Consider the following 110,691-nt stretch of genomic DNA (forward strand, 5'->3'; position numbering starts at 1 on the left):
GAGGACAGCCGTGGACGCTGGTATTTCAACGTCGTGGTCGAGGTCGACCGCCAGTTATCGCCAGGCCAGGACGCGGTGGGTATCGACCTCGGACTGAAAACCACGGCCACCTGCAGCGACGGTCATCGCCTTGAAAGCGGCAGGTTCTACCGGGATCTGGAGAGCGCCCTGGGCACGGCCCAGCGCGCCGGCAAGAAGGCCCGGGTGCGGGCGATTCACGCCAAGGTTGCGAACCGCCGCAAGGATTGCCTGCATAAGTTCAGCAATGCGCTGGTAGCGCGTTGTGGCGTCATTGTGGTGGGCGATGTGAACTCACTGAAGCTCGCGAAAACCAGGATGGCCAAGTCGGTGCTGGACGCCGGATGGGGGCAATTGAAAACCATGCTGGAATACAAATGCGATCACGCAGGCACGGTTTTCAAGGTTGTTAGCGAGAGAAACACCACCCAAACCTGTTCGAGCTGCAAGCAATTGCCGGACTCGAGGCCCAGAGGTATCGCAGGGCTTGGAATAAGGGAATGGACTTGTTGTGGGTGCGGTGTCACCCACGACCGCGACGTCAACGCCGCCAAGAACATTCTCGCGCTCGGGCATGAGCGTCCAGTTGTGGGAATCCCGGCCCTTTAGGGCGGGGAGGATGTCAAGGTTAGTTTCGTTCAGCGCCGCTCAACTCCAGCAAGTTCTGGACGTTCGGGTCTTGCAAATGGGCGGCATGAGGACGGAGTGTTTCGGAAAAAACAGTGATCGCTTGATCAATACTGCTCTTCAGCGTCGCAATTGCGGTCGTGACATCGGCAGTGGCCTGGGGGCCAAAAGTCAGCTCGATTGATGAGGCCGGGAGGATCGCCACCGTTGTTGCTCGCAGTGCCTCTTGCTCAGCCTTTTGCTGGGCAAGCTTGCGAGCGGCTGCTTCCATCTCCTGCTGAGCACGTTGTCTGGCTTGCTCAATCTGACGTCTGGCCAGCTCTCGGGCGGCTTCTATTGCCATAGAGTCGAGATCAGTGGCGCGAATGCCTGGCATGCTGCGTAGACGGTTGCTCAACTCCAGATCTTCTTTTGTGTATCGAACCGTACTTAAAAAATGTACCGACTGAGCATGATTTACATGCTCCTGCTGTAAACCTGCTCTTTTGTTTGCAATAAGCTGCTCAGCACTTGCGCGGTATCGGGCTACCCTCTGAAGCGGTGTAAGGCTTGCGATGTTCCCCACGTGCCCTGAAAGCTCTGCCCTGAGAAAATCGGGAAGGGCGTGGAGGTTGGCTTGTTCGTCCATGATGCATCCTTGTTTACATTGTTATGGGTAAAGGCGGCGGAAGAATTACATTCAGTCGCCTAGGTTTCTTTAAAAGTTAATTGTTATCAGCTGACTTGAAGCCCGGCTTTCCGTTCTTCTCACGCCATTCCTTGACGGTTTTGAGCATGCCCTCTGGGCTGTCTTCCTGATCCGCTTCTGGATAGAAAATTACGTCGGATCTGGCAGGGTGCTCGGTTACTTCCTCAAAATGCTTGAGCATTTTTGCTCTGCGGCGCTCGAACTCTTCATTCGTAATGTTTTCTGGAATGGAGCAAAAGTCTTTAAGAAAATCAAGAAATTCGTTTTCTGTATAGTCTTCAAATTTAGTTTTCATTTGCTTTCCTTTGATGGTGCTCTATGTGTCGTCTTGGCGTCATGATAAGCATGTTGTCTATGTCATATACCGCGCCGCCATGAGCAATTTCATGCGGGTGATGTACTTCAAATTTTTTATTGTCTCCTGCTTGGTCTTCCGCTCTGGCGTAAGGAGCGCGTCCCTGGCTCATTTCCAGCTTGTTTTGTCCTGTGAATTGTTTTTGTAGATCGGGATCGTTGGCTATTGCCGCCCATAACGCCTCTCTGAATTTGCGGAAGCTTGAAAAACTTCTTCATCTCAGTTGGTCAGCGATATGCTCCGGAATGGGTACTCCGCGTCCGCGTGTAGTTTCGCCCAACCAGACTCCTGTCACAGGCTTGCCATAGCCTGTTGCCGTTCCTGGAATATCCCAAGGATCCTTGAAAAGGATATATGTGTCAGGCAGCCCGGAGCCTGGCGGAAAGACGAGGATGTAATCATCAGGATCGTTATTGGCGAAGCCTGGCAGGTCTTCGAGCCAGCCTTCCTGTGGCGATACATCAGTGCCCGGGTCGGCTGGCAGTAATGGTTTCTGGCCTGGAAAGCTTGTGGAGCTGTCTGCAGGTTGTTCTATTGGAGTCCACACCAGTGCCGGTGTGGTGTCGCCGTCACGAATGAACTCGTAGGTCTTGTTCTGGGCATTGTAGGTGAAATGTCGTACACGAACTTTAGTGCCGACAGCTACGCCATCGTTGGTTATTTTCAGGTTGTTGAGGTGGTATATATCTATGTTGTTGGTCGTTTTTCTTTTTTGTTTGGCTTAATTGTGTGGGTGGTAAATGATTGTTTTATCTGTATCTGGGTTATTGATTGCTCTTGCTTAAGTTGCCCTTTTCTGCACTTTAACGACGGTTCTACGACACGTGCCTCGACAATCAAAAGTTGCCCCTTACCTTCCAAAGGACGAATTGACCCTGCCGCCAGGACTCCTATTCAGCCGCTGAACAGGTTCAGGCCGTTGCTATGTTGGCGGCGGGCATGACGCCTCCGCCGACACCACCAGGCTCTGGGGGCTATTCCTTTTCTCTCAGCGGCCGATATGCTCTGCACAAGCGCTGTTCAGGTCACTGGCCTGTCGGTGAGAGGCTGTCAGCCGGAGGCCGTCGCCGCTTTCCTCCACAGGAGAGTTGCCGGACAATCCCGGTGCACACGAATTGAAGGAGTGGATTGTGAAAGCGTGGATCTTGATGTTGCTGGCTCTGTCGCTGCCCGCCTTAGCGCAGGCTGAAGAGAAGAAGGAAGAAGATGCCGCGCCCAAGCCGGCTTATGTGAGCCTGGCGCCGCCCTTTGTGGGCAATTACGCGCTCGATGGCGGTCCGAAGCTGCGCGTTTACAAGGCCGATATTGCCGTGCGGGTCACTGGTGCCGATGCGCAGACCGCGGTCAAGCGCAATGACGCCTTGATCCGCAACCAGTTGGTGGCGCTGTTCTCGCAGCAGACGGTCGAGAGCATGAGTTCGGCCGAGGCCAAGGAGGCGTTGCGCCAGGAAGCTCTCAAGCAGGTCCAGCAGGTGCTGACCACCGAAGAGGGCAAGCCGATCGTGGAAGACCTGCTGTTCAACAACCTGATCGCCCAGTAATCAGCGCAAGGCCAGGATCGCCGCCCACTGCTCGGCGGTCACTGGCATCACCGACAGGCGGCTGCCTTTCTGTACCAGAGGCAGCTGTTCCAGCGCGCTTTGCTGTTTGAGAAAGTCCAGCCCCAACACGTTGGGGAAGATCGCTTCGAAGCTCACTTCGATAGCGCTCCACGGATTCTTGTCTGCATTGGCCTTGGCATCGAAGTAGTGGCTGTCCGGGTCCAGCGCCGTCGGGTCCGGGTAGGCCGTGCGGGTGATGGTGCCGATCCCGGCAATGCCCGGTTGCGGGCAACTGGAATGGTAGAAAAAGAATGAGTCGCCCTCGGCCATGGCGCGCAGGAAGTTGCGTGCCTGGTAGTTGCGTACCCCGTCCCAGCGCGCCGTGCCCAGGCGCTGCAGGTCGCTGATCGAGAACTCGTCGGGCTCGGACTTCATCAGCCAATAGGCCACGTTGCATACTCCTGTTACAAAGAAAAACAAGGTGATCACAAAACCGACAGCCGGTTGACGTCAGGATTTGCGTACTCGTTCACGTTATCGCAAAATGCCGCACCTTTTTTCGTCACCGCTGTTGCACGGCCGTTCTGTACCCGTTGCTGACAATGTATTGATTCGCTGCAGGAGGGCAATCAATGAAACGCAAGCCGGATCTTCTCTGGATTCTCGTCATCGTCTTCGGCTTGGGTATTGTCACCACCGGCTACGCGCAAAGTCTCTGGGCCAGCAAGCCTGATGCGCCTGTAGAAATTACCCAGCAGAAGCAGAAGGTGCCGGGTCGCAACAACTGACCCGTCCGGTCACGCCAGATACCAGCGCTTGTCCGACACCGTCCCCAGCAGCGGGATGTCCCAACTGGCCAGTGCCAGCCGCTCGACTCTCTGACATTCATGGGCCAGGCCCAGCAGCGTCGGCTTGCGCCAGGTCTGGCGGTGGCTGCGGTAGGCCAGGCTGCGGTCATAGAAGCCGCCGCCCATGCCCAGCCGTCCACCGTGTTCATCGAACCCCACCAGCGGCATCAGGATCAGGTCAAGCGCCCAGATCCGGCGTTGTTTCGCGCGATTGATGCGCGGCTCGGGAATGCGGAAACGGTTGGGCTTGAACGCCTCGCCGCGGCGCACACGCTGGAAGACCATTTTGGTTCGCGGCCAGGCATCGAGTACCGGCAGGTAAGTGGCCTTGCCACGGCGCTGGGCTGCCTGCAGCAGGTAGCGAGGGTCGATTTCTCCGTCATTGGCCAGATACAGCGAGATGTGTCGGGCGCGGCGAAACAGCGGATGCTGGGCCAGTTGCCGATATAGATTGCGGGCCGCTTCGCGTTGCTGGCTGCGGCTCAGGGCGCGGCGCGCTTTGCGCAACTGGCGGCGTAACTGCGGGCGGGTCAGCGCTGTGGCGCTGGTCATGAACGGGACGTCATGCAGGCAGATCCCCAGGCACGAGGAAGGCAAACCATCGCTTTGGTAGCCATGGCAGAAAATGGGACTCCCCAACGAGCCGCTGTCGGTGTAGCCCTTGAACCCGAAAGTTCAAGGTGGAGATTACAGGGGGTTTTAAGGCTTTCCGTCGAGCGGACATGCACACCAACCCCACGTGCAACCCCCGTGGTTGTGCGTATCGGCTCAGGGACATGACCGACTGGCAAACACTTCAGGGAGCGGCGCAAGTATACAGAAACGTTACGAAATATTCAGCTCCGTGACGAATCGGCTGTGGCCGGTGCGTCGTTGGCGAGGGCCAGGTCAACGCGCTCGAGCAGGTCACGGACCTGTTCACGGGTCGAGCCATTGACCTGCAGGTCGGGCAAATTCTGCTTGTGCAGCAGGTCATGGGTGATATTGAGGGCCGCCATCACTGCGATGCGGTCAGCGCCGATCACCTTGCCGCTGCTGCGGATTTCGCGCATTTTGCCGTCCAGGTAGCGGGCGGCGCCGATCAGGTTGGTGCGCTCTTCCTGAGGGCAGATGATCGAATATTCCTTATCGAGGATTTGGACAGTGACGCTGTTGCCGTTGCTCATGAGTCTTGCTCCAGGGCCTTGAGGCGCGAAATCAGTGACTCGACCTTCTGCCGGGCGATTTCGTTCTTTTCGATGAGGTGGGCGCGTTCCTCGCGCCAGGTCTTCTCCTGAGCTAATAGGAACGCATTTTGGCCTTTTAGTTGCTCGACACGTTCGAGCAACAGCTCCAGCCGGTTCATCAGTGCTTGCAGGTCGGCGTCTGTCATGGGTCCCTACTGATTACTTTCTGATGAGCGGCGCGGCTCAGGGGCGGGAGCGCCGGGTCGACAAACCTGTCACTTGGATACTTTGGGGCTTTCAGCTTGTGCTCAAACGCTAACAGCCCCTACGATACAAGGCCTTCATTCTAGACATTGCGCCGTTTGGCGACCAGCTACCCATGCCCACGACAAATTCTCCGTACAAAGCTTTCGCCACCTTGTTGAGCAGCGCCGGTCATCCGGTTTCTCCTGCCGAGCTGCATGGCCTGTTATTGGGCCGCAGTTGCGCCGGCGCCGGTTTTGATAGCGAAGGCTGGTTTGCCGATGCTTCGATACTGCTGGAGACCGAGCCGCAAGACAACGTGCGCCAGGCGCTGATTGGCCTGCAGGAAATGGTCAAGGGCGAACTGAGCGGCGAAGACATGACCGTTGTGCTGTTGCTGCCGGGCGACGATGAACCGCTGGCCGAACGTGCCGGCGCTCTGGGTCAGTGGTGCCAGGGTTTCCTGTCGGGCTTTGGCCTGGCAGCTGGCGAGCGGGTTCTGAGCATCGAGGCCACTGAGGTGCTGCAGGACCTGGCGGCCATCGCTCAGGTCCAGGACGCGCTGGAAGAGTCCGAAGACGGCGAAAGCGACTACATGGAAGTCATGGAATACCTGCGTGTGGCGCCGCTGCTGCTGTTCTCCGAGTGCGTCAAAACAGACGCTGCCCAGCCGCAGCCCAAGCCGTCCCTGCACTGATTCCCACTCTGCGCTGCCGCCGCCGCCAATGCTGCGGCCGGCACGCCTCACCGGGAGATGCCCCTTGCCGATGATCCACATCCCGAAATCCGAATATGCCCGGCGCCGCAAGGCTCTGATGGAGCAGATGGAGCCCAACAGCATCGCCATCCTGCCCGCCGCAGCCGTGGTGATCCGCAATCGCGATGTTGAGCATGTGTATCGCCAGGACAGCGACTTTCAGTACCTGAGCGGCTTTCCTGAGCCCGAAGCGGTGGTGGTGCTGATACCAGGCCGTGAGTACGGTGAGTACGTGCTGTTCTGCCGCGAGCGCAACCCCGAACGAGAGCTGTGGGACGGGCTGCGTGCCGGGCAGGAAGGGGCGATTCGTGATTACGGCGCGGATGACGCTTTTCCGATCAATGACATCGACGACATCCTGCCGGGGCTGATCGAAGGCCGCGACCGGGTGTATTCGGCGATGGGCAGCAATGCCGAGTTCGACCGTCACCTGATGGAGTGGATCAACAGCATCCGTTCCAAGGCGCATCTCGGCGCCCAGCCGCCCAACGAATTCGTTGCCCTGGATCACCTGCTGCATGACATGCGCCTGTATAAATCGGCAGCCGAGGTCAAAGTCATGCGCTACGCGGCGCAGGTCTCGGCCCGTGCCCATGTCCGAGCGATGCAGGCTGCGCAGGCCGGATTGTACGAGTTCAGTCTGGAAGCGGAGCTTGAGTACGAGTTTCGCAAGGGCGGTGCGCGGATGCCAGCTTATGGTTCGATTGTCGCGTCTGGACGCAACGCCTGCATCCTGCACTACCAGGAAAACAGCGCGCCGCTGAAAAACGGCGATCTGGTGCTGATCGATGCCGGTTGCGAGATCGACTGCTATGCCAGTGACATCACCCGGACCTTTCCGGTCAGCGGTGTGTTCAGCGCAGAGCAGAAAGCGATTTATGAATTGGTGCTCAAGGCCCAGCAGGCGGCTTTCGATGCCATTGGTCCGGGCAAACACTGGAACCAGGCCCATGAGGCTACGGTGCAGGTCATCACCGCCGGGCTGGTGGAGCTGGGCTTGCTGCAGGGCGATGTCGGGCAACTGATCGAGGATGGCGCCTACAAGGCGTTCTACATGCACCGCGCCGGTCACTGGCTGGGCATGGATGTGCATGATGTCGGCGACTACAAGGTCGGCGGCGAATGGCGGGTACTCGAAGTGGGCATGGCACTGACCGTTGAACCGGGAATCTATATCGCAGCGGACAACAAGAACGTGGCGAAGAAATGGCGAGGGATCGGCGTGCGAATCGAAGACGATGTGGTGGTGACCCGGCAGGGCTGTGAAATCCTTACCGGTGATGTGCCCAGAACCGTGGCCGAGATCGAGGCGCTGATGGCTGCTGCCAGAGCGGTGGCGGCATGAGCCGTTTCAATCTGGCCATCGTCGGCGGCGGGCTGGTCGGTGCGAGCCTGGCCCTGGCCCTGCAGGCAGGCGCCCGCGAGCGCGGCTGGAAGATCGTCCTGATCGAGCCGTTCGCGCCGGGTGACACCTTTCAGCCAAGCTATGATGCACGCTCGTCAGCCTTATCGTTTGGCGCCCGGCGCATCTATGAGCGGCTGGGCGTGTGGCAAGAGATTGCCCGACGTGCCGAGCCGATCCTGCAGATCCAGGTCTCCGACCGTGGGCGTTTCGGCGCTACGCGGTTGTCGGCCCTCGAAGAGGGTGTTCCGGCACTCGGTTACGTGGCCGAAAACGCCTGGCTGGGCCAGTGCCTGTGGCAGGCGCTGGACCGTGAGGTGGTTAGCTGGCGCGTACCTGCTGAAGTGCAGAAGATGCAGGCGATCGACCAGGGCTTTCGGTTGGCCCTGAGTGACGAATCCGAACTCGAATGCGACCTGGCCGTGCTGGCCGATGGCGGGCGTTCCAGCCTGCGCGAGCAACTGGGCATCAGCGTCCGTCAGCGGCCGTACGGGCAGACGGCGCTGATCGCCAACATCACCCCCGGCGAAGCACATTGCGGGCAGGCGTTCGAGCGGTTCACCGAGCAAGGCCCCATGGCCTTGCTGCCGCTGCCGGAAAACCGCTGTGCGCTGGTCTGGACCCGCACCGGTGACGATGCCCGGCGCCTGGCCGCACTCGACGATCGCAGCTTTCTGGCCGAGTTGCAGCAAGCCTTCGGCTATCGCCTGGGCAAGCTGTGTCAGGTCGGCGCGCGGCATGTGTACCCGCTGACACTGGTCGAAGCCGACGAGCAGGTGCGTTCGCATCTGGTGGTGCTGGGCAACGCCGCGCACAGCCTGCATCCGATTGCCGGGCAAGGTTTCAACCTGTCATTGCGCGATGCCGACGCCCTGGCCCAGACCCTGCTGCAAAGCGCTCAGGCGCCCGGTGATCTGGCGACGCTGCAACGCTACCGCGAGCACCAGCAACTGGATCAGCAACTGACCGTCGGTTTCTCCGACAAGGTCACCCGGCTGTTTGGCAGCACCCGTGCGGTGGTCACTACCGGGCGCAATCTGGGCCTGTTGGGTCTGGATCTGCTGCCGCCGGCCAAGCGCTGGTTTGCCCGCCAGGCCATGGGCTTGGGAACCCGCTCCGATGCGTAACCTTTACCCCAAGATTCAAGCGAGAGTGATCTGAACCATGGAAACCCGCGCGGATGTGCTGATCGTCGGAGCCGGCATGGTCGGCAGTGCCCTGGCCCTGGCGCTGCAAGGCAGCGGCCTGGACGTGCTGGTGGTCGATGGTGGCTCGCTGAGTGTCAAACCCTTCGACCCGCAAGCCTCGTTCGAACCCCGGGTCAGCGCGCTTTCAGCGGCCAGCCAGCGCATCCTGCAACGCCTGGGCGCCTGGGACGGTATCGTTGCCCGGCGCCTGAGCCCCTATGGGCAGATGCATGTCTGGGATGGCAGCGGCACCGGGCAGATTCACTTCAGTGCCTCCAGCGTGCACGCTGACGTACTGGGGCATATCGTCGAAAACCGGGTGGTGCAGGATGCCTTGCTGGAGCGGCTGCACGACAGCGACATCGGCCTGTTGGGCGAAGCCCGTCTGGAACAGCTGCGTCACTCTGGCGATGACTGGCTGCTGACCCTGGCTGATGGCCGCCAGTTGCGCGCGCCGCTGGTCGTGGGCGCTGACGGTGCACATTCGGCCATCCGCCGCCTGAGTGGTACGCCGACCCGTGAGTGGGATTACCTGCACCACGCCATTGTCACCAGCGTGCGCACCGCCGAGTCTCACCACCGCACGGCCTGGCAGCGCTTTACCGATGACGGCCCGCTGGCATTCCTGCCGTTGCAGCGTGAGGGCGAACACTGGTGTTCGATTGTCTGGTCGGTGACCCCGCTGGAGGCCGAGCGCCTGATGGCGCTGGACAGCGCGACCTTCTGTGCCGAGCTGGAGCGGGCCTTTGAAGGTCGTCTGGGCAGTGTGCTGGGCACCGACCCGCGGCTGTGTGTGCCGCTGCGTCAGCGTCATGCCAAGCGTTATGTATCCCGTGGCCTGGCGTTGATCGGCGATGCCGCGCATACCATTCACCCGTTGGCCGGGCAGGGTGTGAACCTGGGGTTGCTGGATGCAGCGGTGCTGGCCGAGGTGCTGTTGCATGCCGTCGAGCGTGGCGAGAACCTCGCTGATGAGCGTGTGCTGGCCCGCTACGAGCGGCGCCGCATGCCCCACAATCTGAGCCTGATGGCAGCGATGGAAGGCTTCCAGCGGTTGTTCCAGGCCGACCCTTTGCCGCTGCGCTGGCTGCGCAATACCGGCTTGAAGGTGGTCAACGATTTGCCTGAGGTCAAGGCGTTGTTCGTCCGTGAGGCTTTAGGGCTGTCAGGCGAAATGCCGGAACTGGCGAAAATCTGAGTCAGCCAATTACCCACCCCTGTAACATTCTGTTACTCCTCAGGAGGGTGTTCGATTGAGGTGCTTAATGGGATTCACTACCATTTCGCCCTCGTATTCGAAACCAGAGGCTTTTTTCATGCAGGCAAGCAAGCGTTTTATGGCTGCCCTGACACTGACCCTGCTCGGCGGTGCCGCCCAGGCGGCCGACGAGGTGGTGGTGTATTCATCGCGGATCGATGAGTTGATCAAGCCTGTTTTCGACGCCTACACCGCCAAGACCGGCGTCAATGTCAAGTTCATCACCGACAAGGAAGCGCCGTTGATGCAGCGCATCAAGGCCGAAGGCGAGAACGGCGTGGCCGACCTGTTGCTGACCGTGGACGCCGGCAACCTCTGGCAAGCCGAGCAGATGGGCATTCTGCAACCCTTCAGCACACCGGTGATCGACGCCAATATTCCTGCGCAGTATCGCTCCTCGGCCCATGCCTGGACCGGCTTGAGCCTGCGCGCGCGGACCATTGCCTACTCCACCGACCGGGTCAAGCCCGAAGAGCTGAGCACCTACGAAGCACTGGCTGACAAGAACTGGGAAGGCCGCCTGTGCCTGCGCACCGGCAAGAAGGTCTATAACCAGTCGCTGACCGCCACGCTGATCGAGACCCACGGTGCCGAAGCGGCCGAGAAAGTGCTCAAGGGCTGGGTCAACAACCTGTCCACTGACGTGTTCTCTGACGATATCGCGGTGCTGGAAGCGATCAATGCCGGGCAATGCGATGCCGGTATCGTCAACACCTACTACTACGGTCGTCTGCACGCGCAGAACCCGCAACTGGCGGTCAAGCTGTTCTGGCCCAACCAGGCCGACCGTGGCGTGCACGTCAACCTGTCGGGCATCGGCCTGACCAAACACGCGCCGCATCCAGAGGCCGCCAAAGCGTTGGTCGAATGGATGACCGGCCCTGAAGCCCAGGCGATCTTCGCCGGGGTCAACCAGGAGTTCCCGGCCAACCCGAACGTGCCGCCAAGCGCAGAAGTCGCCAGTTGGGGGTCGTTCAAGGCCGACACCATCCCGGTGGAAGTGGCTGGCAAGCGCCAGGCCGAAGCCATTCGCATGATGGATCGTGTGGGCTGGAATTGATTTAATACCTGCCCTGTTCACGGCTAAAGCCGCTCCTGCAACCCAGGAGCGGCTATAGCCGCGAATGAGCCTCCTTCCCGCTTCGAGACTCCCCCTTGGCCCATCCTGCCCAACGCCGCTGGTATCCCCTGGTTTTTGTCATCGCCGCGCTGGTGCTGTTACCCCTCAGCGTATTGCTACTGTCTTGGGAGAGCATCGACCGGGAGATCTGGTCGCACTTGCTTGAGACCCAGATGAGCCGCCTGCTGGGCAACACCCTGACCCTGGTGTTGGGGGTCGGCGTCGGCGTGACTTTGCTGGGTGTCAGCCTGGCCTGGCTGACCAGCCTCTGTGAGTTTCCGGGGCGGCGCTGGCTCGACTGGGCCTTGATGCTGCCCTTTGCGATTCCGGCTTACGTGCTGGCCTTCGTGTTTGTCGGCCTGCTGGATTTTGCCGGGCCTTTGCAGACCTTGCTGCGCGAATGGTTCGGCAGTGGTGTGCGCCTGCCCAGGGTGCGTTCCACCGGCGGTGTGATCCTGGTGCTGGTGCTGGTGTTCTACCCCTACGTTTACTTGCTGGCGCGCACGGCGTTTCTGGCTCAGGGCAAAGGCCTGATGGAGGCGGCGCGGGTGTTGGGCCTGTCGCCGTTACAGGCGTTCTGGCGCGTGGGTTTGCCGATGGCGCGGCCGGCGATTGGTGCCGGTATTGCCTTGGCGCTGATGGAAACCCTGGCTGACTTTGGTGCGGTGTCGGTATTCAACTTCGACACCTTCACCACCGCCATCTACAAGACCTGGTACGGCTTCTTCAGCCTTTCCAGTGCCGCTCAACTGGCCAGCCTGTTATTGCTGGCGGTGATGGTCGTGCTGTACGGCGAACGGCGCCTGCGCGGCGCCAATCGCGCCGCCAACGAGCGTCCACGGGGCAAAGCCTTGTATCACCTGCGTGGTGGCAAGGCGTTGGCCGCGACCAGCTGGTGCCTGCTGGTGTTCATCTGCGCGTTCGCCGTACCGATGCTGCAACTGGTGGTGTGGGTCTGGCAGCGTGGCCGCTTCGATCTGGATGAGCGCTACACCGGCCTGGTGCTGCATACCCTGTACCTGGGCAGCATGGCGGCGTTGATTACCGTCAGTGCTGCGTTGATCCTGGCCTTTGCCCGGCGTCAGGCACCGACCCCGGCGATCAATGCCGGGGTGGGGTTGGCCAACCTCGGTTATGCCTTGCCAGGTTCGGTACTGGCGGTGTCGATCATGCTGGCCTTCAGCTATCTGGACAAAGCCCTGGTCATTCCGCTGTCCGGCTGGTTGGGCGGAGCCGGTAAGCCACTGTTGCTGGGCAGCCTGTCGGCCCTGTTACTGGCTTATCTGGTGCGCTTCATTGCCGTGGCTTACGGACCGCTGGAAAACAGCCTGGCGCGGATCCGTCCGTCGTTGCCTGAAGCGGCGCGCAGCCTGGGCGCCAGTGGGCCACGGCTGTTTTTCAAGGTGTATCTGCCATTGCTGGTGCCGGGGGCCTTGAGTGCGGCGCTGCTGGTGTTCGTCGATGTGCTCAAGGAAATGCCGGCCACTTTGCTGATGCGCCCATTCGGCTGGGACACCCTGGCGGTGCGCATCTTCGAAATGACCAGCGAAGGCGAATGGGCTCGTGCTGCATTGCCCGCACTGACGCTGGTGCTGGTCGGTCTGTTGCCGGTGATTGGCCTGATTCGGCGCTCGGCACGGCAGATCGGCTAGGCTTGAGCTGGTGGCCAGATGAAATGACACTCGATGTTTCCGGTACTGCACATCGGGTGCGGGCCACCGCTCATACGGCTACAATGCGCCGCAATCGATGCAGGCCGGGTTGGCGTCACGGGTTTTCATTTGCGGTAAACCCCGAGTCATTGGGGGACCCGTCGGCCCAAGCCTGGCCTGTATCTTCGCCACGCCCGGAAGGAGACACCCATGGGACAGCGTACCCCCCTGTTTGACCTGCACCTCGCACTTGGCGCGAAGATGGTCGATTTTGGTGGTTGGGACATGCCATTGCATTACGGATCACAGGTCGAGGAGCACCATCAGGTGCGCCGCGAATGCGGCGTTTTCGACGTTTCGCACATGCGCGTGATCGATGTCATCGGCAGTCAGGCCAAGGCCTGGCTGCGTTATCTGCTGGCCAACGATGTTGGTCGTTTACAAGAGCCGGGGCGCGCGCTGTACAGTGCGATGCTCGATGACAACGGCGGAATCATCGACGACATGGTCGTCTACCTCACTCCGCGCGGTTACCGTCTGGTGGTCAACGCTGCCACCGGCGCCAAAGACCTGGCCTGGATGCGTTCGCGGCTAACCGGTTTCGATGTCGAGCTGGTAGAGCGCCCGGAGCTGTCGATGCTCGCCATTCAGGGGCCGCAGGCCCGCAAGCGCATCGCTGAACTGGTGTCCAGCGCACGCGCCGAACTGATCCGCAGCCTCAAGCCGTTCGAAGGCCATGATGAGCACGACTGGTTCATCGCCCGCACCGGTTACACCGGTGAGGATGGCCTGGAGATCATCTTGCCCGCCGAGCAGGCGCCGGCCTTTTTCAACGATCTGGTCGGCGCGGGCATTTCTCCCATCGGCCTGGGCGCGCGCGACACCCTGCGGCTGGAAGCCGGCATGAACCTGTATGGCCAGGATATCGACGAGAGTGTGTCGCCTTTGGTGGCGAACATGGCGTGGAGCGTTGCCTGGCAGCCCGCTGATCGTGATTTCATTGGCCGCAGCGCCTTGGAGGCCGAGCGCGCCCGTGGCGTCAACTCCAGGCTGGTGGGGCTGGTGCTGGAAGAGCGCGGCGTGCTGCGTGCCCATCAGGTCGTGCGCGTAGCCGAAATCGGCGATGGCGAGATCACCAGTGGCAGTTTTTCTCCTACGCTAAGCAAGTCCATCGCTCTGGCGCGGGTGCCCATCGGCACGGCCGACCGGGCCGAAGTGGAAATCCGTGGCAAGTGGTATCCGGTGCGCGTAGTGCAGCCAAACTTCGTGCGTCATGGCAAAGTGTTGATCTAATTTTATGCGGACTACCGCCGACCTGATGATTTTGAGGATAAGCAAATGAGCAATTTTCCCGCCGATCTGCGTTACGCCGAAAGCCATGAGTGGGCCCGTCTGGAAGCTGACGGCACGGTAACCGTGGGCATCTCCGATCACGCGCAGCAGGCTCTGGGCGACGTGGTATTTGTCGAACTGGCGGAAGTGGGCAAAGTATTCGCCGCCGGTGATGCCGCAGGCGTGGTGGAGTCGGTCAAGGCCGCATCGGACATCTACGCGCCGGTGGCTGGCGAAGTGATTGCAGTCAACGAAGAACTGGCCGACAGCCCCGAGTCGCTCAACGAAGAGCCTTACCAGGCATGGATCTTCAAACTCAAGCCATCGAACGCTGAGGCCGACCTGGCCAAGTTGCTTGATGCTGCTGCCTACAAGGCACTGACGGGCGAATAAGCCTGCTCGCTGGAACAAAGATGCCGCTCTTGTGAGCGGCATTTTTTATTGCGGCCTGGTCGTGGTTATTCCTGGGCCACGGCATTACGCGCAAGGATGGCGTTGGCCAGTTCCATGTCGTTGGCCTGCAGGCCTGGATTATCCTGGCGAACCTGGGCAATGGCCGCCTCCAGGTAGGGGCCACGGATACCGCCTTCGCTGGCGACGAAGCTGCCGGCATCGTCCTGGGCAGCGGCAACCAGCTTATGGTCTTTGAACGTCAGATAAGTGGAGCCGGTGGTGGCCCCGGAAGAAATGACATCCCGCCAGAAACCGGCATCGGCCATGGCCGAACCGACGGGCAGGGAGAGCAGAGCACAAGTGGCGACAGCAAGCTTCAGACGCATGGTGAGGTACTCCAGTGAAAATGGAATTTCGAGTAACTTGGAGATCCGAAACACTCGTCAAGTTCCATAAGCCTGCTTTCGCCCCTGCGCCAGGCCAGCGGTGTTTGCAGTCAAACGGCTACCTAGGCCAGCTCAACGCGCAGCACCGCGCCGTCCTGGCTCACCACTTTGACCCGGCTGCCGGCCGGAGCATCCGGGCCTACCACGATCCATACGCTGTCACCGACCTTGATCTTGCCACGCCCGTCGACAATCGCCTGTTGCACGATAAAGGCATGACCGATCAACTCCTGACCTCGCATGTTCAGCCCTGGCTGATCTGACGGGCGGACTGCACTGCGCTGCCGGTACCACCAGTACACCGCTGTCAGCACCGCAAATACAGCGAACAACAGCAACTGCAAGCTCCAGCCCAGCTCTGGCATGATGAACGTCAGAATGCCGACCGCCGCCGCGGCGATGCCGATCCACAGCAGATAGCCACCTGCACCGAACATTTCCAGGATTAGCAGCGCCGTGCCCAGCGCCAGCCAGTCCCAGTACGACAGCTCATACAGCCAGTTCATGACGTGTGCCTCAGGCCTTGCGATCGAACGTGGCTTTGACGATCTCGCCAATACCGCCCACGGCACCGATCACCTGAGTCGCCTCCAGCGGCATCAGCACGACTTTGCTGTTGTCGGCTGACGCCAGTTGGCCAAGCGCTTCGACGTACTTTTGGGCGACGAAGTAGTTGATGGCCTGCACGTTGCCGGTGGCAATCGCTTCGGACACCACTCGGGTAGCCTGGGCTTCTGCTTCGGCCTGACGCTCACGGGCTTCAGCTTCAAGAAAGGCCGCCTGACGGCTGCCTTCGGCTTCGAGAATCTGCGCCTGCTTCTTGCCCTCGGCGGTCAGGATCGCCGAGGCCCGCAGGCCTTCAGCCTCAAGAATCTGCGCGCGCTTGATCCGTTCGGCTTTCATCTGCCCGGACATCGCGGCCATCAGGTCTTGCGGCGGGCTGATGTCCTTGATCTCGATCCGGGTGATCTTGGTGCCCCATGGCGCAGTGGCTTCATCGACGATGCTCAGCAGGCGTTCGTTGATGTTGTCACGCTGGCTGAGCATCGCGTCCAGCTCCATGGAGCCGAGTACGGTACGGATGTTGGTCTGCAGCAGGTTGCGGATGGCATGTTGAAGGTTGTTGACCTCGTAGGCGGCTTGCGCGGCATTGACTACCTGGTAGAAGCACACCGCGTCGATTTCAACCGTGGCGTTATCAGAGGTAATGACTTCCTGGGGCGGGACATCGAGCACGCTTTCCATCACATTGATCTTGTGCCCGATGCGGTCCATCACCGGGATGATGATGCTCAGGCCAGGCTTGAGGGTAGTGGTGTAGCGGCCGAAGCGCTCCACGGTCCACTGATAACCCTGAGGCACCACTTTGAAACCCATCAATACAATGGCAATTGCCAGCGCGACAAATAGCAGAATGACGATGCTTTCGGTTGGCATAACGTCCTTATCCTTTTGCAGGTTCCATCCTTGTCAGGCCGGTGCCGGTGGGATGGAGCATCGACACCAAGCCGCGGATACTAGCGTTGCTCGCTTTGCGGCGTCACCCGCAGGACTTCTTCAATTGTTGTCAAACCATTTGCAATTTTTTGCGCGCCCGACAGGCGCAGGCTACGCATGCCCTCCTTGAACGCCTGACGGCGCAGCCCGGTGAGGTCCAGGTCAGAAGAAATCAGCCCCTTGACTGCGTCGGACATCAGCATGATTTCGTACACCCCGGCGCGACCCCGGTAACCGGTGTCCCGGCATTCGACGCAGCCTACGGCCCGGCAGGCACCGCTGGGCACCGGTGCCTGCCAGGGGCGGGTCAGCACCTGCCAGTCGGCCTCATCAAGCTCTACCGGCGCTTTGCAGTGCGGGCACAGGGTGCGCACCAGGCGCTGGGCCATGACCCCGAGAATCGTGGCTTTGAGCAGGTAGTGTGGCACACCCAGTTCGAGCATGCGGCTGATGGCGCTGGGGGCATCGTTGGTGTGCAGGGTCGAGAGGACCAGGTGCCCGGTCAGCGCGGCCTGAATGGCCATTTCAGCGGTTTCCAGGTCGCGAATCTCGCCGATCATGATGATGTCCGGGTCCTGGCGCATCAGTGCCCGGATGCCGCTGGCAAAGGTCAGGTCGATATTGTGCTGGACCTGCATCTGGTTGAAGGCCGGCTCGACCATCTCGATGGGGTCTTCGATGGTACACAGGTTGACTTCCGTGGTCGCCAGTTGCTTGAGCGTGGTGTACAGGGTGGTGGTTTTGCCGGACCCGGTCGGCCCGGTGACCAGAATAATCCCGTTGGGCTGGCGGGTCATGCCCTGCCAGCGGCGCAGGTCGTCGCTGGAAAAACCCAGTTGGTCGAAGTCCTTGAGCAGCACTTCGGGGTCGAAGATCCGCATCACCAGTTTTTCACCGAACGCGGTGGGCAGGGTCGACAGGCGCAGTTCGACCTCATTGCCATCCGGGGTGCTGGTCTTGACCCGGCCATCCTGGGGTTTGCGCTTTTCTGCGACGTTCATCCGGCCCAGGCTTTTCAGGCGGCTGACCACCGCCATGGTGACCTGCGGCGGGAATTGATAGACGTTATGCAGCACACCGTCGATGCGAAAACGCACGGTGCCGCTTTCCCGGCGTGGTTCGATATGGATATCGCTGGCGCGTTGCTGGAATGCGTATTGAAACAGCCAGTCGACGATGGTGACGATATGCGCATCGTTGGCATCGGGCTCCTGATCGCTGGAGCCGAGTTTGAGCAATTGTTCGAAGTTGCCCAGATTGCTGATTTTCTGATCAGTGGCCGTGGCACCGCTGACCGAGCGGGTCAGACGGAAAAACTCGACGGTCATGCGCTGGATATCGACCGGGTTGGCGACTACCCGCTTGATTGGCAGCTTGAGTACGTGTGACAGGTCGGCTTCCCAGGAGCTGACATAGGGCTGGGCGCTGGCGATGGTCACCGCCTCGCGATCCACGGCAACGGCCAGAATCCGGTGGCGCTGGGCAAAGGCATAGGACATCAATGGTGTGACGGCTGCCACGTTGATCTTCAGCGGGTCGATGCGCATGTATGGCTGGCCGCATTGCTCGGCGAGCCAGGCGGTGAGTGTTTCCAGATCGAGTTTGCGTCCCGGCCGCGCCAGGTCGTCGAATTGCTGGGTGGCCAGAAATTCCAGCGGATGCAACTGAATATTCGCGGCACTGCGGCGTTGGGTGACAGCCGCCTCGGCATCGGTCTGGCTCAGATGATTCTGTGCGACCAGCTCGCGCAACAGATCGTTCAGGTCGAGCCAGCGGTCTGTTGGGGTATGGGCGTGAACAGCCATGCAGGTTCCTTGGGCGAGTCCGGGAATTGATCCAAGCGTAGACCCCAAGGGTGCCAGTGTTATCCCCCTTGTGTGAACAGGAATGTCTTGTGTTACCCCCTCACGCGCTGATCAATGCCGCTGCATGAGCCAGCTGCGGCGGCTGTTCGAGCCTGTGTAACTGGACCGATTCGACGTCGATCAGGTTACGCATTTTTTCGCCGATGACCTGCGCGCGATGCCCGCTCAGGCCGTCGACGGCCACGTCGATTCGCAGGCAGTCGTCCTGGCGCAGCACATTGACCTCAAGAGGCACCAGATACTGCATGGCGAGCAGGTTCAGGACCTGACACAACAGCGCCGGTTGGGCATCGGCCAGCACCCGGTAGCGGACACAGCAATGAACATTACCGGCGGCCCAGCTATCTGGACGGTGGGCGGGAGCGGGAAAGGCTTCGAGGCTGGACATGCGTGAGTCTCCTGGGCAAGTGAGGAAATTCTTGCATGCGTATCGGGAAAATACTGGTCTATGATCGCGGTTGCAGGCTTTATTTTGGATTGATAAAGCAAGATTAGCTATCAAAGAGAATTGTTTATGCACACTGAGCTGGATGCCTATGACCGCAAGATCCTCAAGCTGCTGCAAGAGGACGCTTCGCTGTCCAGTGCGCAGGTTGCCGAGCAGGTAGGGCTGTCACAATCACCGTGCTGGCGACGCATTCAGCGGCTCAAGGATGAAGGGGTGATCCGCCGTCAGGTGACCCTGCTGGACCGCAAGAAGATTGGTCTGGACACGCAGATCTTTGCCGAAGTGAAACTCAATGCCCATGGCCGTTCGAATTTTGCCGAATTCACCGACGCGATCCGTGAGTTTCCTGAGGTGCTGGAGTGTTACGTGCTGATGGGGGCGGTGGACTTTCTGTTGCGCATCGTCACCGCTGATATCGAAGCCTATGAGAAGTTTTTCTTCGACAAGCTGTCGATGGTCCCTGGGATCCAGGAAGTGAATTCGATCGTGGCCCTGTCGGAGATCAAATCCACCACCAGTTTACCGTTAGGACGTTGAGCGGCAGGACCCTCAGCCGCGCAACAACTGCCTCCAGGCCTTGGTCTGGGTGACGATCAGCGCCTGGCTGACACGTTCGGCAAGCACTTCGTCGCTGATGTCCTGGTTGGCCAGTTGCTCCAGCTTGTTCAACTCGCCGTACAGGCGATCCAGCTCGGGCAGTTCCAGCACGCCACGGGCCCAGTGCAGCCAGACCTGGATGCGCTCGATGCGCGGCAATTGCTCGGCCAGGTCTTCAGGTTGCTGCTGGTAGCGGTCCAGTTGCAGTGCGCTGGCCTCGGCGGCCAGCAGGGTCGGTAGCCAGTTGCCCAGCGGCACGACGCCCAGGCGTGCGCCGCGCTTGTTGCGCTCGACGGTCCAGCCGCGAGCCAGCAGCCAGCGTGAGGTGCTCAGCGAGAATTCGCCCCAGCGCGTGTCTTGCAGCTCTTCAAGGAACTGCTCGTGGGCGGCGCTACGCACGTCAGCATCTTCCTGGCCGGCCTGGACCAGCGGGCGCCAGTCTTCGAGCAGCGCATCCAGTGCAGTTCGCAGGCTGTTGGTGGTGCTGCGCGGGGCGCACTGGCCCAGGCTGCCGGTCAGGGCGCGCAGCTCAGCCAGCAGCCCGACCCACTCTTGCAGCAGGCGCCAGTGGCCGTTGAAACGGTACTGCTCGGCCAGCCGCTGGCTGCTGCCCAGCAGGTGCCAGGCCAGGGCAGTGTAGGCGTCGTCCAGGCTGGTTTCGGCCGTCAGTTGCGGAGCCTTGAGGCTCAGCGAATAACTGCCGGCGTCGAACAGGCGATAGCCGCGCTCGGCCTTGCTGATATCGCATGGCATCAATGGCAGGCTGGCGGCCAGCTCGGCGGCAAGTTCCAGCAATGCGTCAGGCTCGCCTTCGCGCAGTTCCAGCTCCAGCTCGCAGATTTCTTCTTTCTGCTTGCCGGCCACCACCTGACCCAGATCCAGAGCGGCTTCAATCACCACCTTGGCCTTGCCACGGCCCCAGGCGATTTCGGCTTTTTCACGCACGAAGTCGGTGGTGAACAGCGGTTTGATGGTTTTCTTGTCCAGTTCGGCCAGTTGCTCGGGCCAGCACTGGCCGTCGAGCTTTTTCAGGTCCAGCTTGGGTTTGGCGATATCCCAGTTGAATTCATTGCGCTCGGACAGCCCGGCGACGCTCTGGCCACGGGTCTTGAGGGTCTGGATGAGTTGCTCGCCATCGCGACGGATGCGCAGCGCGACCTTGGCCCGGGCCAGATCGCGCTCCGGGGTGTCGAAATACTGGTTGGTCAGTTCCAGGCGCTCCCAGCCACTCTTGTTGCGTTTTTTCAGCAGGGGGTGATCGCGCAGGGCGGCGAGGGTCTCGCGGCTGACGCGGAGTTTGATTTCGGTTTCTTTCTGCATGGCCGGGGCGATCCAAACGCGGGTGCTGGTGAACGGGCAGCCATGGGCATGGCGGCGAAGCGCTGTAGTTTACAGGACGCAGGCGGTTTATTCCTGACGCGTTATACCCCTATGATGGTCCGCAAGCCTCAAGGAACCGTCATCCATGCCTTTGCCATCCATGAAAGAGCAGTTCGCTGCGCTGATCGCCACCCCCTCGGTGAGTTGCACCCAGCCGGCGCTGGATCAGTCCAACCGGCCGGTTATCGACCTGCTGGCCGGCTGGCTCGATGAACTGGGCTTCGCCTGTGAAATCCAGACCATTTCGCCCGGCAAGTTCAACCTGCTCGCCACCTACGGCAGTGGCCCTGGCGGTCTGGTGCTGGCCGGGCACAGCGACACCGTGCCCTATGACGAGGCCCTGTGGCAGACCGATCCGCTGAAGCTCACAGAAGTTGACGGTCGCTGGGTCGGCTTGGGCAGCTGCGACATGAAAGGCTTCTTCGCGCTGATCATCGAGGCGGTACTGCCTCTGCTGGACCAGCCGTTCAAGCAGCCGCTGTTGATCCTGGCCACCTGTGACGAAGAATGCTCGATGGCCGGGGCCCGTGCCCTGGCCGAGGCGGGGCGGCCTCTGGGACGTGCGGCGGTGATCGGCGAGCCGACCGGGCTGCGACCGATTCGTCTGCACAAAGGCGTGATGATGGAGCGTATCGATATCCTCGGGCGCAGCGGCCATTCCTCCGATCCGCGTCTGGGCCACAGTGCGCTGGAAGCGATGCACGATGTGATCAGCGACCTCAAGGGTTTACGCGCGCAATGGCAGGCCGAGTACCACAATCCGCAATTCAGCGTGCCGCAGCCGACCCTCAACCTGGGCTGCATTCATGGCGGTGACAACCCCAACCGCATCTGTGGCCAGTGCTCGCTGGAGTTCGACCTGCGGCCACTGCCGGGCATGGACCCCGAAATTTTGCGCTCGCTGATTCGTCAGAAACTACAACCGCTGGCCGAGCGTCATCAGGTCAGCATCGACTACCAGCCGCTGTTCCCCGAGTGCTCGCCGTTCGAGCAGCCGGCCGATGCGGAACTGGTCCGGCTGGCCGAGCGTCTGACAGGTCATACGGCCGCAGCGGTGGCATTTGGCACCGAAGCGCCTTATCTTCAGCAGCTTGGCTGCGAGACGCTGGTACTCGGCCCTGGCGACATCGCCTGTGCGCACCAGCCGGGCGAGTATCTGGAAATGTCACGTTTGCAGCCTACAGTGCGTCTGTTGAGACAACTGATTGAACATTACTGCCTGACGCCCCAATAAGCGCTCCGGTCCAAATTCACAAACATAAGGAGACTGCGCGTGTTGCCAGGCCTGTTCCGACGATAACCACCACTGCGTTGTGCGTGTTTCTGTCTTTCGTCCAACTTTTTACAGGCTTTTACGGTTATGCCCGAATACGTCAACTGGCTGCGTCACGCGTCTCCTTATATCAATGCCCACCGGGACTGCACCTTTGTGGTGTTGCTGCCCGGCGACGGGATCGAACACCCGAACTTCGGCAATATCGTCCACGACCTGGTGCTGCTGCACAGTATGGGCGTGCGTCTGGTGCTGGTGCATGGCACCCGCCCACAGATTGAAAACCGCCTGGCCCAGCGCGGCCTGCAGCCACGCTACCACCGCGACCTGCGCATTACCGATGCCGAGACGTTGGAGTGCGTGATCGACGCAGTGGGTGGCCTGCGCATCGCCATCGAAGCCAAGCTGTCGATGGACATCGCCAACTCGCCGATGCAGGGCTCGCGCCTGCGGGTGACCAGTGGCAACCTGGTCACTGCCCGGCCAATCGGTGTGCTCGACGGTGTTGATTATCTGCACACCGGCGAAGTACGCCGGGTCGACCGTAAAGGTATCAACCGTCTGCTTGACGAGCGCCATATCGTGTTGATGTCGCCGCTGGGCTATTCGCCCACCGGTGAGGTGTTCAACCTGGCCTGTGAAGATGTCGCAACTCGGGTGGCGATTGATCTGGGGGCCGACAAACTGCTGCTGTTCGGCGCCGAACAAGGCTTGCTGGACGACAGCGGCAGGCTGGTTCGTGAACTGCGTCCGCAGCAGGTCCCGGCGCATCTGCAACGGCTGGGCAGCAGCAGCTACCAGGCCGAACTGCTCGACGCGGCGGCCGAAGCGTGCCGTGGCGGGGTGGGCCGTAGCCATATCGTCAGCTACGTCGAGAACGGCTCGCTGTTGACCGAACTGTTCACCCGCGACGGTGGCGGCACCCTGGTCGCTCAGGAGCAATTCGAGCGTGTACGTGAAGCCGGTATCGAAGACGTCGGTGGCCTGATCGAGCTGATCACGCCGTTGGAAGAGCAGGGCATTCTGGTCCGCCGCTCGCGTGAAGTGCTGGAGCGCGAGATCGAGCAGTTCAGCGTGGTCGAACGTGAAGGGATGATCATTGCCTGTGCGGCGCTCTACCCGATTGCCGACTCCCAGGCGGGCGAGCTGGCGTGCCTTGCGGTCAATCCCGAGTACCGCCATGGCGGTCGCGGTGACGAGTTGCTCGAACGCATCGAAGACCGTGCCCGTGCCCTGGGCATTACCACGCTGTTCGTTCTTACCACCCGTACCGCCCACTGGTTCCGCGAGCGCGGCTTCGAGCCCAGCAGTGTCGACCGCCTGCCCAGCGCCAGGGCATCGCTGTACAACTACCAGCGTAATTCGAAGATCTTCGAGAAAGCGATTTAGGGTTTCCGGTAACAGGATTTCGCGGCTGAAGCGGATCGCCGTCCGGCCGCTCCTACGGATATCAACCGTCTGTAGGAGCGGCTTTAGCCGCGAAGACAAAAACAGCCGCGAAAATCGATCAATTACTGATCGACAGAATGCTCGCCTGATAGGCACCGACAAAGGTGTCGAAATCCACCACTTCTTCGCTGGCTTCAAGCTCGGCCTGTTCATTCAGCGAGGTCTGTGCCAGCTTTTCGAAGTGCGCCTGATCTTCTGTGCTCAGAGGGTGAGCGCGGAAGTATTGGGCATGGAGCTTGCTCTGGCGCAACGAGAAGGCCGCGAAGCCCTCGTTGTGCTCGCGCATGCTGGCAAGAATCCGGGCCGACGGGGTCAGTTCAGGATCGTCTATCTTGGCCTGCTGCGCGATCAGTGAACGACAGTGTTCGTCGCTGCCGCTGGCCTGGTCGAGCAACTGCGCGATAGGCGCGATCTTTTCCAGCAGTTCAGTGGCCCAGTGCTTGAGTTCAACTGGCGAGCCGCCGCGTTGCAGCTGCAGGCCCGGCCGACGACCTTCCTTGACCACGCTGAGGAAGTTGTTGCCCGCATTGCCGCATTCGCCGCTGGACAGCTGCGGACTCTCTTGCAGCGCGCAGAACAGGATAAAGGCGTCGATGAAGCGCGCCTGCTCCAGATTGATACCGGTCGGCAGAAACGGGTTGATGTCCAGGCAGCGCACCTCGACGTATTGCACGCCACGAGCGATCAACGCCTGGATCGGCCGTTCGCCGGTGTAGGTCACCCGCTTGGGGCGGATGTTGGAGTAGTACTCGTTCTCGATCTGCAGCACGTTGGTGTTGAGCTGCACCCACTCGCCGTTGGCATCGTGGGTACCGGTTGCGACATAGGGCGCATAAGGCGTGGCGACCGCGCGGCGCAGGCTGTCGGTGTAGCTCTGCAGGTCGTTGTAGCACGGCGTCAGGCCGGCCTGGGCCTCGCTCTGATAACCCAGGTCGCTCATGCGCAGGCTGGTGGCCCACGGCAGGTACAGGGTGTTCTCGTCGAATGCCTGTAACTGATGGCTGCGACCGCGCAGGAAGCCTTTGTCCAGGGCCGGCGAAGCGCCGAACAGGTACATCAGCAGCCAGCTGTAGCGGCGGAAGTTGCGGATCAGGGCAATATAGGAGTGCGACTGGTAATCGCGGTCATCACCGGCAAAGTTCTCGGTCTGCTTGAGCACGCTCCAGGCGGCTTCAGGCAGCGAGAAATTGTAGTGGATGCCGGCGATGCACTGCATGGTGCGGCCATAGCGCAGCGCCAGACCCTTGCGGTACACGTACTTGAGTTTGCCGATGTTCGAGGTGCCGTAATACGCCAGCGGAATAGCTTCTTCGGCGGGCAGCGGCGATGGCATCGACGGGCTCCACAGCAACTCGTCACCGAGCTTGCTGTAAACGAAGCGATGAATCTTTTCCAGGCTGTCCAGGGTATCTGCCGGGTTTTTCAGCGCCGGTGTGATGAACTCCAGGAGCGATTCGGAATAATCGGTGGTGATCTGCTCATTGGTGAGCGACGAGCCTAGCGCCTGCGGGTGCGGGGTCTGGGCCAGTTCGGCCTGGTCGGTGACGCGCAGGCATTCACGTTCGATTCCGTGCAGGCACTGTCCCAGCAATGGGAGGTTGGTGCGTTCGCCAAGCACGGCCAGGCGGCGGTTGAGAAATTCGCTCAAGGTGGATTCCTTCACACATCGGTCGCCCACATATGGGGGTAGAGCCGACGGTCTACAAGGGTGAAGAAAGGAACTGGCGTTGTCGCCTGGTTGGGTCTTTAACGCCGGCTCAAGATTCACGGTTGCTTGCCATGCAGTCGATTTGTCGACTTTTTTGACAGGATTAGCGGCAAATTACCCTAAACAGAGGGGGTACAGCTAGATTGCCTACGATCTTTACCAGCTAAAAAACGCCACGCCCGAGTCGGGCGTGGCGGTTACCCTGACGCAGATCTTGCGTACCGGTCAGGTCTGCCAAGAGCCAGGCAGGCGCTCAGACAATCGCGAAGGTGCCCTGCGCCTTGGCGATCAGTTTGTCGGCCTGCAGCACCTCGGCTTCTACCACCAGGGTCCTGCGCCCAGCGTGCAGGACCCTGGCAACGCACAACACCTCGCCCTCGCTGACCCCGCGCACATAGTTGATCTTGCACTCGATGGTCACGCTGCGCTGCTCGAAGCCGTGGGCGCTGGAGCAGGCCAGGCCCATGGCGATGTCGACCAGGCTGAAAATGGCCCCGCCATGCATCATGTTGCCCCGGTTGCGCAGGTGCGCTTCCAGAGGCAGTGCGACTTCGGCAACGCCGCCGCCCAGGCTGCGAATCTCGCAACCGAGCATGCGCAGGTAAGGGCTGTGGGTGAGCGCCTCGGGGATCTCCATCAACGCTTCTTCAACTGCTTGGCATTGGCGAACAGCGAAGCCATGGCGTTGTTGGCCGGGGCCGCAGTGCTGCTTTCCTTGCGTGGCGCCGCGCTGGTCTGGCGCGGTGCAGCGCCCGGACGTGAGCCACGAGCGCCGTCGATTTTCTCGCCCGGTGTATCACTCATGCGCATCGACAGGCCGACGCGCTTGCGCGGGATGTCGACTTCCATGACCTTGACCTTGACCACATCGCCGGCCTTGACGGCTTCACGCGGGTCCTTGATGAACTTCTCCGACAAGGCAGAAATGTGCACCAGGCCGTCCTGATGCACGCCGATGTCGACAAAAGCACCGAAGTTGGTGACATTGGTCACGACGCCTTCGAGGATCATGCCCAGCTTGAGGTCCTTGAGGTCTTCGACGCCTTCCTGGAACTCGGCGGTCTTGAACTCGGGACGCGGGTCACGACCGGGTTTGTCCAGCTCACTGAGAATGTCGGTGACGGTCGGCAGGCCGAAGGTTTCGTCGGTGAATTTCTTCGGGTCCAGGCGCTTGAGGAAGGCGGTGTCGCCGATCAGCGAGCGGATGTCGCGGTCGGTCTGCGCGGCAATGCGCTGTACCAACGGGTAAGCCTCGGGGTGCACCGCTGAAGCATCCAGCGGGTTGTCGCCGTTCATCACACGCAAGAAGCCTGCGGCCTGTTCGAAGGTCTTCTCACCGAGGCGGCTGACTTTCTTGAGTTCATTGCGGGTCTTGAACGCGCCATTGGCATCACGGTGGCTGACGATGTTCTGCGCCAGGGTGGCGTTCAGGCCGGAAATGCGCGACAGCAGTGCCACCGAAGCGGTGTTCACATCCACGCCCACGGCGTTCACGCAGTCTTCGACCACCGCGTCCAGGCCGCGAGCCAGCTTGAGCTGCGAGACGTCGTGCTGGTACTGGCCAACGCCGATGGATTTCGGATCGATCTTCACCAGTTCGGCCAGCGGATCCTGCAAGCGGCGGGCAATCGATACGGCACCACGGATCGACACGTCGAGGTCCGGGAACTCGCGCGCTGCCAGTTCGGACGCCGAGTACACCGAAGCGCCGGCCTCGGAGACCATGATTTTGGTCATTTTCAGGGCTGGATACTTTTTGATCAGCTCAATGGCCAGCTTGTCGGTCTCGCGGCTGGCGGTGCCGTTGCCGATAGCGATCAGGTCCACCGAGTGCTTGGTGCACAACGCACCCAGTACGGCGAGGGTCTGATCCCATTGGTTCTTCGGTACATGGGGGTAGACCGTGGCGTGGTCGAGCAGCTTGCCGGTGGCGTCGACCACGGCGACCTTGCAACCGGTACGCAGGCCCGGGTCGAGGCCCAGCGTGGCACGCGGGCCGGCCGGCGCGGCGAGCAGCAAGTCATGCAGGTTGTGGGCAAATACGTTGATCGCCTCGGTTTCGGCGCTGTCACGCAACTCGCCCAGCAGGTCGGTTTCCAGGTGGTTGTACAGCTTGACCTTCCAGGTCCAGCGCACGACCTCGCCCAGCCATTTATCGGCTGGCCGGTTCTGATTGCTCAGGCCGAAGCGCTCGCCGATCATCAGCTCGCAGGGGTGCAGGCTGCCGGGTAACTCTTCGCCGACCTTCAGGGTACCGCTGAGGATGCCTTCATTGCGGCCACGGAAAATCGCCAGGGCACGGTGCGAAGGCATGTTTTTGAGCGGCTCGTCGTGTTCGAAGTAGTCGCGAAATTTCGCGCCCTCTTCTTCCTTGCCGGGCACCACGCGGGCGCTGAACACCGCCTCTTGCTTGAGGAACCCGCGCAGCTTGTCGAGCAAGGTGGCGTCTTCGGCAAAACGCTCCATGAGGATGTATTTGGCGCCTTCGAGCGCCGCTTTGACATCGGCCACGCCTTTCTCGGCGTCGACGAAACGCGCCGCTTCGCTTTCCGGATTCAGACCGGGGTCGTTGAACAGGCCGTCGGCCAGTTCGCCCAGGCCGGCTTCCAGGGCGATCTGGCCCTTGGTGCGGCGTTTCTGTTTGTACGGCAGGTACAAGTCTTCAAGACGGGTCTTGGTGTCGGCCAGCTTGATTTCGCGGGCCAGCTCCGGGGTCAGCTTGCCTTGTTCTTCAATGCTGGCAAGGATGCTGACCCGGCGCTCGTCGAGCTCGCGCAAATAGCGCAGACGCTCTTCCAGATGACGCAGTTGCGTGTCATCGAGGCTACCGGTCACTTCCTTGCGGTAGCGGGCGATGAACGGCACAGTCGAGCCTTCATCCAGTAGTGCTACGGCCGCTTCGACCTGTAGTGGGCGGACACCGAGTTCCTCGGCGATGCGGCTGTTGATGCTGTCCATAAGACCACCTGAGCAAAATAACTAGCGAACTGCCATCGTTTGCGAACGAACGTTGTCTGACATTGCCTGACTAAAAGAGTGCCCGAAAAAGGGCGGCGCATTATAACCAGCCAGGCCCCGTTAGGGGATTTGGACGATGCACAGCATCATCTGTTGGCGTTCAGGCACCAGCATTTATCCTGCATCCGGTAAAATCTGCTAACAATGCGCACGATGCGCATCATCCCGGCTACGCCATAATGCGCCCCGTGAATATAGGAGCATCCGATGAGCAGCACTGCACTTAATGCCGAAGGCGAAAAAATCCTGATCGTCGATGATGACCCAGGGTTGAGCAGCCTGCTGGAGCGTTTTTTCACCAGCAAGGGCTATCGCGCCCGCGCCGTAGCCAATGTCGAGCAAATGGACCGCCTGTTGTCCCGTGAGGTGTTCAACCTTGTGGTGCTCGACCTGATGCTGCCTGGTGAAGACGGCCTTTCCGCCTGCCGCCGGCTGCGCGCGGCGAATAATCAGGTGCCGATCATCATGCTGACCGCCAAGGGTGATGAGCTGAGCCGCATCAAGGGCCTGGAGCTGGGTGCCGACGACTACCTGGCCAAACCGTTCAACCCTGACGAACTGATGGCACGGGTCAAGGCTGTCCTGCGTCGCCAGGCGCCTGCCGTTCCTGGTGCGCCTGGCAGTGAAGAAGAGTCGGTCACCTTCGGTGACTACGAACTGTCGCTGGCAACCCGCGAGCTCAAGCGCGGCGATGAAGTGCACATGCTCACCACCGGTGAGTTTGCGGTACTCAAGGCGCTGGTGATGCATGCCCGCGAGCCGCTGACCCGTGACAAGCTGATGAACCTGGCCCGTGGCCGCGAGTGGGATGCCCTTGAGCGTTCCATCGACGTGCAGATTTCCCGTCTGCGCCGCCTGATCGAGCCGGACCCGTCCAAGCCTCGCTACATCCAGACTGTCTGGGGTGTGGGGTATGTATTTGTACCGGACGGCAGCGGCGCTCGCTGACAGCTCACTGCCCGTTTCGCGATACCGTTGATGCGTCGATAGCCCTGTAAAGGGTTATCGGCGTTTTTGGCTTTGCGCAACGATCGTTTCGATTGACAGAAACCGCGAGCCTGCCTCGCCCTGCAAAGTGTGAACGCTGCACCTATGAAGACTCCGCTGTGGTTTCCGCAAAGCTTCTTCTCACGCACCCTTTGGCTGGTGCTGATCGTCGTGCTGTTTTCCAAGGCGCTGACCCTGGTCTACCTGCTGATGAACGAGGATGTGCTGGTCGACCGTCAGTACAGCCACGGCGTGGCGCTGACCCTGCGCGCCTATTGGGCAGCCAACGAAGACGATCGGGAAGCCATTGCCGAGGCGGCCGGTTTGATCCGGGTGGTCGGCGGCGGGGTGCCCGAGGGTGAGCAACACTGGCCCTACAGCGAAATCTATCAGCGCCAGATGCAGGCTGAACTGGGCGAAGACACCGAGGTGCGCCTGCGTGTCCACGCGCCGCCGGCGCTGTGGGTGCGCGCGCCGAGCCTGGGGGATGGCTGGCTCAAGGTGCCGCTTTATCCACACCCGCTGCGCGGCCAGAAAATCTGGAGCGTGCTGGGCTGGTTCCTGGCCATCGGCTTGCTCTCCACCGCCTCGGCCTGGATCTTCGTCAGCCAGCTCAACCAGCCGCTCAAACGTCTGGTGTTTGCCGCCCGCCAGCTTGGCAAGGGGCGCAGCGTAAGGCTGCCGATCAGCGATACGCCGAGCGAAATGACCGAGGTGTATCGCGCCTTCAACCAGATGGCTGAAGACGTTGAGCAGGCCGGTCAGGAGCGCGAGCTGATGCTGGCCGGCGTTTCCCATGACTTGCGGACACCGTTGACCCGCCTGCGCCTGGCGCTGGAAATGAGCGAAAAGAACGAGTTTCTGGACGGCATGGTCCGCGACATCGAAGACATGGACGCGATTCTCGACCAGTTTCTGGCGTTCATTCGTGACGGGCGCGACGAAGAGGTTGAGGAGGTCGATCTTGGCCACCTGGTGCGTGAAGTGGTCGAGCCGTTCAACAGCGACGATGAGCATATTCGGGTATGTCTGGAGCCGATCCCGCCGTTCGCCTTGCGGCGGCTGTCGATGAAGCGTCTGCTGACCAACCTGATCGGCAACGCCATGCACCATGCCGGCACCGGCATCGAAGTGGCAGCCTACGTCTCAGGCGATAACGGTGCCCCCTATGTCGTGCTCAGCGTTCTGGACCGGGGCGCGGGTATTGACCCGTCGGAGCTGGAAATCATCTTCAACCCGTTCATCCGCGGCGACCGCGCTCGCAGCGGCAAGGGCACTGGCCTGGGGCTGGCCATCGTCAAACGTATCGCGGCGATGCACGGCGGCAACGTAGAACTGCGCAACCGCTCCGGCGGCGGCCTGGAAGCTCGTGTCCGCCTGCCGCTGGGCCTGATGCTGCCAAGAGACGCGGTGTAGGAGGGGCTTCAGCCCCGAAGCTTTTCCTTCACCCATAGCCGTGGGGAATTAAAAGCTTCCCGGCTGAAGCCGGTCCTACGCCGGTCCTACGCTGGCCCCGTGTCGGTCCTGTCTCAGCCCTTGCCCTTGGTGCGGGTCAGGTTGGGGCCGCTGTTTTTCTCCAGGTGTTCGATGATCATCCCGGCGACGTCCTTGCCGGTAGTGGTCTCGATGCCTTCCAGCCCCGGTGAGGAGTTCACCTCCATCACCAGCGGGCCGTGATTGGAACGCAAGATATCGACGCCGGCCACTGACAGGCCCATGACCTTGGCGGCGCGCAGGGCGGTCATGCGCTCTTCAGGGGTGATCTTGATCAGGCTGGCGGTGCCGCCCCGGTGCAGGTTGGAGCGGAATTCGCCGGCCTTGGCCTGGCGCATCATCGAGGCGATGACCTTGTCGCCGACCACGAAGCAGCGGATATCCGCGCCACCGGCTTCCTTGATGTATTCCTGGACCATGATGTCCTGCTTGAGGCCCATGAACGCCTCGATCACCGACTCGGCGGCCGACACGGTTTCACACAGTACCACGCCGATCCCCTGGGTGCCTTCCAGTACCTTGATCACCAGCGGTGCACCGTTGACCATCCGGATCAGGTCGGGAATGTCGTCTGGTGAGTGGGCAAAGCCGGTGACCGGCAGGCCAATGCCGCGCCGCGACAACAACTGCAAAGAGCGCAGCTTGTCTCGGGAACGGGCGATTGCCACTGATTCGTTGAGCGGGAACACACCCATCATTTCGAACTGGCGCAGCACTGCACAACCATAGAACGTCACCGAGGCGCCAATGCGTGGAATCACCGCATCGAAGCCTTCCAGCGGCTTGCCGCGATAGTGAATCTGCGGCTTGTGGCTGGCGATGTTCATGTAGGCGCGCAGGGTGTCGATCACCACCATTTCATGGCCGCGCTCGATACCGGCTTCAACCAGGCGGCGGGTGGAATACAGACGCGGGTTACGCGAAAGCACAGCGATCTTCATGCAGCACCTGAGGGAGTAGAGGCCGGGAACACCGGCTTGTCTTGTACGTATGTAATGCCCGGATTGACCACCAGTTGGCCGTCGATCAGAGCGTTGGAACCCAAAAGCAGCCGATAACGCATCGACTTGCGACAGGCCAGGGTGAATTCCACCGGCCAGACGCGATCACCCAAAGCCAGGGTGGTCCGTATCACGTAACGGACCTGTGCATGGCCGTTGGAGCTCTTGATGGTCTTCATGGCCACCAGCGGTGCTTCACAGCGTCGGTGACGCAACTGCACCACCGTGCCCAGGTGCGCGTTGAAGCGCACCCACTTCTGGCCGTCGCGTTCAAAAGGCTCGATCTCGGTGGCATGCAGGCTTGAAGTGCTGGCCCCGGTGTCGATTTTTGCCCGCAGGCCGGCTACCCCCAGATCGGGCAGCGCCACCCACTCGCGCAGGCCGATTACTGTCAGATGATCGAATGTCTTCAAGGCGATTTCCGTACTACTCAGGACTTCTGCCAGGCCTCGGGACGAATCTGGGCCATGGCTTTGAACGCAGGTTTGGCAAACAAGTAACCCTGCATCAGAAAAACGCCGCAATCGGCGAGAAAGTCTCTTTCCTCCACATGCTCGATGCCTTCGGCAATCACCATGATATTGAGCTCTGTGCACATGCTGAGCACCGCACGGGCAATGGCCTGACGGGGCCGGTCGAGATGAATGCCACGAATCAGGTCCATGTCGAGCTTGATCAGGTCGGGTTGAAAATCCGCCAGCAGCTTGAGCCCAGCATAGCCTGCGCCAAAGTCGTCGATGGCGGTCATGAAGCCGAACGCCTGATACTCGCGCAGAATATTCTGCAAATGCTTCACGTTGTCCACATGTTCGACTTCGACTGTTTCGAAGATCAGCCTGTCCAGCGGAAAATTGTGCTGCCGCGCCGCCTCCAGGGTGCTGCGGATGCACAGCTCCGGACGATAGACCGCGTTGGGCAGAAAGTTGATCGACAGGCGCTCGGTCATTCCAATGCTGGCGGCGCCGGCGATAGCGGCGGTACGGCAACTCTGGTCGAAGCGGTAGCGATTCTGGTCGTTGACCTGAGCGAGCACGCTTTGTGCGCTCTCGCCATTGGGGCCGCGTATCAACGCTTCATGGGCAAACACTGAGTGATCACGCAGGTCGACGATCGGTTGGTAGGCATACTCAAAGTCGAAGCCCAGAGCTGGACTGCCAGTGCACCCCTGACAACCGCGTCTTGGGGCTGTCAATGAATCCGGAAACTTTGTCATGACATCCTCCAGTGGCAAAGGGTGAGCGGCTCTATCAGATTCTTGATGAGTGGTTTTGACAAGCCGGGTTCGGTTACTTCATGTTCGTTGCTGACCCAGATCCAATAACGCCGGCAATCGTGGCGAGCGCTCAGGTATCAGGCCTGGTTATGCTTCAGATTGCCATGCAGATGAGAAATTCAGATGGCGCAAAAGGCAGAAGACGACGACAAGGTTCGTCTCGACAAATGGCTATGGGCGGCACGCTTCTACAAGACCCGTGCCCTGGCCAAGGCAGCGATTGAGAGTGGCAAGGTGCACTGCCGGGGCGAACGTTGCAAGCCCGGCAAAGAACCGCGTGTAGGCGATGAATTCCAGATCCGTACCGGTTTTGACGAGCGGACTGTGGTGGTCGAGGCGCTGTCGGTGGTCCGGCGCGGCGCGCCCGAGGCCCAGGCTCTGTACCGCGAAACCGCCCAAAGCATCGCCAGTCGCGAGGCGGCGGCTGCCCAGCGCAAGGCCGGCAATCTGAGCGTGATGACTGACGGGCGCCCGAACAAGAAGCAACGTCGGCAACTGGATCGCTTTCATGACAGCTCGGGCGGTTGAGCCGGTTTCAGTTGCATGCCGGTTCTGCTGGTAAACTGTTGGCCATTCACTCTGATCAGAACCTATCCCTTTTATGTCTGAATCCCCTGTAAAAGACTTCACCCAGCGCTTCATCTTTGACGAGAGCGATGTTCGCGGCGAACTGGTCGCCCTGCACAGCAGTTACGCTGAAGTGCTGGCCCGGCATCCGTACCCGGCGCCTGTCGCGCGTCTGTTGGGCGAACTGATGGCTGCGGCGGCGCTGCTGGTCGGCACCTTGAAGTTCGACGGCCTGCTGACCCTGCAGGCGCGCTCCAGCGGCGCAGTGCCGCTGTTGATGGTCGAATGCTCCAGCGAACGTGAACTGCGCGGCATTGCCCGCTATGACGAGGCGCTGATTACTGATGCAACCACCGGTTTGCAGCAACTGATGCCCGATGGCTCGCTGGCCATGACCATCGATCCACGGCACGGCAAGCGCTACCAGGGCATTGTGGCGCTGGACGGTGTCGATCTGTCGGCAAGCCTGTCGAGCTACTTTGTGATGTCCGAGCAGCTTGGCACGCGTTTCTGGCTAAAGGCCGACGGCCAGAACGCCCGTGGCTTTTTGTTGCAACAACTGCCGGTTGCGCGCATCACCGATGCCGATGAGCGCGCTGCCAGTTGGGAGCATGTTGTCACCCTGGCCAATACCCTGAGCGATGAAGAGCTGCTGGGGGTTGATAATGAGACCCTGCTGCACCGCCTCTATCACCAGGAGCAGGTGCGACTGTTTGACACGCAGCCGATCACTTTCCGCTGCAGTTGCTCACGCGAGCGCTCCGGCAGCGCCCTGATCAGCCTGGGCGAGCAAGACGCCCAGCAACTGGTCAAGGAGCACGGCGGAGCCATCGAGATCGACTGCCAGTTCTGTAACGAGCGCTATCTGTTCGACTCCACGGATGTCACTCAGCTGTTTGCTGGTGGTGGCGTCGACTCGCCGTCCACTACTCGCCACTGACTTTGCTGGCGATAGAACCCTCCAGAACACGATCAAGCACGTTCATAACGTTCTGACCGGAGGGTTCTATCATTTCCGGGCATTTCTGGCATAATCCGGCCCACTTTTGGCTGTAGTAGTGCTTGTTTTTTTACTACAAAAACCGTTTGGAACACTCGGCATTCCGCCGATGGGGACCCTCATGACGCAAACCAAGAACGCTGTGTACACCGACCTGAGCATCGACGACCTGGTCAAGGAAGCCCTTGCCCGTGGCGAAGGCGAACTCGCCGACACTGGCGCACTGGTAGTGAGAACCGGCCACCGTACTGGTCGCTCTCCGGTGGACCGTTTCATCGTTGAAGAGCCAGGTACTCAGGACGCTATTGCCTGGGGCCCGATCAACCGCAAGTTCCCGGCCGACAAGTTCGACGCGCTGTGGGACCGCGTTGGCGCCTACCTGGGCGAGCGCGAGCGTTTTGTTTCTCATGTCCATGTCGGTTCTGACCCCGCTCACTATCTGCCGGTCAAGATGACCACCGAGACCGCGTGGCACAACCTGTTCGGCCGTTGCCTGTTCATCAACCCTGAGCAGTACAACGAAGGCGCCAAGGACGAGTGGCAGATCTTCAACGCCCCTTGGTTCGTCTGTGAGCCAGAGCGTGACGGCACCAACTCCGACGGCACCGTGATCATCAACTTCGCGGCCAAGAAGGTTCTGATCGCTGGCATGCGTTACGCCGGTGAAATGAAAAAAGCCATGTTCTCGGTGCAGAACTTCCTGCTGCCTGAAGCTGACGTGCTGCCAATGCACTGTGCGGCCAACATGGGCGAAGAGGGCGACGTGACCCTGTTCTTCGGCCTGTCCGGCACCGGCAAAACCACCCTGTCGGCGGACGAAAGCCGTTACCTGATCGGTGACGACGAGCACGGTTGGGGCGAGGGCGTAGTGTTCAACATCGAAGGCGGTTGCTATGCCAAGTGCATCGACCTGTCCGAGAAGAACGAGCCCGTCATCTGGAAAGCCATCCAGCACGGCGCCGTCCTGGAAAACGTGGTGCTGGACCCGACCACCAAGAAAGCCGACTACGCCGACGACAGCCTGACCCAGAACAGCCGTGCGGCCTACCCGCGCGAGCTGATCGAAAAACGCGCACCGAAGAACCTGGGCGGCGAGCCCAACGCGGTGATCTTCCTGACCTGCGACCTGACCGGCGTACTGCCGCCCGTGTCGATCCTCAGCGAAGAGCAGGCCGCCTATCACTTCCTGTCCGGCTACACCGCACTGGTTGGCTCGACTGAAATGGGTTCGGGCGCCGGCATCAAGTCGACCTTCTCCACCTGCTTCGGCGCACCGTTCTTCCCGCGTCCTGCTGGCGTTTACGCTGAGCTGCTGATCAAGCGTATCCGTGGCTTCAACTCCAAGGTCTATCTGGTCAACACCGGCTGGACCGGCGGTGGCTACGGTGTCGGCAAGCGCTTCAACATCCCGACCACTCGTGGCGTGATTGCAGCGATTCAGAGCGGCGCGCTGATCGGTGCCGAGACCGAGCACCTGGACATCATCAACCTGGACGTACCTAAAGTCGTTCCAGGTGTCGAAACCGTTCTGCTCAACCCACGTAACACCTGGGAAGACAAAGCGGCCTACGACCAGGCGGCCAAAGGCCTGGCTGGCCTGTTCATCGAGAACTTCAAGAAGTTCGAGGTGAGCGACGCCATCAAAGCGGCCGGTCCACAGCTGTAATTTCAGCTGGCTTAACAAGAAACCGCCCTTCGGGGCGGTTTTTTTATGAGACAAGCTTCTCTGCAGCGAGGGTCTGACGCCTCTGAGCGCCAGCTGTGTCGCACGCTGAAAACTACATGTCGTAATTAAACAAACTTTTTTCCGGTCTGAATTTCAGCCCATTTCAAAGGGTGTCTTTGTTCATTTGCGGCGACAGTAAAAGCTCTGAAACAATGCTTTTCACTCACTCGGCGAGCAGCAGGACAGACCTTTGACGACCTCCAGCATCCAGATCCAGCGTTTTCAACCCCAGGACCAACAAGGCGTGATCGATGTCATCGTGCCGATCCAGCAGCAGGAGTTCGGCATCGCCATCACTGCAGCAGATCAGCCAGACCTTGCTGCTATTGTGGATTTCTACCAGCGTGGCACCGGTGATTTCTGGGTCGCGAAGCAGGCTGGTACGGTGGTTGGCACCATTGGCCTCAAAGACATCGGCCAAGGCCAGGCCGCCCTGCGCAAGATGTTCGTGGCCGCAGCTTATCGCGGTCGTGAATTGGGCGTGGCTGCGAAGCTGTTGGCCGAGTTGCTCGACGGCGCCAGGAGTAAAGGCGTGAAAGAGGTCTTGCTGGGGACCACCGACAAATTCCTCGCGGCCCACCGTTTCTATGAAAAGCACGGTTTCATTGAGGTGGCCAAGGACAGCTTGCCGGCGAGCTTTCCGTTGATGGCGGTGGATAGCAAATTCTATAAGCTGATTCTTGAGAACTGATGCCGATCAGCCAAGGGCAGCGCGGGTTCTGTGGGAACGAGCTCGCTCGTGAAAGCGGCATTACATCCACAACAGATGTAGCGGTTTTACTGGCCCTTTCGTTGGCGTGCCGCCCAGACCAAGGTCGGCTCCCACCGGGACCTGGCCAGGTCCGAAATCGCTTAACTGATCGGCATTAATTCTTGAGAACTGATTGTGCAGAGCGAAAATCCTGAAGCCCATGCTCAGCCAGCAAGGGCCTTGAGAACGTTCTGGGGATCGTTGTGAATAGCTTTCAGTAGTGCACGTGCAGGTCCTGCGGGCTCACGACGGCCCTGTTCCCAGTTACGCAACGTGCCTATCTGCACATCGATCATTGCAGCGAATTTCGCTTGAGACAGGCCGGTTGAGCGGCGTATCTCTTTGACCTGCAGTGCGTCCACCGTGAACTCGCGCGACGCTGCTTTTTCTCCACGAATGATCCCATCCATTTGCTGGACGCTTTCCATTAATTCATCGAAAAATTTGCTCATGGTTAACTCCATCCGTCGATGATGGTTTTCAATGCTTTTCGTTCGTCCGAGCTCAGATCGTGTTTTTCATTCTTCGCATAGATCATAAGCATGGCGATCCTGGACGCTGAAACGAAGTGATAGTAGATAGCCCTTGCACCGCCACGTGTGCCGCGACCTCTTGAGGCGACGCGAATCTTTCGGATACCCCCGGTTCCCTCAATCAACACGCCCTTTGAGGGGTTTTTTAGGAGGTCCTTCAGTAGATCATCGTACTCTGCGTCTTCAAGCAGTTCTTTAGCGCGCTTTGTAAATACAGGTGTCTCGATAAAAATCATATACGAGTATACGCCTCTGGCGTACCTTTTGAAGTGCGAGCTGCCGCAGGAGAATAGGTGTGTGCTGCTCAATAGCCCTGAAGGCTCTTTTCCAGAGAAATGGATATTAGAGGGCGGCTGAAAGCTGTGACAGATGAAGAGGCAGCTATAAACGTAGGAAATGCCTATGTTTAGATAAGAAAAAACTTAGCAAGATGTAGTCTTTCAGGGGCTCGAAGGTCGGGCCGCAGTTTGCTTGATGCGAGTCGCAACTCACAGGTGTCTAAAGACCTCATACGGAGCTTTTCTCCAGCAACGCTGTCTCATCCGGCTAAGCATATTTTCCCGCAATAGAAGGACGAAAACGATGTTGGTAACAAGGAACTGGGCAGCGCTGATGCTGGGCTTGTGCATCACCACGGGTGCGATGGCTGATAACGATACGGCGCGGACGCAGGTTGCTGACCGGGTGGTGGCTTACTCGGGCACGCAAGGGGTGAAGGTGTGGACGCTGCGCTATGCCGAGCGTTCGGCCAACCAGGCGCTGGTGCAGATCGAGGGTGTGGATCACGACTGGGACAAGCGCATCCAGCAGATGACCGTCGAGAAGACCAGCAAGGACACCCGCTATTCCACGCAAGTTGATGGCAAGAAGTATGTCGCGCTGATCGTTCAGGGCAACTATGGCGAGCTGTATCTGCCGGGCGAAGCGCAGACCGCTTCGGTGGGCTATGACGAGGGACTGTCCAGCCAGGGCAATGCCCAGCACTTTCTTACTGACTACCTGGAGCAGTCCGGGAAATAGCCGCCAGGCCTTGCAAGGAGTTCTGACCATGAGCGTTCTACGCCCAAGATTCGTCACCTTCGACTGCTACGGCACGCTGACGCACTTTCAGATGAGCCCCATGACCCGGCAGATGTTCGCTGACCGGGTGCCTGTCGAGCGTATGGACGCCTTCATCAAGGACTTCGCGGCCTACCGCCTCGATCAGGTCAAAGGTGAGTGGATGCCTTATGATCAGATCATCAAGCAAGCCCTGGCCCGTACCTGCAAGCGCTGGGGTATCGACTACCGGGGTGAAGGCCAGGCACTTTACGATGCGATACCCGAGTGGGGGCCGCATCCTGATGTGCCTGCCGGGCTGGCGAAAATCGCGAACGAAATTCCGTTGGTGATCTTCTCTAACGCCAGCGACAGTCAGATCATGTCCAACGTCGGCAAACTCGGTGCGCCGTTTCACAAGGTCTTCACCGCCGAGCAGGCGCAGGCTTACAAGCCGCGGTTGGCAGCGTTCGAGTTCATGCTGGATAACCTGGGCTGTGGCCCGCAGGACGTGCTGCATGTGTCATCGAGCTTTCGCTACGACCTGTTTCCTGCCCACGACATGAACATCACCCATAAGGTATTTGTCGCGCGCGGGCACGAACAGCCGGCCAACAGCATCTATGGCTACCGACAGATCAGCGATATCAGTGAGCTGCCGGGGTTGCTGGGGCTTTAACTGGCTGTTAAGTCTGCTCATCCTTCTTGATCCACTTCACTACTTTGGGCGGCTGGTAGTTCTCGATGGCCTCAAGCAGCCCGGCGACGTCGTCTTTGACGATCACCATCTGGCGGTGTTCATCCTTGAGAAAGGCCTGGTTCACCACATGCGTCAGGAAGGCTGACAGGCCATCATAGAAGCCGTGCACGTTGAACAGCGCGCAAGGTTTTTCGTGGTAGCCAAGCTGCGCCCAGGTCCACACCTCAAACAGCTCTTCGAGGGTGCCGACGCCGCCCGGCATGGCGATGAAGCCGTCTGACAATTCGGCCATCAGCGCTTTGCGTTCGTGCATGGAATTGACCACACGCAAGTCCTGCAGGCCAGGGTGGGCGATCTCTTTCTGCTTTAGCGCCTGGGGGATCACACCGATCACTTCACCGCCATTGGCCAATGCGGCATCAGCCACAGCGCCCATCAGGCCCACCGACGCCCCGCCATACACCAGGCCAATACCCGCACGGGCCAGCGCTTCACCCAGACGGGTCGCCTGATCCATATACACCGGGTCGCTGCCGGCACTCGAACCGCAAAACACACACAGACGCATCAGGGCATTCCTTTCTGTAGCCATGGCTGGTGAACAGGGTGTCACAAGGATAGCGGTTGATAAAGGTTGCCTTCCCAATGCAGTTAAACGGTAAAGCCCCTGCGGACTGGCGTCGGCAGGGGCTGAGGAATTGATGCTGTTAACGGGAGGTCAGCGCCGAGTAGCTGTTCATCAGGTTGCGGTAGTTGGGAATGCGCTGGCTCAGCAGGTTGCCCAAGCCTTCGATATCGTTGCGCCAGTCGCGGTGCAGCTCACACGCCACCGAGAACCAGTTCATCAATTGGGCGCCAGCCTGGCTCATGCGGTTCCACGCGGCCTGTTGCACGGTTTCATTGAAGGTGCCGGAAGCATCGGTCACCACGAACACTTCAAAACCTTCTTCCAGGGCCGACAGCACCGGGAAGGTCACGCACACGTCGGTGACGACACCGGCGATGATCAGTTGCTTGCGGCCGGTGGCCTTGATCGCCTTGACGAAGTCTTCGTTGTCCCAGGCGTTGATCTGGCCAGGGCGGGCGATGTACGGCGCATCCGGGAACTGCTCTTTCAATTCAGGGATCAGCGGGCCATTGGGGCCTTGTTCAAAGCTGGTGGTGAGAATGGTCGGCAGGTTGAAAAACTTGGCCAGATCACCCAGCGCCAGCACGTTGTTCTTGAACTCGTTGGGCGAGAAGTCCTGCACCAGCGAAATGAGGCCGGTCTGGTGGTCGATCAGCAGTACAGCGGCGTCGTCTTTGTTCAGGCGGTTGTAGGTGAAGTTGGCCATGGGGTAGATCCTTTATCTGAGAAGTTGTGGGGTAAGTGGCGTTGCGTTCAACTTGGACACAGATTAAGGATTTACTGGAATGGGATAAATCGGCTGAAAAGCGTTTTACTGTCACCCTGAAGGAGACAATCGCAGGATTGTGCCTTTGATGGGCCGGGCGGGGCAGCGCTTGCCGGTGCAGGCAAGCGCTGTGGGGTGGCCGGTTACTTCACTTGTACCTTGTAGAAGTCCTGACGACCAAACGGGTTGACCTGATAGCCGCTGACCTCCTTACGGGTCAGTACGGCGGCGGTAGGGTGCGCCAGGGGTAACCACAAGGCTTGCTGCTGGATCTGCGCCTGCGCCTGCTCATAGAGCTTGCTGCGCGCAGCCTGGTCGCTGGTGGCCTTGCCATCGCTGATCAGCTTGTCGAGGGTCTTGTCGCAGTAGCGGGCGAAGTTGGTGCCCGACTGCACCGCAGCGCAAGAGAATTGCGGGGTCAGGAAGTTGTCCGGGTCGCCATTATCGCCCGCCCACCCCATGAACAGCAGGTCATGCTCACCGGCCTTGGCGCGGCGGATCAGCTCGCCCCATTCAATGATCTTGATCTCGGCATCAATACCGATCTGCTTCAGGTCTGCCTGCAGCAGTTGGGCGCCCAGCGACGGGTTAGGGTTAAGCAGGCTGCCCGATGGCCGGGTCCAGATCGTGGTTTTGGTGCCTTCTTTCACGCCGGCCTTGGCCACCAGTGCCTTGGCTTTGGCGATATCGTGGGCGTAGCCGGGCAGATCCTTGGCATAGCTCCAGGTATTGGGTGGGTAAGGGCCTGCGGCGCTCTCGGCGGTGCCTTCAAACACCGCCTTGAGGTAGTTGGCCTTGTCGAAGGCCAGATTCACGGCCTGGCGTACCTCGGCTTTGTCAAAAGGCGGATGCTGGCTGTTGATCGCCACGAAGGCCGTCATAAAGGCTTCAGTTTTCTCGACCTTGAGGTTCTTGTCTTCGTTGGCGGCCTGGATATCCAGCGGCTTGGGCGACAGGGCGATCTGGCACTCGTTGCGTTTCACCTTCTGCAAACGCACATTGGCGTCGGTGGTGATCGCATAGACCAAGGTGTCGATGGCCGGCTTGCCGGCGAAGTAGTCCGGGTTGCCGGCATAGCGCACCACGGCATCTTTCTGGAAGCGTTTGAACACGAACGGGCCGGTACCGACCGGCTGGGTGTTGAGTTTCTCCGGAGTACCGGCCTTGAGCAGTTGCGCGGTGTATTCAGCCGAGTAGATCGAGGCGAAGCCCATGCTCAAGGTGGCCAGGAAGGTGGCGTCGGCGCGGTTCAGCACAAAGCGTACGGTATGCGGGTCGGGCGCTTCGATCTTCTTGATCAGTGCAGGCAACTGCATCGATTGGGCATGCGGAAAGCCACTTTGGGCGATCTTGTGCCATGGGTTCTGCGCATCGAGCATCCGGTTGAAACTGAACAGCACGTCATCGGCATTGAGCTCACGGCTCGGCTTGAAGTATTCGGTGCTGTGAAACTTGACCCCGTTGCGCAGTTTGAAGTCATAAGTCAGGCCATCGGCCGAGACGCTCCAGCTTTCAGCCAGGCTCGGGACCAGCCTGGCGCTTTGGGCGTCGAAATCCACCAGGCGGTTCATCAGCACATCAGCCGAGGCATTGGTGGTGGTCAACGAGTTGTATTGCACGACATCGAAGCCCTCGGGGCTGGCTTCGGTGCAAACGACGAGGTTGGCGGCCTGGGCCATGGCCGGCATCAACAGCGGGGCGAACAACAACGGGAGTGCAGCTAGGCGCATGCTTGGATTCCTTATCAGATTGGGCCCCATCTGCCGGTGCAGTCTGGTGAGGCCTTTACCCTAGACGATGTACCTGCACAGAACAATCGCGGCGCGGCGACGAATGGTCAGCCGCTGTTGCCCTAGCCAGGGCGCGACGAAGCCTGGGTAAATCCACGGCGAACTGCTTTGCTTGTTGTTGCTCTTGTGGGTTTCTGGTATAAAGCAGCGCTCTTTTCTAGGGCCCGGTTTCTTGCTCATCTGCTGTAGCCGGTAAGACCCTTGAAGAAACGCGGCGCCCAGGCGCCAAATGACTGAGAGATAAGCGGCCAACCCATGCCGGGTTGGGCATGTGGTTTTAGAGGGCTGAGGCATGTCGAGAGTCTGTCAAGTTACCGGTAAGGGTCCGGTAACCGGGAATAACATTTCCCACGCAAACAACAAAACCCGTCGTCGTTTCCTGCCAAACCTGCAGCATCACCGCTTCTGGGTTGAAAGCGAGAAGCGTTTTGTCCGTCTGCGCGTTTCCGCCAAGGGCATGCGTATCATCGACAAGCGTGGCATTGAGGCCGTTCTGGCTGATCTGCGCCGCGATGGCAAGGTTTAAGGAGACTGATCATGCGTGAATTGATTCGTTTGATTTCGAGCGCCGGTACTGGTCACTTTTACACTACCGACAAAAACAAGCGTACTACTCCCGACAAGATCGAGATCAAGAAGTACGATCCTGTTGTGCGCAAGCACGTGATCTACAAGGAAGGCAAGATCAAGTAATTGATCCGGCTTCCAAGAAAAAGGCCCGTATCGCGAGATACGGGCCTTTTTCGTTTTCGTGACCGGGGTATCAGCCGAAGCTGAAGCCGCTGACCCGGTGCGCATGATCGATGACGATGGTGATGCGGCCCAGGTCGAATTCGCGGGTGGTGATGTCGTTCGGCCCGTGCACGCGGCCGCGGTCGGTCAGTTCGCTGACATAGGCGCACAGCGCTGGCACATAGCGCGCGCCGATGAGGTAGTGCAGTTCACGGGGGATTTCTTCGTTGGTCATCTCATCGTCCTTTGCGAGATTGGCTGGGTGCACCACCAGCCGGCCTGCCGAGGGAGAGGGGGCATATCGGCCGGCTGGCGATGCAGGTGACAGCATCGTTCGCAGAGGGTCGGGCGTGGCGTTACATAATTATATTTTCGCCTCGAAGATCACATAAATCTTGCGGCAGCTTTCCAGCACCTCCCAGGTGCCCTTGAAGCCCGCCGGAATCACGAAGCGATCACCGGCGCGCAAAGTCTTGCCCTGCCCTTGCTCATCGCGCAGCACAGACACGCCGTGGACGATCTCGCAGTATTCATGCTCGGTGTAGCTCACCGCCCATTGGCCCGGCTCGCCTTCCCAGACCCCGGCGCTGAACTGGCTGCACGGGCTGTCGTAATGGTTGTAGACCGTCTGCTGCGGGTCGCCCTTGAGGATCTTTGGCGGCGCGGGGCGGTAGCGCTCAGGCTGGGTGCCGGCTTCGCTGAAGTCGACGATGCTTTGAATGTCCATGCAAGTCCCCTGTGATGAAAGATGATACCGGTTTGAGCCAGTACAGCCTGAGCGGTTCTGGCTGTCGAGAGTCGTTCAATAAATTCAACATAACTCACAGCCAGAGCACAGTTTGTCAAATATATTGGTTTTGTCTGATGGCTGGTTTAGGGTGGTGGGTATTTTCGGCTATCCCTAGCTGACCATCATCGACCATGAAGAGGACATGCGTATGACCACCCTGACTCTTGCTGACTGGCAACAACGTGCCCGCGACCTGAAGATCGAAGGCCGGGCCTTTATCCAGGGCCAGTACACCGATGCCGCTGGCGGCGCCACGTTCGACTGTATCAGCCCGGTCGATGGACGGCTGCTGGCCAAGGTTGCCAGTTGTGACGAGGTTGACGCCCAAAAGGCCGTCGAAAGCGCGCGCAAGGTGTTTGAAGCCGGCACCTGGTCGCGCATGGCACCGGCCAAGCGCAAGGCCACCATGATCCGTTTCGCCGGCCTGCTGCGCCAGAATGTCGAAGAGCTGGCACTGCTCGAAACCCTCGACATGGGCAAGCCGATCACCGATTCATTGAAAATCGACGTACCCGGCGCTGCCCAGGCACTGAGCTGGAGCGGCGAGGCGATCGACAAACTGTATGACGAGGTTGCGGCCACCCCGCATGACCAGCTGGGCCTGGTGACCCGCGAAGCGGTGGGCGTGGTGGCGGCCATCGTGCCGTGGAATTTCCCGCTGATGATGGCCTGCTGGAAACTGGGGCCTGCGCTGTCCACCGGTAACTCGGTGGTGCTCAAACCATCGGAAAAATCGCCGCTGACGGCCATTCGCATCGCGCAACTGGCGGTCGAGGCCGGTATCCCGGCGGGCGTGCTCAACGTCCTGCCAGGCTATGGGCACACCGTGGGCAAGGCATTGGCGCTGCACATGGACGTCGACACCGTGGTGTTTACCGGCTCGACCAAGATTGCCAAGCAGTTGATGGTCTATGCCGGCGAATCGAACATGAAGCGGGTCTGGCTGGAAGCCGGCGGCAAGAGCCCGAACATCGTGTTTTCCGACGCGCCGAACCTGCAGGCCGCTGCCGAAGCCGCCGCCAGCGCCATCGCCTTCAACCAGGGCGAGGTCTGCACGGCCGGTTCACGCTTGCTGGTCGAGCGCTCGATCAAAGACCAGTTCCTGCCGTTGGTGATAGAGGCGCTCAAAGGCTGGAAACCGGGCAACCCGCTGGACCCGGCCACCACGATCGGCGCGCTGGTCGATACCCAGCAGTTGAACACGGTGCTGTCCTACATTGAGGCAGGGCATGCCGATGGCGCCAAACTGGTCACCGGCGGCAAACGTATTCTGGAAGAAACCGGCGGCACTTACGTGGAGCCGACCATCTTCGACGGCGTGAACAACGCCATGAAGATCGCCCAGGAAGAAATCTTCGGTCCGGTGCTGTCGGTGCTGACCTTCGACAGCGCCGAGGAAGCAATCGGCATTGCCAACGACACCCAGTACGGCCTGGCTGCTGCGGTGTGGACCGCCGACCTGTCCAAGGCCCACCTGACCGCCAAGGCACTGCGCGCCGGTAGCGTATGGGTCAACCAGTACGACGGCGGCGACATGACCGCACCGTTCGGTGGCTTCAAGCAATCGGGTAACGGCCGCGACAAGTCGCTGCATGCGTTCGACAAGTACACCGAGCTGAAATCGACCTGGATCAAGCTTTAAATACAGTGCCTGTTGCTGGCGTCCAGCACGCACAGGGCATTGCAGGAGCCGCTTTAGCTGCGAAGTCCTTGTGGTCTTCGCGGATAAATCCGCTCCTGCGGGTCCGTATCATGTGATCATTCGCGCCGCTGAATGATCTGGAGTCTTTGCAATGCCTTGGGGTACCTATTTCGCCGTACTGGCCTCAGTGCTGAGTGTCGGTCTGGCGGTGGGCGTCAGCATGCCGCTGGTGTCGCTGCGCCTGGAGAGCTGGGGCTATGGCAGCTTCGCCATTGGCGTCATGGCCGCCATGCCGGCCATCGGCGTGCTGGTGGGTGCGGGACTGGCCAGCCGCCTGGCCGCCCGGCTGGGCACGCCACAGTTGATGCGGGTGTGCCTGTGGGCCGGCGCCTTGTCGGTCGGCCTGCTGGCACTGTTGCCGTATTACCCGGTGTGGCTGCTGCTGCGCCTGATGATCGGCATGATCCTGACCATTGTCTTCGTACTGGGCGAGAGCTGGATCAACCAGTTGGTGATCGAGCGCTTGCGCGGGCGACTGGTGGCCCTGTATGGCTGCACCTACGCGCTTAGCCAGCTAAGCGGACCTTTGCTGCTTGGCTGGATCGGCACCGAGGCCGACTACGGCTTCTGGATCGGCGTGGTGTTGCTGCTTGGCTCGCCGCTGCTGTTGCTGGGCCGCGGCGGCGCCCCCAGTACCGAGGCATGCCATGTCGGCTTCAAGGACCTGATCGGCTTCTGCCGCAAACTGCCGGCGATTGCCTGGGCGGTGTCGCTGTTCGCCGCCTTCGAGGCAATGATCCTGACCCTGCTGCCGGTGTACTGCCTGCGTCAGGGCTTCACGGCCGAAGTGGCGCTGATGATGGTCAGCGTCGTGGTCGTGGGCGATGCCTTGCTGCAACTGCCGATCGGCATGCTCGCCGACCGCCTGTCGCGCCGCGGCCTGTTCACCGGCTGCGCGTTGATGTTGCTGGTGTCGAGCCTGCTGGTGCCGGTATTTATCCATACGGTGTTTATCTGGCCGCTGTGGGTGTTGTTCGGGGCCAGCGCCGGCGGGTTGTTCACCCTGTCGCTGATTCTGATCGGCGAGCGCTTTCGCGACGATGCACTGGTGCGCGCCAATGCCCACGTGGCACAGCTGTGGGGCATTGGCTGCCTGCTCGGGCCGCTGGCGGCCGGTGCTGGCAGCCAGTGGGTCAGCGGGCACTCATTGCCGTGGCTGATGGCCGCTGGCGCGTTCGGGCTGGTGGTGTTGCTGCTGCGTCAGGGCGCGTTTGGTGCAGCGCCAGCGAAAGCCTGAATGCGCGCCGCTATCGCACGGCAAACACGTAACCCGTAGGACCAATGCCGATCAGTTAAGGCGGATTACACAAATTTCTCGCCTTGCGCTGAACCTGTGGGAGGGAGTTCTACTCGCGACAGGGCAAGTAAAACCGGTCGCTCCTACAACATCCGCTCCAGGCCGATGGCCTTGCTCATCCAGGCATTGAAGCGCCGCCACCAGTCGCCCGGTTCCTTGTCCAGGGTGTGGATCTGGCCGTTGTCTTCGGTTACCCACACCAGTTCGTCGTTTTGCAGCCTGACCTGGTAGCTGCGCTGCGGCGACATCCCTTCCAGGGTCAGCTCACGCAGTTGTTCGGCCAGCGGCGGGCTGTCGACCAGGATGCCGATTTCGGTGTTCCACAACACCGAGCGCGGGTCGAAGTTGAATGAGCCGACGAACAGCTTCTGCCGGTCGAAAATCATCGCTTTGCTGTGCAGGCTGGAGTCTGAGCCGCTGGTCAGCAGCGACGGCCTGGCGAACAGCCGTGACTGGCTGTAGGTCGACGGGTCGCCGGGCTGGCGACGCATTTCAAACAACTTCACCCCGTGCTGCAGCAAAGCCTTGCGATACGGCGCGTAGCCGCCGTGTACGGCGGGCACATCGGTCGCTTGCAGCGAGTTGGTCAACAGGCTGACCGCCACGCCGGCGTCCGAGCGCCCGGTGAGGTAGACCAGCCCGGCCTGGCCGGGAACGAAATAGGCCGAGATCAGCATCAACTCCTGTTTGACGTTGCGCAACTCAGGCGCGAGCTGGGTGGTGAGCAGCAGGTGCGGGTCGGGTTCGCCCTGGGCCAGGACTTTGGTCGGTGCGTCCCACAACACCTGGTTGTGCGCCCAAGTCAATTGCTTGAGCCAGGCCGGCAGCATGGGCTGTTGCCGGTAGCTCATCAGCCGCTCATAGAGCGCCTTGTGCTGCTGATGCGCCTGCTCCAGAGAACTGGCCAGACGGCGCCGGGCCTTGCTCAGGTCATGGTGGCCGGGCAGGAAGTACATGAAATGGTTGATCGGCTTGCTCAGGGTGCTGTTCCAGTACTGGTCGAAGCTGTGCCCAAGCTGCTGCGCCACCGGTCCTGCGGCCAGCAGGTCAATGTCGGTGAAGTTCAGGTTCGGCTCGGCGTCGAAGTACTCGTCACCCAGATTGCGCCCGCCAACGATGCCCACGCTGTTGTCGGCCAGCCACAGTTTGTTGTGCATGCGCCGATGCTGGCGCGACAGGTTCATGAGCCGGCCGACGCTGCGGGTCACGCCGGTTTCGCGGCCCAGCGCTTGCGGGTTGAACAGGCGGATCTGGATGTGCGGGTGGGCGGCCAGGGTGGCGATGGCCTGGTCCTGACCGTCGCTGGTGGTGTCGTCGAGCAGGATGCGAATGCGCACGCCGCGGTCGGCGGCCTGCAGCAGTTCCTCGACCAGCGCACGGGTGCTCAGGCCGTCGTGGACGATGTAGTACTGCAGGTCCAGGCTGGTGCGGGCCATGCGAATCAGCTCGGCACGGGCGCTGAACGCCTCGCTGCTGCTGGACAGCAGACGAAAGCCCGAACGCCCTTCGTGGGGCTGGGCAAGGGCCTGAATGCGGCGGCCAAAGCTCGACTGTTCAGCAGGCAACGCCTGGCTGGGTTCGTCGTGCACGGTGCGCTGCGCGCAGCCGCCCAGGCCCAGCGCCGCTGCCAGCAAAAAAGGCACAAACCATGATTTGTTCAAGATGCGCTGCCCGCAGAACCGATTTGGCGATATGACCGCACCACGCCGCTAAAATTAGCAGGACTGTGCCAGTAATTGCTTGATCACCTCACCCACCGTGCGCACCGCCGCCTCAATACGCGGCGTCGGGCGCACGGCGAAGTTCAGGCGCAGGCAATTGCGGTACTTGCCGGAGGCAGAAAAGATACTGCCCACGGCGATCTGGACCTTGTGCTCCAGCAGGGCGCGGTTCAAGCGCACCGTATCGAAGTCCTCGGCCAGTTCGACCCACAGCATGAAACCGCCCTGTGGACGGCTGGCACGGGTGCCTTCGGGGAAGTAGCGCAGCACCCAGTCGAGCATCTGGTCGCGGTTGCGCTGATACTGGCTGCGCATGCGCCGCAGGTGCGGTTCAAAGTGCCCGCCCTGCAGGAATTCGCTGATCGCCAGTTGCGGCTGCGGCGCGGTGGAGCCAGTGCCGATGTACTTCATGTGCAGCACCCGCTCCAGATAACGCCCCGGCGCGACCCAGCCAATCCGCAGGCCGGGCGCCAGGGTTTTGGAGAATGAGCTGCACAGCAGCACGCGGCCGTCTTCGTCGAATGACTTGATGGTGCGCGGGCGTGGATAGCTGAAGGCCAGGTCGCCGTACACGTCATCCTCGATGATCGGCACGTCGAAGCGCTGGGCCAGGCGCAGCAACGCGCGCTTGCGCTCCTCGGGCATCACGTAGCCCAGCGGGTTATTGCAACTGGGCGTCAGTTGGATGGCCTTGATCGGCCATTGCTCCAGGGCCAGCTCCAGGGCTTCGAGGCTGATGCCGGTCAATGGATCAGTGGGGATCTCCAGCGCCTTCATGCCCAGCCCCTTGAGGGTCTGCATGACACCGAAAAAGCTCGGCGAGTCCACCGCGACGATATCACCGGGCGCACACAGCGCACGGATGCAGGCGCTCAGCGCTTCATGACAGCCGCTGGTGATCAGCAGGTCGCTGGCATTCAACTGGCAGCCGGAGTCGAGCAACAGCCGGGCAATCTGCTCGCGCAGCGCCTGCACACCGAGGATGTTGTCGTAGTACAGACCGGGCATGTCCTGATGGCGGCTGAGCTGGCCCATGGCACGCAGCAACGGCTTGAGGGTCGGGCTGTTGACGTCCGGCATGCCACGCCCCAGCTGGGTCAAACCCTCGGCGGGCGACACCCGGATCATGTCCAGCACCTGCTCCCACTGGGAGATATCCACAGGCCGCTGCACCGGCCGCCCCACCACCGGCAGCGCCGGTGCCTTGCGGCTGATGGGCACGAAATAGCCAGACTTGGGCTTCGGCGTCGCCAGGCCGCTGTCTTCCAGCACCCGATAAGCTTGCTGCACGGTGCTCAGGCTCACCCCGTGCTCGATGCTCAAGGCACGCACCGAAGGCAGCCGGTCGCCGGGGCGATAGAAGCCGTTTTCGATGCGCGTCCCCAACAACTCGGCAAGGTTGACGTACAGGGTCATGGCGTACTCCCGGCAGAACGAAAGGCGATAGCAATACAGATAGGCCGAAAATAAAGCATTCAGTGACTAATACAAGGACTCTGTATGGAAAATATAAGCTTTTTTTGAATCTGTATCGTCCTGCGGATTGCGCTCATCATTCGCTTACGGCAATCCACCAGGGAGCGAGCGAAGATGAACAGCTTCACAGATGTGCAATCGGCTTTACCAGGCAGCCAGCGGCAAACGCAGCCGCAGGTCAATAGCGGCTCGCGCACTGTCACCCATACAGAGGCAAGTCCGGCGGTCAGCCGCTGGGCACTGTATCGTCATCGCCGGACCTCACGCCGCGCGCTGCTGGAACTCACCGATGACGAACTGCGCGACATCGGTCTGGACTATTCCCAGGCGTGTATCGAAGCCGGCAAACCGTTCTGGCGCGCCTGACTGCCCGTCAGACCAACTCTTTGAGCCGATGCCAGAGCATGCCCAGCGCCAGCAGCGGCGAACGCAAGTGTTTGCCGCCAGGGAAGGTGATATGCGGCACTTTGGCGAACAGTTCAAAGCCCGCACTGTGCTGGCCGGCGATGGCTTCGGCCAATAGCCGGCCGGCCAGGTGCGTGGCGTTGAGGCCGTGACCGGAATAGGCCTGGGCATAAAACACATTGGGGTGCTGTTTGAGGCGGCCGATCTGCGGCAGGCGGTTGGCGCCGATGCCGATCATCCCGCCCCATTGATAATCAATGCGGACATTGGCCAGTTGCGGGAACACCTTGAGCATCTTGGGGCGCATGTAGCCCGCGATGTCCTGCGGGTCACGGCCTGAGTAATGACAGGCGCCGCCGAACAGCAGGCGGCGGTCGGCGGACAGCCGGTAATAGTCCAGCGCCACCCGCTGGTCACACACCGCCATGTCTTGCGGCAGCAACTGACGAGCCTGTTCTTCACTCAGCGGTTCGGTGGCGATGATGTAGCTGCCGGCAGGTAACACCTTGCCGCCCAGCTCCGGGTTCAAGTCATTGAGGTAAGCGTTGCAGCCCAGCACCAGAAACTGTGCCTGCACCTGGCCCTGAGCGGTGTGGACCTTGACCTGCGGGCCGTAGTCGATACGCGTGACCTGTGACTGCTCGAACAGCTGCACGCCCAGAGACTGCGCCACAGCGGCTTCACCCAGCGCCAGATTGAGCGGGTGCAGGTGCCCCGAGCCCATGTCGATCAAACCACCGACGTACTGATCAGAACCCACCACGCTGCGCATCTGCCCCGGTTGCAGCAGTTGCAGTTCATGGCGGTAGCCCAGGCTGCGCAGCTCTTCGAGGTCTTCGGCAAAGCCTTGCAGGTCGGCGGGCTTGTTGGCCAGGTCGCAATAGCCCCATTTCAGATCGCACTGGATGTTGTGCCGCTCGATACGCTGACGGACGATTTCCACAGCTTCAAAGCCCAGCAGCTTGAGCTGGTGCACACCTTCGCTGCCGATCACCGACGTGAACTGCTCAAGACCATGGCCGACACCGCGAATCAACTGCCCGCCATTGCGCCCGCTGGCGCCCCAGCCGATTTTTCGTGCTTCCAGCAACGCCACACTCAAGCCCCGTTCGGCCAGCTCGATGGCGGTATTGAGCCCCGAAAACCCACCACCGACCACGCATACATCGACCTTCAGTTCACCTTGCAGCCTTGGGTAGTCCGGCTGTGGATGGCTGCTGGCGTTGTAGTAAGAGTTGGCGTGCTGGGTCATGGGGCTTCCTGGTGAATTCGCAGACAGCGACGAGGATAAGACGGTGTCCAGTGCCTGCCAACTGCGGCACAATCGCCGCGTTATGTCAGAGAACAGAGTTGATGAGCTGTAACCGCGAAAAAATCCGTACCCTACGGCGCCAGATTCCTTCCTTCGACTGTATACCCGGTTGTCATGACTGTTGTGGGCCGGTAACCACCTCGCCGGAAGAAATGTCCCGCCTGCCGCGCAAAAGCGCTGCCGAGCAACAGGCTGCGCTCGATGAGCTGAACTGCGTGCACCTGGGGCCCGATGGCTGCACCGTGTACGACGAGCGTCCGCTGATCTGCCGGCTGTTCGGCACCACACCGCGCCTGCCATGCCCCAATGGCCAACGCCCGGTGGAAATGATCCACCCACAGACCGAAAAACAGATTCATGCCTGGATGGCGGCCAACCGTCAGGTGCTCGTTTGAGCTTGAATCGCCCGTAGGAGCCGCTTTAGCGGCGAAAGCCTCGCTGCTGCCTTCGCTGCTAAAGCAGCTCCTACGGGCTGCCTTCCCGGCTAAAGCCGGTCCTACGGGGTATGGGGTCAATCCGCAATCGGCAGGCTGAGGCTTTCTTTGACTTCTTCCATCACGATATAGCTCTTGGACTCGCGCACATGCGGGAGTTTGAGCAGGATGTCGCCCAGCAGCTTGCGGTACGAGGCCATCTCCGAGATGCGCGCCTTGACCAGGTAGTCGAAGTCCCCTGACACCAGGTGACACTCCAGCACATGGGGCAGCTTGAGGATCGCGCGGCGGAACTCATCGAAGGTGTCGCCGGACTTGTAGTCCAGGCTGATCTCGACGAACACCAGCAGGCTGGCCTTGAGGGTCTGCGGGTTGAGGCGGGCGTTGTAGCCCATGATGATGCCTTCGCGCTCCAGACGCCGGACCCGTTCGGTGCAGGGCGTGGTAGACAACCCGACCCGTTCGCCCAGCTCCGTGAAAGAGATGCGCCCATCAGCCTGCAGGATGCGCAGGATATTGCGATCGATCTTGTCCAGCTCACGCTTCGACTGGTGCTGGGTGCGCATGGGTAATCTCCCTCTGTCTAAGCGCCGTTTACCGAGAAAACGCCTCGAATATAGCTTTTTATACAGTGAAAAGCACTGCCTGAACCTTCTTATACTGCGCACATCTCTTACTCATTCTGCACAACGTCAGCGGCTATCCGCGATGAGGTAATCAACATGCGCGTTCTGGTTCTCGGCAGTGGTGTGATTGGTACGACCAGTGCCTACTATCTGGCCCGCGAAGGCTTTCAGGTGACCGTGGTCGACCGTCAGCCGGCAGTGGCCATGGAAACCAGCTTCGCCAATGCAGGCCAGGTCTCGCCCGGTTACGCCTCGCCGTGGGCAGCGCCCGGTGTGCCGCTCAAGGCCATCAAGTGGCTGCTGGAGCGCCACGCGCCATTGGCAATCAAGGCCACCGCGCAAATCGACCAGTACCTGTGGATGGCGCAGATGCTGCGCAATTGCACCGCCAGCCGCTATGCGGTGAACAAAGAGCGCATGGTGCGCCTGTCCGAATACAGCCGTGACTGCCTCGATGAACTGCGTGCCGAAACCGGTATTGCCTATGAGGCACGGCAATTGGGCACCACCCAGTTGTTCCGCACCCAGGCGCAACTGGACAACGCGGCCAAGGACATCGCCGTCCTGGAACAGTCCGGTGTGCCGTACGAGCTGCTTGACCGTGACGGTATCGCCCGGGTCGAGCCAGCGCTGGCCGGGGTGGTCGGCAAACTCAGCGGCGCGCTGCGGCTGCCCAATGATCAGACCGGCGACTGCCAGCTATTCACCACCCGCCTGGCCGAAATGGCCGTAAACCTGGGGGTGGAATTCCGCTACGGCCAGAACATCGAGCGCATCGACTTTGCCGGCGACCGTATCAATGGTGTGTGGATCGACGGCAAGCTGGAAACCGCTGACCGTTACGTGCTGGCGCTGGGCAGCTACTCGCCGCAGTTGCTCAAGCCGCTGGGCATCAAGGCACCGGTGTATCCGCTCAAGGGCTACTCGCTGACCGTGCCGATTACCCGTGGCGAGATGGCGCCGACCTCGACGATTCTCGACGAGACCTACAAGGTTGCGATCACCCGGTTCGACAACCGTATCCGCGTTGGCGGCATGGCAGAAATTGCTGGTTTTGACCTGTCGCTCAACCCGCGCCGGCGCGAAACACTGGAGATGATCGTCGGTGATCTCTATCCTCTGGGCGGCGATCTGAGCCAGGCCAGTTTCTGGACCGGCCTGCGCCCGACCACCCCGGATGGTACGCCGATTGTCGGTGCTACCCGGTATGGCAACCTGTTCCTCAATACCGGCCACGGAACGCTGGGCTGGACCATGGCCTGCGGTTCCGGTCGCCTGCTGGCGGATCTGATCGCCCGCAAGACGCCACAGATCAGCGCCGCAGGTCTGGATATTTCCCGCTACGGCAAGGCCGCCGAGGCCGCCAGACCTGGACACCCGACCCCGGCCCATCAGTAATTTGCTGCAAACCGGTTTTCTCGATTCACCCCACAAGAAAGATGAGCCATGCGTCCAGCCCGTGCCCTGATTGACCTCAACGCCCTGCGCCACAACTACCGGCTGGCCCGCCAGCACTCTGGTGCCAGAGCGCTCGCCGTAATCAAGGCCGATGCCTACGGGCACGGTGCAGTGCGCGTCGCCCAGGCGCTGCAGAGCGAGGCCGATGGTTTTGCCGTGGCCTGCATCGAAGAGGCCCTGGAGCTACGGGCAGCCGGTGTCAGCGGGCCGATTCTGTTGCTCGAAGGTTTTTTTGAAGCGCAGGAACTGGACCTGATCGTCGAGCATGACTTCTGGTGCGTGGTGCATTCGCAATGGCAGATCGAGGCTATCGAGCGCACGGCGGTGGGCAAACCGCTGACCCTGTGGCTCAAGCTCGACAGCGGCATGCACCGGGTCGGCTTGTTCCCGGCCGATTACCAGGCCGCCTACCAGCGCCTGCTGGCCAGCGGCAAGGTGGCCGACATTGTCTTGATGAGCCACTTCGCCCGCGCTGATGAACTGGACTGCCCGCGCAGCGCAGAACAACTGGCGGTGTTCGAGGCTGCTCGTCAGGGACTCAAGGCCCTGACCAGCCTGAACAACTCGCCGGCACTGCTCGGCTGGCCACAGATCAACAGCGACTGGGTACGGCCGGGGATCATGCTTTACGGCGCCACACCGTTCGAGCAGGCACACCCGTTGGCCGATCAGTTGCAGGCGGTGATGACCCTGGAGTCGAAAGTCATCAGCGTCCGTGAGCTGCCGGCCGGTGAGCCAGTGGGCTATGGCGCGTCCTGGATCACTGATCGGCCGAGCCGGATTGGCGTGGTGGCGATGGGGTATGCCGATGGTTACCCGCGCCATGCACCGACCGGCACGCCGGTCATCATCGACGGCCAGGCCGCACGCCTGGTGGGCCGCGTGTCGATGGACATGCTGTGCGTTGAGCTCACCGACCTGCCCGCCGCCGGGCTCGGCAGCCACGTCGAGTTCTGGGGGCCAAACCTGTCGGCCAGCACCGTGGCGGCGCATGCCGGGACCATCCCGTACCAGTTGTTCTGCAACCTCAAGCGCGTCCCGCGTCAGTACAGCGAAAGCTGAACCCAGGCGGCAAAACCGCCTGCTTGTTGTAAATATCAAACGCTGTTGCCATCATGCCCCGGTCTCGACTTTAACCTCAGGCTTTGTACGAGCTTGTCTGCGCGTCGATCATGCTGCGATTGAAGACGATCCGAAGAGATCGTGCAGTAACGGAGCAATTGCCCGGTGTGGGTGATGCCTTGATGGCGGCGGGGTAGCCTGGTCCCTGTCCATCCCCCGCGACGCGCATTCGTACCAAGCCTCCGAACCTGGAGGACTGCCGAATTGGACGTCGGTGAGCGACTGCAATACATCCGTAAGCTCAAGGGCTTGTCCCAGCGTGAACTGGCCAAACGGGCGGGTGTGACCAATAGCACCATTTCCATGATCGAGAAGAACAGCGTCAGCCCCTCGATCAGTTCGCTGCGCAAGGTGCTCGGCGGCATTCCGATGTCCATGGTCGAGTTCTTTTCCGAAGAGCTGGCCCCGGAGAACACCAGCAAAGTGGTGTACAAGCCCGGCGAGCTGCTGGATATCTCCGACGGCGCGGTGACCATGAAACTGGTGGGCAAGTCGCATCAGGGCCGGGCCATCGCCTTCCTGACCGAAACCTATCCGCCCGGCGCCGACACTGGCGAAGAAATGCTGGTTCACGAAGGCGAAGAGACCGGCATCCTCATTGAGGGCCGCCTGGAGCTGATCGTCGGCAACGACACCTACCTGCTGGAAGTCGGCGACAGCTATTACTTCGAGAGCACCCGCGCGCACCGCTTCCGCAATCCCTTCGATGAACCGGCGCGACTAATCAGCGCAGCCACCCCCGCCAATTTTTGATAACACCTCTGCGAGCCCCGTTTATCGGGGGCTTGCCGGTTTATTGACCTAAGACAATGGTAATACCCCTTCGCGATGTAGGGGCGTTTCAGGCGAACAGGCGCGTCGTTATACTTTTCGCCTGCTCGCACAGCCGTTAACCGTAATGGCGAGCCTGACCTGCCACCATGAGGGTGAACGCGTGAACCTGACAACAATCGGCCTGGTACTGGCCACTGTGCTGAGCCTGGCGCCCATCGGCCTGCAGGCGGCATCCAACGAAGAGATCGCCAAACGGCTTGAGCCGGTCGGCAAGGTTTGCGTGCAGGGCCAGCAATGCGTGGGCGTGAACGTGACCGCGGCGGCGAGCGGCGGTGCGGGCAAGTCGGCAGACGACGTCATCGCCAAACACTGCACCGCCTGCCACACCATCGGCCTGCTGGATGCGCCGAAAATTGGCGACACCGCCGCCTGGAAAAAACGCGCCGACGAGCAGGGCGGCCTTGATGGTTTGCTGGCCAAGGCCATCAGCGGGGTCAACAGCATGCCCGCCAAAGGCACCTGTGCCGATTGCACCGACGACGAGCTCAAAGCCGCGATCCAGAAGATGTCCGGGTTGTAGGCGATCGCCCGCCGCCTCGGCGCCGCGCTGTCGCGCAGCAAACACGAAGCCCCGTAGGACCGGCTTTAGCCGGGAAAGCTTCGCAGTTGAAGCTGCTCACAAGGTCAAACGCGTTCCAGGGTGTTATGCAACCCCGCCAGCAGCAGCCGCTGATACAGCTCTTCAAGCAGCCCGTCGGGCTGGTCCAGGCCCATGCGTTGCAGATGCACAGCAAATGCCTCTGGCTCGGGTGCATCCAGCGCAGCCTTGCCCAGTTGCAGGATTTCGCTCAGTTTGAATTTGCTCTTGAGCCAGTTCAGGGCGCGCAGCAGGTCGCGCTCTTCAGGCTCGAAGTCGCTGCCCAGCGGGTATTCGGCAAACAACTGCGGATAACTGCCCGCCAGGGCCTTGAGCCGCTCAGGTGTGTTGTCGGTGAAGCGCGGGTCCAGGGCAAAGCCTTCAGGCAGTTTGCCGGCCCGCTGGGCCTGTTCGATCAGGCCGGGCTGGAAGCGTGAATCGCAGATATTGAGCAACCGCTCGATCACCGTGGCATCAGTTTGACCGCGCAGGTCGGCGATGCCGTATTCGGTGACCACGATATCGCGCAGGTGGCGGGGAATGGTCGCATGCCCATACGACCAGACAAGGTTGGAACTGACCTCGCCACCGGACTCGCGCCAACTGCGCAAGATCAGAATCGAGCGAGCATCTTCCAGCGCGTGGGCCTGAGCGACAAAATTGTATTGCCCGCCCACACCGCTGAGCACCCGGCCATCTTCCAGTTGGTCCGAGACTGCCGCGCCCAGCAGGGTCATGCAGAACGCGCTGTTGATGAATCGTGCATCACGGCGTTGCAGGCGCTTGAGTTCTTCGTTGCCATACAGCTCGTTGATGAAGCTGATTGCGCTCATGTTGAACTGCGCACGGCGTTCGGCCGACAGTTCGTTCAGGCGCGCATAGAAGCTGCGCGGCCCGAGAAAGAACCCGCCATGCAGCACCACGCCGTCGGTTGTATGGCTGTCATCGAGCATGCCCATGTCGGCCAGCCGCTGTTGCTCAAGGTCGGCGTAGACCTTGCGCCGCACGATGCCGGCGTCGGCCAGGGCCAGCAGACCGTTGACGAACATCTCGCTGCAACCGTAAAGCCCCTTGGCGAAAGGCTCGGTGCCGCCTTCGCGGTCGATCAGGGTTTGCCAGTTACTCATGTTCAAGTCGGCCAGCAGGTGTCGGTAACCGGCGTTATCCGCCTGACGGGCGAGCAGGGCAGCGGTCAGCGCATCGCCCATCGAACCGATACCGATCTGCAAGGTGCCGCCGTCACGCACCAGGGTGCTGGCGTGCAGGCCGATGAAGTGATCCTGAAAACCCACCGGCATGTTCGGCGTGGAGAACAACGTGGTGGTTTCCGGCTCTTCGAGCAGCAGGTCGAAGGCGGCCAGGTCCAGTTCCGAGTCGCCGGGCATATAGGGCAGGTCGGCATGCACCTGACCCAGCACCAGGATGGTTTCACCCGCAGTACGGCGTTTGGCGATCATCGGCAGCAGATCGAGGGTCACATCGGGGTTGCAACTCAGGCTCAGGCAGCCAGGCCGTTGCGGGTCCTGGGCCACCAGCTGCGCAATCAGGTTCAGGCCCTTGGCATTGATATCCCGCGCCGCATGGCTGTAGTTGCTGCTGACGTAATCCTGCTGCGCCGTCTGGCTGTCGAGCAGGCTGCCGGGCTGCATGAAAAACTGCTCGACACGGATATTGGCCGGCAGCCGGTCACGGCGCAGGTCGGCCAGATAGTCCAGCTCCGGGTAATCACCGAACACCCGCTCCAGAAAGGGTTCGAGAAAGCGCGCCTGCAAGCCTTCGCCCGGCGTGGGCCGGCCCAGGCTCAGGGCGGTATAGATCGTCAGTTGCCGCTCGGGCAGGTCACGGATGCGCGCATACAGCGCATTGACGAAGCGATTGGGTTTGCCCAGGCCCAGCGGCATGCCCAGATGAATGTGCGCAGGCAAGGTGGCCAGCACATGGTCGATCGCGCTTTCGATGGAGCAGGACTGCGGCATCCGGGCTCTCCTGACAGAACGGGGGATGCAGCTTGGACTTCGCAGATCGGGTAATTGCTGCATGACCTGCGCCAGACCCCGTCTGTGGGAGCTAGCTTGCTAGCGAAGACGGCAGCACATCACAACAGATGTAGTGTTTTTACTGGCCTCTTCGCGAGCAAGCTCGCTCCCACCGGGGACATAAAGCACTTAACTGAACAGTACCGGGATATAGCCTGAACCTGTCAGGCCGGCAGTTGCTCCTCGGCCTGCACCGGCCATTGATCGAGCACCTGGTCCAGAGTCAGATGCGCCTGGGTAATCAGGTGCATCGAGGCCATGGCCAGATGGCGCGCCGGGCCTTGCAAGGCATCGGCGGTCTCGAAGGCGGTGGCGGTGGCGCAACGCAACAGCTCGACCGCATGGGCCACGCGGCATTCGAGGTGGGTCAGGGTTGAGGGGGTATCAGGTGGATCGGGAATCAATTTATCCATGGCGAACTCACTTATCTGAGCCACCGGATATCCGCTGCTAAACGAACAAGGGTGGCAGCTTTGACGCGGGTTAGCAGACCGGTGAGCTCGCAAAACCGGCGCACCCGAAGGTGCCCCACGCAAAGCCGCCATAAGCGGTACTGCGCGAGCAAGCTACAAACAGGCTGCTAAACCCGATCACTGATGTTCAGTGACGGACGCAGCCTAGTCGCGGGATTTTGCACGCGCAAGGGCTCGGGATTTTCTCGGAAATTTCCTTCAATAGAAAGAGAGGCGTCTTGCAATTACAGGTCACCAACCGGCCGAAAATGCGCCCCGGCGCCCGCCCGCTGTTACAAATCCAGCACCAGCATCGCAGTCTTGGCACGCGAGCAGCAGGGCGTGAACTGGTTGTTCAGCGCCTGTTCTTCTTCGGTGAGGTACAGGTCGCGATGCTCCGGCACACCGTCGAGCACGCCGGTCAGGCAGGTGCCGCATACGCCTTGTTCGCACGACACCGCAATCTCCACACCATGACGCTCCAGCACCTGGACCACCGTCTGGTCCGCCGGGATCTCGAACTCCTGACCGCTGCTGGCGATCCTGACGCAAAAGCTGCCGTCGGCGCTGGTGTCCACCGGCGCGGCGGCGAAGTATTCGCGGTGCAGGTTGGCCTCCTGCCAGCCCTGCTGGCGGGCGCTGTCGAGCACGTGCTGCATGAACCCACCCGGCCCGCACACGTACAGATGCACATCGGGCTGCGGCCCGGCCAGCACACTCAGGGCATCGAGCGCGGTAGCCGGCTCTTGATCGCTATGTAGAAACACCCGGTCAGCGAAACTTGAAGCGTGCAGGCGCTCGACAAACGCGGCGCGATCACGGGCGCGCACGCAGTAGTGCAGTTCAAAGTCGGCCCCGCTGCTCGCCAGTTGTTCGGCCATGCACAGAATCGGCGTGATACCGATGCCACCGGCAAACAGCAGGCTGCGCCGGGCATGTTCGGCCAGCGGGAACAGGTTGCGCGGCTCGCTGATGCGCAGCGCCATGCCGGCGCGCAGCAACTGGTGCATGGCCCTTGAGCCGCCTCGCGAGGCCGGGTCATCAAGCACACCAATAAGGTAGCGATGCTGCTCGGCGGGGTGGTTGCACAGCGAGTACTGGCGCAGCAGCCCGGATTCGCCGGGCACCTGCACCTCGATGTGCGCCCCGGCGCTGAAGGCCGGCAAGGGGCTGCGGTCGGCACGGGCCAGCTCGAAGCTGCAGATGCCCAGCGCTTCGTCGCGGCGGGAAATCACCATAACGTCGATCATGTGATTGGCTCCTGCAGCTTATTGGGCAGTGGCGATCAAGGCCGGGGCAGCGCTTTGTTCCTGAGCGATAATGCGCTCCAGAATCTTGCGCGACTGCACACCACCGGCGTCGATATTGAGCTTGAGCAGGTTGCGCGTCGGGTACTTGAGCAGGTTCTGTTGCTGGCGTTCGAGCATCTCCAGGTCTTCGCTGAAAATCTTGCCCTGGCCTTCGCGGATCGTGTCGGTCAGCGCCTGATCCTGCGGATTGAAGTTGCGTGCCATGCCCCAGAAGTACCAGATCGAGGTATCGCTCTCGGGGGTGATGAAGTCCACCACAATGCTGGATGCCTTGAACTGCGCGTCGGCGTGATAACCGCCGTTACCGGCATGGGCCACGCCCACCTCGATCAGCACATGGCTGGGCGGGGTGAAGCGGCAGATCTGCCAGCGGTCCACCGGCACATCGTCGGCCAGGTTGTTACCGCGCAGGGCCATGCGCCAGAACGGCGGGGCCATGATGTTTTCCATGTGCCGGGCGGTGATCACTTCATCACCCTGCACCTGAGTGACCGGCGCGGCTTCATCAATTTCTTTCTGGCCAATGCTGGAGGCGTGCACGTAGGTTTCGTGGGTCAGGTCCATCAGGTTGTCGATCATCAGCCGGTAATCGCAGCCGATATGAAACAACCCGCCGCCATAAGCCCACTGGTCACTGACCGCCCATTCCAGGTGAGGAATCAGCCCTGCATCGGCCTGCGTCTGATCACCGGGCCAGACCCAGATAAACCCGTAGCGCTCCACGGCCGCGAAAGTCTTGTTGCAAGGAAAGCCGCGCACCCGCTGGCCTGGCATCGCAGCCGTCTTGCCATCGGCGCCCATCACCAGGCCGTGATAGCCACAGACCAACTGGCCGTTCTCCACGTAACCCAGCGACAGCGGGGCACCGCGATGCGGACAAAAATCCTCGACCGCCACCACCTGGTTGTCCAGGCCGCGATAAAACACCATCTTCTCGCCACAGATCTGCCGACCCAGCGGCTTGTCGGCGATTTCGTCAGGGGTGCAAGCAACATACCAGGCGTTCATGGGGTACATGGTCAGGCTCTCCGGTCCGGATTTGTTTTTATTAGTGGATCCATTGAAATCCTGAGCCAGCTTTGAGTCAAGAATATATATCCGATAATCGCCAAAATTATCATCAATGGATCCATAGAGCCGATTGACGGGCAAAATCGACAAACGCCGCAGCGCAGCGCAACGCTGAAAGGAAGTTGAAAGCTGGCTGAAAGCTTGGGGGATTAGGATCGCCTCCAGCACCGGCAAAAGACCGGTAAGCCAGGCCGACCGCACAGCCGTCGTCCGGACATTCAACAAGAATAACGGTGATTAACATGCTTGCTCCTACCTCCCTGTACACCTCCCTTGCGCCCCGACTCCAGACCACTGCTCGCTGAGCAGAACTGACTTTCATCTTTTCCGGTTTCCCTGACCGAAATACGTCTGGAGTATTGCCATGCTGACTTTCCTTGGCTTTGCCATGGTCATCGCCTTCATGTACCTGATCATGAGCAAGCGCATGACCGCGCTGATTGCCCTGATCATCGTCCCGATCATCTTTGCCCTGTTCGGTGGCTTCGGCCCGCAGATCGGCCCGATGATGCTCGCTGGTATCACCAAGCTGGCGCCCACCGGCGTCATGCTGATGTTCGCCATTCTCTACTTCGCCCTGATGATCGACTCGGGGCTGTTCGACCCGGCGGTGCGCAAGATCCTGAAAATGGTCAAGGGCGACCCGATGCGCATTTCCGTCGGCACCGCCGTACTGGCGCTGGTGGTTTCGCTGGACGGTGATGGCGCCACTACCTACATGATCTGCGTGGCCGCCATGCTGCCGCTGTACAGCCGTGTCGGCATGAGCCCACGGATCATGGCCGGCCTGATCATCCTCGCTGGCGGGATCATGAACATGACCCCATGGGGCGGCCCGACGGCTCGCGCAGCCAGTGCCCTGCATGTCGATGCCTCGGACATCTTCGTCCCGATGATCCCGGCCATGGCTGCCGGCGTGGTCTGCCTGCTGGCTATCTCTTACTTGTATGGCAAGCGCGAGCGGGCTCGTCTGGGCGTGCTGCAATTGCAGGGCGATGAAATCGATCACAGCGAAATCAGCGTGTCGCAATTCCCTGATGCCCGCCGTCCAAAACTGATCTGGTTCAACGGTGCCCTGACGTTCTGCCTGATGGTCACCCTGATCATGGGTCTGCTGCCGCTGCCAGTGCTGTTCATGGTGGCTTTCAGCATCGCGATGATCATCAACTACCCGAACCTGCAGGACCAGAAGGACCGCGTTTCGGCCCACGCCGGTAGCGTGTTGTCGGTAGTCGGCCTGATCTTCGCCGCCGGTATTTTCACCGGCATCCTGACCGGCACCGGCATGGTCGACGCCATGTCCAAGAGCCTGCTGGCGGTGATCCCTGAGGCCATGGGCCCTTACCTGGCGGTCATCACCGCGCTGGTGAGCATGCCGTTCACCTTCTTCATGTCCAATGACGCGTTCTACTACGGCGTCATGCCTGTGCTGGCCGAAGCCGCCTCGCACTACGGCATCAGCGCGGTAGAAATGGCCCGTGCTTCGATCGTTGGCCAGCCGGTGCACCTGCTCAGCCCACTGGTGCCTTCGACCTACCTGCTGGTTGCCCTGGCCGGTATCGATTTCGGTGACCACCAGCGCTTCACCCTCAAGTGGGCGATCCTGGTCTGCATGTGTATTCTGGTTGCCGCTGTCATGCTGGGTCTGTTCCCGCTGGTCAGCAGCGTCTGATTCAACCGCGTTTCAACCCCGAATCGCCGTCAGCTGTAGCTGGCGGCGATTTTTTATCGCCTGAGGAAACAACTGATGGAATGGCTACTCAACCCTGAAATATGGGTTGCTTTCTTGACCCTGACCGCCCTGGAAATCGTTCTGGGGATCGACAACATCATCATGATCTCGATCCTGGTCAGCCGCATGCCCAAAGCCATGCAAAAGCGCACCCGGCTGTTCGGCCTGGGCCTGGCCATGGTCACTCGCATCATGCTGCTGCTGTCGATCACCTGGATCATGCGCCTGACCACCGACCTGTTCAGCGTCTTCGGCCAGGGCATTTCCGGTCGTGACCTGATCCTGTTCTTCGGCGGCCTGTTCCTGCTGTGGAAAAGCTCCCAGGAAATCTTCCAGGGCATGGAAGGTGAAGAAGAGGCCGGCGACGAGCCCAAGGGCGCTGGCGGCATGTTCCTGGCAACCATCGTGCAGATCGCGATCATCGACATCGTGTTCTCGCTGGACTCGGTCATCACTGCGGTGGGCATGGTGTCCAACGTGCCGGTGATGGTCGCGGCGATCATCGTGGCGGTGCTGGTGATGATGCTCTGCTCCGGCGCCATCAGCGATTTCATCGACAAACATCCATCACTGAAGATGCTCGCCCTGTCGTTCCTGATGGTGGTCGGTACGGTGCTGATCGCCGAAGCCTTCGACATTCATGTGCCCAAAGGCTACGTGTACTTCGCCATGGCGTTCTCGCTGGCGGTTGAAGCGATCAACATCAAGATGCGCACCAGCCAGGCACGCAAGAAGGCCGAAGCGGCGCCAGCCGAAGCCTGAGGCTCGGCTAACCCGGCAGGAGCTGCTTCAGCCGCGACTTAGCCGCGAAGACCTTTCGCGGCTGAAGCCTTCGCTGCTAAAGCAGCTCCTACCGGGCGCAGGCCAGGGCGGGTCGCCCATTCATTACAGAATTGTTTCAATGCGTTGAGGCCTGTGCGATGCTGGCAGCACCGCACAAAGCGGTCTAAAGCTTTAGTAAAAACATTCCGCGTCGCTCGCTATTCACACCACCACAGGGGGCCTTGCATATGCTGACCCTGCTCGATCTATTGTCTGCCGTGGCCCTGCTGATCTGGGGCACGCACATTGTGCGTACCGGCATCCTGCGCGTATACGGCAGTCAGTTGCGCCGCGTGCTGGGCCATAACGTTGCACGTCGGCCGCTGGCCTTTCTCGCTGGCATCCTGGTCACCGCGCTGGTGCAGAGCAGCAACGCCACAGCCATGCTGGTGACATCCTTTGTCGGCCAGGGGCTGATGCGTCTGGCGCCGGCGCTGGCGATCATGCTGGGCGCCGATGTCGGCACCGCGCTGATGTCGCGGGTGTTGACCTTCGACCTGTCGTGGCTGTCGCCACTGCTGATCTTCCTCGGGGTGATCTTTTTTCTGTCGCGCAAGCAGACCCGCGCCGGCCAGTTGGGCAGGGTAGCCATCGGTCTGGGGCTGATCATCCTGGCGCTGCAACTGATCGTCAGCGCCGCCGCGCCGATCACCCAGGCCAGCGGAGTCAAGGTGCTGTTCGCCTCGCTGACCGGCGACTTCCTGCTCGATGCCCTGGTCGGTGCGCTGTTCGCGCTGATTTCCTATTCCAGCCTGGCGGCGGTGCTGCTGACCGCAACGCTGGCCGGTTCCGACATCATCAGCCTGCACGTGGCCATCGGTCTGGTGGTGGGGGCCAATATCGGCAGCGGTCTGCTGGCGTTCATGAGCACCAGCATGCAGAACGTACCCGGTCGCCAGGTGGCGCTGGGCAGCCTGCTATTCAAACTGCTGGGCCTGGTGCTGATCATCCCGGTGCTTGACCCGCTGGTGAACTGGCTCGACGAGCTGAGGCTCAAGCCACAGGAACTGGTGATCGGCTTTCATCTGGTCTACAACACCGCACGCTGCCTTTTGATGCTGCCCTTTGTCAGCCCCATGGCGCGCCTGTGCGCCAGCTTGCTGCAAGTGCCTGCCGAAACCGCAGGGCCGATCAAACCCAGGCATCTGGATCTGACCGCGCTGGCGACTCCCAGCCTGGCGCTGGCCAATGCGGTGCGTGAAACCCTGCGCATGGGCGACCTGCTGGAGAACATGCTGGGCGCCATGCAGGCCGTACTGCACGGCACCCAGACCGCTGTCACTCAGCAAGTGCGCAGCCTTAATGAGGATGTCGAGACCCTGTACAGCGGCATCAAGCTGTACCTGGCGCAGATGCCCCGAGAAGACCTGGGCGAACAGGACAATCGACGCTGGGCCGAAATCATTGAGCTGACCATCAACCTGGAATTGGCCAGTGGTGTGATCGAGCGCATGCTGCGCAAGATCCAGCAGCAGAAAACCGCGCAGCAACGATCGTTTTCGGACGTCGGTCTGGAAGAGCTCACCGACCTGCACACCCAGTTGCAGGCCAACCTGCGCCTGGGCCTGTCGGTGTTTCTCAGCGGCGACCCGCATAGCGCCCGCCAGCTATTGAAGGAAAAACGCCAGTTCCGCGCTCTGGAACGGCGGCTGGCCCACGCCCATGTCAACCGTTTGCAACGCAAAGTGGTGCAAAGTATCGAGACCAGCTCGCTGCACCTGGAACTGATGGCTGACATGAAGCGCCTCAACTCGCTGTTCTGCAGCAGCGCCTACGCGGTACTGGAAACCGCCGACACGGGTGCACTGTCCAGCGACGGACCGGACGAGACGCCAGGCCAGGTAGGCGAACAATCGGTGTGAACCGAGCGGCGGCAGCGAAGTCTGTTTAGCAGGCCGTTGAAAAACGTAGGCGAGGCAGCCAGTGCAAGGCAAAAACAGGCGAAAAAGCGGAGTTTACGGGTTGTAAATGAGCATTTTGAGCCTGTTTTTAACGCAGCAATGGCAACGCAGGTAGTTTTTCAACAGCATGTCAATTCAACTGGCCCGCAAGGAAAAGCTGTCTCATGCGCTGCCTGCTGCTGATCTGGCTGTTGCTCTGTTCTCTTCCCAGCCTGGCCCTGGACCGCCTGCAAGCCCAGGGTTATCTGTTGCCCAACGGTTTGCAGGTGCTGCTCAAGCCCGGCTACGACAAGGGCCATGTGGCGATCCGGCTGATTGTCGGGGTGGGCTTTGATGACTTTGCCTGTGAGCACAAAGAACTGCCGCACCTGCTCGAACACTTGATGTTCAGCGGCATCGATGACAGCGGCGAAGGCGGTCTGGAGTCGCGCATGCAGGCGCTCGGTGGCGAGTGGAACGCCTTTACCAGCAACGCCGACACCACCTTTGTGATCGAGGCACCGGCGCGTAACCAGCGCAAGGTACTCGACCTGCTCATGCAGGTGCTGACCCACACCGAGCTGACCCAGAGCCGCCTGGACACGGTCAGGCGCATCGTTGCCCATGAAGACGGCGGCCACGCCTCGCGCCTGCAACGGCTGCTCGACCGGCGTGAGGCGGGCAGCAACGCCAGCAGCCAGGTGGCGAGCGAACTGGGCCTGAAGTGCGCCGACAGTCCGGACGTCGAGGCGGTCAGCCTGGAGCAGCTCGAAGATGCCCTGGCGACCTGGTACGCACCCAACAACATGACCCTGATCATGGTCGGTGACCTGGACAAGCTGCTGCCCGGCTACCTGGAACGGGTCTATGGCCGCCTGGCCGCCACCGAACCTGCCGAACACCCGACCCTGGACAGCGCGAAACAAGTGGCTGAACAACGCCGGGTACTGACCCGCGGGGTACTGGGCGAAAGTGCCCGGCTGCACCTGATCTTTCCCGAGCCCTTGCTGGATGAACAACACGATGAAACCTGGGAGCTGGTCCGGTCTTATCTGGAGTGGTCGCTGTACTCAGAACTGCGCCTGCAGCAGGGTTTGTCCTACGGCCCTTCGGTCAGCCGCGAGGTGTTCAGCGACACCGGGCTGATGAGCCTGGACGCCGATGTCGAACGCAGCGACCTGTTGCAAGCCGAACAGACCCTGCATGCGCTGCTTGAACGCTTGCAGCGTGACGGCCTGCAAGCTGCAACCTTCGAGCGCCTCAAACAAGCCGCCGTGGCCCGGCAGGCCTGGGCCGTGCAAGGCAACAGCGCGCTGGCCGACTATTACTGGGGCGCGCTCAACGATTACGAGAATGGCCGCTTTGCCGACCCGGCCAAGCGCATTCAGGCGGTCACCCTGGAGGGCGCCAACCGGGCCTTGCGTCAGTTACTCGAACAACCGGGCTACATCCGCATCGAGAAACCGCTGTTCAGTTACGACGATCTGTATTGGCTGGTCCTGGCTGCCGGAGTGCTGATGATCCTGCTGCTGGTCGGCGGGCTGCGTTATCGCCGTCAGCAACGGCTGTAGCGCTGCGCACTGCATTGCTATGCTTGGCGACTTTTTTCCACCCCTGCTGAAGTGAAACCCAATGCCCCACTGGAATGTCCTCGTCACCCGCATCCTCGACCTGATGCGCCGCTATCCGGGCATCATTGCGGCGGGCGGATTCATCTCCGGGATCGTCAGCTTCATCATGGTCGACCGTCAGGCCGGGCTGGCCAGCTGGATCGCCGTGGTGATGATGCTCAGCTGGCTGTGGCTGATGGTCGAGAACAGCGTGGTGGGGTTGTTGCACCGAAAGTTCGGCAAGGAAATTCCGCAAGGATTGCTGCGTTACGGCACCCAGCTGATCCATCAGGAAAGCCTGTTCTTCGTCCTGCCGTTCTTTTTCATCACCACCACCTGGAACAGCGGCCAGGCGTTGTTCACGGCGCTGCTCGGTGCGGCCGGGCTGATCTCCATCGTCGACCCGCTGTACTACCGCTGGCTGGCACCGCGCCGCTGGCTGTTCCTGGCCTTGCATACCCTGACCCTGTTCGCCGCGATGCTCACCGCGCTGCCGATCATTCTCAACCTGACCACCACCGAGAGCTACAAACTGGCGCTCGGCACCGCGATTGTGCTGTCGATTCCCAGCCTGGCATCGAGCTTTCCGATCCGCACCTGGCGCAGTGGGGTGATGCTGGTGACCGTGATCCTGGCCGTGGGCAGCGCTGGCTGGCTGCTGCGCTCCTGGGTGCCACCGGCCACGCTGTGGCTGACCGAAGTGGCGGTGAGCACCGAGTTCGACAACAAAAGTCGCACACCGGGTGAAAGCATCCGCCAGATCAGCGCCGCTCAACTGCGCCGTGACGGCCTGTATGCCTACACCGCAATCAATGCCCCACGCGGCCTGCAAGAGCGCATTTACCATGTGTGGCGGCGCAACGGTGAAGAAGTGGACCGCATTGCCCTGAATATCAACGGCGGGCGCAAGGAGGGCTATCGCGCCTGGACCCACAAGCGCAATTTCCCGCAGGACGTGGCGGGCCGCTGGCAGGTTCGGGTGCTGACCGAGGACGGGCAGATGATCGGCGTACTGCGTTTTGAAGTGACCGACGCCGATCAACCGACCGTGACCCAGCCAAAAGGCCGGATCATCCAGCTCAAACCCGGTGGCGATGACGACGCTGCGCCTGCGGCATCCGAGCCCGGTGTTGCGGCGCCAGAACCGCAAACGGAGCCAGAGCCAGCACCGGAGCCAGCAGCAGAGCAACCGCCCGCCGCGACGCCTGAATCACAGCCGGCCCCGGAGCCGTCATCAGAGTCTGGACCTGCTGCGACGCCTTGATACTTAGCTGGCGGTGGCGCCAAAGAACCAGTAGCAGACCATGATCGCTGCCACCACGCCCGAAAACTCGGCCAGCAGCGCACAGCCCACGGCATGCCGGGCGCGCTGGATGCCGACCGCGCCGAAGTACACCGCCAGCACATAGAAGGTGGTTTCGGTGCTGCCCTGAATGGTCGCTGCCGCCAGCGCGGCAAAGCTGTCGACGCCCTGGTTCTGCATGGTCTCGATCAACAGCGCCCGCGCCGCGCTGCCGGAGAACGGTTTGACCAGCGCAGTGGGCAGCGAGTCGACAAAACGGGTATCCCAGCCCAGCCACTCGACCACGTGGCGAATGCCTTCCAAGCCGAAGTCCAGGGCACCGGAGGCGCGCAATACGCCCACCGCACAGAGCATCGCCACCAGATACGGCAGCAGGTTTTTGGCCACATCGAAACCTTCCTTGGCCCCTTCGACGAAGGTTTCATACACCTTGACCTTGCGCAGCGCGCCGATCACCAGAAACAACATGATCAGGCCGAACAGCGTGAGGTTGCCGAGAATCGATGACAGCCCGGCCAGCGCCGCAGCCGACAGCGTGCCGAGAAAGGCCATGAAACCACCGAGCAGCAATGCACCTGGAATCAGGTAAGCCAGCACCACCGGGTCCCACAGACGCAGGCGCTGCATGAACGCCACCGACAGCAGCCCGACAATGGTCGAGACACTGGTCGCCAGCAGGATCGGCAGGAACACCAGGGTCGGGTCAGGTGCGCCTTGCTGAGCGCGGTACATGAAGATGGTCACCGGCAACAGGGTCAGTGACGAGGCGTTGAGCACCAGAAACAGGATCTGCGCGTTGCTGGCGGTGGTCTGGCTGGGGTTGAGTTCCTGCAGTGCCTTCATGGCCTTGAGGCCGATCGGGGTCGCGGCATTGTCCAGCCCCAGACCGTTGGCGGCGAAGTTGAGGGTAATCAGGCCCAGCGCCGGATGGCCCGGCGGCACCTCCGGCATCAGCCGGGTGAACAGTGGGCTGAGCACCTTGCCCAGCCAGTCGACGATCCCGGCCTTCTCGGCAATGCGCAGAAAACCCAGCCACAGGGTGAGGGTGCCGAACAGCAGAACCATGACCTCCACCGACAGCTTGGCCATGGCAAAGATGCTCTCGACCATGCTGGCAAAGATCCCGGCATTGCCGCCGATCAACCATTGCGCCAGCGCGGCGACCATCGCCACGACGAAAAAACCAAGCCACAGGCCATTGAGCATCGGATACATCCCCCTTCAGACGACGGGGATGATAACGGGGGAGGTGTGCCGGAGGGAAATTGACGGGACGATCGCGATCCCCGTAGGAGCGGCCGGGCGGCGATCCGCTTTAGCCGCGAAGACCGCGAAGACCGGAAATACCGGGAAGACCGGGAAGACCGCAAAGGCTTCCCGGCTAAAGCCGGTCCTACTCAGCCGCAGGCTTGCCGACCGGCACCGGCTCGTTGCTGCGCCAGTGTGGCAGCGACTCCCAGTAGGCCTTGCCTTTGGCATCGTCGTACATGCCTTCCCAACGGGCGATGACCAGCACCGCCAAGGCATTGCCGATCACGTTCAGGGCCGTACGTGCCATGTCCATGATGCGGTCGACACCGGCGATGAATGCCAGACCCTCCAGCGGAATACCGACACTGCCCAGGGTCGCCAACAGGACCACGAACGACACGCCCGGCACACCGGCGATACCTTTGGAGGTGACCATCAGGGTCAGGACCAGCATCAGCTGTTGGCCGAGCGACAGGTCAATGCCGTACAACTGGGCAATGAAGATCGCCGCGATGCTCTGGTACAGGGTCGAGCCATCGAGGTTGAACGAGTAACCGGTCGGTACCACGAAGCTGCAGATGGCTTTCGGCGCACCGTAGGCTTCCATCTTGCTGATTACCCGCGGCAGGGCGGTCTCGGAGCTGGCGGTGGAGTAGGCCAGGATCAGCTCATCCTTGAAGATGCGGATGATCTTCATGATCGAGAAGCCGAACATGCGGGCGATCAGGCCCAGCACCACGAAGGCAAAGAAGGCGATGGCGACGTAAACCAGGATCACCAGCTTGGCCAGCGGCAGCAGCGAGGCGAAACCGAAGTTGGCTACGGTGACCGCGATCAGGGCGAACACACCGATCGGCGCGTAGGCCATGATCATGTGGGTGACCTTGAACATGGTTTCCGAGACGCCCTGGAACATTTTCACCAGCGGCTCGCGCACTTCGTTTTGCAGGCTGGCCAGGCCCATGCCGAACATCACCGAGAAGAAGATGATCGGCAGCATGTCGCCACGGGCAATGGAGGCGAAGATGTTGGACGGAATCAGGTTGAGGATGGTGGCAATGAACGCATGGTCATGCTGCACCTCGGCGGCGGTGGTCTTGTACTTGGAGATGTCCACCGTGCCGAGCGAGCTCATGTCGATGCCGGCTCCAGGCTGGAACAGGTTGGCCAGCACCAGGCCCACAACGATGGCGACCGTGGTCACGATCTCGAAGTAGATAATGGTCTTCAGGCCAATGCTGCCGAGCTTCTTGGCATCGCCCACACCGGCAATCCCGACGATCAGCGAGGCCACGACGATGGGCACCACGATCATCTTGATCAGGCGAATGAAGATGTCACCTGCCGGTTGCAGGACGTTGCTGATCCACCAGGCCTTCTCGGCACTGAAGTGGTTGAGCAGCGCGCCGATGGCGATACCCAGAACCAGACCGATCAGAATCTGCCATGCCAGACTCAGTTTTGCCTTCTTCATGTCATTACCTTTGTGCGAAGTGGCTTGGATCAGCTTGGGAACCGCGTGCTCGCCCTGCCTCATCCGCGGCAGACCGAAGTCGTGGAAGAAAGCCCCGCACTGTCCACAGAAAGTCACCGCGAAAGAGCATCCGGGCTCAAAGCAAGCGAAAAAAAGGCGCAACTATTCAGACGGGGCAAAGGCACGTCTAATGCCATAACCGCCTAAGTCATGCAGAATCGGCATATGATAACGGCAGAAATGCCCTGTTAAATGCTGTTAATGACGTTGGAAAAATGGCCTGGAGGTTGCTGGGCCGGTGCTTTCAGCCTGGCAATAGGAAAAAATGTCGCACGACACAACCTGAAAAGATTTGAGGACATTTTCTGCAGCAGTTTACGGATGTACGGCGGAACTCTTCAGCTTTGACGCGAGCACAAATAAAAAGCGCCATGCGGGTTTCGACGTCTGCGTATCGTCGAAAACGGCATGGCGGCTTCACCTGACCCGGCCCTCAGCGGAGGTACTCCCTGTACCCCTAGGTCGCACCGATCCGATCAATCAGTGCATCCCGGCCCCCTGGTCATGCACGTACTTCCTCCAGGAAGCCGTGCAGCGTTGATAAAGAAACGGTTTGACCGTCAGCGGCTTTACCACCCATTCAGTCAGTACCAGTTCGGATCCTTGAGCAGTTGTTCCTCAAGCAGCGTCTTCATCCCCTCATCGGGATCACCCAGATAGCGTTGAGTGGCGTGGCTTTTTGGCGACTTGTCGCTCGGCAAGCCAGCCGGCACCGTCACCAGCAGGGCATAGATGTCTTTACCGTCCAGGCTGCCAGCCACGATCAGACACTGGCTGCGGCAGCTCTCGGCAGTCTCGCACAGCACCCCCACCCGATAGGGATCACCGTCCTGGGTGGTGGCGGTCATTGGCTCGGCAACGCCTGACAGGTTCATGACCCACTCAGGCAAGCGTTCCTCTTTTTGCACGGCCTGGGTCCAGGCCTGGCGGTAATCGGAGGAACTGCTCAGCAATTCGTTAACACGCACCTGACCATCGTTGGCGGCCAGGGTGGCGGCGCTACCGCCCATTAACAGGGCGGCGGCCAGCAGATGAGTCAGGTTACGCATGTCAGCCTCTACCGCGACGGCCGAAGAAGAACGACACCACGAACATGACCAGGAACACGATGAACAGAATCTTCGCGATACCGGTTGCCGTACCCGCAATACCACCGAAGCCCAGTACCGCTGCAACGATAGCGATGATCAAGAATGTAATAGCCCAGCTCAACATAGTGATACTCCTTACTACTGTGGGAATCCGATCAGGTCAGAAGACCCAACGCGACTGTTGAGGCAGGCGCGCCAGACTGTCCTGAGAAACAACACGATCGACCTGCACCGGAGCGCGCGCCCAACCCTGACTGTCCACGGTCGAGACCGATGTACGTGCCTGGCTCAGCGAGAGGCTTTGGGAAATCAGCGACTGACGCAGCGCAGCCGCTTCACGATTTTGCTCATGCAGTTGCCACTGTTGGGTGGCAAGCAAAACCAGCAGGAGCACCAGGCTGGCGAAAAGACCTTGCTGTACCCGCAGGGGCGAAATACGCAATTGGGCAAGACGCTGGCTGTTCATGTGCTCAATCCCTCTACCGTTCTTGTCGACCGGATGTTCCGGCCTTTGTCGATAGGGATATTGCAGACCGCATGCCAGCTTTAAATCAAAAATAAATGCTTATAAATCAACAACTTAAGAACATACAAAATTCTCTGTGGCGCGCAAGCTGCACGATCGACGCTGTGGCATCGTGCGTTCTGCACGAATGCCACATACGTGTTGTGGTCAGCCAGTACTGCGCGCCATGACTTTCAAGGCGTCGGCATTGACGCCCTTCACCCCACGGATATTGCGAGCGATCTCAACCGCCAGCTCCTTTTCCGCAAAGTTGGCCACCATGCCATTGAGTGTCACCACGCCCTCCCTGGTATCGACCTTGATACCCAGGCCGTCGATGTTGCGGCTGTAGATAAGGCTGGACTTGACCTTGCTGGTAACCCAGGCGTCACTCATCTGCTCGGTGGTACTGAGCGCCTGTGGCTGGGTCTTGGCGGCAATCGAGTCGGCCGCACTGATGCTGATCAGGTTATTCACACTGGCCACGCCATCGGTATTGGTCGCCAGATTACCGGCCAGCTCTTTGGCTTCAGGGCTTTGCGCCCGGCCCTTGAGCGTGACCACCCCCTGATCACTGGTTACGTCGATTTCCAGCCCTTGGGTGACGTTGCTCCACAACAGCTTGGATTTGATCGTGGCCACCAGTGTGGCGTCTTCGAAACGCTGGGCCAGGCCATTGCGGGCATCCGCCTCGGTGGCCACCGCCGGGTCGATCTGCAACTGGTTATCGACCTTGTCGATGCCTTCGACATCCAGAGCGATCCGTTCGGCCAGCTCCCGCTCGACTTCATTCTCGACCTTGCCAGACAACCGGGCGGTGCCTTTTTCGACCGCCACCTTGATATCGAACGCACTCAAGTGCCGGTTCAAGGCAAAAGCGGTCCAGATCGAGCCCTCCTGGCGCGCCTCGATCAACGGGCCGGTTTCGCCCTGGGCAGCGCTGGCCAGCAGTGGATGGGCACCCAGCACGGCGAGTGTCGCGGTGGCCAGGACGATGTTCTTCAGCGGATGCATGACGTTCTCCTTTGCAGGTCTGTCAGGCCGCCTGGCTCGGGTTAATGCTGCTACCAGGCGGTTTTCACGACAGCAGGACAGCCAAATCCGCCAGTTAGCCAAGGCCGAAGCAGATAGCTACCATGCTTGCCGCATAATCAATCAGAATTGACCATGCAACTTGCCCGATGATTCCGAGACTAACCAAGACTATTCACTTAGGAGCGTAGGAAAAATGGAAGCAGCCACTGAGAATCAGGGCCGTATTCTGCTTGTGGACGACGAGTCCGCGATCCTTCGCACCTTCCGGTATTGCCTGGAAGACGAGGGCTACAGCGTAGCCACGGCCAACAGCGCGGCACAGGCCGATGCCCTGATGCAGCGCCAGGTCTTTGATTTGTGTTTCCTGGATTTACGGTTGGGCGAAGACAACGGGCTGGATGTATTGGCACAGATGCGCGTGCAGGCGCCATGGATGCGTGTCGTGATCGTCACCGCGCACTCTGCCGTCGACACCGCCGTGGACGCGATTCGCGCCGGCGCGGCCGATTATCTGGTCAAACCGTGCAGCCCCGACCAATTGCGCCTGGCCACCGCCAAGCAGCTTGAGGTGCGCCAACTGTCGGCTCGTCTGGAGGCACTGGAAGGCGAGATCCGCAAGCCCAAAGACGGCCTGGACTCGCACAGCCCGGTGATGATGGGCATTCTGGAAACGGCGCGGCAGGTGGCGGTCACCGATGCCAACATCCTGATCCTGGGTGAGTCGGGCACCGGTAAAGGCGAGCTGGCCCGCGCCATTCACGGCTGGAGCAAGCGCGCCAAAAAGTCCTGCGTGACCATCAACTGCCCGTCGCTGACCGCAGAACTGATGGAAAGCGAGCTGTTCGGTCATAGCCGCGGGGCGTTCACCGGCGCCAGTGAAAGCACACTGGGGCGGGTCAACCAGGCCGACGGCGGCACCTTGTTCCTCGACGAGATCGGTGATTTCCCGCTGACCTTGCAACCCAAGCTGTTGCGCTTCATTCAAGACAAGGAATACGAGCGGGTCGGCGACCCGGTCACCCGCCGTGCCGATGTGCGAATTCTGGCGGCCACCAATCTCAACCTCGAAGACATGGTGCGCAGCGGCAAATTTCGTGAAGACCTGCTGTACCGCCTGAACGTCATCACCCTGACCTTGCCGGCCCTGCGTGAGCGTGGCGAAGACATCCTGACCCTGGCCGACCGTTTTCTGGCGCGCTTCGTCAAGGAATACGCCCGCCCGGCACGGGGCTTCAGCGAAGAAGCACGCAGTGCGCTGCTCAACTACCGCTGGCCCGGCAATATCCGCGAGCTGCGCAACGTGATCGAGCGCGCCAGCATCATCTGCCCGCAGGAGCGCGTTGAAGTCACCCACCTGGGCATGGGCGAGCAGCCGGTCAGCAATGCACCACGGGTCGGCGCCGCGATGAGCCTCGATGAACTGGAAAAGGCCCACATCGGCGCGGTACTGGCGACCAGTGACACACTGGACCAGGCGGCCAAGACACTGGGTATCGATGCCTCGACGCTGTATCGAAAACGCAAGCAGTACAACCTGTAAGTCAGTAATTGGTGTCACATGAAGTTGGCAATGAAATTGCGCACACGCCTGTTTCTGAGTATCTCGGCCCTGATCACAGTGGCCCTGCTCGGGCTGGTCCTGGGTCTGGTCAGTGTCATGCAGATGGCACGTACTCAGGAGTCGATGATTCAGCACAACTTCGTGACTCTGGATCTGGGCCTCAAGCTGCGTCAGAACCTGGGCGATCAGTTGGTCATGATGCTCGACTCCGAACCCAACCCGCAGGCACTGGCGACGCTCCAGACCCAGTTCGAAGGGTTGCTGGCCCAAGGTGTCGAGCACGAGCGGCTGAGAACCGGCACCCACGGTTTTGAACAGACCCAGCAGTTCTATCAGCAATTCATCCAGGCTTATCGCAACAACAGCGAGGGCGGCCTGAGCATCCGCAAGAACCCTGAGCTGAGTGCCAGCTTCAACAACCTGCGCAATGACTTGCTGGGCGCCTATCGCAGCGCCCTGGACAACATCAACGCGGCCGAGCGTGATTCACGCGAGCGCGCGTACTGGATCGCCGGGCTGCTCAGCCTGGTTGCTCTGGCCGTGCTGTGCATCGGGTTTGTCACTGCGCATGGCATCGCCCGCCGCTTTGGTGCACCGATCGAAGCTCTGGCCAAGGCCGCCGACAAGATCGGCCAGGGCGATTTTGACGTCACCCTGCCTATTTCACCGGCAGCGGAGATGAACCTGCTGACCCGCCGCTTCGGCCTGATGGCCGAGGCGCTGCGCAAACACCAGGCCACCAATATCGACGAACTGCTGGCTGGCCAGCAACGCCTGCAGGCGGTACTCGACAGCATTGACGACGGCCTGTTGATGATCGACCGCCAGGGCCAGCTTGAGCACCTCAATCCGGTCGCCCAGCGCCAGCTTGGCTGGGACGAAAGCCGCCTCGGCCAACGTCCCGGCGACGCGCTGGCACGCCCGGAGCTGGACGAAGAAATTCTCCTCAACCTGCGCGGCGGCACGCTGGAGCGCGCCCCGGAAGATCTGTGCATCGAGATCGACGGCGAATCACGGCTGCTGACCTACAGCCTGACACCGGTCAGCCATAGCGCCGGGCACATTCTCGGCGCGGTGATGGTCCTGCATGATGTGACCGAGCAACGCGCCTTCGAGCGGGTGCGCAGCGAGTTCGTGCTGCGCGCCTCCCACGAACTGCGCACCCCGGTCACCGGCATGCACATGGCCTTCGGTCTTTTGCAAGAACGGGTGCATTTCGCCGAAGAAAGCCGCGAAGCCGACCTGTTCAATACGGTCAAGGAAGAGATGCAGCGCCTGATGCAATTGATCAACGACCTGCTGAACTTCTCCCGCTACCAAAGCGGCCTGCAGAAACTCAAGCTGGCGCCGTGCGCCATCGATGACTTGCTCGAAGAGGCGCGCCAGCGCTTTATTGATCGCGCCCAGGAACAGAGCATCATTCTTCAGCTCGACCTGCAAGAAAATATCCCGCGCCTGCACGCCGACCAGTCACAACTGGAGCGGGTACTGGACAACCTGCTGGACAACGCCTTGCGCCACACCCCGGAAAACGGCCTGATCCGCCTGCAGGCCCGGCGTCATGGTGAACGGGCGATCATCAGTGTCGAAGACAGCGGCGAAGGCATTGCGTACGGCAATCAGGCGCGGATCTTCGAGCCGTTTGTCCAGGTCGGCCGCAAGAAGGGCGGCGCGGGCCTGGGGCTGGCCCTGTGCAAGGAAATCGTCCAGTTGCATGGTGGACGCATGGGCGTGTATTCACGGCCGGGCCAAGGCACCCAGTTCTATATGGCCTTGCCGTTCTGACCGCCAGCCGGGTGCCGCCCGGCCGGTCCTACGGGGCCGTGCTTCAGCGCTGGCTGTTGAGCACCTGCAACATCGCCGCACTCTGCGCATCCGGTTCGCCGTCGAAGCGTTGCGGGCGAAAGCGCATCTGGAAGGCGGCCAGTACATTGCGGGTTTCGGTGTCCAGCACGCCGGTCTGCGGAGTGCTGTAGCCGACTCTGGCCAACTGCTGCTGGAACCACAGGATGTCTGGCAGGCGCACGGCAAACAGTGCCTGCTGGCTGGCGACCAGACGCTCGTCAGGCCAGATACCCAAGCCTTCCTGGGCCAGCCGCTTCCAGGGGAACAATGGTCCCGGGTCGAGCTTACGCATCGGCGCAATATCGCTGTGGCCAATGATGTGCTTTGGCTCAATGCCGTTGCGCTTGACGATATCCTTGAGCAAGACAATCAGCGACTGGATCTGCGCTTCACTGTAGGGGTACCACAGCCGCCCGTTCGGGCCTTCGGTAAAGCCGGGGTTGACGATCTCAATGCCGATCGACGAGGAGTTGAGCCAGGTGCGTCCGTCCCACTGGCTGTCGCCGGCGTGCCAGGCGCGGGCATTTTCATCGACCAGTTTGAATATGGTGGCCCGGCTATCGTCGCCAATCAGGTAATGACTGCTGACCTGGCCGCTGGTCAGCAGTTGCAGCGAGCGCTCCTGAGACGCCGAGGTGTAGTGCAGGATGACGTACTGGATACGGTTATCGAAATTCTTCGAGGGGTGGCTGGTGTCCAGCCGGGGGCCGCTAGCGCAGGCACTGAGAACCAGAAGGGATACAACAGCGAAAAACAGCTTCATGACATCCAACTATTCAAAAATCATAACGGAACGGGCGCAGATCGCCCGATGATTGAAAACCGCCCGCCAGGTGAGCCACTCACCCTTGTTCAACCCGGTTGCGGCCGCTTTCCTTGGCCCGATACAGCGCCTGGTCAGCGCGCTTGAGCGCAGTGTCGCTGCGTTCAGCAGCGCGCAGATCGGTCACCCCAATCGACACCGTGATAGTCACCGGCTCGCCCTTGAAGTGGAACGGGCAACGCTCCACCGCCGCACGCAGCTCATCGAGCATCAACAGCCCGGTTTGCAGCTCAGTGGCCGGCATCAGCAAGACAAACTCCTCACCGCCAAAGCGGGCCAGGAAATCGGTGGTGCGTAGACGCCGGTGCAGCTCCTTGGCGACGATCTTGAGCACCTTGTCGCCGGCCAGATGCCCATAGCCGTCATTGATGCGCTTGAAGTGATCCAGATCCAGAATACCGATCAGCAGGCTATCGCGGTTCTGCTGCCAACGGGCGATTTCCCGCTCCAGACGCTCGCCCCACGCCGCCCGGTTGGGCAGGCCGGTCAGCGGGTCGAGCAGCGCCTTGCGCCGCTGCTCTTCCAGATTGGCACGCACGCCCAGCGCTTCCTGCTCCATGCTCGCCACCCGGCCAGCCAGGCTTTGCAGGCTTTCGGCGACTTCACGCTCGCGCTCGTCGCGCTTGCGCTGATAGTCATCCATGGCGCCGAGCATGCCTTCGAGGCGGCTTTCCAGCACCCGCTTGAGGCTGATCAGGTCCGATGCCTCCTGCACGCTGCTTTGCAGATCGTCGACCTGCTCGCGTAACTGGCTGTCGAAATCCCGTGCCGAACAATGGCTTTCCTGATACCCCTCGTTGACCGCCTGCAAGCCACTCTGGAACGACTCAAGACGCTGATTGAGCTGCTTGAGGTAGGTTTCGAATTCGTGCTGACCACTGTCGCTGACAGCCAGCATCAAGATTGCAAGATCATCGAGAATCGGTAGCAGTTCGTACCAGTTCAACCCATGTTCGAGGCGATGGCGCATCGACTCGGCATGTGGCCGGTGGATTTCGGGCAGGTTGAGGTCTTCAAGCAGGCCCAGCAGGGTCTCTTCGATGTGTGCGGCCACCGAGCTGTAACTGGGCTCCGGTGAGGACGGCAAGCCGTATTCGCCGTCCGCCGCTTGCTCCTCGGCAGCTTCTTCGGGCTCGTCGGCCTCACGCTCGGCTTCGAGGGCTTTTGGCGTATCCGCAGCGGCCTGCGGCGATTGCTGGAACGGCACCGTCGGTACCGGGGCCAGCAACGCATCAACCTGTCCTAGCCCGTTCAACGGCGGGGCGCTGGCCGGGGTCTGCGGCTCGGCTTTGATTTCGCCTGAAGCCAGCGCCGGCACAGGCTCTACAACCGGCGCAGCGCTCGGCGCTTCGGGCGCCGGGGCGACTTCAGCCAGGGGCGCAGGCTCAATGGTGTTCTGAGGAGCAGGTTCAACGACAGCCGGTTCGGCAGAGACCGAATGGGCGGCAGGCGCTCCTGCTGGTGCAGAACTGACCGGCTTGGTTGGCTCAGGGTGAACGGCAACAGGTTCCTGCGGCGCAGCAGGACGCGGTTGTTCCTCGACCTCGGCAGCGTCATCGTCGTCGGCAACCGGTTCACCGGGCCGGGCCGCTGCAGACGGCGCCGCAACAGCGGCGGCGGCAGGCTCGCCAGGTTGCGGGTCATGGGTTTCATCGCGCGAACCGAACAGGCGCTCAAGCAAGCCGGGCCGGTGACCCTCGTCAGGTCGCTCAATGGCGTCGAGTGCCTTGCCTTGCAAACCACTGAGTTCGCTGAGCAGCAGCGGCAGCTCACGGGCCTGGGTGGCTCGATCATCGAGGTTTTTGGCGAAGCGCTTGAGCGGCTTGCGCACCTCGCGTGGCAGCGGCAGGCTCTGCAACTGGGCGACCAGCGCGTTCAGCGCATCACCGATCTGCCCGACCCGCACTTCACGGCGCTGCTCGGAGTCGAGCACGGCCTTTTCCAGACGCGGGATCAACCCGGCCAGCCCGGCGTCCATGTCATCCTTGCGGACGATTTCGCGCATTTCCTTCATGCATTCGTCGACCGCCCGGTCGGTACCCTCAGCCGCCAGGCTGCTGCGCACCAGACCACGGCGCAACAGGTCGAGACGGGCCTGCCAGCGCTTCTCCAGACGGTCCTGCTGCTCGATGCCCTTGAGGTACTTCTCTTTCCAACGCTCGGCGTCGTCACTCATGTACGGGATTCACTGTCAGATTCCGCTAGGAACAGGTAAGGAGTCCCCGCACAGCGACGCTGGCAGACGGATCTCTACCGCCACGGGCAGATGATCGGAAATGGGCTGGGCCAGCACCTGAACCCGTTCCAGGGTCAGGGTCGGGCTCAGCAGAATGTGATCCAGGCAGCGCTGCGGGCGCCAGCTGGGAAACGTTGCTTCGATTTGCGGCGCCAACAGACCCAGATCGCGCAACGGCGAGTGCTCAAGCAGGTCGGTGGCGTGGGTGTTCATGTCGCCCATCAGCACCTGATGGCGATAATTGCCGATCAGTTCGCGGATATAGGCCAGTTGCCGGGTGCGGGTGCGGGCACCGAGCGCCAGGTGCATCATCACCACCACCAGCGCGTCGTCACCTTCGCCGAAACGCATCAGAATCGCCCCGCGCCCGGCCGGGCCGGGCAACGGATGGTCCTCGATCGAGCCAGGCTTGAGACGGCTGAGCACCCCGTTGCTGTGCTGGGCCAGGCGCCCCAGGTTGCGATTGAGCTGCTGATACCAGTAGGGAAAAGCCCCCAGTTGTGCCAGATGCTCGACCTGGTTGATGTAGCCGGAGCGCAGACTGCCGCCATCGGCTTCCTGCAACGCCACCAGGTCGAAATCACCGATCAGCGCACCGATTTTTTGCAGGTTACCGGCCCGGCCGAAGTGCGGCAGCACATGCTGCCAACTGCGGGTCAGGTAATGGTGATAGCGCTGGGTGTTGATACCCACCTGGATATTGAAGCTCAACAGCCGCAGACGACCGTTGTCCGGCAAGCCGCTGGCACTCAGGTGATGTTCATTGACCTGCGGGTCTCGCAGGCCGGCGACACGCTCGTTACCCTTGCCCCAGCGGCGCATGGCGGCGGGCTTACTGGCCGGCCTTGGCAGCTGCACGCTCTTTGGCGATCAGCTGGTCGGCGACCTGCAACGTGGCTTCCGGGCCACCGGAAGTACCCAGGTCAAAGCGGTATTTGCCATTGACGACCATGGTCGGTACGCCAGTGACCTGATACTGCTTGGCCAGCTCTTTGTACTTGGCGATCTTGCCTTTGACGGCGAACGATTTGAAGGTGCTGAGGAACTTGTCTTTGTCGACGCCTTGGGTGGCCAGGAATTCAGCCATGTCTTCAGGGTCGGTCAAGCGCTGGCGCTTGTTCTGGATGGCATCGAAGATGGCCGCGTGAACCTTGTGCTCGACGCCCATTTCTTCCAGGGTGATGAACAGTTGGCCATGGGCATCCCAAGGGCCGCCGAACAGTGCCGGAATGCGCACGAAATGCACGTCGGCGGGCAGCTTGTCAGCCCATGGGTTGATGGTCGGTTCGAATGCATAGCAATGCGGGCAACCGTACCAGAACAGCTCAACGACTTCGATCTTGCCAGGCTCCGACACAGCCACCGGACTGCTCAGTTCGACATATTGTTTGCCTGCCTCGATCGGCTGGGCGGCCTGTGCGGTCATGCCGAACACACTGGCGGCTACCAGAGCGGCGCTGAGAATCAGGTTACGCATGCATTACTCCTGGGGTCATGAGGGTCGCTCGCGGCGATGTCTGTTTCGACCGCTCGTCGCGGCAGCGGTTCGTCCGTTTCAGCCTGAATCATCAATACATGATGATCGAGCACGGAAAAGCGGAGTCTACTGCTTGTAAATGAGCATTCCGAGTCAATTTTCAATACGGCAACCGTCCCTCGGAACAGTTCGAGGGTGCCTGCCGCCGCAGCAACGAGTGTAACGTCGGTGATAACGGGAAAGGTTAGCTCAGGATTAACAACCGATCAGTCGAACGGCGCTGATGGCCGGCCACTGTGTTGGGCGGGGCAGGAGAGGGCAGCGCTTGCCCCCTCCCGGTAAAGATCAGACGGCTTAATGCAGGCCCTGAATATACTGGGCCAGCGCCTCGATGTCTTTGTTACTGAGTTTTGCGGCGATTGAGCGCATGACCATGCTGTCGCCATCGTTGACCCGCTCTTCTTCGCGAAAGGCGGTCAGTTGTTTCTTGATGTAGTCGGCATGCTGACCGCTCAGGCGAGGGTATCCGGCCGGGGCGTTGCCGGCGCCGTCAGGAGAATGACAACCGATGCAGGCCGGCATGCCGTCTTCGAGTTTGCCGCCACGGAACAAGGCTTCACCGCGAGCGACCAACGCCGGGTTGGCGGCACCGACACTGCCTTTCTGGCTGGCGTACCAGGCGGCAAGATCGGCCAGGTCCTGATCATTGAGGGGCACCAGCAGGCCGGTCATTTCCGGCACCGTGCGCTTGCCGCCCTTGATCTCCTGCAATTGCTTGAGCAGGTAGCGCTCGCCTTGGCCGGCGAGTTTGGGAAAGTTGCCTATCGGGCTGTTGCCATCCGGGCCATGGCAGGCGCCACACACCAGCGCTTTGCCTTGTCCGGCGGCAGCGTTGCCGGCCAGGTCGGCGGCCTGCGCCCCTGCGCAGACCCCCAGGGTCAGTAGCAGACTCACGAGCAATGTGTTCATCAGGTCATCCAGATCGGGCTATAGGTGAAACGTCAGGCAGCGACCGGCTCGCCCCTCCAGCGGATGAAGGTTGGCGACCCCGACAACTGCGGTGCTTGCACATTTCCACGCGACGGCAACGATTTGAATGGCCACTGAAACAACCGTTACGTCCGGTTATTCAGCAAAAACCTTTCAGGTTGAAAGCGGACTGCGTTCTAATGCGCATCGGATCCTGCAAACAGCCGGCGACGGTTAGTACGCCGACCAGATCCTTTTCTCGCTTTAAGAGGGCGTCTACAAAATGGCTGCACTCGGCAATACTGCGTTGAAATCGACCTCAAAATGCTTATGTACTTATGTACACTGCGCTTTTTCGCCCGATTTCGCTTTGTCTTGCCTTCATTCGCCTATTTTATAAACGCCCTCCAAGTGCTCATTCACCTGAGCCAGGCGAAATCCACACAAAGTTTGCGGCATTATATACTCCATGCCGCACGACTGGAAACGACACCTCTTGCCGCACCCCTTGCAGCAGGGCTTTTACCGGAAATCACATGCAACTCAAGAACCCCATCCTCGGCCTCTGCCAACAGGCCAAGTTCATGCTCAGCGCCGCCAAGGTCGATCAGTGCCCTGATGATGCGGGCTTCGAAGTCGCGTTCGCCGGCCGCTCCAACGCAGGCAAGTCCAGCGCCCTGAATACCCTGACCCACGCCAACCTGGCGCGTACCTCCAAGACGCCGGGGCGCACCCAGTTGCTGAACTTCTTCCGCCTGGACGATGACCGGCGGCTGGTCGACCTGCCCGGTTACGGTTACGCCAAGGTGCCGATCCCGCTCAAGCAGCACTGGCAGCGCCACCTGGAAGCCTACCTGGGCAGCCGCGAGAGCCTCAAGGGCGTGATACTGCTGATGGACGTGCGCCATCCAATGACCGACTTCGACATCATGATGCTCGACTGGACGGTGGCCAGCGGCATGCCGATGCATATCCTGCTGACCAAAGCCGACAAGCTGACCCACGGCGCGGCAAAAGGCACCTTGCTCAAGGTTCAGGCACAGATTCGCAAGAGTTGGGGCAATGACGTAACCATCCAGCTGTTCTCGGCGCCCAAACGCCAGGGCCTGGAAGAAGCCTACCGCGTGCTGGCCGGCTGGATGGAACTGGCCGACAAAGAGCCCGCCGCGCAGGCCTGAAACGCTGCGCCAGTCGGCGCGGCCGTTTTACAGGCAAAAAAAACCCCGGACTTCATATGGGGAGGGGGAAGTTCGGGGTTCAAGGTCCGGACCCCTCAGGGTGGGTTCCGGATATCTGCCAACACTTAACACAACATAGGAGCATGACTGGCCTTGCGAGCCAATCGTGAACTCTGACCCGGTGTTGGCCGATTAAGTTCCTGGCGTGAACAAATGTTCATGTTGGCGGCGGTGAACGCCGTTCGCGGCTAAAGCCGCTCCTACAGGCATCCGAGGGCACCGTAGGAGCTGCTTTAGCCGCGAAAGGCACGAATCAGTGCGCCTCGTCCCAGTTGTTGCCCACGCCGACATCCACTACCAGCGGCACATCCAGCGTTGCGGCGGTGCCCATGTGATCGCCAATCTCGGCGCGGATCTGCTCGACCAGATCCTCACGCACTTCGAGCACCAGTTCGTCGTGGACCTGCAGGATGACCCGGGCATCCAGCCCTGATTGATCCAGCCAGTTGCTCACCGCCACCATGGCTTTCTTGATGATGTCGGCAGCAGTGCCCTGCATCGGCGCGTTGATGGCCGTGCGTTCGGCGCCAGCGCGCTGTTGCTGGTTGCTGGAAAGAATTTCCGGCAGGTACAGGCGACGACCGAACAGGGTCTCGACATAGCCTTTCTCGGCGGCCTGCTCGCGGGTACGCTCCATGTAGTCACGCACGCCGGGGTAGCGGGCAAAATAGCGGTCGATATAGGCCTTGGCCTGCTTACCATCGACGCCGATCTGGCGTGCCAGCCCTTGGGCGCCCATGCCGTAGATCAGGCCGAAGTTGATCGCCTTGGCGCTGCGGCGCTGGTCGTTGCTGACCTCGGCCAGCTCGACACCAAATACCTCGGCAGCGGTTGCCCGGTGCACGTCCAGGCCATTTTGAAAGGCATGCAGCAGGCCTTCATCCTTGGCCAGGTGGGCCATGATGCGCAGCTCGATCTGCGAATAGTCCGCCGCCAGCAGTTTGTAGCCCTTTGAGGCCACGAACGCCTGGCGAATACGGCGGCCTTCAGCGGTGCGCACCGGGATGTTCTGCAGGTTCGGCTCGCTGGACGAAAAGCGCCCGGTGGCGGCGCCGGCCTGGTTGTAGGAGGTGTGCACGCGCCCGGTACGCGGGTTGATCTGGCCAGGCAAGGTGTCGGTGTAGGTGCTTTTGAGCTTGCTGATCGTGCGGTAGTCCTGCAGCAGCTTTGGCAGTTCATGACCTTCTTCGGCCAGCTTCTCCAAGACCTCGACTGCCGTCGATGGCTTACCGGTCGGGGTTTTGCCGCGCACGGGCAGTTCCAGCTTTTCGTAGAGGATCTTGCCCAGTTGGCCAGGCGAGCCCAGATTGAACGACTCGCCGGCCAGCACGTACGCCTGCTGCTCCAGCTCAGCCATCTTGTCGCCCAACTCGATGCTCTGGACGCCCAGCAGCGCCGCATCAACCCTCGCACCGTTGCGCTCCACCTGGGCCAGCACCGGCACCAGCGGCATCTCGATATCGCTCAGGACGCTGACCAGCCCCGCCTCGGCCTTGAGCTTTTCAATCAGCACCTGATGCAGGCGCAGGGTAATGTCAGCATCCTCGGCCGCATAAGGCCCGGCCTGTTCCAGCGGGATCTGATCAAAGGTCAGCTGCTTCTTGCCCTTGCCGGCGATGTCTTCAAAACGGATGGTCTGCACGCCCAGGTGCCGGGCAGCCAGGCTGTCCATGTCATGCGAGGTCACCGAGTTGAGCACGTAGGATTCAAGCAGGGTGTCAAACGCCACGCCGCGTACGGTAATGCCGTTGGCCGGGTCACCGCCGATGGCGCAGTTGGCGAGGATGTTGATGTCGTACTTGGCGTTTTGCCCGACCTTGGCCTTGTTCGGGTCTTCGAGCAGTGGCTTGAGCGCCAGCAGCACCGTGTCGCGGTCCAGTTGCTCGGGCACGCCCATATACGAGTGGGTCAGCGGAATATAGGCCGCTTCACCGGCCTTGACCGCGAAAGACAAGCCGACCAGTTGCGCCTTCTGCGCGTCCAGCCCGGTGGTTTCGGTGTCGAAGGCAATCAGTTCGGCACTGTTGAGCTTTTCCAGCCAGGCATCGAAACGAGCCTGCTCCAGAATGGTTTCATAGGCCGCCGGGGCGGCGGGAGCGGCGGGCGGCGGCGCAACGGCGGGTTGCGCCGCTTGCTGGCCGGCACGCCGTGCACCGCGCTCGACCTCGCCGATCCAGCTCTTGAACTCCAGCTCGGTGTACAGCTCGATCAGCTTTTCGTGGTCCGGCTCACCGATGACCAGCTCATCGAGGCTGACGTCCAGCGGCACATCGCACTTGATGGTCGCCAGCTCGTAAGACAGCAAGGCCATGGCCTTGTGCTCTGCAAGCTTGGCGCCCAGGGTCTTGGCGCCGCGAATCGGCAACGCAGCCACGGCATCGAGGTTGGCGTACAGCTCGGCCAAACCGCCACCGATACCGACCAGCAGGCCGGTGGCGGTCTTTTCGCCGACCCCCGGCACACCGGGGATGTTATCGACCTTGTCGCCCATCAGCGCCAGGTAGTCGATGATGTGTTCAGGACCGACGCCGAATTTCTCTTTTACGCCAGCGACATCCAGCACGCTACCGGTCATGGTATTGACCAGCGTAACGTGCCCATCGACCAATTGAGCCATGTCTTTGTCGCCGGTAGAGATGATCACCGGCCGCTGCGCCGCCGCACTGCTGCGCGCCAGGGTGCCGATCACGTCGTCGGCCTCGACCCCTTCCACGCACAGCAGCGGGTAGCTCAACGCCTTGACGCAGGCATGCAACAGGTCGATCTGCACCCTCAGGTCATCAGGCATGCTCGGCCGGTTGGCCTTGTATTCGGCGAACAGTTCATCGCGGAAAGTACCGCCCTTGGCGTCGAAAACCACGGCAAACGGGCTATCGGGATATTGTTTGCGCAGGCTTTTGAGCATGTTCAGCACACCCTTGACCGCACCGGTGGGCAGACCCTTGGAGGTCGTCAGCGGCGGCAGGGCGTGGAAGGCGCGGTACAGATAGGACGAACCGTCCACCAGGACGAGGGGTGCTTGGCTCATGAGCAGATTCAACCTTTTCGGCGGGGTCGGCGCTAAAATGCGTGGACCATGGACAACAAAGGGGCAAGGTTATCATGCGCAAGATAAATCGCTTGGTGTTGACCGGCCTGTTACTGGTCAGCCCGCTGCTGGCGGTGGCCGCCGAGGACGCACCGTCGGCCGACCCTGAAGTCACGATCCGCACCGAAGGCGACAAGACCATTCAGGAATACCGCCAGAATGGCTTTCTCTATGCGATCAAGATCACGCCCAAGAACGGCAAGCCGTATTTCCTGGTGCGCGCGGATGGCACCAGCCCCAATTTCATTCGTTCCGACCAACCCGACATGTTGATTCCGCAGTGGGAAATCTTCAGCTGGTAAACTCCCCGTCCACTATCACTATTTGAGCTGGCAGTCCCTGATATGTCCGTCTTTACCCCCCTGGCCCGGCCCGAGCTGGAAACCTTTCTCTGCGCCTACGGGCTCGGCCGCCTGCTTGACTATCAGGGCATTGCTGCCGGTAGCGAGAACACCAACTACTTCATCAGCCTGGAGCAGGGCGAGTTCGTCCTGACCCTGGTCGAGCGCGGTCCGGTGCAGGAGATGCCGTTTTTCATCGAACTGCTCGACGTACTGCACGCCGCCAACCTGCCGGTGCCCTATGCCATGCGCACCACCGACGGCCAGGCGCTGCGTGAGCTCAAAGGCAAGCCGGCGCTGCTGCAACCGCGCCTGGCCGGCAAGCACATCAAGCAACCCAATACCCAGCATTGCGTGGCAATCGGCCAATTGCAGGCACGCGTGCACCTGGCAACCCGCGACAAGGTGCTGGAGCGCAAGACCGACCGGGGCCTGAGCTGGATGCTGGATGAAGGGCGCAACTTCCTCTCGCACCTGAGTGCCGAACAGGCCGCGTTGCTGGACAAGACCCTGCAAGAGATCGACCAGCACTTCCAGGCCATTCTCGACCTGCCGCGCGCCAACCTGCACGCTGACCTGTTCCGTGACAACGCAATGTTCGAAGGCACCCACCTGACGGGGGTGATCGACTTCTACAACGCGTGTTCCGGGCCGATGCTGTATGACCTGGCGATTGCGTTGAACGACTGGTGCTCTGAGGAAGACGGCGCTCTTGACCCGCTGCGGGCCAAGGCTTTTTTGGGTGCCTACGCCGCGCTGCGCCCGTTCACCGCTGCCGAGGCCACGTTATGGCCGGTGATGCTGCGCATTGCCTGTGTGCGCTTCTGGCTGTCGCGGTTGATCGCTGCCGAGGCGTTTGCTGGCCAGGACGTGCTGATTCATGATCCGGCGGAGTTTGAAAAGCGTCTGGCGCAGCGTCAGGAAGTAAATCTGCCGTTGCCGTTTGCGCTGTAAAAGATCACTCGGTGCCGCGCGAACGCAGAACCTCGTAGGAGCCGCTTTAGCGGCGAAGCATCGCCAGGAAGCATTCGCGGCTGAAGCCGCTCCTACGCGTACCCACACACGCCCACCAGCCCGGTCAGAGACTTTCCAGGCAGCCGGCCAGATCGTTGGCGATTTTTTCCAGCAGCTGTTCGTAGCCATTGGCGGTGGCCGGGGTGTAGCCGCCCAAGGCGTCGAGTTCGGCCAGCTTGACCGGCAGGCCGGCGCTCAGGGTTTCGGCCAGTTTCGGCCGCAGTGGCGGCTCGCTGAAAACGCAGGTCTTGCCCGACTCCTTCAAGCGCTCACGCATCGCGGCAACGTGTCTGGCGCCGGGCTGTACTTCACTGGCGACACTGAATACGCCGGTGTGTTTGAGGCCGTAGGCCTGTTCGAAGTAGTCGTAGGCCTCGTGGAACACGAACCAGGGCTTGTTGCCAATCGTGCTGACCCGCGTCTTGATTCGTGCATCAAGGGCGTCCAGACGCTTGCTGAACGCCTGAGCGTTGCTGGCATAACGCGCCGCGTTGGCCGGGTCGGCAGTGCTGAGGTCGGCGGCCATTTTCGCTGCGATCACCCGGGCGTTGACCGTCGACAGCCACAGGTGCGAGTCGAGGCTGCCGGGGCGGTGGTCGTGGTCATGTTCTTCGTAGCCGGGGTCTGCATCATGGTCGCCATGATCGTGTGCAGCATGATCATGGCCGTCATGCGCATCGTGGTCATGATCGTCATGCGAGGCCTGATCTTCACCGAAGTGGCGCAGGCTCATGCCCGCCAGCCCCTGCACGGCAACGGCTGGACGGCTGCGGTTTTGCAGCACGCGGGGCAGAAAGCCTTCCATATCGGGACCGATCCAGTAGAGCAGGTCGACATCGGCGACCCGCCGTACGTCGGATGGGCGCAAGGCATAGTGGTGCGGTGAAGCACCGGGCGGCAGCAGCACTTCAGGGCTGCCAACGCCATCCTGGACCGCGGCGGCAATCAATTGCAGCGGTTTGATGCTGGTCAGGACCTTGATTTCAGCCGCGGCCGGAGCCGCCTGGGCAGGGATGGCAGCGGTCAAACCGGCAGCCAGAACGACGAAAAGCGTAAAAAGTCGACGCACGAGAAACACTCATATCGGGCAGGAACGGGTAACATAATAACGTCTCCAGCCAATATCGTCGCCGCCCATGCCTATTACACCTCTGGCCAGCCGCCCTCACGATCACTCTCACTGCGTGCATTCAGCCCTCAGCGAAGCCGATGCCCTGTGTGCCAGCAAAGGCTTGCGCCTTACCGCCTTGCGCCGCCGCGTGCTTGAACTGGTCTGGCAAAGCCATAAGCCGCTGGGTGCCTACGACATCCTCGGCGTACTCAGCGAAGCCGACGGCCGCCGTGCCGCACCGCCCACCGTGTATCGCGCGCTGGATTTTCTGCTGGAAAACGGCCTGGTGCACCGCATCGCCTCGCTCAACGCCTTCACCGGCTGCAATCATCCGGCGCATGCCCACCAGGGCCAGTTTCTGATCTGCCGCAAGTGCCACGCAGCCATCGAACTGCAACACCAGACCATCAGCGATGCGGTGATCAACGCGGCCAATGAAGTCGGCTTTGCCGCCGAAGGCCAGACCATCGAAATCGTCGGCGTGTGCGCCGGCTGCAAGGCGGCCTGATGAGCACCCCGCTGATCAGCCTGGAACAGGTGGCGGTCACCCTGTCCGGGCAGAACGTTCTGGACAATATCGGCCTGAGCGTCAGCGCCGGTGAGATCGTCACCCTGATCGGCCCCAACGGCGCCGGCAAGACCACGCTGGTGCGTGCCGTGCTCGGCCTGTTGAACCCGACCTCCGGGCGGGTCTGGCGCAAGCCGAAACTGCGCGTCGGCTACATGCCGCAAAAGCTCCATGTCGACCAGACCCTGCCACTGTCGGTGCTGCGCTTTCTGCGCCTGGTGCCGGGGGTCGACCGGGCCAAGGCCATGGCCGCGCTGGAAGAGGTCGGCGCCGGCAAGGTCATCGACAGCCCGTTGCAGGGCATTTCCGGTGGCGAGATGCAGCGTGTGCTGCTGGCCCGGGCGCTGCTGCGCGAGCCCGAGCTGCTGGTGCTCGACGAACCGGTACAGGGCGTCGATGTCGCGGGCCAGGCCGAGCTGTACAGCCTGATTACCCGGCTGCGCGACCGCCACGGTTGCGGCGTGCTGATGGTCTCTCATGATCTGCATCTGGTGATGAGCACCACCGATCAGGTGGTGTGCCTGAACCGCCATGTGTGTTGCTCAGGGCACCCCGAGCAGGTCAGCACCGACCCGGCCTTTGTCGAGCTGTTCGGCCAGAATGCGCCGAGCCTGGCGATCTATCACCACCACCATGATCACGCCCACGACCTGCATGGCGAAGTGGTGAACGACGCCGAACCCCAACCCCTGCGCTTCAAACCTCATGTTCACGGAGACGGCTGCAAGCATGGCTGATTTTCTGTTGTATGCCCTGCTCGCCGGTATTGCTCTGGCTCTGGTAGCAGGCCCGCTAGGCTCATTCGTGGTCTGGCGGCGCATGGCCTATTTCGGCGACACGCTGTCCCACGCTGCATTGCTGGGTGTGGCTCTGGGGTTTCTGCTGGACATCAGCCCGACCGTGGCGGTCACCGTCGGCTGCCTGTTGCTGGCGATCCTGCTGGTGACCCTGCAACAGCGCCAGCCGCTGGCCTCCGACACCCTGCTGGGCATTCTGGCGCCCAGTACCCTGTCGCTGGGCCTGGTGGTACTGAGCTTCATGCACGAAGTACGGATCGACCTGATGGCCTATCTGTTCGGTGACCTGTTGGCGATCAGCCCCACCGACCTGGCCTGGATTCTCGGCGGCAGCGCATTGGTCATGGTGTTGATCCTGGCGCTGTGGCGGCCACTGCTGGCAGTGACCGTACACGAGGAACTGGCGCGGGTCGAAGGCCTGCCGGTCACCACTCTGCGCATGACCATGATGCTGTTGATTGCCGTGGTGATTGCCGTGGCAATGAAAATCGTCGGTGTGCTGCTGATTACTTCGCTGCTGATCATCCCGGCGGCTGCGGCACAGCGTCACGCCCGCTCGCCAGAGCAGATGGCGCTGGGCGCCAGCGTGCTGGGCGTGGTGGCGGTGGGTGGTGGGCTGTCGCTGTCATGGCTCAAGGATACCCCGGCCGGCCCCTCGATCGTGGTCTGTGCCTGCGCGCTGTTTCTGCTCAGCTTTGTTCTCCCCAAGCGGGCGGTGTAGACTTGCTCGTTTTTTGCGCAAATAGAGAACCGCAGAAATGAAGCTGCCCGCCTCCCGCTATCTGCTGCTTGCCGCATTCGCCCTGTTGCTGGGGGCCTGCCAGAGCGCGCCGCCACCTCAACCTGCCGAGCCCGAAGCCCGGCCGGACGGCTTTGCGCTGCTTGAGCAGAGCATCAAAGGCAACGAACTGGCGACCGCCGAAGACCAGTTGGCCACGCTGCAGGGCGCTGACGCTGCCGACCCGCGCCTGGACCCGCTGCAACGCCAGTTGGCCGAGGCCTACCTGAGCCGCAGCCAGATCAGCCTGCAAAAAGGTGACGTCAATGGTGCTGCCACGGCACTGAGCCGTGCCCGCGCATTGATGCCCAAGGCCCCCGCGTTGACCAGCGGCGTCAACGGCGCCATTGCCGAAGCGCGCAAGGCCGAACTGGACCAGGCTGAAGCTGAGCTGAAGGCCGCCGAAGCCAGGCGTATCGCCAAGCTCATCGACCCGAGCGTGCCGCATACCCGTATCCAGCTCGAAACCACCGATATCGCGCAAATGCGCCGGCAACTCGATGCCATTGCCGCCGATGTAGTGAGCTTCAACTGTGACGTGTTGATTCAGGTGCCGCGGACCGACGACTACCCATGGCTGGCCGATCTGGTCAGCAAGCGGGTCAACAAGCTCAACCCGAGCTTTGAACTGGACCTGCGTCGCCAGATCGAACGCAAGCAACCGGCCCAGATTATCCTCAGCCCCGCCGGGCTCTGAGCCCAACGGGTCCCGTCGAACACTCCATACCCGCAGGACCATTGCCGATCAGTCAAGACCGACTTAGTCCTGCGGGAGGAGCCGGTCGGCTCCTCCCACGAATACCGAGCCAGAGCCACTTATCGCTTAACTGATCGGCATTAGCTCTACAGACAGGTCTCAATCAAGCCGGTACCGCCTTGGCTTTCGGCTCACGCGCCCAGACCCGGTGCTGGGCAATCGCGTCAAAGAACGCCTCGGTGGACGAGCTGTCCGACACTTCCAGCAACCCGGCATCTTCATCCAGCCGCAACTGGCTCAGCAGCGTCTTGGCCTCGCCAGCGACGGCAATGGCCTTGAGGTGCTTGTAGGCTTCGAGAATGAAGTGCAGGGCAACGCCGTCCGTGCTCAATGCCTTGACCGAGTCCGCACCGCCCGGCACGAACACCGCATCGAACGCCACTGACGGCAGACCTTCAGCCGAAGCGTCGACTTGCAGGGTCTTGCCATCGGCGGTAGTCACCGGCGCAGAGGTCGGCCCCAGCACCTTGGTATGCGCGCCGCGGGCGCTCAGCGCAGCCTTGAGCTTTTCGACATCCTTGCCATTGACGCCATCGGCCACCAGCACCGCAACCTTGCGCGAAGCGATATCACCTGACAGCAGGTTGACCTGGCTCAGCGCCGGGGACTCTTTGATGGCCTGCTGGTACTCCTGTGCAGTACGAGTCTTGGGGGCAGGCAAACCGAGGTTTTTCGCTACCCGAGCAGCCAGGGTCAGGTCGATATTGGCGAGAATTTCATTGAGCACCCGCTCCCGGATAAACACCCGCTCGACCTTGCCCAACTCAAAGCTGTAGGCCGCAATGATGTGTTCTTTCTCGTGCTCGCTCATGCTGTTGAAAAACAGCGTGGCCTGGGAGAAGTGGTCGCTGAACGACTCGCTGCGCTCACGCACCTTGTGCGCCTCGATGCGTTCCTGATAGCTCTCGAACCCGCCATTCTCTGGACCGGCCGGGGTCTCGCGTGGCCACTCACCGTCAATCGAGTTGGGCTGATAGGAGGCGCGGCCCTTGTCGAGGGTGGTGCGATGCTGGGCATCACGCTGGTTGTTGTGGTTCGGCGCAACCGGGCGGTTGATCGGGATCTCGTGGAAGTTCGGCCCGCCCAGGCGGCTGATCTGGGTATCGGTGTAGGAGAACAACCGGCCCTGCAGCAGCGGGTCATTGGAAAAGTCGATGCCCGGCACGATATGCCCAGGGCAGAAGGCGACCTGCTCGGTCTCGGCAAAGAAATTGTCCGGGTTACGGTCCAGCACCATCTTGCCCAGCGGCGTGACCGGCACCAACTCTTCGGGAATGATCTTGGTCGGGTCGAGCAGGTCGAAGTCGAAGTTGTGCTCGTCGTCTTCAGCCACGATCTGCACGCCCAACTCCCACTCCGGGTAGTCGCCCGCTTCAATCGACTCCCAGAGGTCACGGCGGTGGAAGTCGGTGTCTTTACCGGCCAGCTTCTGCGCTTCGTCCCAGACCAGCGAGCACACGCCGTACTTGGGCTTCCAGTGAAATTTGACGAAGCTGGCCTTGCCTTCGGTGTTGATCAGGCGAAAGGTGTGCACGCCAAAGCCCTGGATGGTGCGCAGGCTTTTCGGGATGGCCCGGTCGGACATCGCCCAGATCACCGCATGGCTGGTCTCCGGCACCAGAGAAACAAAGTCCCAGAACGTGTCATGGGCCGAGCCGCCGGTAGGAATCTCGTTATGCGGCTCGGGTTTGACCGCATGCACGAAGTCCGGAAACTTGATCGCATCCTGAATGAAAAACACCGGCACGTTGTTGCCGACCAGATCGAAGTTGCCTTCATCGGTATAGAACTTCACGGCAAAGCCGCGTACATCGCGCACCGTATCACCGGAACCGCGTGGCCCCTGTACGGTAGAGAAGCGTACGAACACCGGGGTCTTCTTGCCGGGGTCGCGCAGAAAACCGGCCTTCGACAGCGTGGCGTGGTCATCGTAACTCTGGAAGTAACCGTGAGCGGCGGTGCCACGGGCGTGGACAATGCGCTCCGGGATACGCTCATGGTCAAAATGCGTGATCTTCTCGCGCATGATGAAATCTTCGAGCAGCGTCGGCCCGCGCTTGCCGGCCTTGAGGCTGTTCTGGTTGTCAGCGATCTTCACCCCCTGGTTGGTACGCAGCGCCTGGCCGGTGGCATCCGAGCGAAAGGCCTCCAGCGCATCGAGTTTGGCATTGCTGTTGCCGCGGTCCAGGGTATCGGTGCCGGCCAGCTCGCTTTTAGCGGCCGGGGTGGCAGGCACGTCTGTCTTCTTGGCCATCAGGTACTACTCCTCGTCAGTTCCGGCCCTGCCGGGCCTGTTGAATGAACATCACGGTATTGAAGGAGTGACCGAGGCTATAAAGCGACGTTCAGAGAATTTCACCGGCAATATCCCCGCCGGTCGCGTTATAGCCATTGCGCAGCCTGGCCGACAAATAAATGCTAAGCAGCTCGGCATAGACAGGCTAAAATGCGCGCCCGGCTTATCCAGCCCGGCTCGCCAGGCCAGTGTGCGCCCTGCCACTGCGCTGACTTTCAACGCGCTCCCACAAGGTTCGCCATAAAGGTTCGCCCCAAAAGGTTCGGTTAGTGATCGAGTTTCTTGACGTCCAGAAAACCTACCGCGTCGCCGGCAAGGACATCCCCGCCCTGCACCCCACCAGCCTGCGCATCGAAGCAGGCCAGGTCTACGGCCTGATCGGCCATTCCGGTGCAGGCAAAAGCACCTTGCTGCGCCTGATCAATCGCCTGGAAAATCCCACCGGCGGCCGTATTCTGGTCGACGGTGAAGACGTGACTGCACTGGACACCCACGATCTGCGGCGCTTTCGCCAGCAGGTCGGGATGATCTTCCAGCACTTCAACCTGCTGTCGTCCAAGACCGTGGCCGACAACGTCGGCATGCCGCTGAGCCTGGCCGGCACTATGTCCCGCGAGCAGATCGACCAGCGCGTTGCCGAGCTGCTGGAGCGGGTCGGCCTGAGCGCCCATGCGCAGAAATACCCGTCGCAGTTATCCGGTGGCCAGAAGCAGCGCGTCGGTATCGCCCGCGCCCTGGCAACCCGGCCCAAAATCCTGCTGTGTGACGAAGCCACCAGTGCCCTCGACCCACAGACCACCGCTCAGGTTCTGCAACTGCTGGCCGAGATCAATCGCGAGCTGAAACTGACCATCGTGCTGATCACCCACGAGATGGATGTGATCCGCCGGGTCTGTGACCAGGTCGCGGTGATGGACGCCGGGGTGATTGTCGAGCAGGGCAGGGTCGCCGACGTGTTCCTGCACCCGCAGCATCCGACCACCCGGCGCTTCGTCCAGGAAGACGAGCAACTCGACGAGAACGAGCAGCGCGAAGACTTCGCCCATGTCCAGGGCCGCATCGTGCGCCTGACGTTTCAGGGTGAAGCCACCTACGCGCCACTGCTGGGCACCGTCGCCCGCGAAACCGGGGTCGACTACAGCATCCTGGCCGGGCGTATCGACCGCATCAAGGATATCCCTTACGGCCAGTTGACCCTGGCCATCACCGGCGGCGACGTGGACGCCGCCTTCGCCCGCTTCAGCGCCGCTGATGTCCATATGGAGGTCCTGCGCTGATGGACGCTTTCCTTGAACTGTTTTCCAACGTCGACTGGTACGAGATCTGGGTCGCCAGCGGCGATACCCTGATCATGCTCGGCGTGTCCCTGGCCTTTACTGTGCTGTTCGGCCTGCCGCTGGGCGTGCTGATGTTTCTCACCTCGCCGCGCCAGTTGCTGGAGAACAAGCCGCTGTACGCCACGGTCGGGCTGATCGTGAACATGCTGCGCGCCTTGCCGTTCATCATCCTGCTGATCGTGATGATGCCGCTGACCCAGATCATCACCGGCACCTCGCTGGGGATCCTCGGCACCCTGCCGCCGCTGATCGCCGGGGCCACACCGTTCTTTGCCCGGCTGGTGGAAACCGCGCTGCGCGAGGTCGACAAAGGCATCATCGAAGCCACCCAGGCGATGGGCGCCACCACCCGCCAGATCATCCTCAACGCGCTGCTGCCCGAGGCCCGTCCCGGCATCATCGCGGCGATCACCGTCACCGCCATTGCCTTGGTGTCGTTCACCGCCATGGCCGGTGCAGTGGGCGCCGGCGGCCTCGGCGACCTGGCGATCCGCTATGGTTACCAGCGCTTCCAGAATGATGTGATGTTTGTCACGGTGGTCTTGCTGCTGGTGCTGGTGCAGATCCTGCAAACCGTCGGCGACAGGCTGGTCGCGTTTTTTTCACACCGTTAATTGCATCCGTTGGCTGTGGCCCGCCGGACGCGGGCCGTTAAAAGGAGTTGTTGCATGAAAAAACTAGTCGTCGCATTCGCCGCCATGACCGCACTGTCGGCCCAGGCTGCCGAAACCCTGAGCATCGCCGCCACGGCCGTTCCGCAAGCCGAGTTGCTGGAGTTCGTCAAACCGACGCTGGCCAAAGAAGGCGTGGACCTGAAGATCAAGGTGTTCACCGACTATATCCAGCCGAACGTGCAAGTCGCCGAGAAGCGTCTGGACGCCAACTTCTTCCAGCACCAGCCGTATCTGGATGAGTTCAACAAGGGCAAGGGCACCAACCTGGTCAGCGTAGCCAAGATCCACGTTGAGCCGTTCGGTGCCTACTCCGAGAAGTTCAAGAAGCTTGAAGACCTGCCCAACGGCGCCACGGTAGCCCTGCCGAACGATGCCACCAACGAAGGTCGTGCCTTCCTGCTGCTGGCCAAGGCCGGTCTGATCACCCTGAAAGACCCGAGCAGCATCCTGGCGACTCCGAAAGACGTGGCCACTAACCCGAAAAATCTGAAGTTCCGTGAGCTGGAAGCGGCGACCCTGCCTCGCGTGCTGACCCAGGTCGATCTGGCGCTGATCAACACCAACTACGCGCTGGGCGCCAAACTGGACCCGACCAAGGATGCGCTGGTGATCGAAGGCGCTGAATCGCCTTACGCCAACCTGCTGGTGGCACGTCCGGACAACAAGGACTCCCAGGCACTGCAGAAGCTGGCCGCTGCCCTGACCAGCCCTGAAGTGAAGGCATTCATTGCCGAGAAGTACAAAGGCGCTGTGGTTCCAGCGTTCTGATAAATGCCTCATACCCCCTGTAGGAGCGACCTTGGTCGCGAAAGCAATTGAACGGCCAGCACCAATGCTGCGCCTGGAAAATAGCCTTCGCGAGCAAGCTCGCTCCTACGGTTTGAGCAGCACCGGCAGTTGCTCACTCAGCTTCTTGACGTTCAGCGGGGCACGGATGAAGCCGCGCTGGCGGCCATCCGGGCCGAGCAGGGCGAGGTTGCCGCTGTGGTCGACGGTGTAGCCCGGTTTACTGGTGTCAGCCGGGATGAACGGAATACTCATGGCGCTGGACAGGGTCTTGAGGTCCGCCACCGAGGCGCGCAGGCCGATAAAGCTCTTGTCGAAATACTCCAGGTACTGCCTGAGTTGCTCAGGGGTATCACGCTCGGGGTCGACACTGACCAACACTACGCGCAGGCGGCCAGCCTGCTCTTCGGTCAAGCCGGCCTTGATCTGGCGCAGTTGCGCCAGCGTGGCGGGGCAGATATCCGGGCAATAGGTGTAGCCAAAAAACACCAGGGTCCACTTGTCTTTAAGCTGGTCGATCGACACCGGCTCGCCGTGCTGGTCAGTCATTTTCAGCGCCGGCACCGGGCGGCTTTGCGGCAACATGATGATCCCGGCGTCAACCAGTGCCGCCTGATCGGCACCCCCATGACCGGACAGCACGCGCTGTACGATCAGGCCGAGAATCACGGCCACGATGGCAACAGAGATGAAGACGGTTTTCTGGGTTCGGGTCATGGTCGATGGTCCATTGATTGCACTGTCCGGCCTGCCCGAAGCATGCACAGCAGGACGAAAACGCCAAGCCTAGACCCATGCGCCGCTCAGGCACAACCTTCATCAGTCACCAGCGGCCTGCCACAGACGGTAGTTGACCAGCGTCAGCCACAGCATCAGTAATGCGCCGCCGGCGCTGTGGGCCAGGGCCAGCCACACCGGAAATTGCAGCAGCACATTGCCCATACCGAGTCCCAGTTGCGCCAGCAACAGCAGCAGCAACACCGCCCCCAGCCCGCTCAACCCCGCCCGCACAAGCCGCCAGGCCAGGCCCAGCACTACCAGGCCAAGCAACAGCGCGCCCAATCGATGAGCGAGATGAATCGCAGTACGAGCCTCACCGTCCAGCATACCGCCCAGATAGTTCGGCCCCACTGGCAGGCTGAGGTCAAAGCCTGCGGCAAAGTCGTTTGGCGGCCACCATTGGCCCTGACAGGTCGGCAGGTCGGGGCAGACGTGGGCGGCATAATGAGTGCTGACCCAGCCGCCAAGACCTATCTGCAGCACCGCCAGCATCAGCGCCAACAGTGCCAGGCCGCGCAGTAAAACGCTGCTCCGGATAACCGGCGCACCGACGCCGCTCAACCGCAGGGTCAGCACCAACAGCAGGCCCAGAATCGCCACGGCACCGAGCAAATGCAGGGTCACCACTGGCGGCCACAGCCTGAGGGTGACGGTCCACATACCCAGCAACGCCTGGGCAATCACCAGCCCCAGCAATAGCAGCGGCAAACGCAAGCCTTGCCCACGCGCCCACGCCTGCAGCATCAGCAGGCCGATGCTCAGGCCGAGCAGGGCGGCGCCGTAGCGATGGATCATTTCGTACCAGCCTTTATCGGCCTCCAGTACGGCCTGAGGGAAACGGCTTTGCGCCAGTGCCTGTTGCAGCGCCCCGGACGGCACCGTGGCAAATCCATAACAACCCGGCCAGTCCGGGCAGCCAAGCCCGGCATGAGTCAAGCGGGTCCAGGCGCCCAGCAACAACACCAGCAGGGCCAGTAACGTCGCAAACAGCGCCAGGTGAAATCCGCGGTCAGCCATGACAGCCTCCAGTCAGCCGATATTCGACAGTTTCAGCAGGTGCCGCAGGTCGCGCAGAACATCCTGGCCACGCACCCCGGCGTCGTAGCGCAGCACCAGATTGCCGTGGGGGTCGACAATCCAGAGGCGAGGCCGCCCGTCAGACGGAGCCAGCGCGCGATACCGCTGTAGGTTCAAGGGCAAAAGACGTAGCTGCGGGTAATCCTCAAACCCCTCTGCGGGTCCGGCGCCCATGGCCAGCGCATGGCTGGCGCGTCCGGCATCGCGGCCCAGCCCGGTATGGATCTGCCGGGCCAGGTAAACCAGTTGCCGACAATCCTCTGCACATGCGCCAGGAGTGGTGACCAGCAGTTGCCAGCGCGTCTCAGAGGCCTGCACGCCCAGATCGGCACGCAACTGGCCAGTGCCGAGCAATTGCCCGTGGTAGGTACGACTGTCCGGCAGCCAGAACTGCCAACGATACATGCCAGCGGCAAGCAGCATCGGCAGCAGGAAGCCAGCCAGCAGCAACAGCAACTGCCAGCGTCCCGACTGACGGGCGTTCATGATCGCCTCCGGGCGGCAACCGTGCAGCACAGGTACAGGTACAAACCGACCAGCGCAGCGGCCAGGCTGAACCACTGCACGGCATAGCCGCGGTGGCTGGCCGGCGCCTGATTGACCACAGGCCAGTCGGCCCGATACGCCGCCATGCCCGGCAGCAGGCGCAGCTCATGGGGGTAGCCGGCGCGGCCCAGTTCATTCCATAGCCGCTGCCCGTCGACCTGCGTCACCAGCCGTGGCCAGTCTGCGTTCAGCGCATCGGCCTGCAATTGAAAGCCCCGCCCCAGCGGCACATAGACCCAGGCCTGCAGACTCAGTGGCATTGGCGGGGTGCTGTAGGCCGGTGCGATGCGTCGATCCGGCCAGGGCAGCCAGCCACGATTGAGCAATACCCACAGGCCACTGCCCTCGTCCAGAAATGGCTGAAGCAACTCCACGCCGGCCCGGCCATCGCGACTGCTGTTGTCCAGCAACAGGCTATGCCCGGCATCGAACCGACCGTGCAGCGCTACCCGGCGCCAGGCGGGGTCGGTTGCCTGCATCACCGCCTGCAACGGCGCGGGTGGCATGCCTTGGTGGCGTTGGTGAGCCGCCAGCAAGCCAGTCTTTTGCTCGGCACGCTGCAGTTGCCAAAGCCCCAGGCCAATCAGCAACGGCAGCAGCAGCATCAACGCCAGGGTCGGCAGTGGCTGCGCAACGAAGCGCCTCATCCGCTACCCCCATGGAGCCGCGGACCGGCTCCTATACTCCATTGCATGTGATTGCTCCTGGAGTGGCGATGCTCAAAGTTGCGATTGTCATGTCACTGGCCGCGATGCTGGTCAGCCTGTTCTGCGGCCTGGTGTTTCTGACCCGCGACCAACAACCCTCGACCCGCTTGCTCAGCGCCCTGACCCTGCGGGTAATACTCGCGGTACTGAGCGTGGCGCTGATCACCTGGGGCTTTTATAGCGGCCAGATCGGCACCGGCTAACGACTGACCGTGGAGGAACAGCAGGCGGCGCTCGGCGTTGGCCGCCAAGGCTTCGCAGCTAAAGCTGCTCCTACAGGACGTAGACGAAGACAAACAGACCGATCCACACCACATCCACAAAATGCCAGTACCAACTGGCCGCCTCGAAGCCGAACTGGCGCTGGCTGTCGAAGTGCCCGCGCACAATGCGCAGCAGCATCACCAGCAGAATCAGGGTGCCAATGGTCACGTGGGCACCATGAAAGCCGGTAAGCAGAAAGAACGTCGCGCCGTAGATACCCGAGCCCAGGGTCAGGCCCAGCTCATGGTAGGCATGCAGGTACTCCAGCGCCTGGAACAACAAAAAAGCGCCGCCCAGCATCAGGGTTGCCGCCAGCCAGAGCTTCAGAGGCCGCCGGGCATCGCGTTTAAGGGCGTGATGCGCCAGGGTCAGGGTCACGCTGGAGCTGACCAGCAGCACGGTATTGAGCAGCGGCAATTGCCACGGGTTAATGACCCCCGCAGGCGCCGGGTAGCGTTTCGGGTCGGGGGTGTCGAGCATCGGCCACTGGTAATGGAAATTGGGCCAGAGCATGTTGGAAATGCCATTGGCCCCTTCGCCCCCCAGCCATGGGCCGGACCAGTAGCGGATATAAAACAGCATGCCGAAGAAGGCGGCGAAGAACATCACCTCGGAAAAGATGAACCAGCCCATACCCCAGCGAAACGACCGGTCCAGCTGAGCGCTATACAGGCCGGCGCGGCTTTCGCGCACGACCGCGCCGAACCAGCCGTACATCATCCAGCCGATCAGCAGGGCGCCGACCAGCAAGATCCACGGCCCAGGGCTGTCGGGCTGGCCGGCCTTGTGGTCGTTGATCCAGCTACCCAGGCCGTACATGCTGATCAGCAGCGCCAGCGTGGCAATGATCGGCCACTTGCTCTGGGGCGGGACGTAGTAATGCTGTGGGTCGCTCATCAGTGTCTCCCGTTCAGCCGCCATCCTTGCCGACATGCGCCACCGGCGGCTGGCGGGCGGTGATGTCGAACAGCGTGTAGGCCAGGGTCAACTGCTGCACCTCGCCGGGCAGGTCACGGTCGATGATGAAGCGCACCGGCATTTCGATGCGCTCACCCGGCTGCAACACCTGCTGGGTAAAACAAAAGCACTCGGTCTTGTGAAACCAGGCCGCCGCCCGCCCCGGTGCCACGCTGGGCACTGCCTGGGCGGTCATGGGCCTGCTGTCGGGGTTGCTGGCGACGAAGATCATTTCGTTGACCGCGCCCGGATGAACGCGCAACTCACTGGCTTTGGGATAAAACGCCCAGTTCATCCCCGCCGCATTGCTGGAAACGAACAGCACCCGTACCAGACGCTGGTCATCGACCACTTGCTCGCCACGATACGGGCCGCCGGTCTTGCCATTGAGGCCGAAGGCCTGGCACATCAATTCGTAAAACGGCACCAGGGCAAAACCAAAGCCGAACATGACCACCACCAGCACCAGCAGGCGGCGCACCAGACGACGCGAAGAGCGGACAGTGTTCACTTGATCACCGGCGGGCTGCTGAAGGTGTGATAGGGCGCCGGGGACGGCACGCTCCATTCCAGGCCTTCTGCACCATCCCAGGGTTTGGCCGGGGCAGGGGTGCCGCCACGGATGGTCTTGATGACGATGAACAGAAACAGCAACTGGGTCACCCCGAAGGTAAAGGCCCCTATCGAAGAGATCATGTTGAAGTTGGCAAATTGCAGGTTGTAGTCCGGCACCCGGCGCGGCATACCGGCCAGGCCGACGAAATGCATGGGGAAGAACGCCAGGTTCATGCCCACGAAGGACATCCAGAAATGCAGCTTGCCCAGGGTTTCGTCGTACATATGCCCGGTCCACTTGGGCAGCCAGTAATAAGCCGAGGCAAAAATGCCAAAAATCGCCCCCGGCACCAGCACGTAATGAAAGTGCGCGACCACGAAATAGGTGTCCTGATACTGAAAATCCGCCGGGGCGATGGCCAGCATCAGGCCTGAAAAGCCGCCGATGGTGAACAAAATCACAAAGGCCACGGCAAACAGCATGGGCGTCTCGAAAGTCAGTGAGCCCTGCCACATGGTGCTGACCCAATTGAACACCTTCACCCCGGTTGGCACGGCTATCAGCATGGTGGCGTACATGAAGAACAATTCCCCCATCAGCGGCATCCCCACCACAAACATGTGATGCGCCCAGACCAGAAACGACAGCAGCGCGATTGAGGCTGTGGCGTAGACCATGGAGGTATAGCCGAACAACGGCTTGCGCGAAAACGCCGGGATGATCGAGCTGATCGCGCCGAAGGCCGGCAGGATCATGATGTACACCTCCGGATGACCGAAAAACCAGAACACATGCTGGAACAGCACCGGGTCGCCACCGCCAGCGGCATTGAAGAAGCTGGTGCCGAAGTGGATGTCCAGCAGCATCATGGTCACGCAACCGGCCAGCACCGGCATGACGGCAATCAGCAAAAAGGCCGTGATCAGCCAGGTCCAGACGAACAGCGGCATCTTCATCAGGGTCATGCCCGGCGCGCGCAGGTTGAGGATGGTGGCGATGACGTTGATCGCGCCCATGATCGAACTGATGCCCATCAGGTGGATGGCAAAAATGAAGAACGTCACGCTCGGCGGCGCGTAGGTGGTCGACAGCGGCGCGTAGAAGGTCCAGCCGAAATTGGGACCGCCACCGGGGCTGAACAGGGTCGAGACCAACAGCAGAAACGCAGCCGGCAACAGCCAGAAGCTGAAGTTGTTGAGCCGTGGCAAGGCCATGTCCGGCGCGCCGATCATCAGCGGGATCATCCAGTTGGCCAGCCCGACAAAAGCCGGCATCACTGCGCCAAAGACCATCACCAGACCGTGCATGGTGGTCATCTGGTTGAAAAACTCCGGCTGGACGATCTGCAGGCCCGGCTGGAACAGCTCGGCGCGGATGACCATGGCAAAGGTGCCACCAAGCAGGAACATGCTGAAACTGAACCACAGGTACAGGGTGCCGATGTCCTTGTGGTTGGTGGTCAGCAGCCAGCGCATCAAGCCCTTGGCCGGGCCGTGGCTGTAGCCGTCAAGTACAGTGCTCAAAGCTTCTCTCCTGTAGGAGCAGCTTTAGCTGCGAAGCGTTCGCCGCTAAAGCGGATCGCCGCCCGGCGGCTCCTACGGTGCGTGGCATCATTGGCTGGCCTGCTTGAAGGCCAGCACCTCTTTAGGGGTCAGCATGTCGCCCTGGGCATTGCCCCAGGCATTGCGCTCGTACGTCACTACTGCGGCAATATCCACTTCCGACAGTTGCTTGCCGAACGCGGCCATGGCGGTGCCCGGTTTGCCGTTGAAGACAATATTCAGGTGCTCAGCCATCGGCCCAGTGGCAATTTTCGAGCCCTTGAGGGCCGGGAACGCCGGCGGCAATCCCTGGCCCTCAGCCTGATGACAGGCTACGCAGACCTTGTGATAGACCTCATCGCCTTTCTGGATCAGCTCCTCACGGGTCCACTGTTTGTCGGTCAGCGCCTTGACCCGCAGGCTTTCCTGCTTGCGCTCGGCAAGCCAACTCTGGAACTCGGCCTGGGGCCGGGCGTCGACCACCACGGGCATGAAGCCGTGGTCCTTGCCGCACAGCTCGGTGCATTGGCCGCGATAGATGCCGGGCTTGTCGATGCGCGTCCAGGCTTCGTGAATGAAGCCGGGAATGGCATCACGCTTGACGGCAAAGGCCGGCACCCACCAAGAGTGAATGACATCGGCGCCGGTAACCAGAAAGCGCACCTTCTGCCCCACCGGCAAGACCAGCGGCTGATCGACTTCCAGCAGGTAATGCGGGTTCTTGGCGTCGCGGTTGTTGATCTGCTCAGCGGAGGTGTTCAGGTTGCTGAAGAACTCGACGTCCTGGCCCAGGTATTTGTAATGCCACTTCCACTGATAACCGGTGATCTGGATATCGACCTGCGACTCGCTGGCGTCATACATGTCGATCAGCGTGCGGGTCGCCGGAATCGCCATCACCACCAGAATCAGCAGCGGCACTACGGTCCAGAGGATCTCGACCCGGGTGTTCTCATGAAAGTCTGCGGCCTGGCGGCCACGTGAGCGGCGATAGGCGAACACACTCCAGCCGATGGCGCCGAATACCACGACGCCGATCACCACGCAGATCCAGAAGATGGTCATGTGCAGCTGGTAGACCGCCTGGCTGACGCCCGTGACACCGGGCGCCATATTGGTGGTCCATGCCGCAAAAACCTGACCGCTGGTCGCCCACCACAAAAGGGCCATCCACATCCGGGGATGACACGTCATTGGGGTTTCCCTCATGGCACATACAACTGCGCAGACAGATACCTGCGGCCGGGGAGCGGCTAGCGGACTACGGACTCGGGTCGCTCAGGGCTTGTAAACCAAGCGTTACAGCCGCTTTATGCAGCCGTCGGCAAAGCACCTGGGACCATCAACCTGCTTCCTGAACAGCAGTATAGACACGCCGTTGCAGCCACGATGCGGGTGGTCAGAAAGGTCTGGATGACTGGCTGGTCTTTTTTTTGACCGTTCAGCCATATAAAAAACCATTTCTTATGCGAAAACGATCTTGGATCCCAATTTAATCGCGCTAATGTATGTCATCCCTGACGCGTAGGAAAATTCGTCAAACTTCGTTCAATCCAGCATTTGCAGGCAGCGAAGATCAATGCGGAAACGTTTTTTCTTTACTCGTTTTATAAACAGTAAATTAGTGTCCCAGGCCTTCAGGAGAATGAATGAACACTGCTGCATTGCGTGAGCAGATTAAGCGTGCCCAACAACACGAAGCCGATACAGGCCATCTGCTGCATCAACTTGAACAACAACTGCCCAGCCTTCACCCCGCCATCGCTCTGGACAAGGGCGATGCCCACACGGTACTGAAAAATTTCATCTCGGCGTACATAGAACATGTGCCGGACTTGCTGGATGCCGCCCACAGCGTGGCGCAGGAAGCCGGAATAGAAGAGCAGATCAAACCGGTGTTGCGTATTGCATCGCAGTTCTTTACCAGCCCGCCGGCCATCATGAACGGCCATGAAGGCCTGGACAGCCTGCTGGACGAGGCCTACCTGGCGCACCGGCTGGTCGAGGAAGTCAACGATCTGTATATCCGCTACCTGGGCCGACCGTTGATCCCGTCCGACTCGACAGTGGCCAATGTCATCGCCCACCAACTGATTGGCGAGAACTTCGCCAACCAGCTGGATGAAGCGGTGCACCATGCGGTGCGTGAAATGCTTAATGAGGAAAGCTTTGCCCAGAAGTCGGTACAGGCCTATCGCGAGCGGCTCGCCAGTCCGGGCACCGAAGCGGCCTGGCAACGCTGGCCGTGCCTGTCACTGCAACTGGGCGTTGTCCTGGAGCTGGAAGGCTTGCAGACCAACGCCCTGCACTGATCAGTCAGGCGGTACTGGCACCGACGCCGGTATTGGTGCGCACTCGCCCTTCCAGGCGACGCTTCAAACCACGCGGCTCGATGATCAACCGCGTCCCTTGGGCAGCATTGGCCCGGCCCCACTCTTCGAGCAGCTCCAGGCAGGAGTGATCGATGTAGTTCAGATTTCCCAGCGGCACATGGACCGTGCTGCCCTGCGGGATACTTCCCAACACTTGAGTCAGCGCAGGCACCTTGAGAAAGGTTGCCGCACCCACCAGACGCAACTCCAGTTCCTGCTCGCCATCGAGCGGCACCAGGCTGATTTTCAGACGCGCGGCCTTGAAGGCCAGTTTGACCAGGGTCAGGGCGAAACCGACCAGCACACCGGTCAACAGGTCAGTGAAGATAATGGCCGCAGCCGTGGCTGCATAGGTGAACATCGGCATCCGCCCATAACGACCCAGACCACGGAACGCCTTCATGTCTACCAGCTTCAGGCCGGTATATACCAACACGCCTGCCAGGCTCGCCACCGGAATGCTCTGCAGCACACTCGACAACAGCAAGACAAACGCCAGCAGCCAAAGGCCATGGAAGATCGTCGACATCCGGGTGGTGGCACCGGCCTGCACGTTGGCCGAACTGCGCACGATCACTCCGGTCATCGGCAAGGCTCCGACCAGGCCGCAGAGCATATTGCCCACCCCCTGAGCGCTGAGCTCCTTGTCGAAGTCCGAACGCACACCGTTATGCATGCGGTCCACCGCCGCAGCGGACAGCAGGGTTTCGGCACTGGCAATAAAGGCGACGGCAAAGGCGGCAATCAGCACTGACGGGTTAGCCAGATTGACCAGGTCTTCGACCCGCAGCCAGTCGATGGCTTCAGTCAGATCCGCTGGCACTTGAACCCGCTTGACCTCAAGCGCCAGGTACAGGCTGACCGCCGTGGCAATACCGACCCCGAGCAGCGCGCCGGGTACGAAGCGCAGCGATTGCGGACGCAGTTTTTCCCAGCCGTACATCACCGCAATGGTGCCCAGCCCGAGCAGGCCGGCCTGCATGCCGCTGCCAGGACCAATGGCCTGCATCAGGGTGGTCGGGAAGCCGATCAGGTTATCCAGCCCGGAAGGCTTGGGCCCGCTGTCGAACATCACGTGAATCTGCGATAGCACGATCAACACACCAATACCGGCCAGCATGCCGTACACCACTGCCGGTGCCGTGACGCGGAACCAGCAACCGAGCTTGAAGCGCCCGGCCAGTAGTTGCAGCAGACCGGCCAGCAGCAGGATCGGACCGAGCATGGCCATGCCATGCGTGCGCACCAGCTCGAACACCAGCACCGCAAGCCCGGCCGCCGGGCCACTGACCTGCAGCGGTGAGCCGGCCAGAAAGCCGACCACCAGACCACCGATGATACCGGTGATCAGGCCTTTGGCCGGGGGCATGCCCGAGGCGATGGCAATACCCATGCACAGCGGCAAGGCAACGAGAAACACCACCACGGAAGCCAATAGCTCCCGTGGCAAGACAGACTGGATCGATGAAGTACCTTTAGCGGCTGTGGCATCCATGACAACTCTCCGATTTTCTACAGACGTGATTGTTCCACCGCGACCGATTCATTCAGACACGGCAATGCCTGACGGCGCGTTCACAACGCAGCCGCCACCATGGGCAGGAAAGGTAAGTCCGCCGCGCCGTGGCGCGGTGGCAAGTCAGGCCTTGAGCGGTCGGCCGTCAGACGACGGCCAATCGCAAGCCTCTCTTAGAAGCGCGCCTTGGGCGTCGCTGTCGGCACCGGAGCTTCGCCGTCAAGCGGGCGGAAGCGGTCCAGCACAGAGTCATAGGCGAGAATTTCGCTGGTTTCGATGCTGTACACCCAGCCGTGAATCGACAACTGACCACTGGCCAGTTTGGACGCAACCGAAGGGTGGGTACGCAGGTGCTGCAACTGGGCGATGACGTTTTCCTGGGTCAGCACGCCCATGCTCTCGTGCTCGGCGCCGCACGAGCAGTTGTCTTCAACCACCGTGCGGGCCACCTCGGCATGACGCAGCCAGGCTTTGACCGTCGGCATCTTGTCGAGCGTGTGCGGGTTGAGTACTGCACGCATGGCGCCGCAGTCGGAGTGACCACAGATGATGATGTGTTGTACGCCCAGGGCCATGACCGCGTATTCGATGGCAGTCGATACGCCACCGTTCATCTGACCGTAGGGCGGCACCACGTTGCCGACGTTACGGGTCACGAACAGGTCGCCTGGCGAGCTCTGGGTAATCAGTTCAGGCACGATGCGCGAGTCGGCGCAGGTAATGAACATGGCGCGTGGCCGTTGGGCATTGGCCAGTTTCTTGAACAACTCTTCCTGCTGGGGGAAGACCTCATGACGAAATTGCACGAAGCCATCCACGATGTGTTGCAAGGCCTGTTCGGCAGTTTCCACATCCGGTTGGGAAGGGGCCGACGGTTGTTTGTCCTTGTCACTCATGTCTCATCCTCTCTGGCGGATTGAAGGACATCTCTAAAAACTACCTGCCGGCTGGGCGCCTACGGCGCTACGCGCGCCATCGCTGCGTTGCCTGCCTCGCCTACGTTTTTAGAGGCACCCTGAAGTGGATTTCATGCTTCATTCGGATAGCGCAGTAGTCCCCCGGCTCGATTCATGCGCGCAGCTCCGTTGCACGCTGCCAAAGGGACACTCCGGGCTGCAGACTAACCATCAAAGCTTAAATGAAACTTAAAGCAACATTAATGAAACACAATTTGTCAATAGCCTTGTGCCATCTTTTTATTGGCCTATAGCAATGACATCTGACCACCGGGTGGGCAGAAAGAGTCACAGTCCAGCGCAAAACTTTCCCGCCCGTTGAGCCCCAGACGCCGGGCAGCGAGGGCGTAGCGCTTTGAAAGCAGCTCGGCAAACTGGCCTTCGCCGCGCATCCGCGAACCGAACCGGCTGTCATTGTTGGCACCGTTACGGCTCTGGCGGATCAGGCTCATGACATGCGCTGCGCGTTGCGGGTAATGGCTGGCCAGCCACTCTTCGAACAGTGGCGCCACCTCCAGCGGCAGACGCAGCATGATGTAGCTGGCACTCAGCGCGCCGGCGTCCCTGGCTTGCTGCATCAGGGTTTCCAGCTCGCTGTCGTTGATCATCGGGATCATCGGCGCGCACAACACGCCCACCGGCACGCCGGCCTCACGCAACACCCGGATCGCCCGCAAACGCGCCGCCGGTGCCGCCGCGCGCGGCTCGAGAATGCGCTTGAGTTCATCATCCTGAGTGGTAAGGCTGATCATCACTGATACCAGACGCTGACGGGCCAGCTCACTGAGCAGGTCGAGGTCGCGCAAGATCAGCGAACCCTTGGTGACGATGGTCACCGGGTGCCGATAGCGCAGCAGCACCTCGAGCGTAGCGCGGGTCAGTTTGTACTCGCGCTCGATGGGCTGATAAGGGTCGGTGTTGGCCCCCAGGTTGATCGGTGCACAGCGATAACCGGGTTTGGACAACTGCTGCTCCAGCAGCGCCGCAGCATTGGTCTTGGCGATCAGCTTCGTTTCAAAGTCCAGCCCCGGCGACATGTCCCAATAGGCATGGCTGGGCCGGGCGAAACAATAGATGCAGCCA

At 61.1% G+C, this 110,691-nt stretch carries 110 protein-coding genes, 1 other RNA gene and 1 pseudogene (1 of these 112 only partly in view); 51 read left to right on the forward strand and 61 right to left on the reverse strand.

Annotation, left to right across the window (positions count from 1 at the left end; genetic code table 11):
• Positions 1–627: transposase (locus NRB16_RS08150; RefSeq protein ID WP_257105952.1), on the forward strand; the 627-nt coding region annotated here is incomplete at its 5' end.
• A 19-nt stretch (positions 628–646) separates the two neighbouring features.
• Here NRB16_RS08150 and NRB16_RS08155 read toward each other — a convergent pair.
• The 3 genes and pseudogenes from NRB16_RS08155 to NRB16_RS29610 form a co-directional block, all read right to left on the reverse strand.
• The gene (locus tag NRB16_RS08155) at positions 647–1,273 is read right to left on the reverse strand and encodes a hypothetical protein (RefSeq protein ID WP_257105953.1); all 627 of its coding nucleotides are present in this window, start codon (positions 1,271–1,273) and stop codon (positions 647–649) included.
• Between the two features lie 76 nt (positions 1,274–1,349).
• Complete coding sequence (locus tag NRB16_RS08160) at positions 1,350–1,628, reverse strand: bacteriocin immunity protein (protein ID WP_045484786.1); 279 nt, start codon at positions 1,626–1,628, stop codon at positions 1,350–1,352.
• Positions 1,618–2,379: pseudogene (locus NRB16_RS29610) on the reverse strand (S-type pyocin domain-containing protein). Before NRB16_RS29610 ends, NRB16_RS08160 begins: the two are co-directional and overlap by 11 nt.
• 439 nt (positions 2,380–2,818) lie before the next feature.
• Between NRB16_RS29610 and NRB16_RS08170 the strand changes: the two are divergent.
• Positions 2,819–3,229, forward strand: coding sequence for a flagellar basal body-associated protein FliL (locus NRB16_RS08170; RefSeq protein WP_045484780.1), 411 nt, complete (start codon positions 2,819–2,821; stop codon positions 3,227–3,229).
• On the opposite strand, the gene NRB16_RS08175 is transcribed toward NRB16_RS08170, so the two are convergent.
• The gene (locus NRB16_RS08175) at positions 3,230–3,679 is read right to left on the reverse strand and encodes an EVE domain-containing protein (RefSeq protein WP_045484777.1); all 450 of its coding nucleotides are present in this window, start codon (positions 3,677–3,679) and stop codon (positions 3,230–3,232) included.
• Positions 3,680–3,861: 182 nt separating this feature from the next.
• Between NRB16_RS08175 and NRB16_RS08180 the strand changes: the two genes are divergently transcribed.
• Positions 3,862–4,017 (forward strand): hypothetical protein, encoded by a 156-nt coding sequence (locus NRB16_RS08180; RefSeq protein WP_144403210.1) that lies wholly within the window; start codon positions 3,862–3,864, stop codon positions 4,015–4,017.
• A gap of 9 nt (positions 4,018–4,026) precedes the next feature.
• Here NRB16_RS08180 and NRB16_RS08185 read toward each other — a convergent pair whose 3' ends face one another.
• The 4 genes from NRB16_RS08185 to NRB16_RS08200 form a co-directional block, all read right to left on the reverse strand.
• Positions 4,027–4,629, reverse strand: a complete 603-nt coding sequence (locus NRB16_RS08185; RefSeq protein WP_257105954.1) for a 5-formyltetrahydrofolate cyclo-ligase — start codon at positions 4,627–4,629, stop codon at positions 4,027–4,029.
• A 76-nt stretch (positions 4,630–4,705) separates the two neighbouring features.
• A non-coding RNA gene (gene ssrS, locus NRB16_RS08190) (6S RNA) lies at positions 4,706–4,883 on the reverse strand.
• Between the two features lie 30 nt (positions 4,884–4,913).
• Positions 4,914–5,243 (reverse strand): cell division protein ZapA, encoded by a 330-nt coding sequence (locus NRB16_RS08195; protein ID WP_045484771.1) that lies wholly within the window; start codon positions 5,241–5,243, stop codon positions 4,914–4,916.
• Complete coding sequence (locus NRB16_RS08200) at positions 5,240–5,449, reverse strand: TIGR02449 family protein (RefSeq protein WP_045484768.1); 210 nt, start codon at positions 5,447–5,449, stop codon at positions 5,240–5,242. Before NRB16_RS08200 ends, NRB16_RS08195 begins: the two co-directional genes overlap by 4 nt.
• A 173-nt stretch (positions 5,450–5,622) precedes the next feature.
• Here NRB16_RS08200 and NRB16_RS08205 point away from each other — a divergent pair, with 173 nt between their 5' ends.
• The 8 genes from NRB16_RS08205 to gcvH all read left to right on the forward strand — a co-directional run bounded on the left by NRB16_RS08205 (position 5,623) and on the right by gcvH (position 14,587).
• Entirely contained in the window at positions 5,623–6,183 is a 561-nt protein-coding gene (locus NRB16_RS08205) for a YecA family protein (protein WP_253139932.1), read from the forward strand.
• A gap of 70 nt (positions 6,184–6,253) precedes the next feature.
• Positions 6,254–7,588 (forward strand): Xaa-Pro aminopeptidase, encoded by a 1,335-nt coding sequence (gene pepP / locus NRB16_RS08210; RefSeq protein ID WP_045484762.1) that lies wholly within the window; start codon positions 6,254–6,256, stop codon positions 7,586–7,588.
• Positions 7,585–8,772: a 2-octaprenyl-6-methoxyphenyl hydroxylase gene (gene ubiH, locus NRB16_RS08215; RefSeq protein ID WP_045484760.1), complete on the forward strand. Its 1,188-nt coding sequence runs from the start codon at positions 7,585–7,587 to the stop codon at positions 8,770–8,772. The genes pepP and ubiH overlap by 4 nt, the downstream gene beginning before the upstream one ends.
• A 37-nt stretch (positions 8,773–8,809) precedes the next feature.
• Positions 8,810–10,030, forward strand: a complete 1,221-nt coding sequence (locus tag NRB16_RS08220; RefSeq protein WP_045484757.1) for a 2-octaprenyl-3-methyl-6-methoxy-1,4-benzoquinol hydroxylase — start codon at positions 8,810–8,812, stop codon at positions 10,028–10,030.
• Between the two features lie 118 nt (positions 10,031–10,148).
• Complete coding sequence (locus NRB16_RS08225; protein ID WP_045493971.1) at positions 10,149–11,150, forward strand: extracellular solute-binding protein; 1,002 nt, start codon at positions 10,149–10,151, stop codon at positions 11,148–11,150.
• 95 nt (positions 11,151–11,245) lie between these two features.
• Positions 11,246–12,862, forward strand: coding sequence for an iron ABC transporter permease (locus NRB16_RS08230; RefSeq protein ID WP_045484754.1), 1,617 nt, complete (start codon positions 11,246–11,248; stop codon positions 12,860–12,862).
• 210 nt (positions 12,863–13,072) lie between these two features.
• Entirely contained in the window at positions 13,073–14,155 is a 1,083-nt protein-coding gene (gene gcvT, locus NRB16_RS08235; protein ID WP_045484751.1) for a glycine cleavage system aminomethyltransferase GcvT, read from the forward strand.
• A gap of 45 nt (positions 14,156–14,200) precedes the next feature.
• Positions 14,201–14,587 (forward strand): glycine cleavage system protein GcvH, encoded by a 387-nt coding sequence (gcvH, locus tag NRB16_RS08240; protein ID WP_253139937.1) that lies wholly within the window; start codon positions 14,201–14,203, stop codon positions 14,585–14,587.
• A 65-nt stretch (positions 14,588–14,652) separates the two neighbouring features.
• Here gcvH and NRB16_RS08245 read toward each other — a convergent pair whose 3' ends face one another.
• The 5 genes from NRB16_RS08245 to NRB16_RS08265 form a co-directional block, all read right to left on the reverse strand.
• Positions 14,653–14,973 carry a DUF2388 domain-containing protein gene (locus tag NRB16_RS08245; protein ID WP_045493968.1) on the reverse strand — a complete coding sequence of 107 codons (321 nt, stop codon included), beginning with the start codon at positions 14,971–14,973 and terminating at the stop codon, positions 14,653–14,655.
• Positions 14,974–15,095: 122 nt separating this feature from the next.
• Positions 15,096–15,539, reverse strand: coding sequence for an NfeD family protein (locus tag NRB16_RS08250; RefSeq protein WP_253117452.1), 444 nt, complete (start codon positions 15,537–15,539; stop codon positions 15,096–15,098).
• Positions 15,540–15,549: 10 nt separating this feature from the next.
• On the reverse strand, positions 15,550–16,470 hold the full coding sequence (locus NRB16_RS08255; protein WP_045484743.1) for an SPFH domain-containing protein: 921 nt from the start codon (positions 16,468–16,470) through the stop codon (positions 15,550–15,552).
• 80 nt (positions 16,471–16,550) lie between these two features.
• Positions 16,551–18,335, reverse strand: a complete 1,785-nt coding sequence (locus NRB16_RS08260; protein WP_045484740.1) for a GspE/PulE family protein — start codon at positions 18,333–18,335, stop codon at positions 16,551–16,553.
• Positions 18,336–18,435: 100 nt separating this feature from the next.
• Positions 18,436–18,783 (reverse strand): hypothetical protein, encoded by a 348-nt coding sequence (locus tag NRB16_RS08265; protein ID WP_045484737.1) that lies wholly within the window; start codon positions 18,781–18,783, stop codon positions 18,436–18,438.
• A gap of 126 nt (positions 18,784–18,909) precedes the next feature.
• Between NRB16_RS08265 and NRB16_RS08270 the strand changes: the two genes are divergently transcribed.
• Entirely contained in the window at positions 18,910–19,380 is a 471-nt protein-coding gene (locus NRB16_RS08270) for an Lrp/AsnC family transcriptional regulator (protein ID WP_045484734.1), read from the forward strand.
• 12 nt (positions 19,381–19,392) lie between these two features.
• Here the strand turns inward: NRB16_RS08270 and NRB16_RS08275 are convergent, their stop codons facing one another.
• Complete coding sequence (locus NRB16_RS08275; RefSeq protein WP_045484731.1) at positions 19,393–20,760, reverse strand: inorganic triphosphatase; 1,368 nt, start codon at positions 20,758–20,760, stop codon at positions 19,393–19,395.
• Positions 20,761–20,905: 145 nt separating this feature from the next.
• Here NRB16_RS08275 and argE point away from each other — a divergent pair, with 145 nt between their 5' ends.
• Both argE and argA read left to right on the forward strand, forming a co-directional pair.
• The gene (gene argE / locus NRB16_RS08280) at positions 20,906–22,054 is read left to right on the forward strand and encodes an acetylornithine deacetylase (protein WP_257105955.1); all 1,149 of its coding nucleotides are present in this window, start codon (positions 20,906–20,908) and stop codon (positions 22,052–22,054) included.
• Positions 22,055–22,180: 126 nt separating this feature from the next.
• Positions 22,181–23,482 carry an amino-acid N-acetyltransferase gene (gene argA / locus NRB16_RS08285; RefSeq protein ID WP_045484725.1) on the forward strand — a complete coding sequence of 434 codons (1,302 nt, stop codon included), beginning with the start codon at positions 22,181–22,183 and terminating at the stop codon, positions 23,480–23,482.
• Between the two features lie 118 nt (positions 23,483–23,600).
• Here argA and gshA read toward each other — a convergent pair whose 3' ends face one another.
• From gshA to NRB16_RS08300, 3 genes are all read right to left on the reverse strand, one after another.
• A complete protein-coding gene (gene gshA, locus NRB16_RS08290) occupies positions 23,601–25,190 on the reverse strand; it encodes a glutamate--cysteine ligase (RefSeq protein ID WP_253139946.1) in 1,590 nt (529 codons plus the stop codon).
• Positions 25,191–25,503: 313 nt separating this feature from the next.
• Complete coding sequence (locus tag NRB16_RS08295; RefSeq protein ID WP_045484720.1) at positions 25,504–25,887, reverse strand: PaaI family thioesterase; 384 nt, start codon at positions 25,885–25,887, stop codon at positions 25,504–25,506.
• Complete coding sequence (locus NRB16_RS08300) at positions 25,887–28,208, reverse strand: Tex family protein (protein WP_045484718.1); 2,322 nt, start codon at positions 28,206–28,208, stop codon at positions 25,887–25,889. The genes NRB16_RS08295 and NRB16_RS08300 overlap by 1 nt, the downstream gene beginning before the upstream one ends.
• 267 nt (positions 28,209–28,475) lie before the next feature.
• Between NRB16_RS08300 and ompR the strand changes: the two genes are divergently transcribed.
• Positions 28,476–29,216 carry a two-component system response regulator OmpR gene (ompR, locus tag NRB16_RS08305; RefSeq protein ID WP_045484716.1) on the forward strand — a complete coding sequence of 247 codons (741 nt, stop codon included), beginning with the start codon at positions 28,476–28,478 and terminating at the stop codon, positions 29,214–29,216.
• Positions 29,217–29,360: 144 nt separating this feature from the next.
• Positions 29,361–30,671 (forward strand): ATP-binding protein, encoded by a 1,311-nt coding sequence (locus NRB16_RS08310; RefSeq protein WP_045484713.1) that lies wholly within the window; start codon positions 29,361–29,363, stop codon positions 30,669–30,671.
• Between the two features lie 113 nt (positions 30,672–30,784).
• Here NRB16_RS08310 and rimK read toward each other — a convergent pair whose 3' ends face one another.
• Genes rimK through NRB16_RS08325 form a run of 3 tightly spaced genes read right to left on the reverse strand, consistent with a single transcriptional unit; the run spans position 30,785 to position 32,963 of the window.
• Positions 30,785–31,690: a 30S ribosomal protein S6--L-glutamate ligase gene (gene rimK, locus NRB16_RS08315; RefSeq protein ID WP_045484710.1), complete on the reverse strand. Its 906-nt coding sequence runs from the start codon at positions 31,688–31,690 to the stop codon at positions 30,785–30,787.
• Positions 31,687–32,130 (reverse strand): ATP-dependent zinc protease, encoded by a 444-nt coding sequence (locus NRB16_RS08320; protein ID WP_173426710.1) that lies wholly within the window; start codon positions 32,128–32,130, stop codon positions 31,687–31,689. The genes rimK and NRB16_RS08320 overlap by 4 nt, the downstream gene beginning before the upstream one ends.
• Before the next feature lie 50 nt (positions 32,131–32,180).
• Positions 32,181–32,963, reverse strand: a complete 783-nt coding sequence (locus tag NRB16_RS08325) for an EAL domain-containing protein (RefSeq protein ID WP_257105956.1) — start codon at positions 32,961–32,963, stop codon at positions 32,181–32,183.
• A gap of 183 nt (positions 32,964–33,146) precedes the next feature.
• On the opposite strand from NRB16_RS08325, the gene NRB16_RS08330 reads away from it, so the two are divergent.
• The 4 genes from NRB16_RS08330 to NRB16_RS08345 all read left to right on the forward strand — a co-directional run bounded on the left by NRB16_RS08330 (position 33,147) and on the right by NRB16_RS08345 (position 37,007).
• On the forward strand, positions 33,147–33,551 hold the full coding sequence (locus tag NRB16_RS08330; RefSeq protein ID WP_253139948.1) for an RNA-binding S4 domain-containing protein: 405 nt from the start codon (positions 33,147–33,149) through the stop codon (positions 33,549–33,551).
• Positions 33,552–33,624: 73 nt separating this feature from the next.
• Complete coding sequence (hslO, locus tag NRB16_RS08335) at positions 33,625–34,530, forward strand: Hsp33 family molecular chaperone HslO (protein ID WP_253117468.1); 906 nt, start codon at positions 33,625–33,627, stop codon at positions 34,528–34,530.
• A 181-nt stretch (positions 34,531–34,711) separates the two neighbouring features.
• The gene (locus NRB16_RS08340; RefSeq protein WP_045484695.1) at positions 34,712–36,256 is read left to right on the forward strand and encodes a phosphoenolpyruvate carboxykinase; all 1,545 of its coding nucleotides are present in this window, start codon (positions 34,712–34,714) and stop codon (positions 36,254–36,256) included.
• A gap of 250 nt (positions 36,257–36,506) precedes the next feature.
• Positions 36,507–37,007 (forward strand): GNAT family N-acetyltransferase, encoded by a 501-nt coding sequence (locus NRB16_RS08345; RefSeq protein ID WP_045484692.1) that lies wholly within the window; start codon positions 36,507–36,509, stop codon positions 37,005–37,007.
• Between the two features lie 224 nt (positions 37,008–37,231).
• Here NRB16_RS08345 and NRB16_RS08350 read toward each other — a convergent pair whose 3' ends face one another.
• Positions 37,232–37,519, reverse strand: coding sequence for a DNA-binding transcriptional regulator (locus tag NRB16_RS08350; protein ID WP_045484689.1), 288 nt, complete (start codon positions 37,517–37,519; stop codon positions 37,232–37,234).
• A gap of 2 nt (positions 37,520–37,521) precedes the next feature.
• Entirely contained in the window at positions 37,522–37,836 is a 315-nt protein-coding gene (locus NRB16_RS08355; RefSeq protein ID WP_253117470.1) for a type II toxin-antitoxin system RelE/ParE family toxin, read from the reverse strand.
• A gap of 346 nt (positions 37,837–38,182) precedes the next feature.
• On the opposite strand from NRB16_RS08355, the gene NRB16_RS08360 reads away from it, so the two are divergent.
• Positions 38,183–38,620 (forward strand): hypothetical protein, encoded by a 438-nt coding sequence (locus NRB16_RS08360; protein ID WP_257105957.1) that lies wholly within the window; start codon positions 38,183–38,185, stop codon positions 38,618–38,620.
• A 28-nt stretch (positions 38,621–38,648) separates the two neighbouring features.
• Positions 38,649–39,317 (forward strand): haloacid dehalogenase type II, encoded by a 669-nt coding sequence (locus NRB16_RS08365; protein WP_257105958.1) that lies wholly within the window; start codon positions 38,649–38,651, stop codon positions 39,315–39,317.
• Positions 39,318–39,324: 7 nt separating this feature from the next.
• On the opposite strand, the gene NRB16_RS08370 is transcribed toward NRB16_RS08365, so the two are convergent.
• From NRB16_RS08370 to NRB16_RS08380, 3 genes are all read right to left on the reverse strand, one after another.
• Positions 39,325–39,906, reverse strand: coding sequence for a TIGR00730 family Rossman fold protein (locus tag NRB16_RS08370; RefSeq protein ID WP_045484677.1), 582 nt, complete (start codon positions 39,904–39,906; stop codon positions 39,325–39,327).
• Positions 39,907–40,045: 139 nt separating this feature from the next.
• A complete protein-coding gene (gene ycaC / locus NRB16_RS08375) occupies positions 40,046–40,672 on the reverse strand; it encodes an isochorismate family cysteine hydrolase YcaC (RefSeq protein WP_257105959.1) in 627 nt (208 codons plus the stop codon).
• A gap of 203 nt (positions 40,673–40,875) precedes the next feature.
• Complete coding sequence (locus NRB16_RS08380; RefSeq protein ID WP_253139853.1) at positions 40,876–42,462, reverse strand: ABC transporter substrate-binding protein; 1,587 nt, start codon at positions 42,460–42,462, stop codon at positions 40,876–40,878.
• Between the two features lie 352 nt (positions 42,463–42,814).
• On the opposite strand from NRB16_RS08380, the gene rpmB reads away from it, so the two are divergent.
• Together rpmB and rpmG are read left to right on the forward strand one after the other, a co-directional pair.
• Positions 42,815–43,048, forward strand: coding sequence for a 50S ribosomal protein L28 (rpmB, locus tag NRB16_RS08385; RefSeq protein ID WP_045485076.1), 234 nt, complete (start codon positions 42,815–42,817; stop codon positions 43,046–43,048).
• A gap of 11 nt (positions 43,049–43,059) precedes the next feature.
• A complete protein-coding gene (gene rpmG / locus NRB16_RS08390) occupies positions 43,060–43,215 on the forward strand; it encodes a 50S ribosomal protein L33 (protein ID WP_003177274.1) in 156 nt (51 codons plus the stop codon).
• Positions 43,216–43,285: 70 nt separating this feature from the next.
• Here rpmG and NRB16_RS08395 read toward each other — a convergent pair whose 3' ends face one another.
• Together NRB16_RS08395 and NRB16_RS08400 are read right to left on the reverse strand one after the other, a co-directional pair.
• Positions 43,286–43,489, reverse strand: a complete 204-nt coding sequence (locus NRB16_RS08395; protein ID WP_257105960.1) for a hypothetical protein — start codon at positions 43,487–43,489, stop codon at positions 43,286–43,288.
• Positions 43,490–43,618: 129 nt separating this feature from the next.
• A complete protein-coding gene (locus tag NRB16_RS08400) occupies positions 43,619–43,981 on the reverse strand; it encodes a cupin domain-containing protein (RefSeq protein WP_045485084.1) in 363 nt (120 codons plus the stop codon).
• A 211-nt stretch (positions 43,982–44,192) separates the two neighbouring features.
• Between NRB16_RS08400 and NRB16_RS08405 the strand changes: the two genes are divergently transcribed.
• Positions 44,193–45,686: an aldehyde dehydrogenase gene (locus NRB16_RS08405; RefSeq protein WP_257105961.1), complete on the forward strand. Its 1,494-nt coding sequence runs from the start codon at positions 44,193–44,195 to the stop codon at positions 45,684–45,686.
• Positions 45,687–45,837: 151 nt separating this feature from the next.
• Positions 45,838–46,983: an MFS transporter gene (locus NRB16_RS08410; protein WP_253139848.1), complete on the forward strand. Its 1,146-nt coding sequence runs from the start codon at positions 45,838–45,840 to the stop codon at positions 46,981–46,983.
• A gap of 143 nt (positions 46,984–47,126) precedes the next feature.
• On the opposite strand, the gene NRB16_RS08415 is transcribed toward NRB16_RS08410, so the two are convergent.
• Together NRB16_RS08415 and NRB16_RS08420 are read right to left on the reverse strand one after the other, a co-directional pair.
• A complete protein-coding gene (locus NRB16_RS08415; RefSeq protein ID WP_257105962.1) occupies positions 47,127–48,704 on the reverse strand; it encodes a phospholipase D family protein in 1,578 nt (525 codons plus the stop codon).
• A gap of 54 nt (positions 48,705–48,758) precedes the next feature.
• Positions 48,759–50,180 (reverse strand): PLP-dependent aminotransferase family protein, encoded by a 1,422-nt coding sequence (locus NRB16_RS08420; protein ID WP_045485090.1) that lies wholly within the window; start codon positions 50,178–50,180, stop codon positions 48,759–48,761.
• A gap of 174 nt (positions 50,181–50,354) precedes the next feature.
• On the opposite strand from NRB16_RS08420, the gene NRB16_RS08425 reads away from it, so the two are divergent.
• Complete coding sequence (locus NRB16_RS08425; protein ID WP_045485092.1) at positions 50,355–50,606, forward strand: DUF1127 domain-containing protein; 252 nt, start codon at positions 50,355–50,357, stop codon at positions 50,604–50,606.
• Positions 50,607–50,613: 7 nt separating this feature from the next.
• Here NRB16_RS08425 and NRB16_RS08430 read toward each other — a convergent pair whose 3' ends face one another.
• Positions 50,614–51,897 (reverse strand): FAD-binding oxidoreductase, encoded by a 1,284-nt coding sequence (locus NRB16_RS08430; protein ID WP_045485093.1) that lies wholly within the window; start codon positions 51,895–51,897, stop codon positions 50,614–50,616.
• A 101-nt stretch (positions 51,898–51,998) separates the two neighbouring features.
• On the opposite strand from NRB16_RS08430, the gene NRB16_RS08435 reads away from it, so the two are divergent.
• Positions 51,999–52,352 carry a YkgJ family cysteine cluster protein gene (locus NRB16_RS08435; RefSeq protein ID WP_045485095.1) on the forward strand — a complete coding sequence of 118 codons (354 nt, stop codon included), beginning with the start codon at positions 51,999–52,001 and terminating at the stop codon, positions 52,350–52,352.
• Between the two features lie 116 nt (positions 52,353–52,468).
• Here the strand turns inward: NRB16_RS08435 and NRB16_RS08440 are convergent, their stop codons facing one another.
• Positions 52,469–52,957: an Lrp/AsnC ligand binding domain-containing protein gene (locus tag NRB16_RS08440; protein ID WP_045485096.1), complete on the reverse strand. Its 489-nt coding sequence runs from the start codon at positions 52,955–52,957 to the stop codon at positions 52,469–52,471.
• Between the two features lie 156 nt (positions 52,958–53,113).
• Between NRB16_RS08440 and dadA the strand changes: the two genes are divergently transcribed.
• The 4 genes from dadA to NRB16_RS08460 all read left to right on the forward strand — a co-directional run bounded on the left by dadA (position 53,114) and on the right by NRB16_RS08460 (position 56,951).
• On the forward strand, positions 53,114–54,415 hold the full coding sequence (gene dadA, locus NRB16_RS08445; protein ID WP_257105963.1) for a D-amino acid dehydrogenase: 1,302 nt from the start codon (positions 53,114–53,116) through the stop codon (positions 54,413–54,415).
• A 48-nt stretch (positions 54,416–54,463) separates the two neighbouring features.
• Entirely contained in the window at positions 54,464–55,537 is a 1,074-nt protein-coding gene (gene alr / locus NRB16_RS08450) for an alanine racemase (RefSeq protein ID WP_257105964.1), read from the forward strand.
• A gap of 264 nt (positions 55,538–55,801) precedes the next feature.
• On the forward strand, positions 55,802–56,350 hold the full coding sequence (locus tag NRB16_RS08455) for a cupin domain-containing protein (RefSeq protein WP_045485099.1): 549 nt from the start codon (positions 55,802–55,804) through the stop codon (positions 56,348–56,350).
• A gap of 145 nt (positions 56,351–56,495) precedes the next feature.
• Complete coding sequence (locus tag NRB16_RS08460) at positions 56,496–56,951, forward strand: cytochrome c5 family protein (protein ID WP_257105965.1); 456 nt, start codon at positions 56,496–56,498, stop codon at positions 56,949–56,951.
• A 104-nt stretch (positions 56,952–57,055) separates the two neighbouring features.
• On the opposite strand, the gene NRB16_RS08465 is transcribed toward NRB16_RS08460, so the two are convergent.
• From NRB16_RS08465 to NRB16_RS08485, 5 genes are all read right to left on the reverse strand, one after another.
• Positions 57,056–58,984 carry an acetyl-CoA hydrolase/transferase C-terminal domain-containing protein gene (locus NRB16_RS08465; RefSeq protein ID WP_257105966.1) on the reverse strand — a complete coding sequence of 643 codons (1,929 nt, stop codon included), beginning with the start codon at positions 58,982–58,984 and terminating at the stop codon, positions 57,056–57,058.
• 224 nt (positions 58,985–59,208) lie between these two features.
• Entirely contained in the window at positions 59,209–59,457 is a 249-nt protein-coding gene (locus tag NRB16_RS08470; RefSeq protein ID WP_045485101.1) for a DUF6124 family protein, read from the reverse strand.
• A 332-nt stretch (positions 59,458–59,789) separates the two neighbouring features.
• Complete coding sequence (locus tag NRB16_RS08475; protein ID WP_045485103.1) at positions 59,790–60,746, reverse strand: PDR/VanB family oxidoreductase; 957 nt, start codon at positions 60,744–60,746, stop codon at positions 59,790–59,792.
• A gap of 18 nt (positions 60,747–60,764) precedes the next feature.
• Positions 60,765–61,823, reverse strand: coding sequence for an aromatic ring-hydroxylating dioxygenase subunit alpha (locus NRB16_RS08480; RefSeq protein WP_045485105.1), 1,059 nt, complete (start codon positions 61,821–61,823; stop codon positions 60,765–60,767).
• 103 nt (positions 61,824–61,926) lie between these two features.
• Positions 61,927–62,121 carry a hypothetical protein gene (locus NRB16_RS08485; protein ID WP_253139826.1) on the reverse strand — a complete coding sequence of 65 codons (195 nt, stop codon included), beginning with the start codon at positions 62,119–62,121 and terminating at the stop codon, positions 61,927–61,929.
• Between the two features lie 120 nt (positions 62,122–62,241).
• On the opposite strand from NRB16_RS08485, the gene NRB16_RS08490 reads away from it, so the two are divergent.
• From NRB16_RS08490 to NRB16_RS08510, 5 genes are all read left to right on the forward strand, one after another.
• Positions 62,242–63,549 (forward strand): CitMHS family transporter, encoded by a 1,308-nt coding sequence (locus NRB16_RS08490; protein WP_045485107.1) that lies wholly within the window; start codon positions 62,242–62,244, stop codon positions 63,547–63,549.
• Positions 63,550–63,624: 75 nt separating this feature from the next.
• Positions 63,625–64,371: a TerC family protein gene (locus NRB16_RS08495; RefSeq protein ID WP_045485109.1), complete on the forward strand. Its 747-nt coding sequence runs from the start codon at positions 63,625–63,627 to the stop codon at positions 64,369–64,371.
• A gap of 248 nt (positions 64,372–64,619) precedes the next feature.
• A complete protein-coding gene (locus tag NRB16_RS08500; RefSeq protein WP_045485110.1) occupies positions 64,620–66,293 on the forward strand; it encodes a Na/Pi cotransporter family protein in 1,674 nt (557 codons plus the stop codon).
• 203 nt (positions 66,294–66,496) lie between these two features.
• Entirely contained in the window at positions 66,497–67,882 is a 1,386-nt protein-coding gene (locus tag NRB16_RS08505) for a pitrilysin family protein (protein ID WP_257105967.1), read from the forward strand.
• 61 nt (positions 67,883–67,943) lie between these two features.
• Entirely contained in the window at positions 67,944–69,185 is a 1,242-nt protein-coding gene (locus NRB16_RS08510; protein WP_045485113.1) for a DUF5924 family protein, read from the forward strand.
• Between the two features lie 3 nt (positions 69,186–69,188).
• Here NRB16_RS08510 and NRB16_RS08515 read toward each other — a convergent pair whose 3' ends face one another.
• The 6 genes from NRB16_RS08515 to NRB16_RS08540 form a co-directional block, all read right to left on the reverse strand.
• Positions 69,189–70,430 carry a nucleoside recognition domain-containing protein gene (locus NRB16_RS08515; RefSeq protein ID WP_045494033.1) on the reverse strand — a complete coding sequence of 414 codons (1,242 nt, stop codon included), beginning with the start codon at positions 70,428–70,430 and terminating at the stop codon, positions 69,189–69,191.
• Between the two features lie 187 nt (positions 70,431–70,617).
• Positions 70,618–71,949: a glutamate/aspartate:proton symporter GltP gene (gene gltP / locus NRB16_RS08520; RefSeq protein ID WP_253141003.1), complete on the reverse strand. Its 1,332-nt coding sequence runs from the start codon at positions 71,947–71,949 to the stop codon at positions 70,618–70,620.
• Between the two features lie 644 nt (positions 71,950–72,593).
• Positions 72,594–73,058: an inhibitor of vertebrate lysozyme family protein gene (locus NRB16_RS08525; RefSeq protein WP_257105968.1), complete on the reverse strand. Its 465-nt coding sequence runs from the start codon at positions 73,056–73,058 to the stop codon at positions 72,594–72,596.
• A 1-nt stretch (position 73,059) separates the two neighbouring features.
• Entirely contained in the window at positions 73,060–73,224 is a 165-nt protein-coding gene (locus NRB16_RS08530; protein ID WP_025257796.1) for a DUF1328 domain-containing protein, read from the reverse strand.
• A gap of 36 nt (positions 73,225–73,260) precedes the next feature.
• Positions 73,261–73,566, reverse strand: coding sequence for a hypothetical protein (locus NRB16_RS08535; RefSeq protein ID WP_045485125.1), 306 nt, complete (start codon positions 73,564–73,566; stop codon positions 73,261–73,263).
• A gap of 207 nt (positions 73,567–73,773) precedes the next feature.
• Positions 73,774–74,619, reverse strand: coding sequence for a BON domain-containing protein (locus tag NRB16_RS08540; RefSeq protein ID WP_045485128.1), 846 nt, complete (start codon positions 74,617–74,619; stop codon positions 73,774–73,776).
• Positions 74,620–74,833: 214 nt separating this feature from the next.
• On the opposite strand from NRB16_RS08540, the gene algB reads away from it, so the two are divergent.
• Both algB and NRB16_RS08550 read left to right on the forward strand, forming a co-directional pair.
• Positions 74,834–76,180: a sigma-54-dependent response regulator transcription factor AlgB gene (gene algB / locus NRB16_RS08545; RefSeq protein ID WP_045485131.1), complete on the forward strand. Its 1,347-nt coding sequence runs from the start codon at positions 74,834–74,836 to the stop codon at positions 76,178–76,180.
• An 18-nt stretch (positions 76,181–76,198) separates the two neighbouring features.
• Positions 76,199–77,986 (forward strand): KinB sensor domain-containing domain, encoded by a 1,788-nt coding sequence (locus tag NRB16_RS08550; protein WP_257105969.1) that lies wholly within the window; start codon positions 76,199–76,201, stop codon positions 77,984–77,986.
• 43 nt (positions 77,987–78,029) lie between these two features.
• On the opposite strand, the gene NRB16_RS08555 is transcribed toward NRB16_RS08550, so the two are convergent.
• The 5 genes from NRB16_RS08555 to NRB16_RS08575 all read right to left on the reverse strand — a co-directional run bounded on the left by NRB16_RS08555 (position 78,030) and on the right by NRB16_RS08575 (position 83,551).
• On the reverse strand, positions 78,030–78,809 hold the full coding sequence (locus tag NRB16_RS08555; RefSeq protein WP_045485135.1) for an N-acetylmuramoyl-L-alanine amidase: 780 nt from the start codon (positions 78,807–78,809) through the stop codon (positions 78,030–78,032).
• Between the two features lie 79 nt (positions 78,810–78,888).
• Positions 78,889–81,045: a GGDEF domain-containing protein gene (locus NRB16_RS08560; protein WP_257105970.1), complete on the reverse strand. Its 2,157-nt coding sequence runs from the start codon at positions 81,043–81,045 to the stop codon at positions 78,889–78,891.
• Between the two features lie 15 nt (positions 81,046–81,060).
• Positions 81,061–81,927: an endonuclease/exonuclease/phosphatase family protein gene (locus NRB16_RS08565; RefSeq protein WP_045494036.1), complete on the reverse strand. Its 867-nt coding sequence runs from the start codon at positions 81,925–81,927 to the stop codon at positions 81,061–81,063.
• 10 nt (positions 81,928–81,937) lie between these two features.
• Positions 81,938–82,582: a thiol:disulfide interchange protein DsbA/DsbL gene (locus NRB16_RS08570; RefSeq protein WP_045485139.1), complete on the reverse strand. Its 645-nt coding sequence runs from the start codon at positions 82,580–82,582 to the stop codon at positions 81,938–81,940.
• Positions 82,583–82,936: 354 nt separating this feature from the next.
• Positions 82,937–83,551 (reverse strand): cytochrome c, encoded by a 615-nt coding sequence (locus NRB16_RS08575; RefSeq protein ID WP_045485141.1) that lies wholly within the window; start codon positions 83,549–83,551, stop codon positions 82,937–82,939.
• Positions 83,552–84,087: 536 nt separating this feature from the next.
• On the opposite strand from NRB16_RS08575, the gene yihA reads away from it, so the two are divergent.
• Positions 84,088–84,729, forward strand: coding sequence for a ribosome biogenesis GTP-binding protein YihA/YsxC (yihA, locus tag NRB16_RS08580; protein WP_045485143.1), 642 nt, complete (start codon positions 84,088–84,090; stop codon positions 84,727–84,729).
• Between the two features lie 313 nt (positions 84,730–85,042).
• On the opposite strand, the gene polA is transcribed toward yihA, so the two are convergent.
• Positions 85,043–87,817, reverse strand: coding sequence for a DNA polymerase I (gene polA / locus NRB16_RS08585; protein WP_257105971.1), 2,775 nt, complete (start codon positions 87,815–87,817; stop codon positions 85,043–85,045).
• A gap of 74 nt (positions 87,818–87,891) precedes the next feature.
• Here polA and NRB16_RS08590 point away from each other — a divergent pair, with 74 nt between their 5' ends.
• Positions 87,892–88,179 (forward strand): DUF2782 domain-containing protein, encoded by a 288-nt coding sequence (locus NRB16_RS08590; protein WP_045485148.1) that lies wholly within the window; start codon positions 87,892–87,894, stop codon positions 88,177–88,179.
• 42 nt (positions 88,180–88,221) lie between these two features.
• On the forward strand, positions 88,222–89,172 hold the full coding sequence (locus tag NRB16_RS08595; protein WP_045485150.1) for a homoserine kinase: 951 nt from the start codon (positions 88,222–88,224) through the stop codon (positions 89,170–89,172).
• Positions 89,173–89,296: 124 nt separating this feature from the next.
• Here NRB16_RS08595 and znuA read toward each other — a convergent pair whose 3' ends face one another.
• Positions 89,297–90,301: a zinc ABC transporter substrate-binding protein ZnuA gene (gene znuA / locus NRB16_RS08600; protein WP_373568443.1), complete on the reverse strand. Its 1,005-nt coding sequence runs from the start codon at positions 90,299–90,301 to the stop codon at positions 89,297–89,299.
• Positions 90,302–90,368: 67 nt separating this feature from the next.
• On the opposite strand from znuA, the gene NRB16_RS08605 reads away from it, so the two are divergent.
• Genes NRB16_RS08605 through NRB16_RS08620 form a run of 4 tightly spaced genes read left to right on the forward strand, consistent with a single transcriptional unit; the run spans position 90,369 to position 93,183 of the window.
• Positions 90,369–90,851 (forward strand): Fur family transcriptional regulator, encoded by a 483-nt coding sequence (locus NRB16_RS08605; protein ID WP_045485153.1) that lies wholly within the window; start codon positions 90,369–90,371, stop codon positions 90,849–90,851.
• A complete protein-coding gene (znuC, locus tag NRB16_RS08610) occupies positions 90,851–91,648 on the forward strand; it encodes a zinc ABC transporter ATP-binding protein ZnuC (protein ID WP_045485155.1) in 798 nt (265 codons plus the stop codon). The genes NRB16_RS08605 and znuC overlap by 1 nt, the downstream gene beginning before the upstream one ends.
• On the forward strand, positions 91,641–92,429 hold the full coding sequence (gene znuB, locus NRB16_RS08615; RefSeq protein ID WP_045485158.1) for a zinc ABC transporter permease subunit ZnuB: 789 nt from the start codon (positions 91,641–91,643) through the stop codon (positions 92,427–92,429). Before znuC ends, znuB begins: the two co-directional genes overlap by 8 nt.
• A gap of 37 nt (positions 92,430–92,466) precedes the next feature.
• Positions 92,467–93,183 (forward strand): PA5502 family lipoprotein, encoded by a 717-nt coding sequence (locus NRB16_RS08620; protein WP_253113868.1) that lies wholly within the window; start codon positions 92,467–92,469, stop codon positions 93,181–93,183.
• Between the two features lie 163 nt (positions 93,184–93,346).
• On the opposite strand, the gene katE is transcribed toward NRB16_RS08620, so the two are convergent.
• Complete coding sequence (katE, locus tag NRB16_RS08625; protein WP_045485164.1) at positions 93,347–95,497, reverse strand: catalase HPII; 2,151 nt, start codon at positions 95,495–95,497, stop codon at positions 93,347–93,349.
• Positions 95,498–95,808: 311 nt separating this feature from the next.
• Here katE and NRB16_RS08630 point away from each other — a divergent pair, with 311 nt between their 5' ends.
• From NRB16_RS08630 to NRB16_RS08640, 3 genes are read left to right on the forward strand one after another with little or no spacing between them, the layout of a single operon-like run.
• Positions 95,809–96,816: a methionine ABC transporter ATP-binding protein gene (locus NRB16_RS08630; protein WP_045485167.1), complete on the forward strand. Its 1,008-nt coding sequence runs from the start codon at positions 95,809–95,811 to the stop codon at positions 96,814–96,816.
• Positions 96,816–97,490, forward strand: a complete 675-nt coding sequence (locus NRB16_RS08635) for a methionine ABC transporter permease (RefSeq protein WP_045485170.1) — start codon at positions 96,816–96,818, stop codon at positions 97,488–97,490. The genes NRB16_RS08630 and NRB16_RS08635 overlap by 1 nt, the downstream gene beginning before the upstream one ends.
• A 54-nt stretch (positions 97,491–97,544) precedes the next feature.
• On the forward strand, positions 97,545–98,318 hold the full coding sequence (locus NRB16_RS08640) for a MetQ/NlpA family ABC transporter substrate-binding protein (protein WP_045485173.1): 774 nt from the start codon (positions 97,545–97,547) through the stop codon (positions 98,316–98,318).
• A 105-nt stretch (positions 98,319–98,423) separates the two neighbouring features.
• On the opposite strand, the gene NRB16_RS08645 is transcribed toward NRB16_RS08640, so the two are convergent.
• The 4 genes from NRB16_RS08645 to NRB16_RS08660 all read right to left on the reverse strand — a co-directional run bounded on the left by NRB16_RS08645 (position 98,424) and on the right by NRB16_RS08660 (position 101,386).
• Positions 98,424–99,053 carry an SCO family protein gene (locus NRB16_RS08645; protein ID WP_045485176.1) on the reverse strand — a complete coding sequence of 210 codons (630 nt, stop codon included), beginning with the start codon at positions 99,051–99,053 and terminating at the stop codon, positions 98,424–98,426.
• Between the two features lie 102 nt (positions 99,054–99,155).
• Entirely contained in the window at positions 99,156–100,133 is a 978-nt protein-coding gene (locus NRB16_RS08650) for a heme A synthase (protein WP_257105972.1), read from the reverse strand.
• 12 nt (positions 100,134–100,145) lie between these two features.
• Entirely contained in the window at positions 100,146–100,679 is a 534-nt protein-coding gene (locus tag NRB16_RS08655) for a hypothetical protein (RefSeq protein WP_257105973.1), read from the reverse strand.
• Positions 100,676–101,386, reverse strand: coding sequence for an SURF1 family protein (locus NRB16_RS08660; protein WP_045485181.1), 711 nt, complete (start codon positions 101,384–101,386; stop codon positions 100,676–100,678). The genes NRB16_RS08655 and NRB16_RS08660 overlap by 4 nt, the downstream gene beginning before the upstream one ends.
• Before the next feature lie 68 nt (positions 101,387–101,454).
• Between NRB16_RS08660 and NRB16_RS08665 the strand changes: the two genes are divergently transcribed.
• Entirely contained in the window at positions 101,455–101,649 is a 195-nt protein-coding gene (locus tag NRB16_RS08665) for a twin transmembrane helix small protein (protein WP_257105974.1), read from the forward strand.
• A 70-nt stretch (positions 101,650–101,719) separates the two neighbouring features.
• Here the strand turns inward: NRB16_RS08665 and NRB16_RS08670 are convergent, their stop codons facing one another.
• The 4 genes from NRB16_RS08670 to coxB form a co-directional block, all read right to left on the reverse strand.
• A complete protein-coding gene (locus tag NRB16_RS08670) occupies positions 101,720–102,607 on the reverse strand; it encodes a cytochrome c oxidase subunit 3 (RefSeq protein WP_257105975.1) in 888 nt (295 codons plus the stop codon).
• A gap of 13 nt (positions 102,608–102,620) precedes the next feature.
• Positions 102,621–103,178, reverse strand: a complete 558-nt coding sequence (locus NRB16_RS08675; RefSeq protein WP_173426681.1) for a cytochrome c oxidase assembly protein — start codon at positions 103,176–103,178, stop codon at positions 102,621–102,623.
• Positions 103,175–104,698, reverse strand: coding sequence for a cytochrome c oxidase subunit I (gene ctaD / locus NRB16_RS08680; protein ID WP_257106020.1), 1,524 nt, complete (start codon positions 104,696–104,698; stop codon positions 103,175–103,177). Before ctaD ends, NRB16_RS08675 begins: the two co-directional genes overlap by 4 nt.
• A gap of 135 nt (positions 104,699–104,833) precedes the next feature.
• On the reverse strand, positions 104,834–105,958 hold the full coding sequence (gene coxB / locus NRB16_RS08685) for a cytochrome c oxidase subunit II (protein WP_253140990.1): 1,125 nt from the start codon (positions 105,956–105,958) through the stop codon (positions 104,834–104,836).
• A gap of 455 nt (positions 105,959–106,413) precedes the next feature.
• On the opposite strand from coxB, the gene NRB16_RS08690 reads away from it, so the two are divergent.
• Positions 106,414–107,076, forward strand: coding sequence for a hypothetical protein (locus NRB16_RS08690; protein WP_045485196.1), 663 nt, complete (start codon positions 106,414–106,416; stop codon positions 107,074–107,076).
• 4 nt (positions 107,077–107,080) lie between these two features.
• Here NRB16_RS08690 and NRB16_RS08695 read toward each other — a convergent pair whose 3' ends face one another.
• The 3 genes from NRB16_RS08695 to NRB16_RS08705 form a co-directional block, all read right to left on the reverse strand.
• Positions 107,081–108,631: a SulP family inorganic anion transporter gene (locus NRB16_RS08695; RefSeq protein WP_045485198.1), complete on the reverse strand. Its 1,551-nt coding sequence runs from the start codon at positions 108,629–108,631 to the stop codon at positions 107,081–107,083.
• A 194-nt stretch (positions 108,632–108,825) separates the two neighbouring features.
• A complete protein-coding gene (locus NRB16_RS08700; protein ID WP_045485199.1) occupies positions 108,826–109,548 on the reverse strand; it encodes a carbonic anhydrase in 723 nt (240 codons plus the stop codon).
• Positions 109,549–109,856: 308 nt separating this feature from the next.
• A protein-coding gene (locus NRB16_RS08705; protein WP_257105976.1) for a PA0069 family radical SAM protein crosses the window boundary here: on the reverse strand, positions 109,857–110,691 show its 3' portion. Its footprint extends 224 nt past the window's final position; only the last 835 of its 1,059 coding nucleotides appear in the window; the start codon falls outside the window, past its right edge — the gene reads right to left on this strand; its stop codon occupies positions 109,857–109,859.

Source organism: Pseudomonas sp. LJDD11 (assembly GCF_024584215.1).
GTDB lineage: Bacteria > Pseudomonadota > Gammaproteobacteria > Pseudomonadales > Pseudomonadaceae > Aquipseudomonas.

Excerpts from the sequence above, each read along its gene's own strand:
- NRB16_RS08155 (WP_257105953.1), bottom strand. The coding sequence starts at position 1,273 with ATGGACGAACAAGCCAACCTCCACGCCCTTCCCGATTTTCTCAGGGCA.
- NRB16_RS08160 (WP_045484786.1), bottom strand. The coding sequence starts at position 1,628 with ATGAAAACTAAATTTGAAGACTATACAGAAAACGAATTTCTTGATTTT.
- NRB16_RS08180 (WP_144403210.1), top strand. The coding sequence starts at position 3,862 with ATGAAACGCAAGCCGGATCTTCTCTGGATTCTCGTCATCGTCTTCGGC.
- NRB16_RS08185 (WP_257105954.1), bottom strand. The coding sequence starts at position 4,629 with ATGACCAGCGCCACAGCGCTGACCCGCCCGCAGTTACGCCGCCAGTTG.
- NRB16_RS08195 (WP_045484771.1), bottom strand. The coding sequence starts at position 5,243 with ATGAGCAACGGCAACAGCGTCACTGTCCAAATCCTCGATAAGGAATAT.
- NRB16_RS08200 (WP_045484768.1), bottom strand. The coding sequence starts at position 5,449 with ATGACAGACGCCGACCTGCAAGCACTGATGAACCGGCTGGAGCTGTTG.
- NRB16_RS08205 (WP_253139932.1), top strand. The coding sequence starts at position 5,623 with ATGCCCACGACAAATTCTCCGTACAAAGCTTTCGCCACCTTGTTGAGC.
- pepP (WP_045484762.1), top strand. The coding sequence starts at position 6,254 with ATGATCCACATCCCGAAATCCGAATATGCCCGGCGCCGCAAGGCTCTG.
- ubiH (WP_045484760.1), top strand. The coding sequence starts at position 7,585 with ATGAGCCGTTTCAATCTGGCCATCGTCGGCGGCGGGCTGGTCGGTGCG.
- NRB16_RS08220 (WP_045484757.1), top strand. The coding sequence starts at position 8,810 with ATGGAAACCCGCGCGGATGTGCTGATCGTCGGAGCCGGCATGGTCGGC.
- NRB16_RS08225 (WP_045493971.1), top strand. The coding sequence starts at position 10,149 with ATGCAGGCAAGCAAGCGTTTTATGGCTGCCCTGACACTGACCCTGCTC.
- gcvT (WP_045484751.1), top strand. The coding sequence starts at position 13,073 with ATGGGACAGCGTACCCCCCTGTTTGACCTGCACCTCGCACTTGGCGCG.
- gcvH (WP_253139937.1), top strand. The coding sequence starts at position 14,201 with ATGAGCAATTTTCCCGCCGATCTGCGTTACGCCGAAAGCCATGAGTGG.
- NRB16_RS08245 (WP_045493968.1), bottom strand. The coding sequence starts at position 14,973 with ATGCGTCTGAAGCTTGCTGTCGCCACTTGTGCTCTGCTCTCCCTGCCC.
- NRB16_RS08250 (WP_253117452.1), bottom strand. The coding sequence starts at position 15,539 with ATGAACTGGCTGTATGAGCTGTCGTACTGGGACTGGCTGGCGCTGGGC.
- NRB16_RS08255 (WP_045484743.1), bottom strand. The coding sequence starts at position 16,470 with ATGCCAACCGAAAGCATCGTCATTCTGCTATTTGTCGCGCTGGCAATT.
- NRB16_RS08260 (WP_045484740.1), bottom strand. The coding sequence starts at position 18,335 with ATGGCTGTTCACGCCCATACCCCAACAGACCGCTGGCTCGACCTGAAC.
- NRB16_RS08265 (WP_045484737.1), bottom strand. The coding sequence starts at position 18,783 with ATGTCCAGCCTCGAAGCCTTTCCCGCTCCCGCCCACCGTCCAGATAGC.
- NRB16_RS08270 (WP_045484734.1), top strand. The coding sequence starts at position 18,910 with ATGCACACTGAGCTGGATGCCTATGACCGCAAGATCCTCAAGCTGCTG.
- NRB16_RS08275 (WP_045484731.1), bottom strand. The coding sequence starts at position 20,760 with ATGCAGAAAGAAACCGAAATCAAACTCCGCGTCAGCCGCGAGACCCTC.
- argE (WP_257105955.1), top strand. The coding sequence starts at position 20,906 with ATGCCTTTGCCATCCATGAAAGAGCAGTTCGCTGCGCTGATCGCCACC.
- argA (WP_045484725.1), top strand. The coding sequence starts at position 22,181 with ATGCCCGAATACGTCAACTGGCTGCGTCACGCGTCTCCTTATATCAAT.
- NRB16_RS08295 (WP_045484720.1), bottom strand. The coding sequence starts at position 25,887 with ATGGAGATCCCCGAGGCGCTCACCCACAGCCCTTACCTGCGCATGCTC.
- NRB16_RS08300 (WP_045484718.1), bottom strand. The coding sequence starts at position 28,208 with ATGGACAGCATCAACAGCCGCATCGCCGAGGAACTCGGTGTCCGCCCA.
- ompR (WP_045484716.1), top strand. The coding sequence starts at position 28,476 with ATGAGCAGCACTGCACTTAATGCCGAAGGCGAAAAAATCCTGATCGTC.
- NRB16_RS08310 (WP_045484713.1), top strand. The coding sequence starts at position 29,361 with ATGAAGACTCCGCTGTGGTTTCCGCAAAGCTTCTTCTCACGCACCCTT.
- rimK (WP_045484710.1), bottom strand. The coding sequence starts at position 31,690 with ATGAAGATCGCTGTGCTTTCGCGTAACCCGCGTCTGTATTCCACCCGC.
- NRB16_RS08325 (WP_257105956.1), bottom strand. The coding sequence starts at position 32,963 with ATGACAAAGTTTCCGGATTCATTGACAGCCCCAAGACGCGGTTGTCAG.
- NRB16_RS08330 (WP_253139948.1), top strand. The coding sequence starts at position 33,147 with ATGGCGCAAAAGGCAGAAGACGACGACAAGGTTCGTCTCGACAAATGG.
- hslO (WP_253117468.1), top strand. The coding sequence starts at position 33,625 with ATGTCTGAATCCCCTGTAAAAGACTTCACCCAGCGCTTCATCTTTGAC.
- NRB16_RS08340 (WP_045484695.1), top strand. The coding sequence starts at position 34,712 with ATGACGCAAACCAAGAACGCTGTGTACACCGACCTGAGCATCGACGAC.
- NRB16_RS08350 (WP_045484689.1), bottom strand. The coding sequence starts at position 37,519 with ATGAGCAAATTTTTCGATGAATTAATGGAAAGCGTCCAGCAAATGGAT.
- NRB16_RS08355 (WP_253117470.1), bottom strand. The coding sequence starts at position 37,836 with ATGATTTTTATCGAGACACCTGTATTTACAAAGCGCGCTAAAGAACTG.
- NRB16_RS08360 (WP_257105957.1), top strand. The coding sequence starts at position 38,183 with ATGTTGGTAACAAGGAACTGGGCAGCGCTGATGCTGGGCTTGTGCATC.
- NRB16_RS08365 (WP_257105958.1), top strand. The coding sequence starts at position 38,649 with ATGAGCGTTCTACGCCCAAGATTCGTCACCTTCGACTGCTACGGCACG.
- NRB16_RS08370 (WP_045484677.1), bottom strand. The coding sequence starts at position 39,906 with ATGCGTCTGTGTGTGTTTTGCGGTTCGAGTGCCGGCAGCGACCCGGTG.
- ycaC (WP_257105959.1), bottom strand. The coding sequence starts at position 40,672 with ATGGCCAACTTCACCTACAACCGCCTGAACAAAGACGACGCCGCTGTA.
- NRB16_RS08380 (WP_253139853.1), bottom strand. The coding sequence starts at position 42,462 with ATGCGCCTAGCTGCACTCCCGTTGTTGTTCGCCCCGCTGTTGATGCCG.
- rpmB (WP_045485076.1), top strand. The coding sequence starts at position 42,815 with ATGTCGAGAGTCTGTCAAGTTACCGGTAAGGGTCCGGTAACCGGGAAT.
- rpmG (WP_003177274.1), top strand. The coding sequence starts at position 43,060 with ATGCGTGAATTGATTCGTTTGATTTCGAGCGCCGGTACTGGTCACTTT.
- NRB16_RS08395 (WP_257105960.1), bottom strand. The coding sequence starts at position 43,489 with ATGACCAACGAAGAAATCCCCCGTGAACTGCACTACCTCATCGGCGCG.
- NRB16_RS08400 (WP_045485084.1), bottom strand. The coding sequence starts at position 43,981 with ATGGACATTCAAAGCATCGTCGACTTCAGCGAAGCCGGCACCCAGCCT.
- NRB16_RS08405 (WP_257105961.1), top strand. The coding sequence starts at position 44,193 with ATGACCACCCTGACTCTTGCTGACTGGCAACAACGTGCCCGCGACCTG.
- NRB16_RS08410 (WP_253139848.1), top strand. The coding sequence starts at position 45,838 with ATGCCTTGGGGTACCTATTTCGCCGTACTGGCCTCAGTGCTGAGTGTC.
- NRB16_RS08420 (WP_045485090.1), bottom strand. The coding sequence starts at position 50,180 with ATGACCCTGTACGTCAACCTTGCCGAGTTGTTGGGGACGCGCATCGAA.
- NRB16_RS08425 (WP_045485092.1), top strand. The coding sequence starts at position 50,355 with ATGAACAGCTTCACAGATGTGCAATCGGCTTTACCAGGCAGCCAGCGG.
- NRB16_RS08430 (WP_045485093.1), bottom strand. The coding sequence starts at position 51,897 with ATGACCCAGCACGCCAACTCTTACTACAACGCCAGCAGCCATCCACAG.
- NRB16_RS08435 (WP_045485095.1), top strand. The coding sequence starts at position 51,999 with ATGAGCTGTAACCGCGAAAAAATCCGTACCCTACGGCGCCAGATTCCT.
- NRB16_RS08440 (WP_045485096.1), bottom strand. The coding sequence starts at position 52,957 with ATGCGCACCCAGCACCAGTCGAAGCGTGAGCTGGACAAGATCGATCGC.
- dadA (WP_257105963.1), top strand. The coding sequence starts at position 53,114 with ATGCGCGTTCTGGTTCTCGGCAGTGGTGTGATTGGTACGACCAGTGCC.
- alr (WP_257105964.1), top strand. The coding sequence starts at position 54,464 with ATGCGTCCAGCCCGTGCCCTGATTGACCTCAACGCCCTGCGCCACAAC.
- NRB16_RS08460 (WP_257105965.1), top strand. The coding sequence starts at position 56,496 with ATGGCGAGCCTGACCTGCCACCATGAGGGTGAACGCGTGAACCTGACA.
- NRB16_RS08465 (WP_257105966.1), bottom strand. The coding sequence starts at position 58,984 with ATGCCGCAGTCCTGCTCCATCGAAAGCGCGATCGACCATGTGCTGGCC.
- NRB16_RS08470 (WP_045485101.1), bottom strand. The coding sequence starts at position 59,457 with ATGGATAAATTGATTCCCGATCCACCTGATACCCCCTCAACCCTGACC.
- NRB16_RS08475 (WP_045485103.1), bottom strand. The coding sequence starts at position 60,746 with ATGATCGACGTTATGGTGATTTCCCGCCGCGACGAAGCGCTGGGCATC.
- NRB16_RS08480 (WP_045485105.1), bottom strand. The coding sequence starts at position 61,823 with ATGTACCCCATGAACGCCTGGTATGTTGCTTGCACCCCTGACGAAATC.
- NRB16_RS08485 (WP_253139826.1), bottom strand. The coding sequence starts at position 62,121 with ATGTTAATCACCGTTATTCTTGTTGAATGTCCGGACGACGGCTGTGCG.
- NRB16_RS08490 (WP_045485107.1), top strand. The coding sequence starts at position 62,242 with ATGCTGACTTTCCTTGGCTTTGCCATGGTCATCGCCTTCATGTACCTG.
- NRB16_RS08495 (WP_045485109.1), top strand. The coding sequence starts at position 63,625 with ATGGAATGGCTACTCAACCCTGAAATATGGGTTGCTTTCTTGACCCTG.
- NRB16_RS08500 (WP_045485110.1), top strand. The coding sequence starts at position 64,620 with ATGCTGACCCTGCTCGATCTATTGTCTGCCGTGGCCCTGCTGATCTGG.
- NRB16_RS08505 (WP_257105967.1), top strand. The coding sequence starts at position 66,497 with ATGCGCTGCCTGCTGCTGATCTGGCTGTTGCTCTGTTCTCTTCCCAGC.
- NRB16_RS08510 (WP_045485113.1), top strand. The coding sequence starts at position 67,944 with ATGCCCCACTGGAATGTCCTCGTCACCCGCATCCTCGACCTGATGCGC.
- NRB16_RS08515 (WP_045494033.1), bottom strand. The coding sequence starts at position 70,430 with ATGCTCAATGGCCTGTGGCTTGGTTTTTTCGTCGTGGCGATGGTCGCC.
- gltP (WP_253141003.1), bottom strand. The coding sequence starts at position 71,949 with ATGAAGAAGGCAAAACTGAGTCTGGCATGGCAGATTCTGATCGGTCTG.
- NRB16_RS08525 (WP_257105968.1), bottom strand. The coding sequence starts at position 73,058 with ATGCGTAACCTGACTCATCTGCTGGCCGCCGCCCTGTTAATGGGCGGT.
- NRB16_RS08530 (WP_025257796.1), bottom strand. The coding sequence starts at position 73,224 with ATGTTGAGCTGGGCTATTACATTCTTGATCATCGCTATCGTTGCAGCG.
- NRB16_RS08535 (WP_045485125.1), bottom strand. The coding sequence starts at position 73,566 with ATGAACAGCCAGCGTCTTGCCCAATTGCGTATTTCGCCCCTGCGGGTA.
- NRB16_RS08540 (WP_045485128.1), bottom strand. The coding sequence starts at position 74,619 with ATGCATCCGCTGAAGAACATCGTCCTGGCCACCGCGACACTCGCCGTG.
- algB (WP_045485131.1), top strand. The coding sequence starts at position 74,834 with ATGGAAGCAGCCACTGAGAATCAGGGCCGTATTCTGCTTGTGGACGAC.
- NRB16_RS08550 (WP_257105969.1), top strand. The coding sequence starts at position 76,199 with ATGAAGTTGGCAATGAAATTGCGCACACGCCTGTTTCTGAGTATCTCG.
- NRB16_RS08555 (WP_045485135.1), bottom strand. The coding sequence starts at position 78,809 with ATGAAGCTGTTTTTCGCTGTTGTATCCCTTCTGGTTCTCAGTGCCTGC.
- NRB16_RS08560 (WP_257105970.1), bottom strand. The coding sequence starts at position 81,045 with ATGAGTGACGACGCCGAGCGTTGGAAAGAGAAGTACCTCAAGGGCATC.
- NRB16_RS08565 (WP_045494036.1), bottom strand. The coding sequence starts at position 81,927 with ATGCGCCGCTGGGGCAAGGGTAACGAGCGTGTCGCCGGCCTGCGAGAC.
- NRB16_RS08570 (WP_045485139.1), bottom strand. The coding sequence starts at position 82,582 with ATGCGTAACCTGATTCTCAGCGCCGCTCTGGTAGCCGCCAGTGTGTTC.
- NRB16_RS08575 (WP_045485141.1), bottom strand. The coding sequence starts at position 83,551 with ATGAACACATTGCTCGTGAGTCTGCTACTGACCCTGGGGGTCTGCGCA.
- yihA (WP_045485143.1), top strand. The coding sequence starts at position 84,088 with ATGCAACTCAAGAACCCCATCCTCGGCCTCTGCCAACAGGCCAAGTTC.
- polA (WP_257105971.1), bottom strand. The coding sequence starts at position 87,817 with ATGAGCCAAGCACCCCTCGTCCTGGTGGACGGTTCGTCCTATCTGTAC.
- NRB16_RS08590 (WP_045485148.1), top strand. The coding sequence starts at position 87,892 with ATGCGCAAGATAAATCGCTTGGTGTTGACCGGCCTGTTACTGGTCAGC.
- NRB16_RS08595 (WP_045485150.1), top strand. The coding sequence starts at position 88,222 with ATGTCCGTCTTTACCCCCCTGGCCCGGCCCGAGCTGGAAACCTTTCTC.
- NRB16_RS08605 (WP_045485153.1), top strand. The coding sequence starts at position 90,369 with ATGCCTATTACACCTCTGGCCAGCCGCCCTCACGATCACTCTCACTGC.
- znuC (WP_045485155.1), top strand. The coding sequence starts at position 90,851 with ATGAGCACCCCGCTGATCAGCCTGGAACAGGTGGCGGTCACCCTGTCC.
- znuB (WP_045485158.1), top strand. The coding sequence starts at position 91,641 with ATGGCTGATTTTCTGTTGTATGCCCTGCTCGCCGGTATTGCTCTGGCT.
- NRB16_RS08620 (WP_253113868.1), top strand. The coding sequence starts at position 92,467 with ATGAAGCTGCCCGCCTCCCGCTATCTGCTGCTTGCCGCATTCGCCCTG.
- katE (WP_045485164.1), bottom strand. The coding sequence starts at position 95,497 with ATGGCCAAGAAGACAGACGTGCCTGCCACCCCGGCCGCTAAAAGCGAG.
- NRB16_RS08635 (WP_045485170.1), top strand. The coding sequence starts at position 96,816 with ATGGACGCTTTCCTTGAACTGTTTTCCAACGTCGACTGGTACGAGATC.
- NRB16_RS08640 (WP_045485173.1), top strand. The coding sequence starts at position 97,545 with ATGAAAAAACTAGTCGTCGCATTCGCCGCCATGACCGCACTGTCGGCC.
- NRB16_RS08645 (WP_045485176.1), bottom strand. The coding sequence starts at position 99,053 with ATGACCCGAACCCAGAAAACCGTCTTCATCTCTGTTGCCATCGTGGCC.
- NRB16_RS08650 (WP_257105972.1), bottom strand. The coding sequence starts at position 100,133 with ATGGCTGACCGCGGATTTCACCTGGCGCTGTTTGCGACGTTACTGGCC.
- NRB16_RS08655 (WP_257105973.1), bottom strand. The coding sequence starts at position 100,679 with ATGAACGCCCGTCAGTCGGGACGCTGGCAGTTGCTGTTGCTGCTGGCT.
- NRB16_RS08660 (WP_045485181.1), bottom strand. The coding sequence starts at position 101,386 with ATGAGGCGCTTCGTTGCGCAGCCACTGCCGACCCTGGCGTTGATGCTG.
- NRB16_RS08665 (WP_257105974.1), top strand. The coding sequence starts at position 101,455 with ATGCTCAAAGTTGCGATTGTCATGTCACTGGCCGCGATGCTGGTCAGC.
- NRB16_RS08670 (WP_257105975.1), bottom strand. The coding sequence starts at position 102,607 with ATGAGCGACCCACAGCATTACTACGTCCCGCCCCAGAGCAAGTGGCCG.
- ctaD (WP_257106020.1), bottom strand. The coding sequence starts at position 104,698 with ATGCGCTGGCTGCTGACCACCAACCACAAGGACATCGGCACCCTGTAC.
- coxB (WP_253140990.1), bottom strand. The coding sequence starts at position 105,958 with ATGACGTGTCATCCCCGGATGTGGATGGCCCTTTTGTGGTGGGCGACC.
- NRB16_RS08690 (WP_045485196.1), top strand. The coding sequence starts at position 106,414 with ATGAACACTGCTGCATTGCGTGAGCAGATTAAGCGTGCCCAACAACAC.
- NRB16_RS08695 (WP_045485198.1), bottom strand. The coding sequence starts at position 108,631 with ATGGATGCCACAGCCGCTAAAGGTACTTCATCGATCCAGTCTGTCTTG.
- NRB16_RS08700 (WP_045485199.1), bottom strand. The coding sequence starts at position 109,548 with ATGAGTGACAAGGACAAACAACCGTCGGCCCCTTCCCAACCGGATGTG.